This is a genomic window from Sphingomonas sp. PP-F2F-G114-C0414, from assembly GCF_003688595.1.
Lineage (GTDB): Bacteria > Pseudomonadota > Alphaproteobacteria > Sphingomonadales > Sphingomonadaceae > Sphingomonas.
The window spans coordinates 286995-402337 of the sequence record NZ_RCWT01000011.1 but is presented as its reverse complement, the minus strand read 5'-3'; the positions used below and the strand labels follow the sequence as shown (position 1 = coordinate 402337).

100 protein-coding genes and 1 tRNA gene (2 of these 101 cut by a window edge) are annotated in these 115343 nt (G+C 66.6%); 64 read left to right on the top strand and 37 right to left on the bottom strand.

The features are described 5' to 3' along the window. Positions 1-391: the 3' portion of a glutaminyl-peptide cyclotransferase gene (locus C8J47_RS10960; protein WP_310886128.1), read on the top strand. The gene continues 431 nt to the left of window position 1, outside the view; only the last 391 of its 822 coding nucleotides appear in the window; its start codon lies beyond the left edge, outside the window; it ends in the stop codon at positions 389-391. Between the two features lie 272 nt (positions 392-663). Here C8J47_RS10960 and C8J47_RS10955 read toward each other — a convergent pair whose 3' ends face one another. The 5 genes from C8J47_RS10955 to C8J47_RS10935 all read right to left on the bottom strand — a co-directional run bounded on the left by C8J47_RS10955 (position 664) and on the right by C8J47_RS10935 (position 4362). After that, positions 664-1413, bottom strand: a complete 750-nt coding sequence (locus C8J47_RS10955) for an AcvB/VirJ family lysyl-phosphatidylglycerol hydrolase (protein ID WP_121885867.1) — start codon at positions 1411-1413, stop codon at positions 664-666. A 110-nt stretch (positions 1414-1523) separates the two neighbouring features. Continuing rightward, positions 1524-3116, bottom strand: coding sequence for a cisplatin damage response ATP-dependent DNA ligase (locus C8J47_RS10950; protein ID WP_121885677.1), 1593 nt, complete (start codon positions 3114-3116; stop codon positions 1524-1526). A 98-nt stretch (positions 3117-3214) separates the two neighbouring features. Continuing rightward, positions 3215-3400: a DUF1328 domain-containing protein gene (locus tag C8J47_RS10945; protein WP_056054463.1), complete on the bottom strand. Its 186-nt coding sequence runs from the start codon at positions 3398-3400 to the stop codon at positions 3215-3217. Between the two features lie 89 nt (positions 3401-3489). Beyond that, positions 3490-4056, bottom strand: coding sequence for a TMEM165/GDT1 family protein (locus tag C8J47_RS10940; protein WP_121885676.1), 567 nt, complete (start codon positions 4054-4056; stop codon positions 3490-3492). A 3-nt stretch (positions 4057-4059) separates the two neighbouring features. Continuing rightward, positions 4060-4362, bottom strand: coding sequence for a hypothetical protein (locus C8J47_RS10935; protein ID WP_231420561.1), 303 nt, complete (start codon positions 4360-4362; stop codon positions 4060-4062). A gap of 243 nt (positions 4363-4605) precedes the next feature. Here C8J47_RS10935 and rpmG point away from each other — a divergent pair, with 243 nt between their 5' ends. Next, a complete protein-coding gene (gene rpmG / locus C8J47_RS10930; protein WP_055881863.1) occupies positions 4606-4773 on the top strand; it encodes a 50S ribosomal protein L33 in 168 nt (55 codons plus the stop codon). 264 nt (positions 4774-5037) lie between these two features. Here the strand turns inward: rpmG and C8J47_RS10925 are convergent, their stop codons facing one another. Next, the gene (locus C8J47_RS10925) at positions 5038-5400 is read right to left on the bottom strand and encodes a response regulator (RefSeq protein WP_121885675.1); all 363 of its coding nucleotides are present in this window, start codon (positions 5398-5400) and stop codon (positions 5038-5040) included. A gap of 36 nt (positions 5401-5436) precedes the next feature. Here C8J47_RS10925 and C8J47_RS10920 point away from each other — a divergent pair, with 36 nt between their 5' ends. The 4 genes from C8J47_RS10920 to C8J47_RS10905 all read left to right on the top strand — a co-directional run bounded on the left by C8J47_RS10920 (position 5437) and on the right by C8J47_RS10905 (position 8197). Beyond that, positions 5437-5721, top strand: coding sequence for a DUF3572 domain-containing protein (locus C8J47_RS10920; RefSeq protein WP_121885674.1), 285 nt, complete (start codon positions 5437-5439; stop codon positions 5719-5721). Continuing rightward, a complete protein-coding gene (locus C8J47_RS10915; RefSeq protein ID WP_121885673.1) occupies positions 5718-6344 on the top strand; it encodes an HAD family hydrolase in 627 nt (208 codons plus the stop codon). Before C8J47_RS10920 ends, C8J47_RS10915 begins: the two co-directional genes overlap by 4 nt. Positions 6345-6544: 200 nt before the next feature. Further along, on the top strand, positions 6545-7009 hold the full coding sequence (locus C8J47_RS10910; RefSeq protein ID WP_121885672.1) for a RidA family protein: 465 nt from the start codon (positions 6545-6547) through the stop codon (positions 7007-7009). Positions 7010-7051: 42 nt separating this feature from the next. After that, complete coding sequence (locus C8J47_RS10905) at positions 7052-8197, top strand: GNAT family N-acetyltransferase (RefSeq protein ID WP_121885671.1); 1146 nt, start codon at positions 7052-7054, stop codon at positions 8195-8197. Here C8J47_RS10905 and C8J47_RS10900 read toward each other — a convergent pair. Both C8J47_RS10900 and C8J47_RS10895 read right to left on the bottom strand, forming a co-directional pair. Then, complete coding sequence (locus C8J47_RS10900; RefSeq protein WP_183129074.1) at positions 8160-9737, bottom strand: hypothetical protein; 1578 nt, start codon at positions 9735-9737, stop codon at positions 8160-8162. The genes C8J47_RS10905 and C8J47_RS10900 overlap by 38 nt on opposite strands. Before the next feature lie 36 nt (positions 9738-9773). Further along, positions 9774-11564, bottom strand: a complete 1791-nt coding sequence (locus C8J47_RS10895; RefSeq protein ID WP_121885670.1) for a hypothetical protein — start codon at positions 11562-11564, stop codon at positions 9774-9776. Between the two features lie 98 nt (positions 11565-11662). On the opposite strand from C8J47_RS10895, the gene C8J47_RS10890 reads away from it, so the two are divergent. Next, positions 11663-12880, top strand: coding sequence for a glycosyltransferase family 2 protein (locus C8J47_RS10890; RefSeq protein WP_082444476.1), 1218 nt, complete (start codon positions 11663-11665; stop codon positions 12878-12880). A 94-nt stretch (positions 12881-12974) separates the two neighbouring features. On the opposite strand, the gene C8J47_RS10885 is transcribed toward C8J47_RS10890, so the two are convergent. Next, positions 12975-13538 (bottom strand): bifunctional 2-polyprenyl-6-hydroxyphenol methylase/3-demethylubiquinol 3-O-methyltransferase UbiG, encoded by a 564-nt coding sequence (locus C8J47_RS10885; protein WP_259467490.1) that lies wholly within the window; start codon positions 13536-13538, stop codon positions 12975-12977. Positions 13539-13656: 118 nt separating this feature from the next. Then, entirely contained in the window at positions 13657-14898 is a 1242-nt protein-coding gene (locus C8J47_RS10880) for an argininosuccinate synthase (protein ID WP_259467489.1), read from the bottom strand. 147 nt (positions 14899-15045) lie between these two features. Between C8J47_RS10880 and C8J47_RS10875 the strand changes: the two genes are divergently transcribed. Beyond that, entirely contained in the window at positions 15046-15435 is a 390-nt protein-coding gene (locus C8J47_RS10875) for an EF-hand domain-containing protein (RefSeq protein WP_056054495.1), read from the top strand. Positions 15436-15558: 123 nt separating this feature from the next. Here C8J47_RS10875 and C8J47_RS10870 read toward each other — a convergent pair whose 3' ends face one another. Genes C8J47_RS10870 through C8J47_RS10860 form a run of 3 tightly spaced genes read right to left on the bottom strand, consistent with a single transcriptional unit; the run spans position 15559 to position 18352 of the window. Continuing rightward, positions 15559-16785 carry a cyclopropane-fatty-acyl-phospholipid synthase family protein gene (locus C8J47_RS10870; protein WP_121885668.1) on the bottom strand — a complete coding sequence of 409 codons (1227 nt, stop codon included), beginning with the start codon at positions 16783-16785 and terminating at the stop codon, positions 15559-15561. Positions 16786-16835: 50 nt separating this feature from the next. Continuing rightward, positions 16836-17597, bottom strand: a complete 762-nt coding sequence (locus tag C8J47_RS10865) for a molybdopterin-dependent oxidoreductase (RefSeq protein ID WP_121885667.1) — start codon at positions 17595-17597, stop codon at positions 16836-16838. Then, positions 17594-18352, bottom strand: coding sequence for a cytochrome b/b6 domain-containing protein (locus C8J47_RS10860; protein WP_121885666.1), 759 nt, complete (start codon positions 18350-18352; stop codon positions 17594-17596). The genes C8J47_RS10865 and C8J47_RS10860 overlap by 4 nt, the downstream gene beginning before the upstream one ends. A gap of 51 nt (positions 18353-18403) precedes the next feature. Between C8J47_RS10860 and C8J47_RS10855 the strand changes: the two genes are divergently transcribed. Next, positions 18404-19021, top strand: coding sequence for a flavin reductase family protein (locus tag C8J47_RS10855; protein ID WP_121885665.1), 618 nt, complete (start codon positions 18404-18406; stop codon positions 19019-19021). A gap of 73 nt (positions 19022-19094) precedes the next feature. On the opposite strand, the gene C8J47_RS10850 is transcribed toward C8J47_RS10855, so the two are convergent. From C8J47_RS10850 to C8J47_RS10835, 4 genes are all read right to left on the bottom strand, one after another. Beyond that, complete coding sequence (locus C8J47_RS10850; protein ID WP_310886127.1) at positions 19095-19853, bottom strand: sulfite exporter TauE/SafE family protein; 759 nt, start codon at positions 19851-19853, stop codon at positions 19095-19097. Continuing rightward, positions 19846-21054, bottom strand: coding sequence for a 23S rRNA (adenine(2503)-C(2))-methyltransferase RlmN (gene rlmN, locus C8J47_RS10845; RefSeq protein WP_259467488.1), 1209 nt, complete (start codon positions 21052-21054; stop codon positions 19846-19848). Before rlmN ends, C8J47_RS10850 begins: the two co-directional genes overlap by 8 nt. Before the next feature lie 235 nt (positions 21055-21289). Then, positions 21290-21769 (bottom strand): invasion associated locus B family protein, encoded by a 480-nt coding sequence (locus C8J47_RS10840; protein WP_121885663.1) that lies wholly within the window; start codon positions 21767-21769, stop codon positions 21290-21292. A gap of 158 nt (positions 21770-21927) precedes the next feature. Next, the gene (locus C8J47_RS10835) at positions 21928-22611 is read right to left on the bottom strand and encodes a histidine phosphatase family protein (RefSeq protein ID WP_121885662.1); all 684 of its coding nucleotides are present in this window, start codon (positions 22609-22611) and stop codon (positions 21928-21930) included. Between the two features lie 141 nt (positions 22612-22752). On the opposite strand from C8J47_RS10835, the gene C8J47_RS10830 reads away from it, so the two are divergent. From C8J47_RS10830 to C8J47_RS10780, 9 genes are all read left to right on the top strand, one after another. Continuing rightward, positions 22753-23406, top strand: coding sequence for an outer membrane protein (locus C8J47_RS10830; RefSeq protein ID WP_121885661.1), 654 nt, complete (start codon positions 22753-22755; stop codon positions 23404-23406). A 130-nt stretch (positions 23407-23536) separates the two neighbouring features. Further along, the gene (gene dnaN, locus C8J47_RS10825) at positions 23537-24655 is read left to right on the top strand and encodes a DNA polymerase III subunit beta (RefSeq protein WP_056017955.1); all 1119 of its coding nucleotides are present in this window, start codon (positions 23537-23539) and stop codon (positions 24653-24655) included. A gap of 54 nt (positions 24656-24709) precedes the next feature. After that, positions 24710-24961 carry a type II toxin-antitoxin system Phd/YefM family antitoxin gene (locus C8J47_RS10820; protein ID WP_121885660.1) on the top strand — a complete coding sequence of 84 codons (252 nt, stop codon included), beginning with the start codon at positions 24710-24712 and terminating at the stop codon, positions 24959-24961. Next, entirely contained in the window at positions 24958-25386 is a 429-nt protein-coding gene (locus C8J47_RS10815) for a type II toxin-antitoxin system VapC family toxin (protein WP_121885659.1), read from the top strand. Before C8J47_RS10820 ends, C8J47_RS10815 begins: the two co-directional genes overlap by 4 nt. 52 nt (positions 25387-25438) lie before the next feature. Continuing rightward, positions 25439-26248 (top strand): Coq4 family protein, encoded by an 810-nt coding sequence (locus C8J47_RS10810; RefSeq protein ID WP_121885658.1) that lies wholly within the window; start codon positions 25439-25441, stop codon positions 26246-26248. Between the two features lie 179 nt (positions 26249-26427). Next, a complete protein-coding gene (locus tag C8J47_RS10795) occupies positions 26428-27615 on the top strand; it encodes a DNA replication/repair protein RecF (protein WP_259467487.1) in 1188 nt (395 codons plus the stop codon). A gap of 84 nt (positions 27616-27699) precedes the next feature. Further along, on the top strand, positions 27700-28515 hold the full coding sequence (locus tag C8J47_RS10790) for an OmpA family protein (protein ID WP_259467486.1): 816 nt from the start codon (positions 27700-27702) through the stop codon (positions 28513-28515). Between the two features lie 517 nt (positions 28516-29032). Then, positions 29033-31564: a DNA topoisomerase (ATP-hydrolyzing) subunit B gene (gene gyrB / locus C8J47_RS10785; RefSeq protein WP_121885657.1), complete on the top strand. Its 2532-nt coding sequence runs from the start codon at positions 29033-29035 to the stop codon at positions 31562-31564. A 77-nt stretch (positions 31565-31641) separates the two neighbouring features. Beyond that, a complete protein-coding gene (locus tag C8J47_RS10780) occupies positions 31642-31914 on the top strand; it encodes a DUF1488 family protein (protein ID WP_121885656.1) in 273 nt (90 codons plus the stop codon). On the opposite strand, the gene C8J47_RS10775 is transcribed toward C8J47_RS10780, so the two are convergent. From C8J47_RS10775 to C8J47_RS10765, 3 genes are read right to left on the bottom strand one after another with little or no spacing between them, the layout of a single operon-like run. Then, positions 31892-32500: a DedA family protein gene (locus C8J47_RS10775; RefSeq protein WP_121885655.1), complete on the bottom strand. Its 609-nt coding sequence runs from the start codon at positions 32498-32500 to the stop codon at positions 31892-31894. The two genes, C8J47_RS10780 and C8J47_RS10775, sit on opposite strands and share 23 nt — an antisense overlap. A gap of 42 nt (positions 32501-32542) precedes the next feature. Then, a complete protein-coding gene (locus tag C8J47_RS10770) occupies positions 32543-33043 on the bottom strand; it encodes a DUF1993 family protein (RefSeq protein ID WP_121885654.1) in 501 nt (166 codons plus the stop codon). Between the two features lie 18 nt (positions 33044-33061). After that, entirely contained in the window at positions 33062-33568 is a 507-nt protein-coding gene (locus C8J47_RS10765) for a DNA-deoxyinosine glycosylase (protein WP_121885653.1), read from the bottom strand. A gap of 275 nt (positions 33569-33843) precedes the next feature. On the opposite strand from C8J47_RS10765, the gene C8J47_RS10760 reads away from it, so the two are divergent. Then, the gene (locus tag C8J47_RS10760) at positions 33844-35877 is read left to right on the top strand and encodes a S9 family peptidase (protein WP_121885863.1); all 2034 of its coding nucleotides are present in this window, start codon (positions 33844-33846) and stop codon (positions 35875-35877) included. A gap of 263 nt (positions 35878-36140) precedes the next feature. On the opposite strand, the gene C8J47_RS10755 is transcribed toward C8J47_RS10760, so the two are convergent. Continuing rightward, complete coding sequence (locus tag C8J47_RS10755) at positions 36141-37076, bottom strand: DUF808 domain-containing protein (protein ID WP_121885652.1); 936 nt, start codon at positions 37074-37076, stop codon at positions 36141-36143. A 133-nt stretch (positions 37077-37209) separates the two neighbouring features. On the opposite strand from C8J47_RS10755, the gene C8J47_RS10750 reads away from it, so the two are divergent. The 4 genes from C8J47_RS10750 to C8J47_RS10735 all read left to right on the top strand — a co-directional run bounded on the left by C8J47_RS10750 (position 37210) and on the right by C8J47_RS10735 (position 42727). Then, positions 37210-38220, top strand: a complete 1011-nt coding sequence (locus C8J47_RS10750; protein ID WP_121885862.1) for an adenosine deaminase — start codon at positions 37210-37212, stop codon at positions 38218-38220. Beyond that, positions 38220-39185 carry a bile acid:sodium symporter family protein gene (locus C8J47_RS10745; protein WP_404969277.1) on the top strand — a complete coding sequence of 322 codons (966 nt, stop codon included), beginning with the start codon at positions 38220-38222 and terminating at the stop codon, positions 39183-39185. Before C8J47_RS10750 ends, C8J47_RS10745 begins: the two co-directional genes overlap by 1 nt. An 87-nt stretch (positions 39186-39272) precedes the next feature. Next, complete coding sequence (locus C8J47_RS10740; protein ID WP_121885650.1) at positions 39273-41432, top strand: histidine kinase dimerization/phosphoacceptor domain -containing protein; 2160 nt, start codon at positions 39273-39275, stop codon at positions 41430-41432. Positions 41433-41530: 98 nt separating this feature from the next. Next, a complete protein-coding gene (locus C8J47_RS10735) occupies positions 41531-42727 on the top strand; it encodes an MFS transporter (RefSeq protein WP_121885649.1) in 1197 nt (398 codons plus the stop codon). A 297-nt stretch (positions 42728-43024) separates the two neighbouring features. Here the strand turns inward: C8J47_RS10735 and C8J47_RS10730 are convergent, their stop codons facing one another. Then, positions 43025-44356, bottom strand: coding sequence for an MFS transporter (locus tag C8J47_RS10730; protein ID WP_121885648.1), 1332 nt, complete (start codon positions 44354-44356; stop codon positions 43025-43027). Positions 44357-44569: 213 nt separating this feature from the next. Between C8J47_RS10730 and C8J47_RS10725 the strand changes: the two genes are divergently transcribed. From C8J47_RS10725 to C8J47_RS10675, 11 genes are all read left to right on the top strand, one after another. Then, a complete protein-coding gene (locus tag C8J47_RS10725; protein ID WP_121885647.1) occupies positions 44570-45787 on the top strand; it encodes a ubiquinol oxidase subunit II in 1218 nt (405 codons plus the stop codon). A 9-nt stretch (positions 45788-45796) separates the two neighbouring features. Further along, on the top strand, positions 45797-47797 hold the full coding sequence (cyoB, locus tag C8J47_RS10720; protein ID WP_121885646.1) for a cytochrome o ubiquinol oxidase subunit I: 2001 nt from the start codon (positions 45797-45799) through the stop codon (positions 47795-47797). A gap of 4 nt (positions 47798-47801) precedes the next feature. Further along, positions 47802-48440, top strand: a complete 639-nt coding sequence (cyoC, locus tag C8J47_RS10715) for a cytochrome o ubiquinol oxidase subunit III (protein ID WP_259467485.1) — start codon at positions 47802-47804, stop codon at positions 48438-48440. Further along, positions 48437-48820 (top strand): cytochrome o ubiquinol oxidase subunit IV, encoded by a 384-nt coding sequence (gene cyoD, locus C8J47_RS10710; RefSeq protein ID WP_056063531.1) that lies wholly within the window; start codon positions 48437-48439, stop codon positions 48818-48820. The genes cyoC and cyoD overlap by 4 nt, the downstream gene beginning before the upstream one ends. Further along, positions 48820-49536: an SURF1 family protein gene (locus C8J47_RS10705; protein ID WP_121885644.1), complete on the top strand. Its 717-nt coding sequence runs from the start codon at positions 48820-48822 to the stop codon at positions 49534-49536. The genes cyoD and C8J47_RS10705 overlap by 1 nt, the downstream gene beginning before the upstream one ends. Next, on the top strand, positions 49533-50846 hold the full coding sequence (locus tag C8J47_RS10700; protein WP_056063525.1) for an ATP-binding protein: 1314 nt from the start codon (positions 49533-49535) through the stop codon (positions 50844-50846). The genes C8J47_RS10705 and C8J47_RS10700 overlap by 4 nt, the downstream gene beginning before the upstream one ends. 20 nt (positions 50847-50866) lie before the next feature. Then, positions 50867-51400, top strand: coding sequence for a response regulator transcription factor (locus tag C8J47_RS10695; protein WP_121885861.1), 534 nt, complete (start codon positions 50867-50869; stop codon positions 51398-51400). A gap of 36 nt (positions 51401-51436) precedes the next feature. Then, a complete protein-coding gene (locus C8J47_RS10690; RefSeq protein WP_121885643.1) occupies positions 51437-52504 on the top strand; it encodes a spore photoproduct lyase family protein in 1068 nt (355 codons plus the stop codon). Positions 52505-52580: 76 nt separating this feature from the next. Next, entirely contained in the window at positions 52581-53375 is a 795-nt protein-coding gene (locus C8J47_RS10685; RefSeq protein WP_121885642.1) for a class III extradiol ring-cleavage dioxygenase, read from the top strand. Between the two features lie 10 nt (positions 53376-53385). Then, entirely contained in the window at positions 53386-53958 is a 573-nt protein-coding gene (locus C8J47_RS10680; RefSeq protein ID WP_121885641.1) for an NADPH-dependent FMN reductase, read from the top strand. Position 53959: 1 nt separating this feature from the next. Further along, positions 53960-54814 (top strand): pirin family protein, encoded by an 855-nt coding sequence (locus C8J47_RS10675; RefSeq protein ID WP_121885640.1) that lies wholly within the window; start codon positions 53960-53962, stop codon positions 54812-54814. Here C8J47_RS10675 and C8J47_RS10670 read toward each other — a convergent pair. Next, on the bottom strand, positions 54811-55668 hold the full coding sequence (locus C8J47_RS10670; RefSeq protein WP_121885639.1) for a peptidylprolyl isomerase: 858 nt from the start codon (positions 55666-55668) through the stop codon (positions 54811-54813). The two genes, C8J47_RS10675 and C8J47_RS10670, sit on opposite strands and share 4 nt — an antisense overlap. Before the next feature lie 88 nt (positions 55669-55756). Here C8J47_RS10670 and C8J47_RS10665 point away from each other — a divergent pair. The 8 genes from C8J47_RS10665 to C8J47_RS10630 all read left to right on the top strand — a co-directional run bounded on the left by C8J47_RS10665 (position 55757) and on the right by C8J47_RS10630 (position 64824). Continuing rightward, positions 55757-55847 (top strand) — tRNA-Ser (locus C8J47_RS10665). A 1064-nt stretch (positions 55848-56911) separates the two neighbouring features. After that, positions 56912-57886 (top strand): GTP-binding protein, encoded by a 975-nt coding sequence (locus C8J47_RS10660; protein WP_183129073.1) that lies wholly within the window; start codon positions 56912-56914, stop codon positions 57884-57886. Then, positions 57883-58911 carry a WD40 repeat domain-containing protein gene (locus C8J47_RS10655; protein ID WP_121885638.1) on the top strand — a complete coding sequence of 343 codons (1029 nt, stop codon included), beginning with the start codon at positions 57883-57885 and terminating at the stop codon, positions 58909-58911. The genes C8J47_RS10660 and C8J47_RS10655 overlap by 4 nt, the downstream gene beginning before the upstream one ends. An 11-nt stretch (positions 58912-58922) precedes the next feature. Further along, the gene (locus C8J47_RS10650) at positions 58923-59150 is read left to right on the top strand and encodes a DUF1289 domain-containing protein (protein WP_259467484.1); all 228 of its coding nucleotides are present in this window, start codon (positions 58923-58925) and stop codon (positions 59148-59150) included. Further along, complete coding sequence (locus C8J47_RS10645; RefSeq protein ID WP_121885636.1) at positions 59147-59983, top strand: nickel permease; 837 nt, start codon at positions 59147-59149, stop codon at positions 59981-59983. The genes C8J47_RS10650 and C8J47_RS10645 overlap by 4 nt, the downstream gene beginning before the upstream one ends. Then, positions 59980-61143, top strand: a complete 1164-nt coding sequence (locus tag C8J47_RS10640) for a GTP-binding protein (protein ID WP_121885635.1) — start codon at positions 59980-59982, stop codon at positions 61141-61143. The genes C8J47_RS10645 and C8J47_RS10640 overlap by 4 nt, the downstream gene beginning before the upstream one ends. Before the next feature lie 53 nt (positions 61144-61196). Continuing rightward, on the top strand, positions 61197-63389 hold the full coding sequence (locus C8J47_RS10635; protein WP_259467483.1) for a TonB-dependent siderophore receptor: 2193 nt from the start codon (positions 61197-61199) through the stop codon (positions 63387-63389). Further along, on the top strand, positions 63376-64824 hold the full coding sequence (locus tag C8J47_RS10630; protein WP_259467482.1) for a PepSY domain-containing protein: 1449 nt from the start codon (positions 63376-63378) through the stop codon (positions 64822-64824). The genes C8J47_RS10635 and C8J47_RS10630 overlap by 14 nt, the downstream gene beginning before the upstream one ends. Before the next feature lie 125 nt (positions 64825-64949). On the opposite strand, the gene C8J47_RS19725 is transcribed toward C8J47_RS10630, so the two are convergent. From C8J47_RS19725 to C8J47_RS10615, 3 genes are all read right to left on the bottom strand, one after another. After that, the gene (locus C8J47_RS19725) at positions 64950-65978 is read right to left on the bottom strand and encodes a cache domain-containing protein (protein WP_121885632.1); all 1029 of its coding nucleotides are present in this window, start codon (positions 65976-65978) and stop codon (positions 64950-64952) included. Between the two features lie 487 nt (positions 65979-66465). Then, the gene (locus C8J47_RS10620; protein ID WP_121885631.1) at positions 66466-69444 is read right to left on the bottom strand and encodes a TonB-dependent siderophore receptor; all 2979 of its coding nucleotides are present in this window, start codon (positions 69442-69444) and stop codon (positions 66466-66468) included. A 209-nt stretch (positions 69445-69653) separates the two neighbouring features. Further along, the gene (locus C8J47_RS10615) at positions 69654-72710 is read right to left on the bottom strand and encodes a glycosyl hydrolase family 28-related protein (RefSeq protein ID WP_121885630.1); all 3057 of its coding nucleotides are present in this window, start codon (positions 72708-72710) and stop codon (positions 69654-69656) included. 170 nt (positions 72711-72880) lie between these two features. On the opposite strand from C8J47_RS10615, the gene C8J47_RS10610 reads away from it, so the two are divergent. Beyond that, the gene (locus C8J47_RS10610) at positions 72881-73435 is read left to right on the top strand and encodes a gluconokinase (RefSeq protein WP_404969270.1); all 555 of its coding nucleotides are present in this window, start codon (positions 72881-72883) and stop codon (positions 73433-73435) included. A 20-nt stretch (positions 73436-73455) separates the two neighbouring features. Here C8J47_RS10610 and C8J47_RS10605 read toward each other — a convergent pair whose 3' ends face one another. Genes C8J47_RS10605 through C8J47_RS19355 form a run of 3 tightly spaced genes read right to left on the bottom strand, consistent with a single transcriptional unit; the run spans position 73456 to position 75747 of the window. Beyond that, the gene (locus tag C8J47_RS10605) at positions 73456-74154 is read right to left on the bottom strand and encodes a FadR/GntR family transcriptional regulator (RefSeq protein ID WP_121885629.1); all 699 of its coding nucleotides are present in this window, start codon (positions 74152-74154) and stop codon (positions 73456-73458) included. Beyond that, complete coding sequence (locus C8J47_RS10600; RefSeq protein WP_121885628.1) at positions 74144-75490, bottom strand: GntP family permease; 1347 nt, start codon at positions 75488-75490, stop codon at positions 74144-74146. Before C8J47_RS10600 ends, C8J47_RS10605 begins: the two co-directional genes overlap by 11 nt. Beyond that, positions 75487-75747, bottom strand: coding sequence for a hypothetical protein (locus C8J47_RS19355; RefSeq protein ID WP_220683369.1), 261 nt, complete (start codon positions 75745-75747; stop codon positions 75487-75489). Before C8J47_RS19355 ends, C8J47_RS10600 begins: the two co-directional genes overlap by 4 nt. On the opposite strand from C8J47_RS19355, the gene C8J47_RS10595 reads away from it, so the two are divergent. Continuing rightward, on the top strand, positions 75746-76003 hold the full coding sequence (locus C8J47_RS10595; RefSeq protein ID WP_121885858.1) for a helix-turn-helix transcriptional regulator: 258 nt from the start codon (positions 75746-75748) through the stop codon (positions 76001-76003). The genes C8J47_RS19355 and C8J47_RS10595 overlap by 2 nt on opposite strands. A gap of 54 nt (positions 76004-76057) precedes the next feature. After that, positions 76058-79057, top strand: coding sequence for a glycosyl hydrolase family 28-related protein (locus tag C8J47_RS10590; RefSeq protein WP_121885627.1), 3000 nt, complete (start codon positions 76058-76060; stop codon positions 79055-79057). On the opposite strand, the gene C8J47_RS10585 is transcribed toward C8J47_RS10590, so the two are convergent. Further along, positions 79049-80446 (bottom strand): sensor histidine kinase, encoded by a 1398-nt coding sequence (locus tag C8J47_RS10585; RefSeq protein WP_121885626.1) that lies wholly within the window; start codon positions 80444-80446, stop codon positions 79049-79051. The genes C8J47_RS10590 and C8J47_RS10585 overlap by 9 nt on opposite strands. After that, positions 80436-81101: a response regulator transcription factor gene (locus tag C8J47_RS10580; protein ID WP_200912584.1), complete on the bottom strand. Its 666-nt coding sequence runs from the start codon at positions 81099-81101 to the stop codon at positions 80436-80438. The genes C8J47_RS10585 and C8J47_RS10580 overlap by 11 nt, the downstream gene beginning before the upstream one ends. Positions 81102-81225: 124 nt before the next feature. Here C8J47_RS10580 and C8J47_RS10575 point away from each other — a divergent pair, with 124 nt between their 5' ends. The 9 genes from C8J47_RS10575 to C8J47_RS10535 all read left to right on the top strand — a co-directional run bounded on the left by C8J47_RS10575 (position 81226) and on the right by C8J47_RS10535 (position 96470). After that, positions 81226-82293: an ABC transporter substrate-binding protein gene (locus tag C8J47_RS10575; protein ID WP_259467481.1), complete on the top strand. Its 1068-nt coding sequence runs from the start codon at positions 81226-81228 to the stop codon at positions 82291-82293. Further along, complete coding sequence (locus C8J47_RS10570) at positions 82290-83771, top strand: OprO/OprP family phosphate-selective porin (protein WP_121885625.1); 1482 nt, start codon at positions 82290-82292, stop codon at positions 83769-83771. The genes C8J47_RS10575 and C8J47_RS10570 overlap by 4 nt, the downstream gene beginning before the upstream one ends. Before the next feature lie 216 nt (positions 83772-83987). After that, entirely contained in the window at positions 83988-85289 is a 1302-nt protein-coding gene (locus tag C8J47_RS10565; RefSeq protein WP_056064457.1) for a CitMHS family transporter, read from the top strand. A 40-nt stretch (positions 85290-85329) separates the two neighbouring features. Next, positions 85330-85989 carry an alpha/beta fold hydrolase gene (locus tag C8J47_RS10560; RefSeq protein ID WP_147454314.1) on the top strand — a complete coding sequence of 220 codons (660 nt, stop codon included), beginning with the start codon at positions 85330-85332 and terminating at the stop codon, positions 85987-85989. A 32-nt stretch (positions 85990-86021) separates the two neighbouring features. Next, a complete protein-coding gene (locus tag C8J47_RS10555) occupies positions 86022-87428 on the top strand; it encodes an L-serine ammonia-lyase (protein ID WP_404969269.1) in 1407 nt (468 codons plus the stop codon). Positions 87429-87438: 10 nt separating this feature from the next. Then, positions 87439-89475, top strand: a complete 2037-nt coding sequence (locus C8J47_RS10550) for a M3 family metallopeptidase (protein WP_121885623.1) — start codon at positions 87439-87441, stop codon at positions 89473-89475. Beyond that, the gene (locus tag C8J47_RS10545; RefSeq protein WP_121885622.1) at positions 89472-90533 is read left to right on the top strand and encodes a PLP-dependent cysteine synthase family protein; all 1062 of its coding nucleotides are present in this window, start codon (positions 89472-89474) and stop codon (positions 90531-90533) included. The genes C8J47_RS10550 and C8J47_RS10545 overlap by 4 nt, the downstream gene beginning before the upstream one ends. Positions 90534-90540: 7 nt before the next feature. Further along, complete coding sequence (locus C8J47_RS10540) at positions 90541-94080, top strand: hydantoinase B/oxoprolinase family protein (protein ID WP_121885621.1); 3540 nt, start codon at positions 90541-90543, stop codon at positions 94078-94080. An 86-nt stretch (positions 94081-94166) separates the two neighbouring features. After that, a complete protein-coding gene (locus tag C8J47_RS10535) occupies positions 94167-96470 on the top strand; it encodes a glycoside hydrolase family 3 C-terminal domain-containing protein (RefSeq protein ID WP_121885620.1) in 2304 nt (767 codons plus the stop codon). 223 nt (positions 96471-96693) lie between these two features. On the opposite strand, the gene C8J47_RS10530 is transcribed toward C8J47_RS10535, so the two are convergent. Together C8J47_RS10530 and C8J47_RS10525 are read right to left on the bottom strand one after the other, a co-directional pair. Next, positions 96694-97779 carry an exo-alpha-sialidase gene (locus C8J47_RS10530; protein ID WP_183129072.1) on the bottom strand — a complete coding sequence of 362 codons (1086 nt, stop codon included), beginning with the start codon at positions 97777-97779 and terminating at the stop codon, positions 96694-96696. 6 nt (positions 97780-97785) lie between these two features. Next, entirely contained in the window at positions 97786-99600 is a 1815-nt protein-coding gene (locus C8J47_RS10525; protein WP_121885619.1) for a DUF885 family protein, read from the bottom strand. Positions 99601-99832: 232 nt separating this feature from the next. On the opposite strand from C8J47_RS10525, the gene C8J47_RS19510 reads away from it, so the two are divergent. Next, positions 99833-99958 (top strand): hypothetical protein, encoded by a 126-nt coding sequence (locus C8J47_RS19510; protein WP_259467480.1) that lies wholly within the window; start codon positions 99833-99835, stop codon positions 99956-99958. 56 nt (positions 99959-100014) lie between these two features. On the opposite strand, the gene C8J47_RS10520 is transcribed toward C8J47_RS19510, so the two are convergent. After that, entirely contained in the window at positions 100015-101097 is a 1083-nt protein-coding gene (locus C8J47_RS10520) for a mannose-1-phosphate guanylyltransferase/mannose-6-phosphate isomerase (RefSeq protein ID WP_121885618.1), read from the bottom strand. Positions 101098-101258: 161 nt separating this feature from the next. Here C8J47_RS10520 and C8J47_RS10515 point away from each other — a divergent pair, with 161 nt between their 5' ends. From C8J47_RS10515 to C8J47_RS10495, 5 genes are read left to right on the top strand one after another with little or no spacing between them, the layout of a single operon-like run. Beyond that, positions 101259-102647, top strand: a complete 1389-nt coding sequence (locus C8J47_RS10515; protein ID WP_121885617.1) for a TIGR03013 family XrtA/PEP-CTERM system glycosyltransferase — start codon at positions 101259-101261, stop codon at positions 102645-102647. A gap of 19 nt (positions 102648-102666) precedes the next feature. After that, complete coding sequence (prsK, locus tag C8J47_RS10510) at positions 102667-104724, top strand: XrtA/PEP-CTERM system histidine kinase PrsK (RefSeq protein WP_121885616.1); 2058 nt, start codon at positions 102667-102669, stop codon at positions 104722-104724. Further along, positions 104721-106100: a PEP-CTERM-box response regulator transcription factor gene (gene prsR, locus C8J47_RS10505; protein ID WP_121885615.1), complete on the top strand. Its 1380-nt coding sequence runs from the start codon at positions 104721-104723 to the stop codon at positions 106098-106100. The genes prsK and prsR overlap by 4 nt, the downstream gene beginning before the upstream one ends. After that, on the top strand, positions 106093-107979 hold the full coding sequence (locus C8J47_RS10500) for a tetratricopeptide repeat protein (RefSeq protein WP_121885614.1): 1887 nt from the start codon (positions 106093-106095) through the stop codon (positions 107977-107979). The genes prsR and C8J47_RS10500 overlap by 8 nt, the downstream gene beginning before the upstream one ends. Before the next feature lie 39 nt (positions 107980-108018). Beyond that, positions 108019-108837, top strand: a complete 819-nt coding sequence (locus C8J47_RS10495; RefSeq protein ID WP_121885613.1) for an ATP-binding protein — start codon at positions 108019-108021, stop codon at positions 108835-108837. A 1-nt stretch (position 108838) separates the two neighbouring features. Here the strand turns inward: C8J47_RS10495 and C8J47_RS10490 are convergent, their stop codons facing one another. Then, positions 108839-110620 (bottom strand): ABC-F family ATP-binding cassette domain-containing protein, encoded by a 1782-nt coding sequence (locus tag C8J47_RS10490; protein WP_121885612.1) that lies wholly within the window; start codon positions 110618-110620, stop codon positions 108839-108841. A 122-nt stretch (positions 110621-110742) separates the two neighbouring features. Here C8J47_RS10490 and C8J47_RS10485 point away from each other — a divergent pair, with 122 nt between their 5' ends. The 3 genes from C8J47_RS10485 to C8J47_RS10475 all read left to right on the top strand — a co-directional run bounded on the left by C8J47_RS10485 (position 110743) and on the right by C8J47_RS10475 (position 113150). Next, positions 110743-111054, top strand: coding sequence for a hypothetical protein (locus tag C8J47_RS10485; RefSeq protein WP_121885854.1), 312 nt, complete (start codon positions 110743-110745; stop codon positions 111052-111054). Positions 111055-111076: 22 nt separating this feature from the next. Beyond that, complete coding sequence (locus C8J47_RS10480; protein ID WP_056054968.1) at positions 111077-111742, top strand: response regulator transcription factor; 666 nt, start codon at positions 111077-111079, stop codon at positions 111740-111742. A 97-nt stretch (positions 111743-111839) separates the two neighbouring features. Then, on the top strand, positions 111840-113150 hold the full coding sequence (locus C8J47_RS10475; RefSeq protein ID WP_056055981.1) for a HAMP domain-containing sensor histidine kinase: 1311 nt from the start codon (positions 111840-111842) through the stop codon (positions 113148-113150). Between the two features lie 136 nt (positions 113151-113286). Here C8J47_RS10475 and C8J47_RS10470 read toward each other — a convergent pair whose 3' ends face one another. Then, positions 113287-114189: a prephenate dehydratase gene (locus C8J47_RS10470; protein ID WP_121885611.1), complete on the bottom strand. Its 903-nt coding sequence runs from the start codon at positions 114187-114189 to the stop codon at positions 113287-113289. A gap of 104 nt (positions 114190-114293) precedes the next feature. Between C8J47_RS10470 and C8J47_RS10465 the strand changes: the two genes are divergently transcribed. Next, a complete protein-coding gene (locus C8J47_RS10465) occupies positions 114294-115010 on the top strand; it encodes a cytochrome c family protein (protein ID WP_121885853.1) in 717 nt (238 codons plus the stop codon). Positions 115011-115152: 142 nt separating this feature from the next. On the opposite strand, the gene C8J47_RS10460 is transcribed toward C8J47_RS10465, so the two are convergent. Then, a protein-coding gene (locus C8J47_RS10460; RefSeq protein ID WP_121885610.1) for a TIGR00730 family Rossman fold protein crosses the window boundary here: on the bottom strand, positions 115153-115343 show its end. 694 nt of this gene lie beyond the right edge of the window; the window shows 191 of its 885 coding nt (coding positions 695-885); its start codon lies beyond the right edge, outside the window; its stop codon occupies positions 115153-115155.

Genomic DNA, 115343 nt, shown 5'->3' with positions numbered 1-115343 from the left:
CTGGGGCCTGACGAGCGACGGCGTGTCGCTGCTTCAGTCCGACGGCAGCCCCGCCATCATTTTCCGCGATCCGCTGACGCTGGCCGAGCGCCGCCGCGTGGCGGTGACGATCGACGGCCGGCCGTTGCGCGACATCAACGAACTCGAATATGTCCATGGTGCGCTACTCGCTAACGTCTGGCACACCGGCTTCCTGGTCCGCATCGACCCCAAGACCGGCAAGGTCGGCGCAGTGATCGACCTCCGCCCGCTGGTCGCCGAGATCGCTGCGACCGACCGCGAGGCGGTGCCCAATGGCATCGCCTGGGACGCCAAGGCCGACCGGCTGTTCGTAACGGGCAAATACTGGCCGACGCTGTTCGAAATAAAGATCGCCGCAGCACCGCGTTAAGCCGCGGCCGTGCCTTCTACAGCACTAGCGTTCCATGTTTTCCCGCGAGGCGGGAGCCCAGACTGGACTCCCGCCTCGCGGGAGAACATGGAAGCCGCCGACCGCCTTCTGAACGCCGTCTCCAACCGCTGTCATTCGAGTTCCGTCATCCTGACGAAAGTCAGGATCCAGAGCCACGAGAGCTAGCCTGTTTTACCCTGGATCCTGACTTGCGTCAGGATGACGAAAGCGCGCCTTTCTGGAGAGGATCGCTTCGCAGATGGTGAGTTCAACTAGAACCCCCGTCCAGCCCCCGGCGCGACCGCACGGATCGCCGCCAGCACATGCCGCAGCAACCCATCCGCATCGTGATGGATATTATGCCCCCCCGGCATCCCGACTTTCCGCGCGTTCGTGGTCGTCAGCAGGGGACACAGGCTGTCCGTCTCCTCAAGCCCGTAGATGCACGTCACCGGCGCCCATGTCAGCCGATTGCCCGTCGTCGCCCCCATGCTGTCGGGCGTACCGTGATCATAGAGCAGGCTGGACGGATCGGCGCGATAGAACACCGTATCCCCTGGCAGGATCAAGACGATCGCGGCAACGCGCGCGCGCAGGTCGTTGGGCAGGTTCGCCAGCCCGGTCTGGACGATGTCCGCGCCGTACGACTGCCCCATCACCACGACCCGCTTCGCCCCGGTCCGCGCCAGTGCCGTCCGCACACCGTCCGCGATGAGCGCATCGAGCTCCTGCCGCGTCCGATGATGCGCAAACAAGGCCGGCGTCGTGATCCCGACCACCGGGATCCCGTGTTCGGTCAGCCCGCGCGAGGTCGACGCGCCGAGCAGGAACCGCAGCCCCATATCACCCGAGAAGTTCACCACCGCGATCGGCGGCGGTCCCGATGCGTGCACGCCGATAGCCGGATACACATGCACCGGATCGCGATCGAAATAGCCGGCGAGGTACACGAACAGCACGACGATCGCGGAGATGATCCCGAACACCCACGCGCCGCGACGGACCCGTCGTCTGGTCTTCATGCGCGTAACGTCCATGCGGATCTCCCAATTACTCATGGCGAGGCCAGACCGCGGCGATAGCGCCGAAATTCGATCCGGCAACCGCGTGATGCCGTTGCCGGATCAGCGGATCACGTGATCATCCGCTTGAGCGTCTCGATCCGGTCCGCCTCTGCCGCGGGCTTGTCGGTCCGGATCCGCGCGATCCGTGGAAAGCGCATCGCCACGCCCGATTTATGCCGCTTCGAATCATGCAGCGAATCGAACGCGATCTCCAGCACCAGCGTCTTCTCGACCTCGCGAACGGGGCCGAACCGGTTCTGCGTATGGTTGCGGACGAAGCTGTCGAGCATTTTCAACTCTTCGTCGGTAATCCCCGAATACGCCTTGCCGACGGGAAGCAGCTCGCCATCCTCGGTCCAGCAGCCGAAGGTATAGTCCGAATAATAGGATGACCGCCGCCCCGAGCCGCGCTGCGCGTACATCATCACGCAGTCGGCGGTCAGCGGATCGCGCTTCCATTTGTACCAAAGCCCCGCACGCCGTCCGCCGACATAGGGCGAATCCCGGCGCTTGAGCATCACCCCTTCGATCGCGGCATCGCGCGAGGTCGCGCGGATCGCCTCCAGCGCCGTGAAGTCGTCCGCCTCGATCACCGCGCTCAAGTCGAACCGCTCCGGATCGAGCTGCGGCACGAACGCCTCCAGCCGCGCGCGTCGCGCGGTCCACGGCAGCGTCCGCAAATCCTCCTCGCCGTCGATCAACAGGTCGTAGAGCCGAACGAACGCCGGATAGTCCGCCAGCATCTTCGCCGACACGGTTTTCCGCCCGAGCCGTTGCTGCAACGCATTGAAGCTCGCGGCGCCGCCGCCATCCTCGAGCGTGCCGCCCTGATGCTCGCCCTTCACCAGCAGTTCGCCGTCGACCGTCCCCGACGTCCGGAACGCCGCGGCGATCTCGGGGAAGCTGGCCGTCACGTCGTCGCCGGTGCGGCTGTAGAGTCGCGTCTCACCCGCGACATGGACGATCTGCACGCGGATGCCATCCCACTTCCACTCGGCGGCATAATCGGCGAGATCGACGCGCAGGTCTTCGAGTCCGTGCGCGAGCATGAACGGCCGAAATACGGGGACGTCCGCGGGCGTCGGCTGCTCTCCGGTGCCCTCCGCCCAGGCGAACAGGCTCGGATACGGCGCGTCGAGCCCGTGCCACACCTCCTCGACCGCATCGACATCGAGCCCGAACGCATCCGCCAGCGCGGTCTTCGCCAACCGCGCCGACACGCCGATCCGCAACGCACCCGTCGCCATCTTGAGCAACGCGAACCGTTCCTCGGCGTCCGACCGGTCGAGCATGTCCGCCAGCGCACCCGGCGCATCGGCACGCGACAACGCCGCCAGCCGCTCGACGACATCGGTGATCGACAACGGCGTCGGATCGACCGGCACCGTCGGCTCGGGCCACAGCAGCGCGACGGTTTCCGCAGTATCGCCGACGTAATCGCGGCTCATCCGGAACAGCACCGGGTCGACTCGCTCCTCAATCAACCCGCGGATCACCGCCGACTTCACACCCTTCAGGTCAAGATCGCCGGTCAATGCCGCCATCGCCCAGCCGCGGTCCGGGTCGGGCGTCGCGCGCAAATAGTCCGCGATCAGCTTCAGCTTGGCGTTACGCGACCGGGTATAGGTGAGCGAATCGAGCAGGGCGGCGAAAGCGTGCATCCCCGTTCAACGCGCCTGCTGGCCGAAGGGATGCAGATACGAAACGACCGCCGCCGGATGTGCCCGACGACGGTCGTTTCGCGTTGACGGCCTTCGCGTCAGTCGATCGCGTTCTTGATCCCCTTGCCCGCGAGCAGCCCGAGCACGAGGAAGATCACGAACAACGCGATGGCGATGAAGAACAGGATCTTGGCGATACCGATAAACGCGCCGCCAACGCCGCCGAAGCCGAGCAACGCCAGCACGAGGCCGATGACGAGAAAAGTAACCGCGAGTTTCAGCATGTCGGCCTCCGCAAAGTGAGTTGGACTCGGTCAACCGGCCGAGCGGTGGTTGGTTCCAGTATCGTAACGAACCCTGCCGAGGCGCCGGTCTAGATCAGACGCAGAGCGCCGAGCGCGAGGACGATGCCGGTAACCAGGAACAGCACGCCGACCGCGATGCGCGGCGTCTTCAGCGGCAATTTGCGCCATGCCGTCTCCCCCATCATCGCAGCGGGAACGATCACCACGAGCGAGCCGAGAGTCACGCCGATCGCCGCAAACGCCGGAACCGGAGAGCGTGCCGCGAGCGCAAGCGCGATGAACTGGATGCCGTCCCCGAACGCGAGGATGAACAGCCCCAGGAACGCGGTCGCGACCGCGCCGATCTTCCACCGGTCGAGCCGTTCGGGAACCTTGGCCGGGAAAAACGCGCCGCCGCCCTGCAACAGCAAGGCGAGCGCGAGCGTAAGTTGCCGAGCGTTAGGCGCGAGCTTTGGGCCGATCACCGTGCCCAGCGCCGCCGCCAAACTGCTTGCGGTGAAGATCGCCAGCGCGGCCATGGCGATGACGAGCCCCGGCCGACGCAGACGGTCCGCCAGGATCGCGGCAAGCCACGCGGTCCGATCACCGATCTGCGCCAGGGCGGCGGCGACCAATGCCGCCATCAATGCATCCATGCGCTATCCGGCCAATCGGACCGAGCACGCCGCGGCAAAGGCGTGACAGGCCTGAACGTCCTGCCGTTCGCAGCCGACCGCATCGCGCAGGATGCCGAGCCAGCCGTGCACCAGCGCGCCATGCTCGCCGCGGGACAATGCCGAATCGACGAAATGCGCGACCGTGACTGCGGGGTTGAGACCGTTGCTATGCGCGATCACGCGAATCGCATCGACTTCGGCGGCGATGTCGCAGGGCCGGGCATAGGGCGCGCGGACGTCGATCGCCGCGATCCGCGCGGCGAGATCGGCCTTTACGGCGATCATGTCATCGATTCGCGCTGCCACGTGTCCCGTTGCGTTTCGTACTGCCTGCCCCATGATCCCGCTCCTTTTCCCTGCATGGACGTTGCGCCCAGGCGGGTAAAGGCGCAGTTAAGTGCGTCGTCGGGCGTCGTTCTGTGCGGCAAAGCTTGACTTCGCGTCGTGCGTCCGCCATGCGCCCAGCCTGATCGAGCGGCGGCATGAGTTCGCCGCTTTCGCATTTTCAAGCCATAGGAATTTGGGCTCATGGCCAAGCCGACCACCGTCAAGATCAAGCTTCTCAGCACCGCTGACACCGGCTTCTTCTACGTCACCAAGAAGAACCCCCGTACCAAGACGGAGAAGCTCTCCTTCTCGAAGTACGATCCCGTCGTGCGCAAGCATGTCGAGTTCAAGGAAGCCAAGATCAAGTAATCCGGTCGGCGGTGCAAGCCGCCGTCCGATTGCGACGATTCGAAAAGCCGCGGATAGCGATATCCGCGGCTTTTTGGTATTCCTCCCCGGAACGGGGAGGGGGACCGCGCGAAGCGGGGTGGAGGGGGATCTCCGCGGACGACCTGCTCCCCGCTATTCTACCTTACCGTATGGTTTGAACTACCCGACCCGTCGCGAAGGGTTCGTTCGTGGTGAGCCCCCTCCACCATGCGTGCATGGTCCCCCTCCCCGTACCGGGGAGGATTAGACCAGCGTCCTTACCGCATCCATGAACCGCGCCAGACTGATCGGCTTGGACACGTACGCATCCGCGCCCGCAGCCCGGATCCGCTCTTCGTCCTCGCGCCCCGCATAGGCCGTCACCGCCATCACCGGGATGGCCTTCAACGCCTCGTCCGCCTTCAGTTCGAGGATGATCTCGTAACCGGTGACGTGCGGCATCTGGATATCCATGATGATCAGGTCGGGCACGAATTCGCGCGCGCGTGCGACGGCGTCGCGGCCGTCGCGCACGGGTTCGACGGCGAACTGATGCGCGCGCAGCAGGTCGCAGAATAGTTTGAGGTTGAGTTCGTTGTCCTCGACAACGAGCACCTTCTTTGCCACCGATCCACCTTATCCGGAAAGAAGGCACGATAGGCAATGCGCGACCGCGATTCAAACGAAGACGCCGAAGCGCTCGCCCTGCGCGCGCTGGTATGGACGCTGGTCGAGCCCGACCGCGCGATGCGGCTGCTGTCGGTGACCGGTCTGGAGCCGCACGACCTCCGCGCAAGGGCAAGCGATCCGACGGTCTTGTCGGCTGCGCTCGGCTTCCTCGAGAACCACGAGCCTGACCTGATCGCCTGCGCGGAGTCGCTCGGCGTGAAGCCCGAGGTGCTGGTCCAAGCGCATGCCAGGCTGGACCGCGGGACGTTCGACGCATGAGGCCGCTGCTGATCAGCGATTGCGACGAAGTGCTGCTGCACATGGTCAAGCATTTCGGCGTCTGGCTCGACGAGCGTCACGACATCGACTTCGCTATCCAGCACGGCGATTTCTCGACCGCGATGACCCGCCGCGATGGTGGTCCGCCGCCGTCCGTCGCAGACATGTGGGCGATGCTCGGCGAGTTCTTCCCCGCCGAGATGCACCGCCAGACGCTGGTGCCGCACGCGGTCGAGGCGCTCGAGCGGTTGGCGCAGGTGGCGGACATCGTCATCCTCACCAACCTCCAGGACGAATGCCGCCAGCCGCGGATCGAGCAGCTCGCCAAGTTCGGCATCGCGCACCGGGTCGAGTGCAACCAGGGCGGCAAGGGCACGCCAGTGTCGCGGCTGGTCGAGGAATATGGGTCGCCGGTCACGGTGTTCGTGGATGACCTCGCCGTGCATCACGAGTCGGTCGCTAGGCACGCGCCGGGGGTGCACCGGTTGCACATGGTTTCCGAGCCGACGCTGGCGGTAAGCGTGCCGAAGGCGCCCGAGGCTCACGCCCGGATCGACGACTGGCGCGAGGCCGCGGACTGGATCGCCGCGCGGTTCGAGTCGGGTTTGCCGGCGGCCGCCTGATCTCTCGATCCTCCCCCGCCAGGGGGAGGTGGCGCCGCAGGCGACGGAGGGGGAGGCACACGCAACACGGGTTTCCCTTACCTCCCCCTCCGTCTGGCAAGGGCCAGCCACCTCCCCCTGGCGGGGGAGGATTGCCCGAACGGCGGTTCGTACCAGGGCCCACTTGACCCATCCCCCGCCGCTGTGGTGATACCTCACCCATGACCGATCGTATCGACCGCAAGCTCGAAGAGCTGGGCCTCACCCTCCCGCAGGCTGCCGCACCCGTGGCGTCCTACGTCCCGACCGTGCTGGCTAACGGCATGCTCCACATCTCGGGCCAGTTGCCGTTCAAGGACGGCGCGCTGGTCACCGGTCGCGTCGGAGACGGCGTCTCGCTCGAAGACGCGCAGGAGGCCGCCAAGCTCTGCGCGCTCATGCTCGTCGCACAGATGAAGGCCGCTCTAGGCACGCTCGGTCGCGTCGAGCGGATCGTGAAGCTCGGCGTGTTCGTCAACTCGACCGGCGATTTCACCGACCAGGCGAAAGTCGCCAATGGCGCCTCGGACCTGATGGTTGCGCTGTTCGGTGATGCCGGCAAGCATGCGCGCGCGGCAGTCGGCGTCGCCGTCCTCCCGCTCGGCGCCGCGGTCGAGATCGACGCGATCGTCCAGGTTTCCGCCTAAGCTCCTTGGAGGCGCGCCCTCGCGTCTCTACCTAACGCAGTGATGAATTCGGTCACAGCCCGCATCGCCCAAGGCGTCACCTCGATCGCGGCCGAGGATTGGGAGGCGTGCTCCGGCACCGCCAACCCGTTCGTCGGCCACGCCTTCCTCTCCGCGCTCGAAGCCTCGAAAAGCGTCGGCGGCCGCTCCGGCTGGCAGGCGCTGCCGGTGGTGGTCGACGGCCCCGACGGCAAGCCCGCCGCGATCGCACCCGCGTATGCCAAGAGCCACAGCCAGGGCGAATACGTCTTCGACCAGGGCTGGGCCGACGCGTGGGAGCGGGCAGGGGGGCAATATTACCCCAAGCTCCAGATCGCCGCGCCGTTCAGCCCGGTACCCGGCCCGCGCCTGCTTCTCCGCGACCGCGAGCAAGCCCCCGCGCTGATCGCCGCGCTGGAGGCGGTGACCGACCAGAGCGGGCTATCCTCCGCCCACGCCACCTTCATCGACCCCGACGAAGTCGCGCTCTTTGAAGCCGCCGGCTGGCTGATCCGCCAGGGCACGCAGTTCCACTGGAAGAACGAGGGATACGCCAGCTTCGACGACTTCCTCGCCGTCCTCGCCAGCCGCAAGCGCAAGGCGATCCGCAAGGAACGCGCCGCCGCTGTCGAAGGCCTGACGATCCGCCACCTCGTCGGCGCCGAAATCACGCGCGAGCACTGGGACGCGTTCTGGGTCTTCTACCAGGACACCGGCAGTCGGAAATGGGGCCAACCGTACCTTACGCGCAGCTTTTTCGACCAGATCGGCAAGACGATGGGCGACCGCGTCCTGCTCATCCTCGCCGAGCGTGACGGCGTACCGATCGCCGGTGCGCTCAACCTGATCGGCGATGACACGCTCTACGGCCGATACTGGGGCGCCACCGAGGAGGTGCCGTTCCTCCACTTCGAACTCTGCTATTACCAGGCGATCGACGCCGCCATCGCGCGCAACCTGAAGACCGTCGAGGCCGGCGCGCAGGGCGAACACAAGCTCGCGAGGGGCTATGCCCCGGTCGCGACCTATTCGGCGCACTACATCCCCGACCCGAGCTTCCGCCGTGCGATCGCCGACTATCTCGTCCGCGAGCGCGAAGCCGTCGCCGAGCAGCAGGAGTATCTCGGCGAGCTTACTCCGTTCCGGCGGGGCGAGCAGCAGCCCGGTTGACGCGGTACAACAGGCTGGTGCCGTCGCGCCGGATCAGCGTCAGGTCGCGGACCAGCGCCGGATCGAACTTCGGCGGGTGGATCAGCCACACGTAATCGAATGCATCCCGCGGAAACTTTTCCAATGCCATCGAGATCGGCCGCCAGAACTGCCCGCGGCACTTGATGTCGCTAACGATCTCCGACGGATCGTGCGCAAATCCCTTCGCCGCCGGATACTGCGTCGTCATCAACTGCGCGCCGGCCATCGACCACTGATCGTTAGTGAACGCCAGCCGCCGCTCCAGCAACAGCGCCGGCACATGCTCGAGCCGCGAATAGGCCCAGTCGTCGCGACAGCGCCGCCCGACGAACGACACGACGCGCGACCGCTCGGGCACCGTATCGATCGCCGCGATCGCCTGGTCGTAGCTGCGATCGTACATCAGGTAGCTGACCGTCGTTCCCGCCAGCCGCACGCCGAAGAACGCAAAGCCCAGCACCGCGAGCACGGCGGCACCGCGCAGCGAAAGGCCGTGCCGCGGACGCAGCGCGATCACCGCGATCCCGAGCATGAACGGCGCGAGCCGCATGTCGGCATAGGCCGACCCGAACACGATCCGCGGCAACAGGATATACACGATCGCGAGGAACAGAGCCGACAGGCTCAGGTTGCGCGAATACTCGATCGTCTGGTCGCGCACGCCGCGGAACAGGATCACGAACAGCACGGTGACCGACGCGACGTCGAACGTCATCCAGCGATCGCGCAGGACCATCGTGATCCAGTTCATCTTCCAGCGCCAGTTGAACCAGTCCTGCGTCTTGCCGCCGACATGATCGCCCGACCGCCAGACCACCATCATCACCATCGGCAGCGCGAGCGGCAGGCAGTTCAGCCCCGCCTGGATGCACGCCTTGAACCAGCCATGCGCCCAGCTCTTGGGATCGCTGTCACGGCGGATATCGTGCTGGCGGATCAGCTCGGCCGAGAAGGCGAGCACGCCCAGCACGCCCCAGCCGAACGTATGGCACAGCCACAACAGGCACGAGATCGGGATGAATATGGCGGTGCGCAGCCGCGTGCGCTTGAGCCGCCCCATCCGCAGCCACAGCGCGAACAGGTTCAGCGCCAGCGCCATCGCCAGCGCGAAATTCACGAATCCGAACTGGAAGGGGTAGCTGTAGGCGAGCGGGAGAGCGAACAACGCGGTCGCGGGGATTCGGCCATGCACCTCGCGCGCGATCCACAGCAGGCCCGTCACGGTCAGCGCGGGGATCGCCATGACGATCAGCTTCACCGCCAGCTGTAACCCGAAGATCGGCGCGAGCGGCTCGATCAGCAGGTCGATACCGAGGTTGCCGATCATCTGCCAGCGGAAGTTATACCATTGCGAAAGCCAGGGATTATCGCCGATCGCCAGCTGGACGCGGTAGCGCCCCATATGGCCGGGCAGGTCGACCAGCGGCGGAATCTCCGGCCACAGCAACGGTATGATCGACGCCAGCGCCACCGCCACGACGAACCCGCGCGTCTGCCACCACTTCAGCCGCCCCGTCATGCCGTCGTCCACTCGTTCCCCGCTACCGCAACGTCGTTACCGAATGCGATAGAGGCGGAGCCTCGCCCCGCGCAAGGGAAGACGTTCGAAGCCCGCCGGGGCATGGCCGGATTGCAACATCGTTGCGAGGCTGTTCGGATAGCTGTGGGTCACGTCGATCTCGGAGAAATCGCCGGGGCAAAAGGCGACATAGGTAACGTTCCACTCACGGGCGATTGCCGCGCTACGGTCGGGACGGCTGAGGAAATAGCGATACATCGCCATGTTGCCGCGGTTGTTGCGGTGATAGCCGGCGCCGACGGTCGACAGATGCGTCGCGCCGATCAGATAGGACGCCATGTTCGTCGGCGCCATCACGATACCCGGCGGATAGCGATCGACTTGCGCCCAGGCATCGCCGGTATTGCAGAGGATCTGCGGCGTCATCGGCGGCGGGATCCGTACGCCGGGAGCAAGGATACGGAGCGTCAGATTGGGGGCTTCGGAATAGGCGATGCCCGACGATACCAGCCAGGCGCTGATCAGCGCGGGCGCAGCCCACGTCGTTCGCCGCCGCGCCGCCAGGATCAGGCCGGCCAGTACCGGGACGACCGTCGGCGCGCCGATATAGGTTCCCCGCGCCTGCGACAGCGAGACGAGCGCCGAGATGCCGATCACGCCGACTAGCGGCATCGTCACGGCCCAGCGCTTCGGTGCACGCGCGACCATCCAGACCGACGCGATGCATCCGGCGAGCAGCAGTCCACCGATCGAGAGCGTGCGCGCAAACGGTTGCGCAAAGATGCTGTTCGCTTCGTCGATGTGCGGCAGGAAGGCCGCGCGCAGGAAGGGATCGACCATCCCATACGGTCCGGTCAGGCATCCCGGATAGGCGGCCAGCGTGCCACCCAGCGCAAGCGCACCGAGCACGCCGCCCGCGATGATGCGCGATCGCCATGTGCGCAGCCACGGTGTCGCCACGGCCAAGGCTCCCAGCGCCGCGGCGACAGCGAGCGTGCCGGTGGCGGACGCGGGGGTGAAGGCATCGCACAGCGCGGCTGACCAATAACTGGGCCGCATCGCCACCAGGAAGACGCCGGTCGTCGCGGCCAGGGCCGCCGCGAACGCGGCTAACCGCAACCGTTCGCGGTCACCGGATACGACCCAGAACATCGCCAGCGTAGCGACGAGGGCGGCGACTTGCGGCGCAGTTTCCAGCCCGATGACCAGGCTGGCCGCAACGGCGATCCCAGTGATGACACCGCTGGCGATCGTCGGTCGGCGCATCATCATGAGGATGGCAATTTCGATGATGACGATCTGCAGCGCGTGGTGATCGATCCGCCCCGGGAGGAACAGGGTGATCCCGGGATAGGCGATGCCCGCCAGAATGGCCGCGACGATGGCCGCCTCGTCTCCCCATAACCGGCGGGCGATCCGCACCGACAGGACGATGTTGCAGGCGAACAGCAGCGCCGGGTACAGCAGCACCGCGGTCAGCTCTGCGCCGTGACGGCCGATCAGCGGCGTCGCCGCGAGGATGATCCCCGCGATCCCGAAATCGTTCAGCCGCGACCAGTGCATCGGTGCGCCGAGCGGGGGCGCCATGCGATATTGCGTCCAGTCGTCGAAGGCCTGGCCGTTGAGCCAGTCGCGGACCTGCGCCAGCCGCATCATGTCGTCGGCATCGGGCAGGATCAATTGCCCGACGCGGTGCCAGTCGGTGATCGCCCAGCAGGTCGACAGCAATGTCGCCAGAGCCACCGCGACGATAATGTCGAAGCGAATCGTGTGTCCGCGGCGGGCATCGGCAGCGGGCGCGTCTTCGAATGGCGGCGGGTTTGGCATGCGGTCATCCTAAGGCGAACCTCGTCGGCTTAGCGGCGAATAGTTAACCCTCTTTTTAGCGTTCGCTCGGTATGCCTTCGGGCAAGGGAGGATCATCCATGCCGACAGTGCTGGCCTATCAATCGCCGATCGTCGAACGCGATACGTCGGGCACCGAAGCGGAGGATGCGCTCGAACTGTCGATCGTCATGCCCTGCCTCAACGAAGCGGAGACGCTGGCGCTGTGCATCCGCAAGGCGCAGGAATTCCTGCGGACCAGCGGGATCGCCGGCGAGGTGGTGATCGCCGACAACGGATCGACCGACGGCTCGCGCCAGATCGCCAATGCGATGGGCGCACGCCTCGTCGGTGTCGACGCGAAGGGCTATGGCGCTGCGCTGCTGGGCGGGATCGCCGCCGCTCGCGGCCGATACGTGATCATGGGCGATGCCGACGACAGCTACGATTTTCTCGCGCTGATGCCGTTCGTCACCGCGCTGCGCAACGGCGGCGAACTGGTGATGGGCAACCGGTTCCAGGGCGGCATCGCACCCGGTGCGATGCCGCCGCTGCATCGGTATCTGGGCAATCCGGTCCTCAGCTTTCTCGGGCGACGCCTGTTCAACGCGCGCATCGGCGACTTCCATTGCGGCCTGCGTGGTTTTCGCCGCGATTCGGTCCTGGGTCTCGGACTGCGATCGTCGGGAATGGAGTTCGCCAGCGAGATGGTGGTCAAGGCGGTCATGCACCGGCTCGACGTCCGTCAGGTGTCGACGACGCTGTCGCAGGACGGACGTAGCCGCCCGCCGCATTTGCGGACGTGGCGCGATGGCTGGCGGCATCTGCGCTTCCTGTTGACCTACGCTCCCCGGTTTCTGTTCGTTTATCCCGGCTTGCTCGCGGCGGCTGGCGGCACGGCGGGAGTCGCGGTGCTCGCGACCGGCGGTGTCGAACTCGGCGGTATCGAACTCAGCGCGACGACGATGCTGTTCGCGGCGATGGCGATGCTGCTGGGCAGTCAGCTGATCGGCTTCGGCATCCTCGCTCGACTGTACGGCGTCGCGAGCGCCTTGTGGCCGACCAGCATGCGGGTCGAGCAATTCCGCCGCCACTTCAGCGTCGAGCGCGGCTGCATCGTCGGCGGACTGCTCCTGCTGCTCGGCATGGCCGGGAGTGCAGGTCTGCTCGCACAATGGGGGCGGGCGGGATTCGGGCCGATGGAGCCGGTCCATCTCATGCGTCTGGCGATCCCGACGATGGTGGCGAGCGTCATCGGGTTGCAGACGATGTTCACCAGCTTCCTGATCGGATTGATCGATACCCGATCCGATCGCTGATGGCGCGACAGGCATGGAAAAGGGGAGGATACGATCACCGTATCCTCCCCTTTTTCATGTCCGATGGTTTTGATGCCAGGCGGTGCGCTTCGGTTCAGCGCGAGAGCACCGTGACGAAATGCAGCCCGCGATCGAACAGCCACGAGAACGGACGGGGATAGAGCGACAAGCGCGTGGCGAACCGGCTGCTGCCGAGGTCCAGCGTGCGCCAGATATTGGTCCATTCTTTGCGCGACAGATAATTATACGGCAATCGGACGCCGTGGGCTGCGTTGCCAACCCAATCCATGAATCGCAACGTGGTGTTTGCCGCGATTCCGTCGCGCAAGTGGTCCTTGATGATGACCATCGGCGCGATACGCGCGATCTCGGCGAGCACGGCTTCGGGATCGTCGGTATGATGCAGCACGTCGACCACGATCGCCGCGTCGAACGCGTTGTCGTCGAACGGGATATGCGCGCCGTCAAAGGCGTGAACCGGGATCGCAGTATCGGGGCGGACCAGCACGTCGATGCCCTCGATCACGACATCGGGGCGCTTTTGCATGATCAGCACGGCCAGATCGCCGCTCCCGCATCCGACGTCGAGCACCCGTGCGCCGTCCGGCAGCCGTTCCGCGATCACGGCCGCCAGGCGCCGCACCCGGCGCCCGAACACTAGTTTATCATGAACTGCAGCCAGCACGTCGCATCTCCCCAATCAGAAATGCGAGCCTGCCCTCAAGTCGATGACATTTGGTTAACGCGCAATGCCGAACGAGGTTCGCAACCGATCGTTACCGGTCGCGCCGCCCCAGCAAGCGCAACCGCAGCGCGTTCAGCTTGATGAAGCCTTCCGCGTCGCGCTGGTCGTAGGCGCCCTGGTCGTCCTCGAACGTCACGACCTTCTCCGAATACAGCGAATTTGGCGATTTCCGCCCCACTACGTACACGCCGCCCTTGTAGAGCTTCAGCCGGACGGTGCCCGACACCTTTACCTGGCTATGGTCGATCGCCGCCTGCAGCATCTCACGCTCGGGGCTGAACCAGAAGCCGTTGTAGAGCAGCTCGGCATAGCGCGGCGCCAGCTCGTCCTTCAGATGCGCGGCGCCGCGGTCGAGCGTCAGCTGCTCGATGCCACGATGCGCGAGGTGATAGATCGTGCCGCCGGGAGTCTCGTACATGCCGCGGCTCTTCATGCCCACGAAGCGGTTCTCGACGAGGTCGAGACGACCGATGCCGTGGCGGCGGCCGTATTCGTTGAGCGTCGACAGCAACGTCGCCGGGCTCATGCCCTCGCCGTTGATCGCGACACCGTCGCCGCGCTCGAAATCGACCGTGATGTACTCGGGGGCATCGGGCGCGTCCTCGGGGTTCACGGTGCGCGAATAGACGTAATCCGGCACCTCGTCCCACGGGTTCTCGAGCACCTTACCCTCGGACGACGTGTGCAGCATGTTCGCATCGGTCGAGAACGGCGACTCGCCGCGCTTGTCCTTGCTGACCGGAATCTGGTGCTGTTCGGCGAACTCGATCAGCTTGGTGCGGCTGGTCAGATCCCATTCGCGCCACGGCGCGATGACCTTGATGTCGGGCGACAGCGCGTAATAGCCGAGCTCGAAGCGGACCTGGTCGTTGCCCTTGCCGGTCGCGCCGTGGCTGACCGCGTCGGCGCCGACCATCTTGGCGATCTCGATCTGGCGCTTGGCGATCAGCGGCCGCGCGATCGACGTACCGAGAAGGTACAGCCCCTCGTACAACGCGTTCGACCGCATCATCGGGAACACGTAGTCGCGCACGAATTCCTCGCGCAGATCGTCGACGAAGATGTGCTCGGGCTTGACGCCCATCATCTCGGCCTTGGCGCGCGCCGGCTCGAGTTCCTCGCCCTGGCCGAGATCGGCGGTGAAGGTCACGACTTCGCAGTTATACGTCTGCTGGAGCCATTTCAGGATCACGCTCGTGTCCAGGCCACCGGAATAGGCGAGTACGACGCGGTTAATTCCGGCGCCGCCGGCGGGGTTGCTCTGATCGGTCACGGGCAGGATCCTTCGGGCAATATCCAATGCCCGCGCCCCTATGCGTTGAGGCGCGTTCGCGCAACCGCCGGACGCCTGACACGCGTTAATGGCGCGTACAACCGAATCCCGCTATTCGCGCCGCACATCCACTGGAGTGTCCCGACCGTGCTACGCCAAAGCCTCACCCTTCTCGTTCTTGTCGGTCTCGCAACCCCGGCGCTCGCGCAGGAAACCCGCGCCTCGGCCGCCGCCAAGTTCAAGACCGAGTTCGCCGCATCGGATACCAACAAGGATGGCGTCCTGACCCGCGCCGAGGTGCTGGCACGGATCGACAACATGAAGGTCGGGGCAGGGCGTCCCGATCCCGTGCACGCCAAGCGTCTCGCCGATCTGTGGTTCACGAGCGCGGACAAGAACAAGGACGGCAAGGTCACGCAGGCCGAAGCACAGGCGCTGCTGGCGGCGACGTTCGCAAAATACGACGCGAACCACGACGGCAAGATCGGCGGCGATGAGCGCGCTGCGGCCAAGGCGCAGATCCAGGGTCCGCGCTAAAGCGCAACCGATCCCCCTCCCTTCCAGGGAGGGGTTAGGGGTGGGTCGGTCGGTTTTGCAGGCGCCGCCCACCCCAAGCGGCCGACCCACCCCCAGCCCCTCCCTTCCAGGGAGGGGGGCAGGTCAGCCCTGCCGCAAAGCCCGCTCGCCTTCGATCATGTAGTCGCGGGTCAACGGCAACGTCATCCGGCTCTTCGACAGCTGGATCTGGTAATTGACCATCCCCCCTGTCCGGAACGCTGCCGCCGCGCCCGCGAGATAGAACGTCCACATCCGGTAGAACCGCTCGTCGTACAGCGCGACGATCGAATCCTTCGCCGCCACCGTCCGATCGTACCATTGGTCGATCGTCAGCGCGTAATGCACGCGCAGCACCTCGATATCGGTCGGGAACATCCGCAGCCCCTCATACCCCTTCACGATTTCCGACAGCGCCGGGTTATACCCGCCCGGGAAAATATATTTGGTCGTGAAGGTGTCGGTGACGCCAGGCCCGCCCATCCGGCCGATCGTGTGGAGCAGCATCACGCCGTCGTCGGTCAGCAGGTCGCGGCACTTGCGGAAGAACGCCTTGTAGTGCGCCGGGCCGACATGCTCGAACATCCCGACCGAGACGATCCGGTCGAAACTGCCCGTCAGCGCGCGATAATCGATCAGTTCGAACTTCACCTTGTCGGCAACGCCCGCTTCCTCGGCCCGCCGCCGCGCGACTTTCAATTGCTCCTCGCTCAGGGTCACGCCGAGCACTTCGGCACCGGTCTTCGCATGCAGGTACAGCGCCATCCCGCCCCAGCCGCAGCCGATGTCGAGCACGCGCATCCCCGGCTGGATCGCCAGCTTTGCGGCGATATGCGCCTTCTTGTCGGACTGCGCCTGCTCAAGGGTGTTGCTGGCATCGGTAAAGTACGCGCAGGAATATTGCCGGTCCGCATCGAGGAACAGGTCGTACAGCCGATCCGACAGATCATAGTGATGCGCGACGTTCTTCTTCGACCGGCGCGCCATGTTCACGCGGTCGACACGGTGCACCACCTTGTCGAGCAGCTTGATCGGCAGCGAGGGATTGAGCCCACCACCACGCTCCCACGGGCTGTTGCCCTTGAGCAGATTGACCAGATCGCGAATGTCGCCGCGTTCGATCACCAAGCGCCCGTCCATGAACGCCTCCGCCGCGCCGAGCGCCGGGTGGCGGATGATCGCCCCCGCGACACCGGGCTCGGTCAGTCGGATCGTGACGGGATTGTACGCGGGGTCGGGCTTGCCGAAATGCTTGGTCGTGCCGTTGGCATGGATGAGCGTGAGTTCGCCGGTTTTAACCTGCCGGGCCAGGAAACGATCGAAAAGAGCCATGCTGGGTTAGCTAATGACTGGTACGGAATTGCGCCACCCCTCGGCGCGCGTCAGATCCCCGCGTACCAGTCATAATCTACGTTATCTTCCCAATAGCCGCCCTTGCCCTTGCCGATCCCGGCGAGGCTGGCGACCGCGTCGATCGCCATGACGTATTTGGCGTGCTTGTAGCCGAGCTGGCGTTCGACCCTGAGCCGGACGGGCGCGCCATGCGCGACGTCGAGCACCTGATCGTTCAGCGCCCAGGCCAGGATCGTCTGCGGGTGGAACGCGTCGACCAGATCGACCGACTCGTAATAGTTCGCGCCGCGGTAGAGGTCGGCGCAGGTGAAGACGATATAGCGCGCCGTGTCGCGGATCTTCGCGGCGGTCAGCAGCGCGCCGAGCTTCGGCCCCTGCCATTTGCCGATCGCGCTCCAGCCCTCAACGCAATCGTGCCGCGTGATCTGCGCCCGCGACGGCATCTGGCGGAGTTGCGGCAGCGACACCGACAGCGGGTTATCGACCAGCCCGCCGACCTTCAGCCGGTAATCCGCGAAGTTGTTGACGACCATTTCGGTATAATCCGCGGTCCCCGGATTGCTCGTGCCGTTGGAGCGGAAGATCGGTGACATCTGCGCGGGGCTGAACTCGGGCGCCAGCGCGTTGCGGTTGGTCAGCGCACGCTGCAACCCGCGGTTCATGTCCTCGCCCATGAATAGGATTTTCCGCGCCTCGGGGTTCGCGGCGATCTTGTCGCACCCGGTCAGGAGAACGCCGGCGCCGACCGCGGCACCCGTGACGAGCGCACGGCGGGTGATGATCGTGCTCATGCGACGTCCTCCGACGGGTGGGCGGGGACGTGCCCCGGAACCTTCCAACGCCCGGTGATCATCGACCGTACCTCGTTCCAGGTTCCCGCGAGGATCACCAGCGCGAGATGCGCGACGATGAACAGCACCAGCCCGGTGGCAGCGATGAAGTGGATCGACCGCGCCGACTGCCGCCCGCCGAACACCTCGAGCAGCCACGGCCATGCCGCATCCATCCCCGGCGACATCGTCAGCCCGGTCAGGATCATCACCGGGATCAGCACGAAGATCGTCACCACGTACGACAGCTTCTGGAGGATGTTGTACGCGCCCGGCTTCTTGGGATCGTGAAAGCGGAACGCGAGATGCTCCTTCACGTCATGCGCGACCTCGCGCGGCGAAAGCTCGGCAGCTCGCACGCGAAGATCGCGCTGGAAATGCTTGTTGATCAGGCTGACGATCATGAACCCGAGCAGCGCGAAGGCGAGCACCAGCGCGAACAACAGATGCCAACGCCGCGACAGCGCCAGGTTATAGCTCATCGGGATCGTCAGCAGGTTGAGCAGCGACACCAGCCAGCTCGGCCACTGGTCGAGCGTCGTCCACGCGGTGTCGAAATTCGCGCCGTATCGGCCCCAATACAGCCGCGGATGCGCCTTGAGGATGCCGATCCCGCTGCCGATCATGATGAACATCGTCACCACCGTCACCCAGTGCCAGATGCGCGTCGCCAGTTTGTGGCGCTTGATAATCGGGATGGGTAGGGGATCGTTCATGCTCGACCTTCGCTCTAGGCAGTCGAAACGTTGCATAGCAGGGATAAGCGTATGACCGAATGGCATTCTTACGAGCCCACGAACGGCCATCGCCTGCCGCATGATCCCCTCAACGCGATCGTCGCGCCGCGGCCGATCGGCTGGGTCAGCACGCTGTCCGCCGATGGCGTGCCGAACCTCGCGCCGTACAGTTTCTTCAACCTGTTCAACTACACCCCGCCGATCATCGGCTTCTCGTCGATGGGGTGGAAGGACAGCGTCGCCAATATCGAGGCGACTGGCGAGTTCGTCTGGAACCTCGTGTCGCGCGATCTGAGCGAGGCGATGAACACGACCGCCGCGAACGTCGCCGCCGACGTCGACGAGTTCGCGCTCGCCAAGCTCGATATGGCCGCCTCGACCAAGGTAAAGCCCCCACGTGTCGCCGCCAGCCGCGCGCAGTTCGAGTGCAAGCTCACCCAGCTGATCCGCCTGGAAACCAAGGAAGGCCGCGAACTCGACCAGTGGCTGGTGCTAGGCGAGGCGGTCGCGATCCACATCGACCCGGCCATGCTTGAGGACGGTGTCTACCAGACGGCGCGCGCGCAACCGATCCTGCGTGGCGGCGGGCCCGCGGATTACTTCGAGATCACCGAGGACGCGCTCTTCAAGATGCGCCGGCCGGGATGAGCGAGCAAACTTGTTCACCCGCGAAGGCGGGTGCCCAGACTGGGTCCCCGCCTTCGCGGGGAAACATCGTGGTTCAGGCGTACGCTCGGTAAAAGAACACCACCGTCGTCGTCGCCGTCACCAGCAACGTCCACCCCCGGATCACCCCGTCGGGCAGCTTCCGTCCGAACCGCGCGCCGAAATACCCGCCGACCACGCCGCCCGCCATCATCGGCAGGCACAATGTCCACGCGACCATGCCGGTCGCCGCGAACACGATCGTCGCGGCGGCGTTCGCGGTCGCCAGCATCAGCGTGCGCGGCGCGGCGAGCTTGGCGGGCGAGGCACCGGACAACAATCCCCATGCCGCCGTCAGCATCATCCCGACGCCGCCCCCGAAATAACCGCCATAGATCCCCAGCAACGTCTGCGCGGCGATCAGCGAACGCGACCCGATCGCGACGCGTGCGTGCAGCCAGGTCGAGGCCGGCTTGCCGAACGCGATCGCCAGCGTCGCCATCAGCAGCAGCCAGGGTACGATCACGTCAAATGCGGTCGCCGGGGTAAAGAACAACAGCAGGCTGCCGACGAGACCACCGACGAACGTGATCCCCGCCAACGTCCGGATACCGACGCCGCCGACCGGCCCGAGATCGCTGCGATACGCCCATGCGCTCGCCATCGCCGCGGGCTGCACCGCGACGTTGCTGGTCGCGTTGGCGATCGGCGAGGGCAGGCCGAGCGCGATCAGCGACGGCATCGTCGCGAAGCTGCCACCGCCCGCCAGCGCGTTCATCGCGCCGCCCAGCATCCCCGCACCTGCCGCCAATCCCAGCGAAGCCAGATCAGACAAAGGCGGAATCAGTCTCGGCGGCGGCCTCGCGATCCAGTTGGGCGCGGCTCTTCTTCTCCGAGGCGGTCTTCAACTGCCCACACGCCGCATCGATATCGCGCCCGCGCGGCGTCCGCACCGGCGCCGAGATTCCTGCACCGAACACGATGCTGGAGAACGACTTGATCCGCTCGGGCGTCGAGCACTCGTATTGCGCGCCCGGCCACGGGTTGAACGGAATGAGGTTCACCTTCGCCGGCAGCTCGTACTTCCGCAGCAACCGTACGAGCTCGCGCGCGTCGTCGTCGGAGTCGTTCTTGTCCTTCAGCATCACATATTCGAACGTGATGCGGCGCGCGTTGTTCGTGCCCGGATAGTCCGCGCACGCTTGCAACAATTCCTCGATGCCGTACTTCCGGTTGAGCGGCACGATCTCGTCGCGCACTTCCTTGGTCACCGCGTGCAGCGACACGGCCAGGTTCACGCCGATCTCCGCCCCCGCGCGCGCCATCATCGGCACCACGCCGCTGGTCGACAACGTGATCCGCCGGCGGCTGAGCGCGAGGCCGGCTCCGTCCATCACCAGCTTCAGCGCATCGCGGACATTCTCAAAATTATACAGCGGCTCGCCCATGCCCATCATCACGATGTTGGTGAGCATCCGCCCCTCGGGCTGGCTCGGCCATTCGCCCAACGAGTCACGCGCGAGCATCACCTGGCCGACGATCTCGGCGGGCGTCAGATTGCGCACCAGCCGCATCGTGCCGGTGTGGCAGAACGTGCAATTGAGCGTGCAGCCGACCTGGCTCGACACGCACAGCGTGCCGCGATCCGCGTCGGGGATGAACACCATCTCGTAATCCTGCTTATCGTCCGACCGCAGCAGCCACTTTCGCGTCCCGTCGGTCGACACTTGAGCCTCGACCACGTTGGGCCGGCTGATCACGAAGCGCTGCTCGAGCCACGGGTGCATCGTCTTCGAGATATCGGTCATCGCCGAGAACTCGATCGCGCCGCGATTATAGATCCAGTGCCACAGCTGTTTCGCGCGCAGCTTGGCCTGCTTCTCCTCGAGCTGCGACGTCTCCAGCGCCATCCGCAGATCGGCGAGCGACAGCCCGAGCAGGTCGATCCGCCCATCGCTGCGCGGCACGAAGCTGCGGGGAACGGGCACGGGATCGATGTGCCCAGGAATAGGCATGAGGTTCGCGGCGGTCTGCATGCGCGAGCCCGTAGCGGAATTTTCGTGATTTTTCTACTGGCTGCTGGAAGTGGGTAGAGTCCGTCCGTTTGATCCCAGCCTTCCCCGGGAAGACCACCACCCCGGCGAAGGCCGGGGCCCAATTGGGGGGACGGGGATGATGACGGTCAGTCCCCCGTTACGACCACCTTTCCAATTGGGCCCCGGCCTCCGCCGGGGTGGGGAATTGGGAACAACGTCCGCCCCCCACAAAACGTCACCCCCCGCTACACGCCAGCACAGCCGCATCGATCGCAGTCGCCCCCCCCGACAGCGCATACACATCCGCAAACGGCCGCCCGCCGGCGCCGACCGCCTCGACGCTCATGCTCCGCCCCGACCGCATCGCCGCAACGATCGCGCGATCACTGGGCGCATCGCTCGCCCAGGCATCCAGCCCGTTCGCCACCAAGGTGAACCGCCGCTCGCCCACCGTCAGCGTCACTCCGGCCGACCGATCGCGCTCGCGACTCAGCCGCACATACAAGGACGCGCGCAAACCCCGCTTCGGCCACGTCGCAACGCTGGCGAACCCGGACGAACGCCCCCCCGCCATCACCGGCCGAGCAATCGCGTAACACCGCGCCGGGCTCGCATCGCGAAATGCACCCCACCCTTGGTAGATGCCGATGGTGTCACGCGCTGCTACGGGAGCCGCACCCGCAAGCAACCCCACCGCCAACGCCAACCGTAACACGACTCCCCTCCCTGGAAGGGAGGGGCAGGGGGTGGGTAGGCCCGCTCGAGCCCCATCGGTTCGAACACGGGGAAACCGACCCACCCCCAACCCCTCCCTTCCAGGGAGGGGTGCAGAAGTCCGCAACCCCAATGTGAGGCCTCCGATTCGACCAGATCTCACGCCGGCGCGAATCCCGTACCCAGATGCGGCACCGTCGCCCGCCAGTTCTCCACCAGCGTCACCGACCCCTGCGGCAACCCCTTCGCAACCGGCGCGCCGAGCACAGGATCGACCGCCGCCCCGGTCATCACTCCCAGCATGACCCGACTCGAAATCCCGTGCATGATCACCAGCCGATCACCCGGATCCTCCGCCGTATCCGCCAGCCACCCGCCAACCCGCACAGCAATTTGCCCATACGTCTCGCCATCGGGCGCAGGCTTCAGCGTGCCACCCGGCAGCATCACCGACCCGACCTCGTCGACGACGTCGGCATAATAGCGTCCGCCCCACGATCCCATGTCGATCTCCACCAACCGGGCATCGGTAAGCGCTTCATGCCAGTCCAGCTCCAGATGTTCGCAGATCACCGCCAGCGTCTGCAAAGCCCGCCCGGTCGGCGATGCCCAAAGCGTCAGCGCCGGCTTCACCCCCAGCTCTTCGCGCAACGCCCGCCCAAGCTCGTCCGCCTGCGCGACCCCCGCGCGCGTCAGGGGGGTATGCGCGGCATCCCCCTGCAACCGATGCGCGGCGTTGAACACGGTTTCGCCGTGCCGCGCGACGAAATCGCGACCCTTGCGAACGGGCGGACTATCGCTTGATCGGGCGTCGCTTTCACCCTGCCGTTGGCTTGGAATCATAGCCCGCGTTTCAACCCCCTGTGGCGCAAAAGCAACGGATTTCCCTGTTTATCTGGGGTTCATGCAACGCCTGCGCGGTTGGTCCATTGGAACGGTCCGCCCCGCGTCATGGGGCGCCGGATCAGTAAGGAGTAACCCCCAATGCGTACGCTCATCGCCGTTTCGCTGCTCGCCACCACGGCCGTCGCAGCACCCGCCCTCGCGCAGACCAACCCGACCTTCACCGGCCCCCGCGTCGAGGCCACGCTCGGCTACGATCACACCGGCGCCGGCAGCAGCGTGTCCAACAACAACGGGCGCGACGACCAGAAGATCGACGGCCTGCTGTACGGCGGCGGCATCGGCTACGACATCGCCACCTCGAGCAATGTCGTGCTCGGCGCAGAGGCCGAACTGACCGGCTCGACCGCGAAGAGCGACCGCAACGACTATACCAGCAACTTCGGCTATGGCCGCGTCAAGCAGGGCCGCGACGTCTATGTCGGCGCGCGCGCGGGCTATGTCGTCACGCCGACGACGATGCTGTACGTCAAGGGCGGCTACACCAACTCTCAGCTGAACGTGCTCGCCGGCGACACCAGCCAGTCCACCGACACCAACTTCAAGCTCAATGGCTGGCGCGTCGGTGCGGGTGCCGAGCATGCGGTCGGCCCGAACAGCTACGCCAAGCTCGAATACCGCTATTCGAACTACGAGCGCGGCAACATCGATTATGCGAACGGCGGCACCAGCGGGCGGTTCGACGTCGACACCGATCGCCACCAGGTCGTCGCCAGCTACGGTTTCCGCTTCTGATCGCTTTAACGCGACGTTTACCGTGATCAAAGAAGGGTCGGGGCGCTTGCTCCGACCCTTTGTTGTTGGGTAAGCCATTTGCGGATTGCCCCCAGCCCCGAGTCCGGCTGTGGTGGCGGGGGGAATTACGATGAAGGCGACGATCGAACGCGCAACGCTCCTCAAGGGGCTGAGCCATGTCCAGTCCGTGGTGGAGCGGCGCAACACCATCCCCATCCTGTCGAACGTGCTGATCGAGGCGACCGCCGAGGGCACGCTCAAGCTGATGGCGACCGACCTTGATCTCCAGATCAACGAATCGATCGCGGCCGCCGTCGACCAGCCCGGCGCGACCACCGTGTCGGCGCACACGCTGTTCGACATCGCGCGCAAGCTGCCCGAAGGTTCGCAGGTCCAGCTCGCCGCGTCGGAAGGCCGGATGAGCATCGTCGCGGGCCGCGCGCGCTTCTCGCTCGGCACGCTGCCGCGCGACGATTTCCCGGTGATCGCCGAGGGCGAACTGCCGACCCAGTTCGAGCTGCCCGCCGAGACGCTCAAGCAGATCATCGACAAGACGCGCTTCGCGATCTCGACCGAAGAGACGCGCTATTACCTCAACGGCATCTTCCTCCACGTGGCCGACGGCGACAGCTCGAACCCGGTGCTGAAGGCTGCGGCGACCGACGGCCACCGTCTCGCGCGCGTCACGCTGCCGCGTCCCGAGGGCGCCGAATCGATGCCCGACGTGATCGTGCCGCGCAAATGCATCGGTGAGTTGCGCAAACTGCTCGACGAAGTCGATGGTTCGGTTGGCGTCTCGCTGTCGCCGACCAAGATCCGCTTCGACCTCGGCCAGGCGATCCTGACCTCGAAGCTGATCGACGGCACCTTCCCCGACTACAGCCGCGTGATCCCGACCGGCAACGACAAGATCCTCAAGATCGACCCAAAGAGCTTCATGGAAGGCGTCGACCGCGTCTCCACGATCGCGACGGAGAAAACGCGTGCCGTGAAGATGGCGCTCGACCGCGACAAGATCACGCTGTCGGTCACATCGCCCGAAAACGGCACCGCCGCGGAGGAAGTCCCCGGCGATTACGTCGCGCTCCCGTTCGAGATCGGCTTCAACAGCCGCTATTTGATGGACATCCTGGCGCAGATCGACGGCGACATGGTCGAGGTGCACCTCGCCGACGCCGCGGCTCCCACGCTGATCCGCGAAAACGATAAGTCGCCCGCGCTGTACGTGCTGATGCCGATGCGGGTGTGATTCGGTCTGCCTGTCGCGCCGTGGTATAGCGGCGCGACAGGCAGGAGCCGGATCATGGACTCGATCAACATCGCGGATCTGAAAGACGAACTGGGCACGCTCATCGACCGGCTCGAAGCTGGCGAAGCCGTGCAGATCATGCGCAATGGCCAACCCTTCGCCCGCGTGACCCCCGAGGCCCCGCCGCTCCCGCGCCGCAAGCCCATCGATGTCGACGCGCTCGAAGCGCTGGCGAAGTCGCTGCCATACGATCCGACATCTGCACGTGATCTGGTCCGGCAGATGCGCGACGACTCGCGATATTGACCCTCTATTGCGACACGGCGGTGATGGTGTCGGCCTTCACCGCCGAGGCGCAAAGCGAGGACGTACGCGCGTGGCTATCGCGACGGACTGATATTCTGGCGGCCAGTCATTGGGTCGTCACCGAGTTCTCCGGTGCGCTTGCGATGAAACGGCTATTGGGTGTCATCGATACCGTTGGCTGGAGCGGTGTGATGAAGGCGTGGCAACGGTTTTGCGCCGGGGAACTTCACGTAGAGTCAGTCACCGAAACCGATTTTGCGTTGGCGGCAACGTTGCTTGATCGCGGCGATCTGAAACTGCGCTCCAGAGACGCCCTTCACCTCGCGATCGTAGCCTCGCGCGGTTGGTCCCTAGCGACGCTCGATCACGACCTTGCGCAAGCGGCCACGCAAATGCGCGTCGACGTAGATACCGTCCTCGATTGACTCCTCGCCCGCGGCTCAATACTAACAGCAATGTCAGTAAGGAGTCGACTCGATGGCGAAGCTTCCTCCGTTTCCCGGTACGACCGGTCGTCGCGATTGGCGTACGGCGTTCGATGCGATCAAGAAACTGCTCGCGAACGGCGACGACACGACGCAGGTGTTCCGGATCATGCGCGCGCTCAACGTCGGCAATGCGCCGATGAATTACGCGCGGCTGATCGCTTCCGAGCAGGGCGGGCGGATCGCCTATGACCGGGTCGAACTGGCGCAGCGTTTCTCCGACCCCGCGTTCGTCGCGAGCTTCGCGCCCGGCACGGTCGGGGCGGCGTATCGCAATTTCCTCGAGACGACGGGCTATTCCGCGGACGGGCTGGTCGAGGTCTCGCGGCTCGTGCCGTCCGAGGACGATCTGGCGCACCCCTATGCGTGGTTCGGCCGGCGGGTGCGCGACACGCACGACATCTGGCACGTACTTACCGGCTACAAGGCGGACGAGAGCATGGGCGAGGCGGCGCTCGTCGCGTTCAGCTATGCGCAGGTCGGCGGGCTCGGCTGGGCGCTGATCGGCTCGGCCGCGGCGTTGAAGAGCATCCGCGTCACCGGCAGCAAGCTGTTCGCGAAGGCGGTCTGGGAAGGCTATCGCAATGGGCGCAAAGCGAAGTGGGTGTCGGGCGAGGATTATCTCGAACTGCTCCACGAACCGCTGGAGGCCGCGCGCGAACGGCTCGGGATCGTCACGCCTGTCGCGTATTTGCGGGCGCAGCGCGAATTAGGACCGGCGCTCGCGTCGTATCTCAGCACGCAGAAGGCCGCGACCGCAGCAGCCGCGCCCGCGATCGCGCCGGAGCGAATCGCCGCCTGACGCGAGGCTCGATAGTTGACCGGGCGTGTCGCTAGCGCAGATGTGATCAGATCGGTCCCTTGCCCGTTCGTGCTGAGCGAAGTCGAAGCACCGGCGCTTGAACCGCGCCTTCGACTTCGCTCAGGGCGAACGGAAAAGGGCGATGCAATCGGTTTCGAAACTGCTCTAAGGCCGGGACAATGCTCCCGCGCCTCGTCCTTACCGATTTTCGCAATCACGCCGACCTGACGCTGACGCCGGGACCAGGGTTCGTCGTGCTGACCGGCGAGAACGGCGCGGGCAAGACGAATATCCTCGAAGCGGTGTCGCTGCTCGCCCCCGGCCGCGGGCTGCGGCGCGCGGCGCTGGGCGAGATGGCGCGGCAAGGCGGGGCAGGGGGCTTCGGCGTAGCCGCCACCTTGTTCCCCTCCCGCTTGCGGGAGGGGCTAGGGGAGGGCGCGACGTGCGTACTGGCGTCCGCTCCCGAGGAAAGCGCGCCCCCCCCCCGACCCCTCCCGCAAGCGGAAGGGGAGTCAGAAGCACAGGGGCGGATAGAGGCTCCAGCCGAAGTCGACGTCGCAACCGGCACGCTAGCCTCCGCCCCCGAACGCCGCATCGTCCGCATCCAGGGCGCCACCACCACCGCCAACGCTCTCGCCGAGTGGCTCACGATCCTCTGGCTCACGCCGGCGATGGACCGCCTCTTCGTCGCCCCCGCGGGCGAACGCCGCGGCTTCCTCGACCGCCTCACGCTCGCGCTCGCCCCGAGCCACGCGCACCACGCCGCCCGCTACGACGCGGCGATGCGCGCGCGAAACCGCCTGCTGGCCGATGAAGGCCGCCCCGACGGTGACTGGCTCTCCGCACTCGAAGCGCAGATGGCCGAGCACGGCGCCGCCGTCGATGCCGCCCGGCGCGAGACGGTCACGCTGCTCGGCACGAGGCTTGCGCATCAGGACGACGGCCCATTCCCCCGCGCCGGCCTGACACTCGAAGGCTGGGCCGGCGACACCACTCGCCTGCAAGCCGACCTCGCCCAGGGCCGCGCACGCGACGCCGCAGCCGGGCGCACGCTCACCGGCCCCCACCGCGTCGACCTGATCGTCACGCACCTCGACAAGGCGCGCGCCGCCTCGCTCGCCTCGACCGGCGAGCAGAAGGCGCTCCTGCTCGGCATCGTCCTCGCGCATGCCGATCTCGTCGCCGAGCGAACCGGCCAGCCCCCCGTCCTTCTCCTCGACGAAGTCGCCGCCCACCTCGATCCGGCGCGCCGCGCGGCGCTGTTCGCCCGCCTCGCAGGCCGCGGCCAGGTGTGGATGACCGGCACCGAAGACGCGCTCTTCGACGCGATCGACACCCGCGCGACCCGAATCGCCCTCGGGCGTTAGGCTGAACGCGCGCTGTCGAGCAGGCTCACCGCGCGTTCAAGCGGGCGCGGGCAAAGCTCCGTCCATCGAAGACACGGAGAGATCATGATGACCCGGAATTTCACGCGCGCAGCCCTTGGCGTCCTGATGGTCGCAGCAACCACCGCCCCCGTTTTCGCGCAAGTCCGCGACGGCGGACGGCCAGAGGGGCGTTACGACATGAGCCGCGCGCCTTGGTCGCGTCCCGGCTATCGTCTGGAAGGCGCCGGCGTGCCGGTGCTCTTCCCCGAACTGCGCAATACGCGGCGCGGCATTGCGTTCGTGATGCCGAATTTCGATGCAAACGGCGATGGCCGGATCAGCCGCCGGGAGGCCGACGACGCCAACCGCGAATTCGCACGCATCGCCGGCCCCCGCCGCGACCGGTTCGACTGGGACGCCTATGGCCGTGACCCGGGCGGCTATCGCGGCGACCGCGGCGGCACGACTGTAGTCGAGACCACCACGACATGGGATCGCGGCGCGATGCGCAACTACGGCTTCCGTCAGACCCCGCGCGGGGCGACGCTGACGCTGCAGGAGGACGTGCTGTTCCGCACCGACAGCGCCGTGCTGCGTCCCGGCGCGATCGAGAAGCTGCGCCCGCTCGCGCGCTATCTGCGCGGCAACCCCGGTGTCCGCGTCGCGATCGACGGCTTCACGGACTCGCGCGGGACGGATGCGCATAACCAGGACCTGTCCGAGCGTCGCGCGGCTAGCGTCCGCCAGGCGTTCGACGACATGGACGTCGTCCGCGCGCGATTCAGCGTCGTCGGGCACGGCGAGCACGACCCGGTCGCGACCAACGCGACGCCGGCCGGCATGCGCCTCAACCGCCGCGTCGAGGTGACTCTGCTAGGCCAACGCGCCGACCGCTTCTGAAGACTAGCTCCCTCGCCCCTCCGGGGAGAGGGAAGGGGCCCGCCGCGCTTGCGGTGGGAAGGGAGAGGGGAGTGGGGCTCGGGCGCGCACCCCAACTCCCCCTCACCCTTCCGTCGCCTCCGGCTCCTCCCTCCCTCTCCCCAAGGTGAGAGGGACGTAAGGGCCGCGCGGCTTTAGACGGCCACCACCCCGGCGAAGGCCGGGGCCCAGTTGGGCGACGTCGCTAACAGAGTGCGGCACGTCGTTATTGAAACCTTTCCACCTGGGCCCCGGCCTGCGCCGGGGAGGTGGCTTCACCGGAGAAGCCGCGAGCGCGCTGTCCTACACGCGCCCGCCCTGTCACCATCCCCGCATGGCGCTCCGAACCCCCTCGAAACCGGCACGCCCGAAACGTGAAGTGCACATCCCCGCCAAAACGCTCCCAGCGTCTGCACTTCCTATACTTCACTCACCGGCACCCCAGCCCCTACAGGCCATTTCGCTTCCGTTTCGGCCCCCGAATGCCTATATACTCGGCATGGCATCCAACCCCGAAACCAACAATCCCAACCTCCCGAACATGGGCGACTATGGCGCGGACTCGATCAAGGTCCTGAAGGGCCTCGACGCGGTCCGCAAACGCCCCGGCATGTACATCGGCGACACCGACGACGGTTCCGGCCTCCACCACATGGTGTTCGAGGTCAGCGACAACGCGATCGACGAGGCGCTGGCGGGGCATTGCGACCGGATCGACATCGTCCTGAACGCCGACGGATCGGTCTCCGTCACCGACAACGGCCGCGGCATCCCGACCGGCATCCACACCGAGGAGGGCGTGTCCGCAGCCGAGGTCATCATGACCCAGCTCCACGCCGGCGGTAAGTTCGAGAACACTTCGGACGAGAACGCGTACAAGGTCTCGGGCGGCCTGCACGGAGTCGGCGTATCGGTCGTCAACGCGCTCAGCGAATGGCTCGACCTGACGATCTGGCGCAACGGCGAGGAGCATTACATGCGCTTCGCGTTCGGCGACGCGGTCGCGCCGTTGAAGGTCGTCGGCCCCGCAACCGAAGGCCAGAAGGGCACGCGCGTCACCTTCTTCCCGTCGCCCGCCACCTTCAAGATCACCGATTTCGACTTCGACAAGCTCGAACATCGCTACCGTGAGCTCGCCTTCCTCAACTCGGGCGTCCGCCTGTTCCTGAGCGATGCGCGCAGCGAAGAGCGCAAGACCGTCGAGCTCTATTACGAAGGCGGGATCGCCGCATTCGTGAAGTATCTTGATCGCGCCAAGCTCCCCCTGATGCCCGAGCCCGTCGCGATCAGCGGCACGCGCGACGACGTCACGATGGACGTCGCGCTGCAGTGGAACGACTCGTATTACGAGAACGTCCTCGCCTTCACGAACAACATTCCGCAGCGAGACGGCGGTACGCACATGGCCGCGTTCCGCGCCGCGCTGACCCGCACGCTCAACAACTATGCCGAGAAATCGGGCATGTTGAAGAAGGAAAAGGTCCAGCTCACCGGCGAGGACATGCGCGAAGGCCTGACCGCGATCGTCTCGGTCAAGCTGCCCGATCCCAAGTTCAGCAGCCAGACCAAGGACAAGCTCGTCTCGTCCGAAGTCCGCCAGCCACTCGAAAGCCTGATGGCCGACAAGATGGCCGAATGGCTCGAAGAGAATCCCGCGCACGGCAAGGCGATCGTCGCCAAAATCATCGACGCCGCCGCCGCGCGCGAAGCCGCCAAGCGCGCGCGCGAACTGACGCGTCGCAAGGGCGTGATGGACATCGCCTCGCTGCCCGGCAAGCTGGCCGATTGCCAGGAGCGCGATCCCGCCAAGTCCGAGCTGTTCCTGGTCGAGGGTGACTCGGCAGGCGGCTCGGCAAAGCAGGGCCGCGATCGCCATTTCCAGGCGATCCTCCCGTTGCGCGGCAAGATCCTCAACACCGAGCGCGCGCGCGAGGATCGCATGCTGTCGAGCCGCGAGATCGGCACGCTCATCACCGCGATGGGCACCGGCATCCGCGACGACTTCAACGCGGACAAGCTGCGCTACCACAAGATCGTCATCATGACCGACGCAGACGTCGACGGCGCGCACATCCGCACGCTGCTGCTGACGCTGTTCTACCGTCACATGCCCAAGATCATCGAAGGCGGGTATCTCTACATCGCCCAGCCGCCGCTCTACAAAGCGACCAAGGGCCGGTCCGAGGTGTATCTCAAGGACGACGCGGCGCTCGACGAGTATCTGGTCGATGCGGGCGTCAATACGATGGTGCTCGACGGCCCCGGCGGCGGTCGTTCGGGGCGCGACCTGAAGGATCTGGTCGATCACGCGCGCCGGATGCGGACGCTGATGCGCTATGTTCCGAAGCGCTACGACGCCGGGATGATCGAGGCACTCGCGCTCGGCGGCGTGTTCGATCCGGAAGCGTCGGTCGAGGATCGCACCTCGCGTCTGGAGATCGTCACGCGTCGGCTCGAACTCGACGACGGCGATGCACGCTGGACTGCGGTGCTGACCGAAGACGGCGGCATCCACTTCCAGCGAGCATGGCGCGGCGTGACCGACCACCACATCATCGAAGCGAGCTTCCTGGTGTCGGCCGAGGCGCGCAAGCTGCACGCGCTGTCGGGCGAGCATGCCGAGAGCTACGCCCACACCTCGAATCTCGTCCCTGCGAGCAAGGCCTCGCACGCCGAGGAGCCCGAGGCCGAAGAGGGCGCGGAAACCGGTGCCGGGGTGATCGGTTCGGCCACCGTCGTCGCGGCGCGCGGCTCGACACAGGTCTCGCGTCCGAGCCATCTGCTCGACGCGATCCTGACCGCGGGACGGAAAGGTCTCGCAATCCAGCGCTACAAGGGCTTGGGCGAGATGAACGCGGAACAGCTCTGGGAAACCACGCTCGACCCGTCGGTCCGCTCGATGCTCCGCGTCACCGCGGTCAACGCCGAGAGCGCGAACGAGATCTTCACACAGCTGATGGGCGAAGTCGTGGAACCCCGCCGCGAATTCATCCAGGACAACGCGCTCAACGTCGCCAACCTCGACGTCTGAGCCCCGAGCCTTAGTCCGAGAACGGAACATCGAGGGTCCACTGCGCTTGAACGCCATCTATCAATGGAGTGATACGCATGGCCGAAGACCGGTTGGACATCGATTTGAAGACCCTCAAGGACAATAGCGACCTGCGTCAGGTCGAGTTCGAGGGCGAAGTCAGCGAAGAACGCTATCAGTTCGCGGTGCAGTATGATGTGCTCGAAGCTTTGAGCACGGTGGCGCCGGAGAGTGATGCGGTGGCGATCTTCCGGCAGCATCTCGACGAGATCGCCGATCTCGGCGTCGTCGCACTGGCCCGCGATCCCGACCAGGAGATCGTCGTGATCAGCGAGAACGATCTGGACTGACGGTTGGCTGAGGCGCGGCCTTGCGGGCGTGCCGGCCTCGCCAGAAGCGGATCGCGGCGATCACCAGCGCCGCGACCGCAACCAGGATCGCCACCCCGACCAGCTTCTGCTTCGGCATGACCTTGTCGACCAGCTGGATCAGACCATCACCGAATACATAGCCGATTCCGGTGAACAGGACGCCCCAAACCAGCGCCGAGATTGCGTTCAGAACGACGAAGGTGCGCGCGGGGATGTGCGACGTGCCGATTGCGATCGGGCTGATCGTCCGCAGCCCGTACAGGAATCGGAAGCCGAGGATGAACACCGTCGGATGCCGGTCGAGCGTGTCAAGCGCCTTGGCGAAGGCGGGTTTCTCGGCGATCCGGCGGACCCGCTTGGTATCGCGGTAATGGCGCCCGGCGAAGAAGAAGAGCTGGTCCGCAAAGAACGACCCGGTCACCGCCGCCACCGCGCTGCCGACCAGCGGCAGCAGATGCTGGTGCGCGAGCAGCCCGCCGGTGACGACGCTGGTCTCGCCCTCGAACGCCGCACCGAGGAAGATCGCGGCCAGGCCGTACTGCGAAATGAAGCTTTCGATCGACATCCAAGGGCCTTGCCGGACCGCACGGGGTTTGACCAGCCGTGGTTACTTGCCCAGATAGTCCATCTTGCCGATCGGCACGCCGCGCATCCGCAACAGCGCGTAGGCCGTTGTAATGTGGAAATAGAAATTGGGCAGCACGAAGCCGAGCACGTAGCTTCGGCCGGTGAAATCGACGCTGCCACCCGACGTGACGAGCGTGACCGGGGCGTCCTCCTTGCCGTCTATCGCTGTGCGGGGAACGGTGTCGAGAAACGCGAGCGTCGCGGCGATGCGCTGCTGGAGTGCGGCGAAGCTGGCCTCATCATCTGCCATCGCGAGATTGGGGATCCCGCCGATCCGCACCATAGCGCCCTTGGCGGTGTCGCTCGCGCGCTGCACCTGCGCGGTCAGCGGCGCCATGTCCGCGACCAGACGGGTGTCGAGCATGTCCGCCTCGGCAATGCCATGGTCGCGGGCGTATTTCTCGCCAGCGGTCAGGATCGTGGAGAGGCTGGCAAAGCCGCGGCGAAAGGCGGGGACCGTGAGGTCGTAGAGGCTGGTCATGCGGTCAGGCTAGGCGCGCTATTCAGGCGGGTCGAGCAGGAACGCGGCCAGTGCGCTCCACGCGGGTTGCTTGGCCGCGACGCCGACTGTGTGGAGCGGACTGCTCGACGGAAGCGCGACGATCTCCGCGCCGATAAAGTCCCGGCCTAACAGCATCATACCCTGCTTCAGCGCGGTGCCGCCGTTGAACGCGATCGCACGGAGATCGGGGAGGGTGGCGACGAGGCTGGCGATGTCGTTGCCCTCGATATCGGCGATCGCCGCATCGGTGCTGCCAGCGCGGCGGGCCGATCCGATCACGTCCCACAGCGCGACTCGGTGCGCGCGCAAGGTGGCGAGACGATCGTCATAGTCTAGCGCGGCGAGGTCGCGACCGACGACGGGCGACATCAGTTGCCAGAACTGGTTCTGCGGATGCGCATAATAACGCTGCGCGGCGAGCGAGCGGTCGCCGGGGAGACTGCCGAGGACGAGCAGGCGCGCGTCGCGGGCGGCGATCGGGGGGAAAGAGTGCTTGAGGGGCATGGGGTGGACTTACCCTGGCGTCATGCATTGGCCGAGGGCGAACTTCGCAGCCTAAAGGTTCACCACCCCGGCGAAGGCCGGGGTCCAGGTGGGTGACGTTGCCAACTGCCCACTTCGCTCGGTTATTGCCACCTTTCCAACTGGGCCCCGGCCTTCGCCGGGGTGGTGCGCTGGATCGGCGACGGGATCCTCCGCTCACGCTTAAGACAGACGATTCGCCCGCCACCAAACCCCGGTGATTGCGCGCGCTCCCGCAAGCGTCCTATCACACGCGCATGAAGATCATGCTCTCCGCCAGCCTCGCCGTGCTCGCCTTTGCGAGTGCCCCTGCCGCCGCCCGGCAACTCACCATCGACGACGTGACGATGCTCAGCCGCGTCGGTGCGCCGACCGCGTCGCAGGACGGGCATTGGCTCGTCTGGGCGCAGCGCGAGACCGATCTCGCGGCGGACAAGGGACGCTACGATCTCTGGCGGCTCGACTTGAGCAAGCCGGGCGCGAATCCGGTGAAGCTGCTGGCCGATCCGCAGGTCAACGAAAACAACCCGCAGATCGTCGGCAACACCGTGTATTTCACGTCCGACAAGGGCGGCGAAGATGCGGTCTGGTCGGTGCCCGTCACTGGCGGCACGTCGCGGCGCATCACCAGCTTCAAGGGTGGGTTCAGCGGGTTCAAGGTCGCGCCGACGGGCGACAGGCTGCTCGTCTGGGCGGATCGCAAGCCCGGCGCGCCGAGCCTCGAGCCAGCGATGGTGAAGAAGGATCCTAACGCGGGCGCCGGGCGGACGTACGACCAGCTGTTCGTGCGGCATTGGGATACGTGGGCGGACGGCACGCGCTCGCAGCTGTTCGTGTTGCCGCTGACCGCCGCAGGTGCGACCGGAAACGGCGTTCCACTGGTAGGCGCGCTGGTCGGCGATGCGCCATCGAAGCCGTTCGGCGGCGGCGAGGAAGTGTCGTGGAGCCCGGACGGCCGCACTGTCTATTTTGCGCTGCGCGAAGCCGGCCGGATCGAGGCGCTGTCGACCAATCTCGACATCTTCTCGGTGCCCGCGGACGGCTCGGCGGCACCGGTCAACCTGACCGCGACGAACACGGCGACCGACAACCTCCCGACCGTGTCGCCCGATGGCCGCACGCTTGCATACTTCGCGATGCGCCGGCCGGGGTTCGAGGCGGATCGCCAGGTACTGACGCTACGCGACATCGCCAGCGGCAAGACGGTGTCGCTGACCGAGCGCTGGGACCGGTCGGTTGGCTCGATCGCGTGGGCGCCGGACTCGAAGTCGCTCTACGTGACGGCGGACGACACGCAGGAGACGCCACTATTCCGTGTCGATGCGACCAGCGGCGCGGTCACGCGGCTGACGCAGGAAGGTCACGTCAGCGCGGTCGCGATCACGCCGCGGGGGCCTGTGGTGGCGATCGACAGCCTCACCGCACCCGCCGATTTCTACCGCGTCGCGGGCACCGCTGCGCCGCAGCGCCTGACGCAGGTCAACGCGACGAGGCTCGCCGGGATTGATATGCCGACGGTCACGCGGTTCAACTTCAAGGGCGCGAACGCGGACACCGTCTGGGGCTATGCGGTGAAGCCGTACGGCTCCACGGGGAAGGTCCCGGTTGCCTACATGGTCCACGGCGGCCCGCAGGGATCGAGCAACAACAGCTGGTCGTATCGCTGGAATCCCGCGGTGTTCGCGGGCGCGGGCTACGGCCTGGTCGCGGTCGATTTTCATGGGTCGACCGGCTACGGACAGGGCTTCACCGACGCGATCAGCAACAACTGGGGCGGCTGGCCGCTCGAGGATTTGAAGAAGGGGCTGGCTGCCGCGACCGACAAGTTCGCGTGGCTCGATGCCGACAATGCGTGTGCGCTCGGTGCGTCGTATGGCGGCTACATGATGAACTGGATCGAGGGGCAGTGGCCCGATCGCTTCAAGTGCATCGTCCAGCATGACGGCGTGTTCGATGCGCGCGCGATGGCATACGAGACCGAAGAACTCTGGTTCGACGAATGGGAGCATGGCGGGAAGGCCTATTACGAGGACCCGCAGGCGTTCGAGAAATGGAACCCGGTCAATTACGTGGCCAAGTGGAAGACGCCGATGCTGGTGATCACCGGCGAGAAGGACTTCCGCATTCCGTACACGCAGGGGCTGGCGACGTTCACCGCGTTGCAGCGGCGCGGGATTCCGTCGCGGTTGCTGGTGAACCCGGGTGAGAACCACTGGGTGCTGAAACCGAAGAACTCGCGGCAATGGTATGGGGAAGTGCTGGGCTGGATGGGGAAGTGGACGGCTAAGTAGGGGCTGCCTCTTTCCCTCCCGATACCGCCACCCCGGCGGATGAGCACCACCCCGGCGAAGGCCGGGGCCCAATTGGAGAGGTCGCAGTAACGAGGGGCTATCCGCCGTTACTTCTGTTCCCCAATTGGGCCCCGGCCTTCGCCGGGGTGGTTGCGCGAGGTGAAGGTTTTCTCTGGCTTACCGTGTTTCCCCGCGAAGGCGGGGACCCAGACTGGGCTCCCGCCTTCGCGGGAGAACAAGGAAGGGCGGGGAACGCCTGTTGGTCAGTGTGCCTTCGGCTTCTTCACCGCATGGAGCCCCAGCGCGATCGCGCCGCCAAGGATCAGACCGACGATCCCCGAGAAGAACGCATTCATCACCCAATTCACCGCGCCCTTGGCGAACGGCACCGCATGCGAGGCGGCTTCCGCAGTGTCATGGATCCAGTGCGGCAGCGTGGTAAACCCGAACTCTTCGATCCCGTGAACGATGATCTGCCCACCGACCCAGACCATCGCCGCGGTGCCGATCACCGACAGTGCCGACATGACAAGGGGCATGCCCTTCACCAGCCCACGCCCGATCGCCTGCACGACCGTGCTGCTACGCTGCGCCAGATGCAGCCCGATATCGTCCATCTTCACGATCAGCGCGACCACGCCGTAGACGCCGATGGTGATGACGATCCCGACCAGCGCGAGCACGATCGCCTGCTCCCAGATCGGCTTGGTCGCGACATCCGACAGCGCGATTACCATGATCTCGGCGGACAGGATGAAGTCGGTGCGGATCGCGCCCGAGACCTTCTGTGCCTCTAGCGTCGCGGCATCGACCGGCTCGGCGACGACCTCTTCGGCATGACCGCCGCCGAACGCCTCGAGGATCTTCTCCGCGCCTTCGAAGCATAGATAGGTGCCGCCGATCATCAGCAACGGCGTCAGCAACCACGGCGCGAACGCACTCAACGCCAGCGCGGCGGGCAGGATGAAGACCAGCTTGTTGCGGAACGACCCCAGCGCGATCTTGCCGATCATCGGCAGTTCGCGCTTGGGCTCGAACCCGACCATGTAGCGCGGCGTCACGGCGGCATCGTCGACCACCACGCCGATCGCCTTGCTGCCCGCCTTGCCGGTGGTCGCGGCGATATCGTCGAGGCTGGCGGCGGCGAGCTTCGTGATCCCGGCAATGTCGTCGAGCAGTGCGACCAATCCTGTCGGCATCGATGGTGTCCTTCGCGTAAGTATCGGCGCTCGGTAACGTGACAGGATTGTCATGCAACGGCTTTCACGCTTGCGGTAGTGCGTGGCGGGCGGAATGGTTGCAGCCACCGCGACCCAAGCGACAGGACCGATCATGAACGACGACTTCATCACGAACCTGCCCAAGGCGGAACTGCACCTCCATATCGAGGGGAGCCTGGAGCCGGAACTCATGTTCGCGCTGGCCGAGCGCAACAAGGTCGCGATCCCGTTCAAGAGCGTCGAGGACATCCGCGCGGCGTACAGCTTCACCAATCTCCAGACCTTCCTCGACATCTATTACGCGGGCGCAGCAGTGCTCCAGACCGAGGAGGATTTCCGCGATCTGGCAGTCGCCTATTTCGACCGCGTCGCGCAGGACGGTGTCGTCCACGCCGAGATCTTCTTCGACCCGCAGACGCATACGCATCGCGGCATCCCGTTCGACGTCGTCGCGCGCGGTCTGTTCGCGGGGATCGACGAAGCGCAGGCGAAGCACGGCATGTCGGTCGGGCTGATCATGAGCTTCCTGCGGCATCTTGACGAGGAGGACGCGTTCAAGACGTTCGCGCAGGCCGAGCCGTGGCTCGACCAGTTCATCGGCGTCGGGCTCGATTCGTCGGAGGTCGGCCATCCGCCCTCGAAGTTCGCGCGCGTGTTTGCGGCGTCGGCGGATGCCGGGCTGATGCTGTGCGCGCACGCCGGCGAGGAGGGTCCGCCCGCATACATCCACGAGGCGCTCGATATCCTGCAAGTCGACCGGATCGACCACGGCAACCGCGCGCTGGAGGACCCGGCACTCGTCGCCCGATTGGCGCGCGATGCGATGACGCTGACCGTGTGTCCGCTGTCGAACGTAGCCTTGCGCAACGTCGACAAGCTGGAGAACCATCCGATCGACCGGATGCTCGATCTCGGCCTGCGCGCGACGATCCATTCGGACGATCCGGCGTATTTCGGTGGCTATATCGGCGAGAATTTCCGCCAGACGGCGCGCGCGAAGACCTTGTCTCGCGAGCAGGTCGTGACGCTCGCGCGCAACAGCTTCCTCGGCAGTTTCCTCGACGACGAGGCGCTCAGCGGCCACCTCGCGACGCTCGACGCCTATGTGAAGGCGCATCCGTGATCGGGCGGTTCCTGGCGGTCTTCGAGCCGTTCATCCTGATGCTGCTCGGCACCGTCGTGCTGGCGAGCCTGCTGCCGGCCCGCGGCGAGATGGCGACGATCGTCGGTTACGCCGCCGATATCGGCATCGTCCTGCTGTTCTTCCTGCACGGCGCGAAGCTGTCGCGCGATGCGATCTGGGCGGGCCTGCGCAACTGGAAGCTGCATCTGGCGGTGCTCGCCATCACCTTCGTCGCGTTCCCGCTGTTCGGACTCGGGCTGACCGCGTTGCCGTTCGTGACCGGGCCGCTTGCCGCCGGGGTGTTGTTCCTGACCTTGCTCCCCTCGACCGTGCAGTCGTCGATCGCCTTCACCGCGATTGCGCGCGGCAATGTCGCGGCGGCTGTGTGCAGCGCGTCGTTCTCGAACCTGCTCGGCATCCTCGTGACGCCGGCGCTGGTCGCGCTGCTGATGAACACTTCGGGCAGCGGCGGAATCTCGATCGAGAGTATCGAGGCGATCGTGTTGCAACTGCTGGTGCCGTTCGTCGCAGGACATCTCTTGCGGCCCTGGATCGGTGCGTGGGTGACGCGCAACAAGGGCCTGCTGACGGTGGTCGATCGCGGGTCGATCCTGCTGGTCGTCTACAGCGCGTTCGGTGCCGCGGTGGTGGAAGGCCTCTGGACCAAATTGTCGATCGGCGACCTGATCCTGATCGGACTGCTGTGCGCCGCGCTGCTCGCCTTCGTCCTTGCGCTTACCTTCGCGGTGGCGCGCGTGATGAAGCTGCCCCGCGAGGATGCGATCGTGCTGCAATTCTGCGGCTCGAAGAAGAGCCTCGCGTCGGGCGTGCCGATGGCGGGCGTGTTGTTCCCGCCCGCGCAGGTCGGCGTGATCCTGCTGCCGGTCATGCTGTTCCACCAGTTGCAGCTGATCGCCTGCGCGGTGATCGCGCGGCGCTATGCCGAGTCCGCGCCGCCGTCCTGATCCTGATCAATAGGCCCATTGCGAGGGTATTTGCTTTGTTCCGCAATGACCGCCACAGCGGTTTTGCTGACTAGGGGGCCTTGGCCGATGACTGCGCAGAACGATGTAGACGCTACTGCGCTCGATCAGGCGCAGACCCAGGACAGCGGGCTGGACCTGACCGCGTGCGACCGCGAGCCGATCCACATTCCGGGGTCGATCCAGCCGCACGGCCTGTTGCTGGTCGCCGATCCGACCTCGCTGACGATCGTCGCGGGGGCGGGCGATATCGAAGGGCGGCTGGTGGCAGAGTGGCTCGGTGCCGATCTTGCGCAGGTGTTGGCGCAGGCCGTGCCGGCGGACGACGTGGGGCCGGGGGGGATGGTCGGCGATCCGGTGATGGGATCGACCGAACGCTTCGAGGTGACGATCCACCGCAGTGGCGACTATCTGCTGGCCGAACTCGAGCCGGTCGAGGCCGCGCCGATGACCGCGACGCAGATGCTCGGTCGGCTCAACCCGATGATCACGATGTTCGAGCGCGCGACCGATCTGAGCACGCTGTGCGACCGCGCCGCGATCGCGTTCCGCCAGCTCACCGGGTTCGACCGGGTGATGATCTATCGCTTCCTCGACGACGACGCCGGCCGCGTCGTGGCGGAGGACAAGGCCGTCGGCCTCGGCACCTTCCTCAACCATCATTTCCCCGCGTCGGACATTCCGAAACAGGCGCGCGCGCTATACGTCCGTAACCGGACGCGGACGATCCCGACGATCGACTATGCGCCCGCCGTGCTGCGTCCCGCCGGATTCGATACGCTCGATCTGAGCGACGTGACGGTACGCAGCGTGTCGCCGATCCACCTGCGCTATCTCGCCAACATGGAGGTTGCGGCGTCGGCGTCGATCTCGATCGTCAAGGACGGGCTGCTCTGGGGCCTGATCGCCTGCCACAACGCCACGCCGCGCGGCCTGAGCCCCGACGTCCGCGCCGCATCGGCGACGCTGGCCAGCGGGCTCGCACGCCAGATCCGCGCGAAGGAAGAGGCCGAGGTATACCGCGAGCGGCTGCGGCTGCGCGGCGCCGAGGACGCGGTGGTCGCCAAGCTCGCGACCGAACCGGCGCCGCGCAGTATCGTCGTCACGTTGCGCGACGACCTGCGGCGGATGCTCGACGCCGATGGGTTCGCGTTCGTGCAGGGGACGATCGTCGACACCGACGGCGTCTGCCCCGCGCATGACGAAATCCGCGATCTCGTCGCCTGGGTCTGCGCGCGCAGCGGGATCGAACCGCTGGCGACGCACGAGCTCCCCTCGCTGCTGCCGCGTGCGGACGCCTATCGCGCCTGCGCCAGTGGGGTGCTGGCGATGCCGTTGATCGACGATGGTGCGATGCTGTTCTGGTTCCGCGCCGAACAGGCCGAGGAGGTCGAATGGGCGGGCAATCCGCACAAGGCGGTGTCGCTCGATCCGACAGCCGTGCTGACCCCGCGCACCTCGTTCCAGTCCTGGACTCAGGTCGTGTCGGGCCGGTCGCGCCGCTGGACGCTGGAGGAGATCGAGGCCGCGCACCGCCTGCGTCGCGCGTTCCACGACGCGCACATCAACCAGCGGCTCCGCCTGCTCAACGCCGATCTCCAGCGTACGCTCGCCGACAAGGACGTGCTGATCGCGCAGAAGGACGTCCTGATGAAGGAGGTCAACCACCGCGTCCAGAACAGCCTTCAACTGGTCGCCGCGTTCCTCGCGCTGCAGGCGAAGGCGTCCGACGATGCCAAGGTAAAGGAGCATCTCGCCGAGGCGCAGGCGCGGCTTTCCGCGGTCGCGCTGGTGCATCGCCGGCTCTACCGCGACGATCAGGTCGAGTCGGTCGATCTCTCGCGCTATCTGGAGGAGCTGGCGGGCGACATGAAGACTTCGCTCGGCGCGGACTGGGCGGCGCAGATCCGGCTCGATCTCGCACCGATCCTGGTGCCGACCGACCGGGCGGTGAATATCGGGCTGGTCCTCACCGAACTCGTCATCAACGCCAGCAAATATGCCTATGGCGGGCAGCCCGGGCCGATCCTGATCGCGCTCGAACAGCATCGCAACCGCCTCCGCCTGATCGTCGCCGACGATGGATCGGGCAAGGTCGGGACTCGCGAGGGCTTCGGCAGCCGGATGATGAACGCGATCGTCGCCGGGCTGTCCGGGACGATCGAGCATGACGACAACATGCCCGGGCTGCGCGTGATCATGACCGCGCCGATCGTCGATACCGTCTGATCGGGCGGGTTGGCGGCGAACGCACGCTTGGGCACGGCTGATATTTGCTCGGGCACCCGCGGGTTGAAGCGTTATGCTGCACCTGCGAAATAAGCCGGATGATCGATACCGACCAAACCGTTGCCGACTCCGCCGCTCCTCAGGTCAACGCGCGGCTCGCACTGCTTGCGCTCGCGGTAGGCGGGTTCGCGATCGGGACCACCGAGTTCGCGGCGATGAGCCTGTTGCCGCAGTTCGCCCGCGGGCTCGGGATCGACGAGCCGACCGCGGGGCACGTCATCAGCGCTTATGCGCTCGGCGTGGTGGTCGGTGCGCCGACGATCGCGGTGCTGGCGGCGAAGATCGAGCGGCGGGTGCTGCTGATCGGGTTGATGACCTTCCTCGGCATCGCCAACGGCCTGTCTGCGCTGGCGCCGACCTATCACACGATGCTGTTGGCCCGGTTCCTGAGCGGACTGCCGCATGGCGCGTATTTCGGGGTCGGATCGCTCGTCGCGGCGTCGATGGTGCCGCGCGAGAAGCGATCGCGCGCGGTGTCGCGGATGATGCTCGGGCTAACGATCGCGACGATCGCAGGCGTGCCGCTTGCCAATGGCATCGGGCAGTGGTTCGGCTGGTGCTGGGGCTTCGGGATCGTCGCGATCATCGCGGCGGCGACGGTCGCGATGCTGCTGAAGTTCGCGCCGGTCCTCCGGCCTGCGAAGGATGCGAGCCCGCTCGGCGAATTGGCCGCGCTGCGCAACGGACAGGTGTGGCTGACCCTGGCGATCGGCGCGGTCGGGTTCGGCGGGATCTTCTGCGTCTACACCTATCTCGCCTCGACGCTGACCGAGGTGACCGGCGTGTCATCCGCATTCACGCCCGTTGCGTTTGCGCTGTTCGGGGTCGGGATGACGATCGGCACGCTGGTGTGTGCGAAGGCGGCGGACGTGGCGCTGATGCCGGCGGCGGGGATCACGTTGTTGTTCGGGGCAGGGGCGCTCGCGCTCTACGCACCGGCGACGCCGCATCTTTGGGCGATGCTGCCGGTGGTGGTGTTGATCGGGTGCGGTGGCGGGCTGTCGACGATTCTGCAGACGCGGCTGATGGATGTTGCGGAGGAGGCGCAGACCTTGGCTGCGGCGCTCAATCATTCTGCGTTCAATACCGCCAACGCGCTTGGGCCCTGGCTAGGCGGGCTGGCGATTGCTGGCGGGTATGGGCTGCCGTCGACCGGCTGGGTCGGGACCGCGCTCGCGCTTGGCGGGTTTGTGATCTGGGCGGTGTCCTGGGGACTGGATCGCCGGCGGGTTTGAATGATGTTCCGCCGAGTACTGTTCTCCCGCGAAGGCGGGAGTCCAGGGTTACAGGCGGTGGCGCTGGTGACTTCTGGACCCCCGCCTTCGCGGGGGAACGCTTCATGTGGGGCGCCCGGGTTATCCCAACCACTACCACCCCGGCGAAGGCCGGGGCCCAATTGAGGGACGGTGCTAACTAGCGGCAGCGCTCCGTTACAATTGGGCCCGGCCTTCGCCGGGGTGGTGCTCTTCAGTTCGTGTGATGTTCGTGGGGGCGGAGAGGGGCTGAGCGGTAAGTCCGCCAGGCCCTCACGATCACCGCGCGATGTCGCGCTTGGCGAGCTGCTTGTTCAGCCCCAGTGCGATCAGCGTGAACACCGCACCCGAGAACAGGTACGCGCCGCTAGCCGCGAGCCCCAGCTTGCTCGTCAGCAGAAGCGCTGCCAGCGGAGCGAACCCGGCACCGAACAGCCACGCCAGATCGGTCGTCAGCGCCGAGCCGGTATAACGATGCTGCGGCGACAGGCTCGAGGCGATCGCGCCCGAGGACTGGCCGAACGACAGGCCGAACAGCAGGAAGCCGATGCCCATGAACAGCCGCTCGCCGACGTCGCCGCCATCGAGCAGCGACGGTGCGGCGATCGCGAACAGCGCGATCAGCACCGCGATCGTTCCCAGCATCGTGCGACGCCCGAACCGGTCCGCGAGCAGCCCGGATACCAGCATCGCGCCGATCCCGATCACCGCGCCGATCACCTCGACCACCAGGAAGCGCGCCGGCGCCTCGCGCGTGAACAGCACGACCCACGACAGCGGGAACACCGTCACCATGTGGAACAGCGCGAAGCTGGCGAGCGGCACGAACGAGCCGAGCCAGATCGCCTTCCACTGCGACTGTACGGTCTCGATGACCGGCGCAGGCTCCAGCTCGCGCTTGGCGTACATTTCTTCGAACTCTGGCGTCACCACCAAGCGAAGGCGCGCGAACAGCGCGACGACGTTGATCGCGAACGCCACGAAGAACGGATAGCGCCAGCCCCAGGCGAAGAAATCCTCGGTCGGCAGCGCGGCCACGAAGAACGCGAACAGGCCGCTCGCGACCAACAGGCCGATCGGCGCGCCGAGCTGCGGCAGCATCGCGTACCAGCCGCGATGCTTTTCCGGCGAGTTCAGCGACAGTAGCGAAGCGAGACCGTCCCATGCGCCGCCAAGCGCGATGCCCTGGCCGATACGGAGCAGCGCGAGGATCGCGACCGACCAGTTGCCGACCGAATCATAGCTCGGGATGAACCCCATCGCGACGGTCGAGGTGCCGAGCAGGAACAGGGAGATCGTCAGCTTGACGCTACGGCCGTAAGCGCGGTCGACTGCGATGAAGATGATCGAGCCGATCGGGCGGGCGATGAACGCCAGCGCGAACACGGCGAACGAATACAGCGTGCCCTGCAACCGGTCGACATACGGAAAGACCAGGGTCGGGAACACGAGCACCGAGGCGATCGCGTACACGAAGAAGTCGAAGAATTCCGAGGTGCGGCCGATCACCACGCCGATCGCGATCACGCCGGGCGTGACGTGCTCGCCGTCGCTGTGGATACTGCGAGCATCAGCTTCGAAGCTCGTCTCGGGGATCGTGTTTGCACTCATTCTTCAACTCGCTCTTCAGGGCGCGAACCCGATGATACGCTGTTCCGGCGGATACGGGCAGATATATTCCGTCCCAGTCCTCCGCGCCCAATGCGGGCAGGGGTGATCTATGCTAATCTTGGTAACGATAAAGCCATGCCGATGTTGCAGTGCAGCGCCCATTGGACAAATTGTCCACTGTAGCGCGGCGAAAGCGAGGCGTAGGGGGTCCGCATGATCGTTGAGAAAACCGTTTCCCGCGCGAAAAAATGGCTGGCCGTGCTGCCGCTTGCGCTGCTCACCAGCGGCTGCAACTGGGTCGTGATGTCGCCCTCGGGCGATATCGCAGTGCAACAGCGTGATCTCGTGCTGATCGCGACCGGGCTGATGCTGCTGATCATCGTGCCGGTGATCATTTTGACGCTGTTGTTTGCGTTCCGCTACCGCCAGGCGAACACCGAAGCCAAGTACGAGCCCAACTGGGATCACTCGGTCGGGCTCGAGCTGTTGATCTGGGGCATCCCGCTGCTGATCATCATCGCGCTCGGCGCGCTGACCTGGACCAGCACGCATCTGCTCGATCCGTATCGTCCGCTTGGCCGGATCAAGCCCGATGCGCCGACGCTCGCGAACAACGTGCCGGTCGGCAATCTGGTCGACAAGCAGCAGCTAGCGAACGGCGTCGGCAAGCCGCTCGAGGTGCAGGTCGTCGCGCTCGATTGGAAGTGGCTCTTCATCTATCCGGAATACGGCATCGCCACGGTCAACGAACTGGCCGCGCCGGTCGATCGTCCGATTCGTTTCCAGATGACCTCGTCGTCGGTGATGAACGCGTTCTACATCCCTGCGCTTGCCGGCATGATCTACACGATGCCCGGCATGCAGACGACGCTGAACGCGGTGATCAACAAGCCCGGTAACTACGAGGGCTTCTCGTCCAATTATAGCGGCGCGGGCTTCTCGGGGATGCGCTTCCGCTTCCACGGCGTCAGCGACGCGGGTTTCCAGGCCTGGGTCAACCAGGTCAAGCAGCGTGGGGGCGGTCTGAACCGCGCCAGCTATCTCCAGCTGGAGAAGCCGAGCGAGAAGGTCCCGGTCCGCTATTACAATGCGGTCGAGGCGAACATGTTCAAGCTGGTCGTCGAGCAGTGCGTCCAGCCCGGCAAGGTCTGCATGTCGCAGATGATGCACGGCGGCAAAGGCGGGGGGGACTCGCACGCCGGCATGGCGATGCCCGGAGTCAATGGCGGCAAGGGCCCGCAGGACACCGGTCATCCCGAAGGTGCGTTGATGAAGGACGCGAACGAAAAGGGAAGCGGCAACCACTGGACCGCGCCGGCCGACATAAAACAGGACGGCGCCAACAGCGCGCCCGGCTCGCAGTCCAACCGCAATCACACGATGCTGACCCCCTCCACCATGCCGGGCACGCGCCCCGTCGCGAACGGCTAGAGAACCATCATGAACGACACACTGTTGAAGACTATCTTCGGCCGCCTGACTCTGGAGTCGCTGCCGCTGCACGAACCGATCGTCGTCGCCACCTTCGCGATGGTGGCGATCGGCGGGCTCGGGCTCGTCGCCGCGCTGACCTATTTCAAGGTCTGGGGCTATCTCTGGAACGAGTGGTTCACGAGCGTGGATCACAAGAAGATCGGGATCATGTACATGATCCTCGCGATCGTCATGCTGCTGCGCGGGTTCTCCGACGCGATCATGATGCGTGCGCAGCAGGCGATGGCGTTCAACGGGTCCGAAGGATACCTGACCGCGCATCACTACGATCAGGTCTTCACCGCGCACGGCGTGATCATGATCTTCTTCGTGGCGATGCCGATGGTCACGGGACTGATGAACTATGTCGTCCCGCTCCAGATCGGTGCGCGCGACGTATCGTTCCCGTTCCTCAACAATTTCAGCTTCTGGATGACCACGGCCGGTGCCGTGATCGTCATGATGTCGCTGTTCATCGGTGAGTTCGCACGGACCGGTTGGCTCGCAATGCCGCCCCTCTCGGGACTGGCGTATTCGCCCGACGTCGGTGTCGATTACTATATCTGGGCGTTGCAGATCGCGGGCATCGGGACGCTGTTGTCCGGCGTCAATCTGGTCGCGACCATCGTCAAGATGCGCGCGCCCGGCATGACCATGATGAAGATGCCGATCTTCACCTGGACGTCGCTCTGCACCAACATCCTGATCGTCGCCGCCTTCCCGGTCCTGACCGCGGTTCTCGCGATGCTGTCGCTCGACCGCTACATCGGCACCGCGTTCTTCACGAACGACTCGGGCGGCAACCCGATGATGTACGTCAACCTGATCTGGATCTGGGGTCACCCCGAGGTCTACATCCTGGTCCTGCCGGCGTTCGGCATTTTCTCGGAAGTCACCTCGACCTTCTCGGGCAAGCGCCTCTTCGGCTACAGTTCGATGGTCTATGCGACGCTCGTCATCACGATCCTCGCCTATCTCGTCTGGCTGCATCACTTCTTCACGATGGGCTCCGGCGCGAGCGTGAACTCGTTCTTCGGCATCACCACGATGATCATCTCGATCCCGACCGGGGCCAAGATCTTCAACTGGCTGTTCACGATGTACAAGGGCCGGATCCGGTTCGAACTGCCGATGATGTGGACGATCGCCTTCATGGTGACGTTCACGATCGGCGGCATGACCGGCGTGCTTCTCGCCGTGCCACCCGCCGACTTCGTGTTGCACAACTCGCTGTTCCTGGTCGCGCATTTCCATAACGTGATCATCGGCGGCACGCTGTTCGGCATGTTCGCCGGCATCAACTACTGGTTCCCGAAGGCGTTCGGCTTCAAGCTGGACAAGAAGTGGGGCACGGTATCGTTCTGGTGCTGGGTGGTCGGCTTCTACTTCGCGTTCATGCCGCTCTACGTGCTCGGCCTGATGGGCGTGACCCGCCGGATGCGCTATTTCGACGATCCGAACCTGCAGATCTGGTTCGTCATCGCCGCCTTCGGTGCAGCCCTGATCGCCGCCGGCATCGGTGCGTTCCTGCTCCAGATCTTCGTCAGCATCCGCAACCGCGAGGCGCTGGCCGATCACAGCGGCGATCCCTGGGGTGGCCGTACGCTGGAGTGGGCGACCTCGTCGCCGCCGCCGGAGTACAACTTCGCGTTCACGCCGATCGTCCACGATCTGGACGCCTGGTATGACATGAAGGATCGCAAGCACGAGCGGCCTGTGACCGGCTTCAAGTCGATCCACATGCCAAGCGGCACCGGCACGGGCGTCGTGCTGGCCGGTCTCAGCGTGGCGTTCGGGTTCGCGATGATCTGGTATATCTGGTGGCTCGCAGGGCTGGCACTCGCCGGCATCTTCGGCACCACGATTTTCCACACGTTCAACTACAAGCGCGACTTCCACATCCCGGTCGAGGATGTGATCGCCACCGAGAACGCGCGCACCCGCCAGCTCGCGACCCAGGGAGCCTGACGCGATGTCCGCAATACCCATGAAGGATGGCGTGAACGAGACCGAGAAGGTCTCGTTCTACGACATCGACGAGCACGAACATCCGGAAGGCAGCAGCACGATGCTGGGCTTCTGGATGTACCTGATGAGCGACTGCCTCATCTTTGCGGTGCTGTTCGCGGCCTATGCCGTGCTCGGCAACAGCTATGCCGGCGGCCCCAGCCCGAAGGAGATCTTCGAGTTGCCGCTGGTGGCGGTGAACACCGCCATGCTGCTGTTCTCGTCGATCACCTACGGCTTCGCGATGCTGTCGATGGAGGAAGGTCGCCAGCGCGTCATGCAAATGTGGCTGGTCTTCACCGGCCTGTTCGGCCTCGCGTTCCTGTCGATCGAAATGTACGAGTTCGCCAACCTCATCCATGAGGGAGCTGGCCCGACCCGCAGTGCGTTCCTGTCGTCGTTCTTCACGCTCGTCGGCACGCACGGTCTTCACGTCACGATGGGCCTGATCTGGCTCGTCACGCTGATGGTCCAGGTCCAGAAGCACGGCCTGATCGCCGCTAACAAGCGCCGCCTGATGTGCCTCAGCATGTTCTGGCATTTCCTCGACGTCATCTGGATCGGCGTCTTCACCTTCGTCTATCTGATGGGCACCCTGCGATGAGCGACCCCCAAGCACCGGCGAACAATCCGCACGCCGATCACGATCATGACAACGGCGCAGCACACGGCACGCGTGGCAGCTACCTCAAGGGGTTTTTCCTCTCGGTCATCCTGACCGCGATCCCGTTCTGGGCAGTCATGACCGGCGCGTTCAAGGATCCCTCGACCGCCGCGCTCGTCGTGATGGTGTTCGCGGTCGCGCAGATCGTCGTCCACATGATCTACTTCCTGCACATGAGCGGCAAGTCGGAGGGCGGCTGGACCATGATGGCGCTGATCTTCACGATCATCCTCGTCGTCATCACGCTCAGCGGATCGATCTGGGTAATGTACCACATGAACACGAACATGATGCCCATGCAGGCCGCGGCAGACATGTGATGAAGACGCGACCGGGCCCTGCCGTCTATGTCGCAGGCCTGGTCGCGTTGCTGCTGTTCGCCGGGTTCATCGCGCTCGGCATCTGGCAGGTCGAGCGCCGCACCTGGAAGCTCAACCTGATCAAACAGGTCGCGGCGCGTGCACATGCCACGCCCGTCGCTCCGCCCGGACCCGGCTCCTGGAACGGGATCACCGCCACCAGCGATGCCTATCGCCGCATCCGGCTCGACGGCACCCTCGATAATTCGCGCGAGACCCTGGTCCGTGCAGCCACCGCCCTCGGCAGCGGCTATTGGGTCGTCACGCCCTTGCGGACCGCCCAAGGCTTCACCGTCCTCGTCAACCGCGGCTATGTCTCGCCCGAGCAGCGCGTCGCGCATACCAACTCGACCGGCCCGGTCACGATGACCGGCTATCTCCGCATCACCGAGCCCGGCGGCGGCTTCCTGCGCCACAACGATCCCGCCACCGGCAAATGGTATTCGCGCGACGTCGCCGCGATCGCCAAGGCGCGCGGCCTGTCGAACGTCGCCCCCTATTTCGTCGATGCGGACAAGTCCGGCAGCGCCGCCCCGGTCGGTGGCCTGACGATCATCGCCTTCCCCAACAACCACCTCGTCTACATGCTGACCTGGTTCGCGCTCGCCGCGATGACGATCGGTGCGTTCGTCGTGTTCGTCCGCCAGGATGCGCGCAAGCGGCAAGAGGCGGCATGACCTCGGAGGCGGCACGCCAAGGCTGGCAACGCTGGCTCGCGCTCGCCACCGCGCGCACCGACGCGACCGGCAACGCCAACATGCGCCAGCTCGTGACGCTGCGCTGGATCGCGGTCGCCGGCCAGTTCGTCACCATATTGTTCGCGCGCTTCGGCCTCGGCTTCGACCTCCCGCTGGTCCCGATGATGGCCGCACTTGCAGCGGCCGTGGGGCTCAACCTCGCGAGCATGCCGCTGTACGGCTGGCGCAAGGGCGCGAACATCCAGCTGCTGCTTGCGCTGCTGTTCGACGTCGGCCTGCTCACCACGCAGCTCTATCTCGCCGGCGGCGCGACCAACCCGTTCATCTCGCTCTATCTGCTCCACGTCGTGCTAGGCGCCGTGTTGCTCGATCGCTGGTCGAGCTGGGCGATCGTCGCCGTCACCGCCGCCTGTTTCGGCGTGCTCACGCTCTATTACCGCCCGTTGATCCTGCCCCCTGATTACAGCGGCGAGTATTTCCTGCTCTACACGATCGGCTCGCTGCTTTGCTTCATGCTGATCGCGACGCTGCTGATGCTGTTCATGACCCGCATCACCGGAAACTTGCGCGCCCGTGACACGCGCCTTGCCGACCTTCGCCAGCAGGCCGCTGAAGAGGATCACATCGTCCGCATGGGGCTCTTGGCATCCGGCGCCGCGCACGAACTCGGCACGCCGCTCGCATCGATCGCCGTAATTCTCGCCGACTGGCGCCGCATGCCGACGCTCGCGCAGGACGCCGACCTCCAGGCCGAGATCGTCGAGATGCAGTCCGAGGTCCAACGCTGCAAGGCGATCGTCACCGGCATTCTCCTGTCGGCTGGTGAAGCGCGCGGCGAAGCGCCCGAGATCATGCCGCTTCACCAGCTCCTCGACGGAATCGTCGACGAATGGCGCGCGGTGCACCCGTCGGTCGATTTCGACTATACCACCCGAGTCGGCGACGATCCGCAGGTCGTCTCCGACCCCGCATTGAAACAGGTGATCGCCAACGTGCTCGACAACGCCGCCGAAGCCTCGCCGCACTGGGTCGCTTTCCGCGGCGAACGCACCGACGGCGACCTCGCGCTGATCGTCCGCGACCGCGGCCCCGGCTTCAGCGACGAACGCCTCGCCAGTTTCGGCAAACCCTATCAGTCGAGCAAGCGCGAACCCGGCCACGGCCTCGGCCTGTTCCTCGCGGTCAACGTCATGCGCAAGCTTGGCGGCGGCGTGTCGGTCGTAAACTGTGAAGGCGGCGGCGCCGAAGTCACGATCCGCATGCCGCTCTCCGCGATCGCCCTGTCATGACGGACACCGTGACGGACGCCATAACCGCACCGAAACTCCTGGCGATCGTCGAGGACGACGAGACCTTCGCCCGCACGCTCCGCCGCTCGTTCGAACGCCGCGGCTACGAAGTGATGCAGGCGGCCAGCCACGAGGAACTCGTCGAGCAACTCGCCGAGCGCACCCCACGCTACGCGGTCGTCGACCTGAAGCTGGGCGGTGCGTCCGGCCTCGTCTGCGTCCAGACGCTCCACGCACACGATCCCGAGATCCTTGTCGTCGTCCTCACCGGCTTCGCCAGCATCGCCACCGCGGTCGAGGCGATCAAGCTCGGCGCGTCGCATTATCTCGTCAAACCCTCGAACACCGACGACATCGAAGCCGCGTTCGATCGCACCGAGGGCAGTGTCGACACCGAACTGTCCGAGCGCCCGACCTCGATCAAGACGCTCGAATGGGAGCGCATCCACACCACGCTCGCCGAAACCGACTTCAACATATCGGAGACCGCACGCCGCCTCGGCATGCACCGCCGCACGCTTGCGCGAAAGCTCGAGAAACGCCCGGTAAAATAGTCGCAACGCTTCGCCGAAGGCGCGCGTTGTCGTTCGATGCCAGCGCCAAAACCCTCACGCCTCTGGCAGCCGAAGCGACTGCTAGCGACCCCGTCCGCGCTGAGTTGGGATCACGGTGCCGAGATCGCAGCGCGTGCAACCGCGCTGGGTGTGCCGGTCACGACGCTACCGAGCGACCGCCTCAAACTCGACTTCCCCGACGATTCCCGCCGCGCCTATGCCGAAGCCAAGGCAACGCTGGCGCTCGTCGTCGCGCCGCCCTCGAAACGGAAGCTCCAGCCGATCGCCCCCAGCGCGGACTGGCGGATCGACCTCGCCGAAGGCTGCCCCGCGCATTGCGGCTATTGCTACCTTGCTGGCTCGCTCAAAGGGCCGCCCATAACGCGCGTCTATGCGAACCTGCCCGAGATCCTCGCCGAACTCCCCGCGCACCTCGGCCAGGGCACCGTGACGTCGCGCTCGACCGCCCGCGCGCACGAAGGCACGACGTTCGAGGCATCCTGCTACACCGACCCGCTCGGCATCGAGCACGTCACCGGATCGCTGTCCGCGCTGATCGCGCATTTCGGCGCGTGGGAGGCGGACGTGCAGTTGCGCTTCACCACCAAGTTCGACGCAGTCGAGCCATTGCTGACGCTAGACCATCGCGGCCGCACCCGCATGCGCGCCTCGATCAACCCCGCCGCCTATGCGCGCTTCGAGGGCGGCACGAGCCCAGTCGCGGCCCGCCTGCTCGCGCTGCGCAAAATGGCGGACGCCGGCTACAAGATCGGCCTGACGGTTGCCCCGATCATCGCCGCCGAAGGCTGGCGCGAGGCGTATGGCGCATTGCTCGCGGAGGCGGGCAGGGTGCTCGCCGACGTGCCCGACGTGACGATCGAACTGATCACCCATCGCTACACGCCGGGATCGAAGGCGGTGCTCGAAACCTGGTACCCCGGCTCGTCGCTCGACCTCAGCATGGCCAACCGCACCGAGAAACGCACCAAGTTCGGCTCGGTCAAATACGTCTACGACGCCGACACGATGCGCGCGCTCCGCAGCTTCTTCCAGGACGAGATCGCCGCCAAGCTCCCCCAAGCCCGAATCCTCTACTGGACCTGACCGCCGCGCCAACCGGCAACGCAGCGTTGCCATTCGCGGCCTTCCGGTCGCCGCCACCGCCGCCTACCTCGAGATTATGACAAACACCCGCCAGCCCACGCTCTTCATCCCGCACGGTGGCGGGCCCTGTTTCTTCATGGACGACCCCGCCGGTAACTGGACAGGCATGGCCGCGTACCTCCGGTCGATCGCCGCCTCGCTCCCCGAAAAGCCCAAGGCGATCCTCGTCGTCTCCGGCCACTGGGAAACGCGCGGCTTCGCGTTCACCGGCGCCGCAACGCCGCCGCTGATCTACGATTACGGGGGCTTTCCGGCGCATACCTATGAGTTGCGCTACGACGCGCCCGGCGATCCCGCCTTGGTAGCCCGCGCCGCCGACCTGCTCCGCGAAGCCGGCCTGACCGCCAATGTCGACCCCACGGGCGGCCTCGATCACGGCGTCTTCATCCCGATGAAGGTCGCGTTCCCCCACGCCGACATCCCGGTCGTCGAGATGTCTGTCGACCGCGATCTCGACCCGGCACTTCACACCGCCGCCGGCCGCGCGCTCGCTCCCTTACGCGACGAAGGCGTCCTGATCGTCGGCTCGGGCATGAGCTTCCACAACATGCGGGGCTACGGCGACCCCCGCTTCACCGCGCCGTCCGAAGCCTTCGACCAATGGCTGACCGGCGCGGTCGAGTCCGAACCGCCCGCCCGAGCGGCAGCGCTAGCCGGCTGGGCTGAAGCCCCCGCCGGCCGTCTTTCGCATCCCCGAGAAGAGCATCTCCTCCCGCTGATGGTCGCCGCCGGCGCCTCCGATCAGCCCGGTGCGCAGGTCTACAACGAGCGCGTGCTGCAAACCGCGATTTCCGGCTACCGCTTCAACTAAAGGAATTCCCATGGCTCTTCCCGTCCTGCTCGCGATCTCAGGCAGCCTGCGCCGCGGCTCGTACAATACCGCGATCCTGACCACGCTAGGCGACGCAATCGTCGACAAGGCAGCGCTGACGGTCTTCGCGCTGAACGACGTGCCCCTCTACGATCAGGACGCCGACACCGACACGCCCCCCGCCGCCGTCGCAGCCCTGCGCGCGGCAATCGGCGCCGCTGACGGGATCGTCATAGCGTCCCCCGAATACAATCACGGCATGTCCGGCGTCCTGAAGAACGCGCTCGACTGGGCCTCACGCCCGCACGGCAAGGCGACGCTCACGGGCAAGCCGGTCTTCACGATCACCTCGTCGCCCGGCGCAGTCGGCGGCGCGCGTGCGCACGCGCAACTGAACGAGACGCTGGCCTCGATCGGCGCCCGCACCGTCCTGCGCCCACAAGCCGTCGTTGGCGCCGTGCACGAGAAGATCGCCGACGGTCGCCTGACCGACCAGCGCACGCTCGATTTCCTCGTCGCCGGCATCGACGACCTGCTCGCCGACATCGCCCGCCCCACCGCAGCCGACCGCGAGGCCTCCTGACATGCGCCACGTCCTCAACCAGTATCCCGCCCAGCGCGACGATATCGCCGACCTGGTGACACGACGCCCGCTGCCGGGGGCCGGCCTGCCGCAGGTCGATCCGTTCCTGTTCCTCAACCATCACGGTCCGCAGACCTATCGCCCCGGCAACAGCGGCCTGCCGTTCGGCCCGCATCCGCACCGCGGCTTCGAGACGGTGAGCTTCATCCTCGAGGGCGAGATGGCGCATCTCGACAGCGGCGGCCACGAAAGCGTCATTCGCGCAGGCGGTGTCCAGTGGATGACCGCTGGCTCGGGCCTGATCCATGCGGAGATCTCGCCCGCATCATTCAAGCGCGACGGCGGCCCGCTGGAGATCCTGCAACTCTGGGTCAATCTCCCCGGCCGCCTCAAGATGACCAAGCCCGCCTATACCGGCCTCCAGCGCGAGGACATTCCCGCGATCCCGGTCGAGGGGGGCACCGTGAACCTGATCTCCGGCACGTTTGCCGGACGACAGGGCCCGATCGAATCCCTGACCGACGTCGCGATGATGACCGTCGAACTCGAAGCCGGCGCCAAGGTCGACCTGCCAGCCCCAACCGGCCGCGCGGTGTTCTTCTACGTTGTCGCCGGCGCCCCCACCGCCAACGGCACACCCATCAAGCCGCACCACCTCGCCACATTCGGCAACGAGGGCGACACCATCACTGTTGAGACTGAAGCCCCCGCCACAATCCTTTACGGCCACGCCGACCCGATCGGCGAGCCCGTCGTCTCCCACGGTCCCTTCGTCATGAACACCCGCGAAGAGATCGTCCGCGCGATCGAGGACTATAACGCCGGCCTGTTCGGCAAGCCGCCCGTCATCCGCTAGGGCACTTTACGCACCGGGGGCAGCGCGGCACAGATGTCGGCGCCCCCGGCAGGCACCGTAAAGAACGGCCCCGCCCGGTTCTCGCGCGAGGCGATCCACGCCACGAACCGCGGATTGTCCGCCGCGCGATATTCGAAATGCGGTCGCTCGGCGGCGGGCAGTTCGCTCGCGAGGCGTGCGGACACGATCGGGCTACGCTCCCCCTCGGTCTTGTAGAACCCCAGATCCCCCGTCCCGCGCGGCAGCGACGACAGCCACTCGACCCCGTCGATCACGCGGCCGACCACCGCGATGTTCCGGTCCAGCGCCCGCGGCGAATGCCCGATCACGGTATAAAGCTCAGCGCCGCTCCCCGTGCTTGGCGCCAGATCGCGCGCGACGCCGACCATCCCGTAGCAATGCGGCACCCACTCGGTCGCGCCATTGCCCGCGAGCGGCCACCCGTCGCGACTATACCCCGCCCATTCGGCATAAGGATCGCGCTGCGACAGCCGCGCCACCGTCGTCGGCCCGGCATGCGAATATTCCGCCGGTGGATTCGCGACCACACCCTCAACCAGCGCCTTCTTCTCCGTCGCATCACCCCATTGCGCGACGTAATTGTCCTGCAACCGGTAGACGCTCGTCCCAGCATCCCACCAATGCGCCCGCGCCAACTTGCGTATGTTCGCGACGTGCACCGGCGCATAGCGAGGCGCCAGCCGCACGGTAAACCGGTGCCCATTGGCCAGGGTGAAGACCATTAGTTCGTCGTCCGGGACCGCAACCCAGTCCGCCGGCACCGGATCGGACGGGAGCGTCGCGGCCGCCGGAACGGCCTGCGCAAGCATGGCAGCGAGAAGGATATTCAACATCTCCGCAGAGTGCCCGAGGCCGTCCCCGCACGCAATCGCTTGCGCGCGCGCGAAACCCGCACTAGCAGACCCGCTTCCAGAGCAATGCGGAGCGGTGGCCGAGTGGTCGAAGGCGCTCGCCTGGAAAGTGAGTATACGTCAAAAGCGTATCGTGGGTTCGAATCCCACCCGCTCCGCCACCCCCATGCGCAAGCCATTGTTTTGCATGGATTTTGGAATCATTGGGGTTCCTATGCCTCAGTCCGTCCGACGTAATTAAATGCGTCTCTTGACGCCGCAGGCATCCGGCAGCGCCCGGGACTTATTCGCTGATCGACAGTAGCGGTTCGGTTCACAACCTCGGACGCACACGGAACATGCGGCAGCGATTACGCGCGCATTGGACCGCAAACCATAATTTGGCGTCATTCGCGTCCAAACCAGCACGAAGGGAACCAGGGATTGTAGCCTCCGATACACAGACGAGATCACGCGCGGCGCTACACGCTGGCGAGATATTTGGAGCGTGCTTTCCCCGACACGTTGATGCGGTATCAGCGATGATGGTGAGGTTCCTGTTGGTCGCTGATCCTATCGACCGATACCTGTTGGAGCTCTATGCCTTACTGGAACTCAATATGCCTCTGGACGATTCGCCACGCACTGATGGTGACACGGAGGCGGCACTGCCGCGCCTCGTCGGGTATATTCCGAAACGGCATTTCAATTGGTACACTAAAACCCGGTCAAAAGGACCGATAATATAGAAACCGGACACCTGATAACGACGTCTGAAGCCTGCATGAACAGATAAGGCATAGGCGTATGGCTCGGCCGCTCGGATCTGCCACTTCGACCTCTGTCGTCAGCCGGCAATCGCATGCGATATTTGCGAGCCGCAGTTGTCTGCACTAGGTTCATCCCGAACTGAGCCAAAACCGCAGATGCGTCGAGGACAGCGGATGTCAGTGTGCGGCTTGGTCATTGCCATCGTCCGCCGGCTCACCAGGAGCTTTGGCCTTTCGGATACAAAGGAAATCGCGATAGTCGGATTTGGTCGTCCGCGGTGAGACAGTTCGTCGCTGCTTTATGAGGCCAGTCATCTGGTGCCGGCTCATATCGTGACCGCGAAATTCATCGCATTGCGGTGAACCGGGCTGCTTGAGTTGATGCCGCTACCGCAGGGGGAACACCTTCACCACCGTTGCCGCGTTCGACAATAGGTCATATAGGAGATGCTATATCATCGCATAGGATTCTCTCAGTGTCATTATCGACCATCCCCGTCACCGTTCTCACCGGCTATCTGGGCGCGGGCAAGACGACGCTCCTGAACCGCATCCTCAGCGAAAATCATGGGCGGAAATATGCGGTCATCGTCAACGAATTCGGCGAGATCGGCATCGACAACGACCTGATCGTCGACGCCGACGAAGAGGTGTTCGAGATGAACAACGGGTGCATCTGCTGCACCGTCCGTGGCGACCTGATCCGCATCATCGAGGGGCTGATGAAGCGCAAGGACGGCTTCGATGCGATCATCATCGAGACCACCGGCCTCGCCGATCCCGCGCCCGTCGCGCAGACCTTCTTCATGGACGACGACGTGCGCGCCCGGGCGAGCCTCGATGCGATCGTGACCGTGGTCGATGCGCGCCATGTCCTCGCCCGGCTGGAGGATAGCCATGAAGCCGAGGAGCAGATCGCGTTTGCCGACGTGATCCTGCTCAACAAGGTCGATCTGGTGACCGCGCAGGAGCTTGAGGTGGTGCGCCAGCGCGTCCGCACGATCAACGGCCAGGCGCGGTTGCACGAAACGCAGAACTGCGTCGTACCGCTCGAGGAGGTGCTGGAACGCGGCGCCTTCGACCTCGACCGCATCCTCGAGATCGAACCCGACTTCCTGTCGGACGACGATCACGAGCATGACGATTCGATCGCCTCGGTATCGCTGAGTTCGGCGACGGCGATCCGGCCCGAGCTGTTCATGCCCTGGCTGCGCAACCTGACCGCGGTCCAGGGGCAGGACATCCTGCGGCTGAAGGGCGTGCTGTCGTTCCCCGACGAGGACCAGCGCTATGTCGTGCAGGGCGTCCACATGCTGCTCGACGGCAATCATCAGCGCGACTGGAAGCCGGACGAGGTCCGCACCAGCCGGATGGTGTTCATCGGCCGCAACCTCGATCCGGTCGCCTTGCGCGCCGGGTTCGAGGCCTGCGCGGTTCCTGCCAACCGATGATCGACGCGATGCGTGAAGCGCTGGTGCAAAGCCACGGCCGCCGTGCCGAGGTCGGTGCGGAGCCGACCGCGATCCTGTGGCTCGGGGACGACGCGTGCCTGACGCTCGGCGACGGCAGCGTGCGGCACATGACCGACGCGGGCGAGGTCGCCGCGCATCCGGTGCACGGCGGTGCGATCCTGGCGGCGTGCCGTCATCCCGATGGACGCTCGATCGTCACCGGCGGCGACGATGGCCGGGTATGCCGCGTGGCGGCGGATGGCGATGTTCTGGAGTTGGGCCGCTTCGACCGACGCTGGGTCGAGCATCTGGTGGCGAGTCCCGCCTCGGGCCTGATCGTCGCCGGCGTCGGTCGCGAAGCGGTGGTCTGGACGCCCGGCGCCACCGAACCCTCGCACCGCTATGCGATCGGTTCGACGATCGGCGGCCTCGCACTCGACGGTAAAGGCAAGCGATTGGCCGTCGCGCATTATGGCGGCGTGAGCCTGTTCTATGCCGCGACCGCCGGCAGCGGCCGCGTCGCGCTCGATTGGATCGGCTCGCACCTCGCCTGCACGATGAGCGCGGACGGCCGCTATGTCGTCACCGCGTTGCAGGAGACCGGGCTCCACGGCTGGCGGCTTCCCGATCTGCGCGACATGCGGATGTCGGGCTACGTCGCCAAGACGCGCAGCTTCTCGTGGGATCGCCGCGGCAAATGGCTGGCGACCAGTGGCGATGCGTGCGCCGTCCTATGGTCGTTCGATGGCAAGAGCGGCCCGATGGACAAGCCGCCGTTGCTGCTGACCGAACGGCGGGGCACGATCGTCACGCGCGTCGCCTGCCATCCCCGTAGCGACCTGCTCGCGGTCGGATATGACGATGGCGTCGTCGTCCTCACGCAGACCGGCGACGATCGTCCGTTGCTGGTCGATGAAGAGGGCGCCGCCATTACCGCGCTGAGCTGGAACGACGCCGGCACCCGGCTCGGCTGGGGCGACGAGGACGGCCGGATCGGCATTCTCGACATGGCCGCGCGCGCATGAAGAGCCCGTGCGTGGATATCTGCCGCTTCGATGGGCGCACCGGCTGGTGCGTCGCCTGCGGGCGCACGCAGGTCGAGTGCCGCGGCTGGCGCAAGGCGGCGCGGCCGACCCTGCTGGGGATCCAGGCGGAGCTGCCCCGCCGCCTCGCCAAGCTGGCCGCGCGCGGCATCGTCGCCTCGGAACCGGCGCCCGACCCAATTTCGGAAGACCCCGACACTATCTCGGAAGACATGGCATGACAGATCCCTCGTTCGCACTGCCCACGCTGGGCCTGATGTTCGTGCTCGGCCTGCGCCACGGGCTCGATCCCGATCACGTCGCGGTGATCGACAATATCGTCTTCCGCATGGTCGAGGAGCGGCCTCGATTGTCGCCCTGGACCGGTACGCTGTTCGCGCTCGGCCACAGTCTCGCGGTGGCGGTCGTGGCGATCGGCGTGTCGCTGTTCGCGCACTGGATCGTCGTGCCGCGCTGGACCGCGACGCTGGTCGATACGATGGTGATCGCGTTGCTGATTCTGGTCGGCACGCTCAATTTCGTCGCGCTGCTGCGACACCGCGCGTACGCGCCGGTCGGGTGGCGGGCAGGGCTGGTGCCGCGCTCGCTGCGGTCGAGCACGCACCCGGCGGCGGTCGTCGCGATCGGCGTCGTGTTCGGGCTGGTGTTCGACACCGCGACCCAGGCGGCCGCCTGGGGTGCAGCGGCAACGACGCGGGGCGGGCCCGCCGCCGCCGCCGGTATCGCGCTGGCCTTCACGATCGGCATGGTGCTCGCCGATACGCTGGACAGCCAGATCGTCAGCCGATTGCTGCGCTCGAGCCAGCGGGCGGGTCGCGGCGCAGGTGGATTGGTCATGCGGTATCGGCGCGCGGTCGGCTGGCTGATCGTCGGCCTGTCCTACGGCATGGCGTTGTTCGCGGCGTCGGAGGCCGCGGGCTTCGCGCTCGACCTCGACGACCGGACCTTCACAGCGATCGGCGTCGGCGCGGCCACCATCGTCGCGGTGCTGCTCGCCCGCGGTGCCTGGCTCGCCCGCAAGGCCAGTCGTCCCGCTCTGGAAGGCGCGGCATGACCGGCCTGGTCACCGGACCCGGTGCGCTGATCCCGGTCTCGGTCCTCACCGGCTTTCTCGGCAGCGGCAAGACGACCGTGCTCAATCGGCTGGTGCGCGATCCGCGGATGGCGCGCGCGCTCGTCATCATCAACGAATTCGGCTCGATCGGGCTCGACCATGACCTGATCGTCCGCAGCCAGGACGACATGGTCGTCGAGATGATGGGCGGCTGCCTGTGCTGCACCATCCGCGGCGACCTGTTGCGGACGCTGCGCGAGGCGCCGTGGCGGTTCGCGCGCGACGGCAAGTGCTGGTTCGACCGGGTGGTGATCGAGACGACCGGTCTCGCCGACCCAGCGCCGATTCTGCACACGCTGATGACCGACGAGCGCCTGCAGACGCTGTACCGGCTCGACGGTGTCATCACCACCGTCGACGCCGCGACGGGGATGGCGACACTCGATGCGCAGGAGGAGTCGATCAAGCAGGCCGCGGTCGCCGACCGGCTGCTGCTGACCAAGACCGATCTGGTCGGTGCGGACGCGCGTGCTGCGTTGGAAGCGCGGCTGCACGCGCTCAACCCCGCGGCGCCGATCACGGTGGCGATCGATGGCGCGGTCGATCCCGACCTGCTGTTCGAGGCCGGGCTCTACGATCCGACGACCAAGAGCCACGACGTCCGCCGCTGGCTGAACGCCGAAGCCTATACGAGCCCGGCCCCCCACCATCATGACGACGACCATCACGACCATCACGACCACCACCATCACGGGCACCATCATCACGACGTCGATCGCCACGGCGACCGGATCCGCTCGGTCTGCCTGACCTTCGACGACCCCATTCCAGCCTTGGCGTTCGAGCGCTGGCTGGGCATCCTGACGATGTTCAAGGGCGCCGACATCCTGCGCGTGAAGGGTATCGTCAACGTCGAGGGCGTCGATCGACCGATGGTGATCCACGGCGTCCAGCACATCTTCCACCCGCCGGTCCGGCTCGACGCGTGGCCAAGCGAGGATCGCCGCAGCCGGATCGTGTTCATCACCCGTGACCTCGACGAAGCCGATCTGCGCGGCACGCTGACGCTCATGACCCTGGGGCTCGAGCATTTCGGTCTGGTCGGGGAGGACGCGATGACCCTAGGGGCAGGGGGTGGACTGATCCCGGACAGAGGCTGACGACCACGACGACCGCAGGGGCGGGGCGATAATATGGAAAATGGGGGATATCGGTGCGCACGACGATCATAGAGTCATGGGTGCGCGGTGCCGCGGCGGCGACCGCCTTGTGCGGCGCCTCGACGGCGGCGATCGCTGAGGACGGCACGCCGACCGCGTCGCTGTCCGTACCGGCCGCGGGCGAGGAGATTACCGTGACGGGCTGGCGGCTGCGCCAGCTCGACCTCGCGACGCCGACCGCGAGCCGCCTCGGCCTGTCGATCCGCGAGACGCCGGCCACGATCGACCAGATCGGTGCCGACGAGATCCTCACGCGGGGGTTCCGCACCGTCGAGGAGGCGACGGTCAGCCTGCCCGGCGTCACCTCGGGGGGCTCGCCGGGCGATCCCTCGCTGTTCTCGATGCGCGGCTTCACCGGCGAGCAGATCACGGTGCTGCACAACGGGCTGTATCTCGGGCCCGCGAACATGATCAATCGCCCCGGCAACACCTTCAACATCGCCAGCATCGACGTGCTCAAGGGGCCGGCGTCGGTGCTCTACGGGCAGGGCGCGATCGGCGGCGCGGTCAACATCGTCAACAAGAGCCCGGACTTCGCAGTCGACAGCCTGCAAGCCCTCGCATCCTATGCGTCGTTCGACACGGCCAGCGTCGGGCTGGGCGGCAATCACCGCCTCGGCGACACGCTCGCCGCCCGCGCCGACGTCAGCTATCATCGTACCGACGGCTTCGTCGATCGCGCCGGTTCCACCTCGTTCAACGCCACCGGCGCGGTGCTGTTCAAACCGCGCGACACGCTGTCGATCGCGTTCAGCGTCGATTATCTCAAGGACACTCTGTCCACCTATTTCGGCACGCCGCTGGTCCCGGCATCGTTCGCCGCCGATCCGATCGGCGGGATCCTCTCGACCGGCAACGGTTATGTCGTCGATCGCCGCACGCGCTTCACCAATTACAACGTGGCGGACAACCGCGCCAAGAGCTGGCAGGTCTGGCCGCGGCTCGTCGTCAACTGGTCGCCCTCCGAGCGCCTCACGCTGTCGAACACCGCCTATTATTTTCATGCCGAGCGGCAATGGATCAACGCCGAGAACTATGTCTTCAACGCGGCCACCAAGCTGATCGACCGCGATCGCTTCTTCGTGTTCCACAACCAGGATCTGTTCGGCGATCAGTTCAGCCTGACGCATAAGGACAAACTGCTCGGCCTCGACAACACGCTCGTTGTCGGCATCGACTACAGCCATCTCGATTTCGTCCGCAGCCGGGGTTTTCCCGATGGCGACAGCGTCGATCCGCTGACCCCGAGCGCGGGTCTTTTCGGTGCGATCGACAAGCGCGTGTCGCCGACCCGCTGGGACCAGATCGCGCTGTTCGGCGAGGATGCGCTCGCTCTCACGCCCTCGCTCAAGCTGGTCACGGGCCTGCGCGCCGAGCGGCTGTATCTGACGCGCGAGAATTTCAACGTCGATGGCAGCTTCAACGCCGGGTCGAGTTTCGACCGCACCTACCGGCTGTTCAACTGGCGCGCGGGGCTGGTGTACGACGTAACGCCGAACGTCACCGCCTATGCGTCGTACAGCACCGGCAAGGATCCGGTCGGCGCGAACATCTTCCTGGTCAACGCCAACCAGAATTTCGGCCTGAGCAGTTCCCGTCAGGTCGAGGGCGGGCTGAAAGCCGATCTGATGCACGGCCGCGGAACGCTGACGCTCGCGGCCTACGACATCAAGCGCGACAACATCCTGACACAGGTCGCGGTCGATACCGTCAGCAATATCGGCAGCCAAAGGTCGCGCGGGATCGAAGCGTCGGGCGAACTGCGCGTGACTCCGGCGTGGGCGGTGATCGCCAGCGGGACCTATGTCGACGCGAAATACGCCAATTTCGTCGATCCGAACTACGGGATCGCCGCGTCGGGCAACACGCCGCCCAACGTCCCGGCCTGGGTCGGCAATATCTGGACGACGGTGCAGCATGTCGGCGGACTGCCGCTGGAAGCGGGCGGCGGCGTCAAATATGTCGGCAAGCGCTACGGCAACACCGCCAACGACCTTGTGCTCAAACCCTATGCGACCGGGATCGTCTACGCGACCTATGCGCTGACGCCGCGCTGGTCGCTGACCGGGCGGATCAACAATGTCTGGAACAAGACCTTCGTGCAGTGGGCAGACATTTATTACCCCGCGCAGGTCATGCTGGGCGAACCGCGCCGGTTCGAGGTCAGCGTCCTTGCCAGATTCTAGGGCGAACGCGCGGCGTCGTCAGGCGATCAAGACGCTCGTCTGGTTCCACCGCTGGCTCGGCGTCGCGACCTGCCTGATCTTCGGGCTCTGGTTCGCGAGTGGGGCGGTGTTGCTGTTCAAGCCGTTTCCGTCGCTGTCTCACGCCGACCAGCTGCGACTGGAGGCGCCGATCGACGTCGGCGCGGTGGCGATCTCGCCGCGCGGCGCAGCGATCGCCGCCGGCCGGCCGGCCGCGTTGCGCCTCGTCCAGCGGAGTGGTGCGCCCGCGTATATCGCCACCACGCCGGACGGGACGATCGCGATCGATGCGCGATCGGGTCGGCGGCTGGGCGATCTGACCCCCGAAGACATTGCCGCGGACCGGGGCGCACCGCCCGGCACGACGATCCCGGTCAAGATTACCTACGACCAGTGGGTCGTCCACAACCGCTTCGATCCGCTCCGCCCGTTTTACCGGATCGACCTCGCCGACGGACGCGGGACGAGCCTCTATCGCTCGGCCAGGACCGGCGAACTGGTCCAGCGCACCAGTGCCGCCGATCGCGGCTGGAACTGGGTCGGCGCCGTGCTGCACTGGGCGTATTTCACGCCGCTGCGGTCGAGCTTCACCACGTGGGACCGGACGGTGTGGATCCTGTCGTTCGTCGCGCTGCTCGTGGCGATGGCCGGCACGATCCTCGGCATCATCCGCATGCTCGCGGCGCGCCGTCTGCGCACGCCGTCGTTTACCCCGTACCGCCAGCGCTGGATGCGGTGGCACCATCTGCTCGGCCTGTTCGCGAGCGTCTTCGTGCTGAGCTGGACGCTGAGCGGCTGGCTGTCGATGGACCACGGCCGCCTGTTCTCGCGCGGTCAGCCCACCGCCGAGCAGGCAGCGCGCTATGCTGGAGCCCCCTTGGCCACCGCGCTGCCGAACGACCTGCCGACCGCCATTCCGGCGGATACCAGGCAACTCGACTTCACGGTCGTCGGCGGTCGGAGCCTCTCGGTCGCGTGGCAACCCGACGGAACGGCACTGACCTATGATGGCGACTATACGCGGATAGCGCCCGCGACGCTTCAAGACAGGATCGGCAAGGCGGTGCTCGTCGCATTTCCCGACGCGTCGGGTTTCAGCGTCGCCCCGATCGATCCGACCGCGACCTATGCCTTGGCGGAAGGCTGGCCTGCGACGGCCCTGCGCGTTACGCTAAGCGGTAACGCGCTCCCCGATGTCTACGCGGACGGCGTCGACGGGCAATTGCTGACGGTGATGGATGACAGCCGCGCGCGCTACGCCTGGATCTATTACGCGCTCCACACTTTCAACGTACCCGGCCTCGCCACGCGCCCGTTGCTGCGTCGGATCGTCGTGCTGATCCCGTTGCTGCTCGGCTTCCTGTTCAGCCTCACCGGCGTCGTGCTGGGCATCCAGCGCCTACGCAAAATCCATTAGGCGCCGGCTTCGCTCGAAATGCCTCCGGTCCCAATTTCAAAAACAGCCATTGGTGATCCGAGGCCAAGGTCGAACAAAGAGATCGATAGGGAAAAGCCGCAATACGGTTTGGCGTCGCATGCGACCTATCCCATCAATGCCCGACTGATTTCGTCATCCGTCGCGACATGCTCCTCGATGACGCATCTCAGATCGATCCCGCTGATACCGTAGCTGGATATGACGGCTGCCTGGGCGATGTTGAGACCGTCGGACGACTGGACCATTGTCCCGCCGGCGGCGATCAGATGCGGATAGGTGCTGTGGTAGGCGTAGCGTCCCGTCGTGGCGACGACGCGGTCGGCGCGGTCTATGATGGTGGCGACGGCGTTGGCAGCGGTGCGATTGATGACGTTCATCACCGCCGCCGCCTGACCCTCGAAATCGAATTCGAGATAGCAGGCGCCGATCGTCACCTCTTCGATCCGGATCGGCGCGACGTAGATCAGCACATTGCGGTCGCTCGACCACGGGTTCCTCCACACCGCGTCGGTCATCCATTCGGTGGTAAGCGGCGCGGACATGGCGCTGCGAAACTGGTCGTAATTCTTGAAATTCACCGTGCGGACGGCAGCGTTCGCGTGCGCGCAGACCGCGACATGCCCCTCCGCGTCGACGACGAACGCGTTCAGGAAATAGGGCGAGCAATTGAGCAGCGACTGCAACCGCTTCAACGCGCGCGCCTCGATCTGCGGCGACGAACGCCCGAGCAGCAGCGCTTCGCTGATCGAATGGTCGGTGGCCAGCATCCGGACGTCGATCGAGCGGTCGTACAGCGTGCGCGCTAGCGTATCCGCGATCGACTGGGCAAGGTCGGCAAGCCGCCCGCCCTCCATGTCCTTCGCCAGCTCGCTTGCGATCACCGCGCCGTGCTGCAGGTAATGCAGGACTTCGTCGCGAAACGCGCGGGCCGAACTCCGCGCGCTTGCCGCCAGATGCTTCACTTCCTGCGCGACGACCGTGAACCCGCGTCCCGCCTCGCCCGCACGCGCGGCCTCGATCGTCGCGTTCAGCGCCAGCAGGTTGGTCCGCCCGGCGATCGCCTCCGCCTGATCGGCATGCGCGGTAACCTTGTCGCTCAGCGCGGTCAGCAGGGCACGTATGCGTCGGGGCATCGTATACTTTCTCAAAGTCCGACTGCGGCCCTACGCGGCGATGGTTAACGCATCATGGCGATTCTCCCGCGATCCTTCCGTACCTGCATGGTATCGAACGGAAATATCGTCGATGCCGACGGGACGGCACCGACCGCGTAGCCGTCCTCGCGACTGGACGCCTGACCAACCAGCGCCGGTTCGGACACAGGTTCGCGTCGGTGCGATCGGTCAGGACGGTACGCTATAGCCCGCGATCACCATCACGGTCTTGCCCTCGCAATCCCCGGATTGCGGCGACCATGTCGTCTTGGGATCGGCCGGCACCAGCCCGCTGGTCATCGCCAGCGGAACATACCGGTCGCGAACCTAGAAGCGGCGCTGGGGCGGAATGCGTCGATCCGGCAGGCGACCGATTTCGCCGCGCCGCAAAAGGTATTCCTGGGTATTTCTCCGTCTTGAAAGAGGGCGGCAGTCGGCGCTGAATACGCCGCCTGCCGCCCTTCCATCAGAACCGCGCGCGGACGCCGATGCGGTAGAAGCGGCCGAGCGTGTCGTAGAGCGCCGGGTTCACGTCGAGCCCGGTGTTGGTCTGCGGCGAGGGCTCGGGATCATGGTCGAACAGATTGTCGACCTTGAAGAACATGCTGACCTGCTTGGTGACGTTCACCGCGCCGCCGATGTCGAAGTAGAACGCGCCCTTCATCTTGTTGTAGTCGATGGTCGGGTTGTTGCCCGTCGATACCGGGCAGTTCCCCGCCGAGCAGACGACGTACTGGTTGCCGATCACGCCGTCGCTGAACCAGCGTTGCTGCAGCGTGAGGCTGAACTGATCGGTGTCGTAGCTCTGCGTCGCGAGCCATTTCCAGCTGGGGGTCGCGCCCGAGTTCGCGCCCGCACTGTCGACCGGGATCGTGCCGGGCAGGCCGGGATCGGTGACGAACTTGATGACGTGCGTGGCGAGCGCGCGCACGGTCAGGTTGCCGGCGATGCCGAGCGGCCGGCGCCACTGATAGCTGCCCTCGATATCGAACCCGTTGGTCTTGATCGAGGCGAGGTTGAACGACTGGACGTTGACGAAATTCGGGCCCGCCGTGTTCTGCAGATTGAAGCTGTCGCAGGTCTCCGTATTGCCCTGGAAACACAGGTTGACGATCTGCGCCGCGGTCAGGCTGGAGACGACGTCGTTCAGCTTGATCGTGTAATAGTCGAACGACAGGCTGAGCCCCGGTGCCCATTTCGGCTTGGCCAGCACGATACCGGCTTCGGTGCTGCGCGCGATTTCGGGGCGCAGCGCCGAATTGCCGATCGTGTTCTGGATGATCAGCACCTGCGTGTTGCGGAACGGGTCGGTGAAGTTCGGCACGGTCGTCGTCGTCGGCGCGGCGAACAGTTCGGACAGGTTCGGCGCGCGGACGTCGCGCGAGGTGACGGCGCGCAGGCGGAAGCCGTCGAACGGGGTCTCCCAGGTGCCGCCGACCTTCCACGCATAGACGTTGCCCGACGTTGAATAATGCGTCGCGCGGCCCGCGGCGTTGACGTTCGCGCGGCCCAGCGTGTCCGAATTGAGGACCGGCAGGTTCAGCTCGAGGAAGCTCTCGACCACGTCGTACTTGCCGGTGCCGTTCTTGTAATTGCCCGCATACCAGTTGTTGCCGGCGGGCAGCAGCGACGGATCGGACGGATACAGCGTCGAGTTCGGGCTGAGGTCGGACACGCCCGCGCCGTAAGGATCGGCGTTCACGCGGTAGAATTCGCGGCGGTATTCGGCGCCGGCAGCGACCGCGAGCGGCCCCGCCCACAACGTCAGCGGTTCGCCCGAGATGCTGACCGCGGCGGCGTCCTGCGTCTGCTTGGTGTGCTGGAACGGCCCGTTCGCGGGGACGATATAGGCAAGCGCGGCCGCCGACGGCGTGGTGCCGCCGAAGATGTTGATCGGCTGGCATCCGCCGGCGCGCGCGGCGGCATTGGCGCAGACGATCTCGCCGTTCAGCCGGACCGCGTTGATCGCCTGGTTGTAGCGTCCGGTCAGGCTGATGTTGTCGACGCGGATGTCGGTGGTGTTGATGCCGTGCTCGTACGACGCGTCATAGGTCCAGCTGGTCCCGAGTATGCTCGCCTTGCCCTTCACCCCGCCGACGAAGCGGTATTGCCGCCGATCGGTGTTGACGTGGATGTTGGGCAGGATCGCGTTGCTCAGGCCGTATTGGAAATTGGTGATGCCGTTGGCGGCGCACGCGGCCGAGATCGAGGCGGGCAGATACGGGTTGGCGCACTGGATCGTCAGCCCGGTCTTCGATGCGCCGGGGTTGGGCTGGTTGTCGGACTTCACCTGCGCGATGTTGGCGGTGAAATACACTTCGTTGTCGGGGGCGAAGTCGTAGCCGATTCGCGTATAGCCGTTGAGGCGCTGCAGCCCCGATTGCAGCGACGTGCCCGATCCGACATGCCCCGACTGGTCGCCGCCGACGCAGAACCCGACATAACAGCCGTTGACGGTGCCCGCCGCGTTCTTCGCGGGGACGCCGTTCGAGCCGTACTGGAACTGGAAGGGCTGGCCGTTGGCGTCGAACGCGGTGCCCTGGAGCGGGCCGGCGCTGATCAGGCCGTACTTCGTGTATTGATAGGCCTGGCCGTGATCGCGGTAGAGGAACTGCGGCGAGCCGTTGTTGCGGATGCCGGTGTCGACCAGCGTGGTCGCGCGATACCAGTCGCGACTGCCGGCGAGGTCTTCGCCGAAATTGCCGGGGCCGACGCCCTCTTCGTGCGAATATTCGCCGCTCAGGATGACGTGGAGCTTGTCGCCGGCGAAGCTCTTGCCGACCGCGGCCTGGACCAGCACCTGGCCGTCGTCGCCGTACGTGGTCACGCCGGTCTGGATATTGCCCTTGAACCCGGTGAAGCGCGTATCCGTGATGAAATTGATGACGCCGCCGACCGCGTCCGAGCCGTAGGACGCCGATGCGCCGCCGGTGACGATGTCGACGCGCTTGATCAGCAACTGCGGGAACTGGCTGATGTCGGGCACGCCCGTCACGTTTGCGCCGACCACCCGCTGGCCGTCGAGCAGCGTCAGCGTGCGGATCGTGCCGAGCCCGCGCAGCGAGAACGAACTCAGGCCCTGCGATCCGCTCGACGTGCTGAAGGTACCCGTGCTGGCGCCGGTCGAGCCCTGCAGCGACGGCAGCTGCGCCACGGTGGTGAAGATGTTCGGCTGCGCGTTCTTGAGGATCTGCTCCTCGCCGATCACCGTCGTCGGGGTCGGCGCGTTGAACCCGCTTGAGGTGATGCGCGTGCCGGTCACGACGATGTCGCTGGCCGACGCAGGCGACCGCTCGGCATCTGCAGCATCGGCGGGTAGCGACTGTGGCGTGGCGGCGGGCGCTTCGGTTGGGGCCGCAGTGGTGGCCGGGGTCGCAGTCGTGGCGGGCGGGACGGTCTGCGCGATCGCCGGCGCGCACAGCAGCGCCGTCGCGAGTACCGCCATGCTAGTAGCGCTACCAAACAGGCCTCTGCTCAAGCGCCGGTCGTGCGTGACCAATTCCATCATCCGTCCCCTTTTTGCACTTCGCATCGGCCGTGTTCGGCTCGGCCAAAGCTCGATTGTCGCGGCGTTCTACCGCATGCGATGCAGCCGGGCATCTACGACCATCGTCGCATTTCATTCGGGACGGGGAGGCTACCGGTCAGCGGCGATCAGGGGCGGGCGGTGTAGAGCGCGTGGTGCGTGAGGATGTAGAGCGTCCGTCCGTCGGCACCGCCGAACAGCAGTTGCAGCGGCCGTTCGGGAATATCGATACGGCCCTGTTCGTGACCGTCCGCCGCGTAGACGAACACCTGTCCGTTGGCGACGTAGACGCATCCGTCCGGGCCGGTCGCGACGCTCTCCCCGCCGCGGGTCGCGAAGCGCTTCAGGTCGGTGATCGCGCCGCCGCGGCCGAGCAGCCCGGTATAGGTCGTGTCCTCGGATCCGTTAACGATGTGCACGCGCGCGCCGACCCGGCCGGTGACGAAGCCATAGGTGTCGAGCGTATCGGAAAAGCGCCAGCCGAGATGGTTCGCCGGCCCCTGCTGCCAGACGCGGTAGGCGGGCAGTACGAGGCTATTGTCGGGCGAGACATATTCCAGCGGCTTGGCGACCGCGGCATCGCGCGCGAACATCTCCGCCAAGGTCATGAAATGGTCGGTCTCGGCATCGTATTGATCGCGGAATTCGCCGTTGTTCCAGACGCTGCCGGGCAGTGCGACCGCGGCACCGGTGCGCGCGGCGACCGGTGTCGGTGCGATCGCGCGCACGTCCTGCGGTTTCGCCGGGTCGATCGCGTAGACCGTGCCCGCCGGGCCTGCGGACGAGAGCACGATCAGCGTACCCGACCGATCGATCGCCAAATTGACGGGATCGAGCGGCGCATCGGCAACGATCGACAGGCCGTCCTTTTCCGACCAGCCATGAATGCGCTGGAACTGGCGGTCGACGAAATACAGTTTCCCCGCAGCATCCACCGCGCCGCCGCCGAGCGAATAGAAGCCGTCGGCGACCTGCTTGACGGAAGCGAGCGGGGCAGGGGCAGCTGGGGCCGGCGTATCGGTCACGTCCAGTACCGCGAACTCGCGCTCGCGCATCTCGGTGCCGCGTGTGACATCGACGATCGCGTTTTCGTACGGATATTTGCTCGCGCGCAGATACGTGCCGCAACCGTTGGCGTCGCAGGTCGAAAAGCCGCTCTCCGCGTTCACATGGACGTTGCGGAACCGGATGTCGGTCGAGCCGTACAGCGTCACCGCCGCGCGCGCCGGCTCGAGCGACCGCGTGACGCGGTAGGCGTGGAGATTGGCGAACAGGATGTCGCGCGAATTGCGCACCTCGAGCGCGACGGTCGCCCGGCTTTCGCCCGCTTCCTCTTCGGTCTGCGGCGCGAGGAACTGCCAGTTGCGGACGCCGTCGAGGACGATCTCGGCACGCCGGTGATGTTCGGCCGACATCTGGTAGACATAGCCCGGCGTGCTGGTGTTCGACACGTGGAGGCCGGCGGCGGCATAGGTATCGGGCGTCCACACGCCGTTGAACGTGCCACCGCCGCCGTCGGTGACCCACAGGCTCGCATATTGCCCGTCCCAGCGCTTGGCCGGGTCGATGTCGGCGGTATGCGTCGCGTTGTAGGGATCGAAGCGGCTGCCATCGGCGGCAAAGGTACCGTGGCCGCCCTGGAACTTCACGTCGTCGACCAGCGAATGCTCGCCCGCGCGCCACAGCAAGGCGGTCGCGCGCGGATTGCTGCCGCCGGTGAACAGCCCGAGCCCCGAGACGATCGCGGCGCCGCCTTTTGCGCTTTCGATCAGCGCGCGGGGGCTGCCGACGCCGCGATACGCCGGGCTGTTTTCGGCGAGGACGATCTGCGTCAGGCTGGGATGAAGGCCAATCAGGACGCTATCCGCACGCAGCTTCAGCGTGTCGGTGACGCGGTAGAACCCGGCCGGGAAATACAGCACGCGGTGACCGTCGATCGCGCGCTGAATCGCGGCGGTGTCGTCGGTCGCATCGTCGCCGCGCACGCCGAGATCGCGGACGTTGGTCCAGGCCGATACGGGCGGCAGTGCGCGGATCGCGGCGTCGCGCGGACGGTCGACCTTGGACAGTGGCGTCGCGTCCATCCGCGTCGCGAAGCTGCCCGTGGTGCCGAGCGCGGGAAGAGTCAGACCGTACGTAAACGCGCGGACGCGGTAACGTGCGGCGGGCCCGGCGACCGTGCGGCCGCTGTCGCGAAAGCGCGCGAAGGTCGGCGTGTTCTGCCCGACCGCGTTGTCGAAGCCGATCTGCGTATAGGCATTGCCCTCGTTGCTGATGACGATGCCTGCCTTGGCGACGTTCTCGAACCGGACGTCCTTGCCCCACAGCCAGTCGCCATAGCCGCGATCGATCTCGATCCCGACGGGGACGTTGCGGATCACGGTATTCACCAGCGTCAGCCCGGCCTCGTGCTCGCGGATCGCCGCGTCGCGCTGACCCTCGAACACCGAATCGAGCAGCGTGAACTGCCACGCCGGCGAGGTCTTCTCAGTCAGGATCCCGTAGCGGCCTCCGAAGAACTTCAGGTCCTGAGCCAAATTGCCGACCTGGTAGACGCCTGCCAGCGCCGAACCCAGGTGGAAGTCGATATGGCTGAGATAGGCGTGCTGCGCCGCGTGGAAGCGGACCGCTGTGGCCGCGGGATTGCCCTCGCCGATCTCGAAATCGACATTCGACAGCGCGGTGTAGAAGGTGCCCGAATTGGCATCGGCGATCGCCGGATCGAATGGTACGCTGGTCGGCGGCGGGACCGGAACGGGCGGTGCCGGCGGTGATCCCGGAGTTGCAGCGGGGGTGCCGGTGAAGAAGACCATGCTGCCGACGCCACGCTGGAACCCCGGGGTCGAAGGCGCGAGCAGGAGCACCGGGCGGGCCCTGCCGACCCCGAACAGGCGGACGCCCGGCCGCATGTAGAGCGTGCGCGTGATCCGGTAGCGGCCGGCGGGCAGGAAGACGATGCCGCCCGCGCCGGTGTTCTTCGACGCGGCCGCGGCCGCATCGATCGCGCGCTGGATCGCTGCGCTGTCGTCGGTGACGCCGTCGCCGCGCGCCGCGACCGTGATCGCACGCGGATCGACGGGCGCGGTGGCGAACACCGAGGTCGAGGCTAGCGCTGGGGCGGACACTCCGACCAGCAGCCCGACCAGGAGAGGGGCTGCGAAACCGGCGGTAAATCTGGCCGTCATGACTGTGCGTCCTTCGATGAGGGCCGTTTCCCGCTGTACGGGAAGCGATAGGCTGCCGCGTCGCGCGCGACGATTGCGACAAAGGTCGTAATGGCCAATCCGGAACATCTGATCGATAGCGGCGTATCGACACCCGGCCGTTCGGTCGTTGCGAAGGATATCGACCGCTGGTGGCAGATCATGTGAACACCCAGACCCCTTACGGCATCGTCGTGATGGGCGTGAGCGGCAGCGGCAAGTCTACGCTGGCCGCGTTGCTCGCGCGGCACCTGCACAGTCCGCTGCTCGAAGGCGACGATTTCCATTCCGCGGCGAATATTGCCAAGATGGAGTCGGGGCATCCGCTCGACGACGCCGATCGCTGGCCGTGGCTCGACCGGCTCGGCGCCGCGATCGGGGTGGCGGCGGAGGATCGGGCCAATCAGACCGGAACTGCGGTAGCCGCCTGCTCCGCGCTGAAACGCAGCTACCGGGAGCGACTCTCGCAAGCCTCCACAGTGCCGCTCGCCTTCGTGCTGCTCGACACCGCGCCCGACGAGATCGCCCGGCGTCTCGCAGGCCGCACCGGCCATTACATGCCGCCCAGCCTGCTCGACAGCCAGCTGGCCACGCTCGAACGGCCATCGGCCGGCGAGCGCGCCATCACGCTCGATGCCGCGCTGCTGCCCGAGCGGTTGAGCGAGGACGCGCTCGCCTGGCTGGAGACGCAGTTTCCGCGAGGCTGAGTCTCCGCGACGCCGAGCGATCATGGCATCAGTCGCTTGCGACCCTGCGACAGGTGCCAGCGCATCGCCAGCGCCGCGCCGTCCGCGTCCTGCGCACAGATGGCTTCGACGATCGCATCATGCTCCTCCATCATCGCACCGATCACCTCGGGCGGTCGGGAGCGCGAGATATCCACGCCTGCGCGCAGAATCCGCATCACCTCGTCCTGGAGATGATCGAACACCGGCAGGAACGCCGCATTGCCGGTAGCCTCGGCGATCGCGCGGTGGAGCTGCCAGTCCTCGTCATGCGCCGATGCGTTCGACAGCAACGCACTCCGCAATGCCTCTAGCGCGCGTTCGATCGCGTCGAGCTGGCGATCGGAGCGGCGCTGCGCCGCGAGGCGTGCCGCCTCCGCCTCCAGCACGAAGCGGACTTCATAGGTGCCGAGCGTCGTCGCGAGCGCATCCATCGGCATGTGCGTGCCGAGCCGCGCGGACGGCCGGCGCTTGACGAACGACCCCGCACCGAGCCGCGCCTGCGTGATGCCGTCCGAGGCGAGCCGTGCCAGCGCCTCGCGCACGATGGTGCGCGACATCCCGAACGTCGCCGCGAGCTTGGCCTCCGACGGCAGGCGGTCGCCGATCGCCAGATCGTCTTCGGTGATGATCCGGACGATGCCGGTATAGGCGCGATCCGCCAGCCGGCCTTCGGTCGAGGGTGGTAGGTCAGACGACATAGCTGAGCGCCATCACGAGGACGAGGCCGACCACCGAGATCGCGGTTTCGAGCAGCGACCAGGTCCGGAACGTGTCGGCGGTACTGGTGCCGACATAGCTTTTCACCAGCCAGAATCCCGGATCGTTGACGTGGCTGAAGAACACCGAGCCCGCGCCGATCGCCAGCACGACAAGCTCCGGCGACACGCCCGAACTCGCGACCACGCCGGGCATGATGCCGACCGCGGTGATCGTCGCGACGGTCGCCGAGCCTGCCGCGAGCCGGATCGCCACCGCGACCAGCCAGCCGAGCAGCAGCGGTGAGATCGAATACATCAGCACGGTCCGCGCGAGCAGGTCCGAAAGCCCCGCTGTCACCAGCACCTGCTTCAACGCCCCCCCCGCCCCGATCGCGAGCAGGATCGCACCCGCCGCGCCCATCGTCTCGTGCCACACAGCATCCTGGATCGCGACCTCGCGCAACCGTCGGCCGAACAGCAGCGGCAGCGCGATCAGGTTGGTCAGCAGCAGCGCGACCACCGGGTTGCTCGCGGCGACCAGCCAGGCCGCGCCCTTCCACGACGGCACCATCTGGCCGAGCTCGCCGGTCGCGATCATCAGCACCGGCAGCAGCACGATCAGCAGCGACAGCGCGCGAGGGGGCGGCGCGATCGCGAGCCCGGTCTCGCGGAGTACGGGCGATACCAGCCGCACGCCCCGCGTCGTGAACTTCGCCAGCAACGGCCCGGCGATCACCGCGGTCGGGATCGCGATCAGGATACCGTACAGCATCGTCCGGCCGAGATTGGCACCGAGCGCCTCGACCGCGAGCAGCGGCCCGGGATGCGGCGGCACCAGCGCATGGACCACGCCGAGCCCCGCGAGCGCGGGCATGATCAGCCGCAGCTTGGCGGCATCGCGCGCTGCGCCGTCCTTGCCGGTCATTTCCTCCGCCGCGGCGACGACGATCGGCAACAGCAGCACGAGGCCGGTTTCGAAGAACAACGGCAGGCCGACGACGATCGCGATCCCGAGCGTCGCCCACGGCGCGGCGCGCACGCCGGTCAGGCGCAGCGCGCCCTTCGCCAGCGACGCCGCGGCGCCCGACAGATGCAGCATCGCGCCGAGCGACAAGCCGAGCGCGACGACCAGCCCGGTGCCGCCGATGATGTCGCCGACGCCCTTCTGCACGGCTTTCGCCACATCGGGCAGCGGCAGGCCGGCGAGCAGGCCGACGGTAAACGCGCCGCAGAGCAGGCCGATGAAGGGGTGCAGGCGGCCTTTGACGATCATCAGCACGGCGAGCAGGATGCCGGAGAGCGCGGCGATCACCAGCCGCAGGTCGCCGCCGATCATTGCGCCGCACCGATCGCAGGGGCGTTGCGACGTTCTGGCTGACGGTCCGGTGCTTGCGCCTTCATCATCGCTCCCCGTTCGATCCGGCGGCGTTTCTCGCCTGCCGATATGGCTTCAGCTGTAGGACAGGTTTTTGCCTGCCGCCAACAGAAAAGGCTTGATTGCCGATAAATCCGGGGCGCATACGGAAAACCTGTCCAACCGAATCCATTCAAATGGATCGCACCCACGGGCCGAAACAGGAGGAGGATGACCATGCAAGGGACCACCCAGACCGTCTCGCAGCACCGCCAGCTGCCAGCCATCCCGGTATCGCCGCAGCTCACGCCGGCCCAGATTAAGGTGCTGCACGGCGTCCATTCCGGACTGCTCAACAAACAGATCGCGTACGACCTCGGTATCGCCGAGGCGACCGTGAAGGCGCACATGACCGCGCTGATGCGCAAGCTGAACGTCCGCAACCGGACTCAGGTCGCGATCGTCGCGCACGGCCTGGTGTTGCACGCCGCCTGAACGTTCGGCTCGCGAGCGATCGACGGGCACACTGCATTTACGGGGAGACGGACGATGGACGCGAGATGGCTGCTTGGCGCCGCGGTGCTATTGCTTTCGACGCCGGCCTCGGCAAAGACGAGCTCGGTCTATCTGACCGCCCCCGCCGATCCGCGCGCGATCACCGTCCAGGGCGTCGGCGACGGCCGCGCCGACGACAGCGTCGCGCTCCAGCAGGCGATCGATGCCGCCGCAGCCGGGGGGCATGGCGGAGTCGTGTTCCTGCCGTCGGGGCGTTACCGGATCAGTCGGACGATCTTCGTCCGCTCCGCCGTCCGGATCTTCGGTGTCGGTCCGACCCGCCCGGAGATCGTGCTCGGCGACAACAGCGCGGGCTATGCTTCGGGCGTCGCGGCGATGGTCGCGTTCACCGGCGAGGACCAGTACCGCGTCGGCAAGGCGCCGGTCCCGCCGCGCACCAGCGTGCCGTTCGATCCGGCGATCTTCGACGCGACCTCGAGCACCTTCTATTCCGCGCTATCGAACGTCGATTTCCGGATCGGCGCGGGCAATGCCGGCGCGGTCGCGGTGCGGTTCCGCGTCGCGCAGCACGGCTATCTGCGCCACGTCGACTTCCATATCGGCTCGGGCCTCGCCGGTGTCTATCAGGCGGGCAACGAGTTCGAGGATCTGAAATTCTTCGGCGGCCGCTACGGCATCCTGTCGGAGAAGACGTCGCCCGCCTGGCAGTTCACGCTGATCGACTCCGACTTCCAGGGCCAGCGCGATGCCGCGATCCGCGAACACGAGGTCGACCTGACTCTGGTCAACGTTGCGATCCGCGATACGCCGGTCGGGATCGAGATCGATCGCGGCTATCCGGATTCGCTGTACGGCAAAGACGTCCGCTTCGAGAACGTCGCGAAGGCGGGCGTCGTCGTGTCGAATGAAAACAGCGTCTTCACACAGATCGGCTTCGACAATGCGGTCGCGGTGAACACCCCGACCTTCGTGCGGTTTCGCGACAGCGGCAAGACCGTGGCCGGGGCAGGGACCCGCTACCGGGTCGGCGATTTCTCCTACGGCCTGAAGCTCGCGGGGCTTGGCAAGATCGGTACCTATGCGACCGATATCGTCATGGCGCCGCTCGCCCGCCTGCCCGAGCGGCGCAAGCCGGCGATCGCCGCGCTGCCGCCGGTGCGCGACTGGGCGAACGCGCACGATCTGGGCGTGAAGGGTGACGACACGACCGATGACACCGCGGCGTTGCAGCGCGCGATCGACACGCACCGCGTGGTGTATCTCCCGGTCGGTCGCTACCGCGTCACCGACACGATCAGGCTGCGGCCCGACAGCGTGCTGATCGCGCTGCATCCGAGCCTCACGCATCTCTATCTGCCCGATGAGACGCCCGCCTATATGGGCGTCGGCGGGCCGAAGGCGCTGCTGCAAAGTGCGAAGGGCGGCAACGCGATCGTCTCCGGCCTCGGTCTGTGGACCGGCGGCGTGAACCCGCGCGCGACCGCGCTGCTGTGGAAGGCGGGCGAGGCGTCGATGGTCAACGACGTCAAGATCCAGGGCGGCGGCGGGACCGTGCTGACCAAGGGCAGCCCGATCGGCTTCGGCGATCCGCGCGCGCGCTTCGACGGCCAGTATCCGAGCATCTGGGTCACCGATGGCGGCGGCGGCACCTTTGCCGCCTTGTGGTCGCCGAACACGCTCGCTTCTGCCGGGTTCCACGTCTCGAACACCAAGACGCCGGGTCATGTCTACGAGCTGTCGGCCGAGCATCACTATCGCGCCGAAATCGTCCTCGATCATGTCGAGAACTGGGAGTTCCTCGCGCCGCAGACCGAGCAGGAGGTGCGCGACGGCGTGAACGCGATCTCGACCGAAATCCGCAACTCGCGCAACATCCTGTTCGCCAATTATCACGGCTACCGCGTCACGCGCTCGATCAAGCCGATGGATGCGGCTGTGAAGCTCTACAATTCGGGCGATATCCGCTTCCGCAATGTCCATGTGAACGCCGAGAGCGGGTTCGCGAGCTGCGATGAGAAGGGCTGCGGCACGTATCTGCGCGCGAGCAAATTCCCGTTCGAGAACGCCATCAAGGACATGACCCGCCAGCAGGAGGTCCGCGAACTCGAATTCGCCAAGCTCGACGTTCCGCCTGCGCCGACTGCCGCCGTGACGGCATCCGCGGTGCCGGTATCGCCGGGCGTCGAGAAGCTCGCCGGCGGCTTCTATTCGATCGCCGGCGGTGCGGTCGATGCGAAGGGCAAGCTGTACTTCATCGATCGCCAGTTCCAGCGGATCCACGGCTGGTCGAAGGCGGAGGGCCTGTCGATCGTCGCGGAGGCGCCGCTTGATGCGGTAAACCTTGCGGTGGATCGCTCGGGCGACCTGCTCGTGCTGTCGTCGGCGGGTCGCGACGGCACCGTCTACAGCATCGATCCGGCCAGGCCCGCGGAGGTTAAGGTGATTCCGCCGACGCCGGTCCGTGCGCGCCGCGATGCCGCGACGGTGCTGCCCGTCAATGTCTGGGCGAACGGCGAGTTCGCCGACCGGATCGATCCGACGACCTACCAGTTCCCGACGATGACGGACTTCTTCACGACCAAGATGGGCGAGGCCAAGCCGCAGGAATATGTGTCGCCCGACGGCTCGCTGGCGCTGCCCGCGTTCCGCGTATGGAACCAGGGGCCGGACGATCATCAGGGTTGGCGCTGGTCGGACACGCTCGACGCGAACGGCTTCGTTGCCGCCAAACCCGGCGAGCGCGTCGTGCTCACCAACGCCTCCGAAGGGCGCACCTATTCGGGCCTCGTCGGCGATCAGGGCCGCGTCACCGATCTCAAGATCGTCGCGGATCGTGGTGGCGAGAGCGTCGCGCGCGACGCAGCGGGCAATCTCTACGTCGCGAACGGGCAGGTGTTCGTCTACGATCCCGCCGGCACGTTGCTGCGCCGGATCGATGTTCCCGAACGGCCGCTCCAGCTCGTGATCGGCGGCGCGGACGGGCGCACGCTCTTCATCCTTGCGCACCACGCGCTGTACGGCGTCTCACTCTGACGCCACGCGCGGGAAGCGCAGGATGAGCGTGGTACCGCGCGCGGCATCGCCGAAGCCGATCGTCGCGTTCAACCGGGCTGCGGCGGAGCGGACGATGGCGAGGCCGAGCCCGCTTCCCTCCGGGCTCGCGACGCCGCCGAGGCGGACGAACCGGTCGAACACCGTGTCGCGGCAGGCGGGCGGGATACCGGGGCCGTCGTCCGCGACGACGACCGCGGTGTCCGATGCCGACGTCACCAACTTGACCGAAACCGTGCCGCCGACCGCGTTGTAACGGATTCCGTTGTCGATCAGGTTCGACAGGATCTCGAAGATCAGCGTGCGGTGGCCCGAGACGATGTGACGCGCGTCGTCTTCGCTATCGAGCGTCAGGTCGACGCGGGCCTCGATTGCCTGGTTGATCCGGCGGGTGATGACCGCGGCTGCGACCTCGTGCAGGTCGACTGCTTCGAGGGGCGCTGAGACCCCAGCTTCCTCGGCGCGGGCAAGCGCGAGAAGCTGCGTGACCAGCCGTTCGAGCCGCGTGACCGCATCGGCGATCTCGTCGAGCGCGTCGCGGCGTTCGGCGTCGGAGCCGCGGCGGGCGAGTGCGACCTGAACCTTCAGTACCGAAAGCGGCGTGCGCATCTGGTGCGAGGCGTCGGCGGTGAAGCGGCGGACGCCGACCGTCGCGGTGTCGAGCTGTGCCAGGAGTCGGTCGAACGCGCCGGCGAGTGGGCGCAGCTCGCGGGGCAGGGGACCCGTGTCGAGCGGTGAGAAATCGGGGCGCGCCCGCTCGTCGCGCGCCTCGATCGCGCCACGGAGGCGGGCGAGCGGACGAAGGCTCCAGCCTAGCGCAGGTCGCAGCAGCAAGGCGGCGGCGCCGACGAGGACGCATTCGCCGATCAGCAGCGCGAGCATCAGCCGGCGGGTGAGCGCGCCGCGGTTGTCGAGCGTCTCGGCGATCTGGACGATGACGGGCTTGTCGATCCGGGGGAGCGAGCGGCGGACCTCGGCAATGCGGATCTGCTGGCCGCGGTAGCGCGCGAAGCGATAGCGCGGCACGTCGATCGAGAGCGTGGCGGGATCGGGCGCGGGCAGATCCGCATAGCCGGTGAGCAGGTCCGGCCCGACGGCAACACGGTAATAGACGTTGTCGCGTTCGGTGTTCTCCAGCATCCCGAACGCGGCGGACGGCAGGTCGAGCGTCACCTCGCCGCGTTCGACCTGCACCGTCTCGGCGATCGCGCCGAGCGCGCCACCGAGCACGCGGTCGTTGGTGCGGCGGACGACGTCGGCGATCAGCGTCGCGCCGACCACGCCGATCAGGACTGCCGCCGCCAGCAACGGCCCGAGCACCGCGACCAGCAGGCGCGTGCGTAGCGCGGGAGTCCGCGTCTCAGCCGGCATCGAGCATGTAGCCGACCCCGCGGACGGTGCGGATACCGGGACCGTCGGGCGCGAGCTTGGTCCTCAGCCGCGTGACGTGGACCTCGATCGCATTGTCGCCGACCGGCTCGTCGAACCCGAACACCTCGCCGATCAACAACGCGCGGGGGACGACCCGACCGGCTCGGGTGGCGAGCGCCTCCAGCACCGCGCGCTCGCGGCGACGCAGGTCGAGCGCGCGGCCGGCGATGTCCGCGTCGCCGGTCGAGCGATTGATCGTCAGCGTACCGACGCTGAGCACCGGCAGCGGATCGCCGCCCCGCCGCCGGCCGAGCGCCCGGACCCGCGCCTCCAGTTCCTCGGGTTCGAACGGTTTGCGCAGGTAATCGTCGGCGCCGAGGTCGAGCCCGCGTACCCGGTCGTCGAGCGCATCGCGTGCGGTCAGCATCAACACCGGTACCCGCTCGCCGCGCCGTCGCAAGGTTTCGAGCACCGAGAAGCCGTCGATACCGGGCAGGCCGACGTCGAGGATGACCAGCGCATAGGGTTCGCCGGCGACCACCGACAGCGCCTCCTCCCCGGTCGCGACGTGATCGACCGCGTTGCCACCCGCGCGCAGCAATGCCGCGATACTGCGCGCGAGCGCGGCGTCGTCTTCGATCAGCAGGATGCGCACAACGGCTCGTCCTGCGCCCGATCGGCGTGAAAGGTTGGTGACAGGTTCGCTTCGTACTCCACCGTTGCAGTCTATCCGAACACAGAGACGGAAGGCGAGGAGAGTGATGATGGCACGCATTTTAATGAAGATCGCGATACTGACCGGGCTGTCGGCGCTTGCCGCGACGGCCGTGGCGCAGCGCCCTGCCAATTATCCGCGCTCCTACGACCAACTGATCTCCGACGCGCGTGCCGAGCGGCAGGTGCGGATCTACGGCAATGCCGATCGTGCCGAACTGCTGCCGGTCGTCGCCGCGTTCCGGAAGCGGTATCCGGGCATCACCGTACTCTACGCAGACATCGGCTCGACCGAGATGTACCGCCGCTTCGTCACCGAGACGCGCGCGAAAAAGATGTCCGCCGATCTCGTCTGGTCGTCGGCGATGGACCTGCAGGTCAAGCTGATCAACGATGGCTTCGCACAGGGCTATGCGAGCCCCGAAAAACCCGCGCTGCCGCCTGTGTCGGTGTGGAAGAACATGGGCTTCGGCGTCACCGCGGAGCCGATCGGGATCGTCTACAACAAGCGCCTCGTGCCCGCCGCCCAAGTGCCGCGCACGCATGCTGCGCTGGAGACATGGCTGCGGAAGAATGCGCGCGCCCTGACAGGCCGGGTGACCACGTTCGATCCGGCGCGCTCGAATGTCGGCTATCTGTACCTGTCGGAGGATCTCGCGATCACGCGCGACACGCGGTCGTTGCTCGAGGCGATCGCCGCGACAAAGCCCGTGCTGTCGCGCACCAGCGAGCCGATGCTGCGCGGCGTCGCCGAGGGGCGGCAGGCGATCGCGTACAACGTGATCGGCTCTTACGCGGTGGAACGGGCGCGGACCGATCCCCGCATCGGCGTCGCGTTCCTCCAGGACTATACGATCGTCACCTCGCGGATCGCGTTCATCGCGCGCGAGGCCGCACACCCCGCGGCGGCCAAGCTGTTCCTCGATTTCCTGCTGTCGCGCGAAGGGCAGTCGCTGCTCGCGAGGCGCAGCCTGTGGCCGGTCCGCACCGACGTTTCCGCCCGCCGTCTTCCCTCGAGCCAGGCGCGACCGATCCGCGTGGGGCCACAACTTCTCGTCAACCTCGACCGCGTCAAGCGCCAGCGTTTCCTGCGCGACTGGACCGCGATTCTCGCCACCGGAGCCCAACAATGACTCTCTTCCGTACCGGGCGCGCCGCACTCGCGCTGATCGCCGCGACGCCCGCGCTGGCTCAGGCTCCGAGCGACGCCGACCTTGCCGCGCTGGTCCGCGCGCAGGCCGCCGAGATCGCCGCGTTGAAGTCGCGGCTCGACCGGCTGGAGAACAACGCCGCCGTCGCGCAGGCGTCCGCGCCCGTGCCACCCGTCCAAATCGCACCGCAAGCAGTCGCGCAGAATAACGAGCCGCGCCGCACCCTGCCGTTCGCGCCGCAATTGGCCCCTCCCGGCCCCGCCGATCGCAGCGTCGCGCAGGCGGTTGCCGCACGTGACAATCCGTCGGGCGTGACCACCGAATGGGGCGCCGGGCTGCCTGTCTTCCACTCGGCGGACGGGGTCTACACGTTCAAGCCGCGCGGCCGTATCCTGACCGACGTCAGCTCGAGCTTCGGCTCGAAGTACGACGGCCGCAACATCACCACGACGGGCATGCGCGCGCTGCGCCTCGGCCTCGAGGGCGGCGTCGGCACGCATTTCTTCTACCAGTTCGAGAGCGACTTCTCGGAGAACGAGGTCGACGTCGTCACCGCGTTCGTCGGCTGGCGCAACAAGATCAAGCCGGGCCTCGACTACGACGTCCGCGCCGGCCACCTGTTCAACGATCGCGGCTTCGAAGGCTCGACCGGCTCGGACTCGACCCCGTTCCTGGAACGCACCACGGTCTCGACCGCGATCATCCCCCAGCGCGGTTTCTACGGCGTAGGGATCATGCCGCGCATCTTCTGGAAGACCGGCCACGCCTCGGTCACCGTCACCGGCGACCGGATCGACGGCACGCAGACCGTTGGCGACAGCCGCACGGTGCTCGGCCGCGCGCACTGGAACCCGATCAAGTCCGATACCGGCGTGCTGCACATCGGCGCGTGGGGCTTCGACGAATCGCTGTCGTCGGTCGCGGGCACGCTGACACGCAACACGGTGATCGGCGGCCGCTTCAACGGGGCGCTGCGCGTGTCGACCGGACCGCTGATCGGCGGCACCGGCACGACCGGCTACGGCGTCGAACTCGGCGGCTATCGCGGGCCGTTGTGGGTGATGGGCGAAGCGGGCCGCCGCAACGCGCGGCTCGACGGCGGGCGTCCCGATTTCGTCAGCAAGGCGTGGAGCGTCTCGGGCGGCCTGTTCCTGACCGGCGACCTGCCGCCGTACAACCCGCGGCTCGGCAGCTTCGGCCAGCCCAAGGTGCTGAAGCCGACGTTCGACGGCGGGGTCGGCGCGATCGAACTCACCGCGCGCTACGAAAGCCTCGATTTCGACAATCTGCTGACCGGTGGCGACGGCTGGGCGGCGACCGTCGGCGTCAACTGGTACCTCAACTCCTTCACCCGTTTCCAGGTGAACGCGATCCAGTGGAACACCGACAACCGCGCCGGCGACTATGTCGGCAACGACAGCGGGCAGACGGTAAGCGCCCGCGTCGGCGTCACTTTCTGATGCTGGCCGTCCCAACACCACTCCGTCACCCCGGACTGGTTCCGGGGTCCACCGTTCCGCACATCAAACGCTCTCGATTGTGCGGCACCGTGGATGCCGGAACGAGCCCGGCATGACGGAGACAATAGCGCTTCCGTCGACCCGGACCGATCGATTTTCAGCGCGCGCATTCGACACCGCGCGCCTCCTATTCACGCCCTTTTCTAGGACGATGCGATGAACCTTGCCCTGCTCGGCTTCCTGATGGTCGCCACGTTCATGACGTTGATCATGACCAAGAAGATGACGCCGCTGGTCGCGCTCATCGTGATCCCGTCGATCTTCGGCGTGTTCGCCGGTGAGGCCGCGGGTCTCGGCCCGATGATGATCGACGGCATCAAGAACCTCGCGCCGACCGGCGTTATGCTGCTGTTCGCGATCCTGTTCTTCTCGACGATGACCGATACGGGCCTGTTCGATCCGCTGGTCGGACGGCTGATCAGGATGGTCCACGGCGATCCGATGCGGATCCTGATCGGCACGGTCGTGCTGTGCGCGCTCGTCAGCCTCGATGGCGACGGCTCGACCACCTACATCATCACGATCGCCGCGCTGCTGCCGCTCTACAAGCGTTTCAACATGAACCGGCTGTACCTCGTCTGCCTGTTGATGACGACGAGCGGGATCATGAACCTGACGCCGTGGGGCGGGCCGACCGCGCGTGCCGCTAGTGCGCTTAAGCTCGATCCGGCGACGCTGTTCCTGCCGCTGATCCCCGGCATGATCGCCGGCCTCGCCTTCCTGATCGGTCTCGCCGTGTATTTCGGCCGCAAGGAACGCGTCCGGATGGGCGAGGCAGGCATCACCGCGGACACCGAGTTCACCGGCATGGCCGTCTCGCAATATCCCGAGGCACGCCGCCCGAAGCTGATCTGGTTCAACGCCGCGCTCGTCATCACGCTGCTGACGTTGCTGGTGTGGGGCATCCTTCCGTTGTCGGTGCTGATGATGCTGGCATTCGCGATCGCGATGATCGTCAACTATCCCGGCGTCGCCGACCAGAAGGAGCGCATTTCCGCGCATGCCGGCAACGTGCTGGCGGTGGTGTCGCTGATCTTCGCGGCGGGCATCTTCACCGGCATTCTCGGCGGCACCGGCATGGTCGAAGCAATGAGCAAGGCGGTGGTCGGCGTGATTCCGCCCGCGCTCGGGCCGTACATGGCGCCGATCACCGCGGTGCTGAGCATGCCGTTCACCTTCTTCATCTCGAACGATGCGTTCTATTTCGGGATGCTGCCGATCCTCGCCGAGGCCGGCGCGCATTACGGCGTCGCGCCCGAGGCGATCGCCCGCGCGTCGCTGATGGGCCAGCCGGTCCATCTGCTCAGCCCGCTGGTGCCGTCGACCTATCTGCTGGTCAGCCTGGTCGGGATCGACCTCGCCGATCACCAGCGCTTCACGCTCGTGCCCGCGATCGCGGTCTGCGTCGTGATGACGATCGTCGGCATGATCGCGCTCGCCTTCCCGTTCGTCGCCTGAGGTGAGCATCCCCGCAACCCGCCGCTACCGGAGCTTCCGCATGATCCGACCGCGTACACCGTTGATGCTGCTCCCCGCGATGGGCTGCGACGGGCAGCTCTGGGCCCGCCAGATCGTCGACCTCGCCGCCGTCGCACAGGTCGAGTTCGGCGACCTGTCGCAGGACGATACGCTGGCCGAAATGGCCACGCGCGTGCTCGCCAGCGCACCACCGCGGTTCGCGGTAGCGGGCGTCAGTCTCGGCGGCTACGTCGCGATGGAGATGGTCCGCCAGGCGCCCGAGCGGATCACGCGGATCGCGTTGTTCGGCACGCGCGGATCGATGGATGTCCGTCCGCGGACCGTCGCGGGGCAGGGGATGCTTGCCACCGCGCCGCATGCCGACCCGCGCCTGTCCGCGATCGTCAGCGGCCCGGCCCAGGCGATGGCCGACCGAGTCGGCCCGGTCGTGTTCGAACGCCAGCAACGTGCGCTGCTCGCTCGGCCGGACATCAGCGAGGCGATCGCCGCGATCCACGTGCCGACGTTGGTCGCAGTCGGCGATCGCGATCGAATCTGCACCCCCGACGACGCGCTGTCGCTGAGCCTGCGGATTCCGGGTGCGCACTTCCACCTCCTGCGCGGCTGCGGGCATCTGTCCCCTCTCGAACGTCCGGGCGAGGTCACCGCGGTGCTCCGCCAGTGGTTGAAATCCGGCTGACATCGCCGCGTTGGCGGTGCATGGCGCAAGGCATGGATCCGCTGACCTTCGACCGCCCCGACGAGCGCATGCGAGCGCGGCCCGATTGCCACCAGGCGATCAGCATCCTCGACCTGTTCACCATCGGGATCGGGCCGTCGAGTTCGCATACCGTCGGGCCGATGCGTGCTGCGTGGCTGTTCGCCGATCTGGTCGCGGACGAGCAGCCGGTGGCGGTGCGCGTCGATCTCTTTGGTTCGCTGGCGCTGACCGGGCGCGGGCATGCGACGGACAGCGCGGTGATGCTCGGCCTGAGTGGCGCGCAGCCGGAGACGATCGATCCCGACCTGATCCCGGTGCGGCTGGCGGCGATCCGGTCGAGCGGGCGCATGATGCTCGCCGAACGGGTGGAGATCGGGTTCGAGGAAAGCCAGCACCTTCTGTTTCATTCGAAGACCTTTCTGCCGGGGCATCCCAATGCGGTGACCTTCACCGCCTCGTTCGGTGACGGGCGCAGCGTCGAGCGGACCTATTTCTCGATCGGCGGCGGGGCGATCGTCGAGGCGGGCTCGGGGCCGGTGAAGGCGAACATCCTGTTGCCGCGGCCGTTCTCGTCGGGGGCGGAACTGCTCGCGACCGGCGATGCGACGGGGATGACGATCGCCGACATCGTCCGCGAGAACGAGATCGCCTGGCGGCCGGAGAGCGAGACCGACGCATTCCTCGACGCGGTCCGCGGTGCGATGTTCGCGTCGATCGATCGCGGGTGTCGGCAGGGTGGCATCCTGCCGGGCGGGCTGAAGGTGCCGCGTCGGGCCAAGGCGCTGTTCGAGGGATTGCAAGCGCGCGATACTGCGGCGGATCCTTCCGCGGTGTTCGAATGGGTGAGCCTGTATGCGCTTGCGGTGAACGAGGAGAACGCCGCGGGGGGCCGAGTCGTGACCGCGCCGACCAATGGCGCGGCGGGCGTGTTGCCCGCAGTGCTGCGCTTCTACGAGACCTTCACCAAGGATCCGACGGCGAAAGGCGCGCACGACTTCCTGCTGACCGCGGCGGCGATCGGGTTCCTCTACAAGAAGCGCGCGTCTATCTCTGCGGCGGAGATGGGGTGCCAGGGCGAGGTCGGCGTCGCGTGCTCGATGGCGGCGGGGGCGCTGGTCGCGGCGCTCGGCGGGACCAACGAACAGATCGAGAATGCCGCCGAGATCGGCATGGAGCACAACCTCGGGCTGACCTGCGATCCGATCGGCGGGCTGGTCCAGATTCCGTGCATCGAGCGCAACACGATGGGGGCGATCAAGGCGATCAACGCCGCGTATCTGGCGCTGCGCGGCGACGGTCGCCATATCGTCAGCCTCGATGCGGTGATCGAGACGATGCGCCAGACCGGTGAGGACATGCGCTCGCAATATAAGGAGACGTCGCTTGGTGGCCTGGCCGTCAACGTCGTCGAATGCTGAAGGATTTTCCATGACTGCCCCGACGAACCCGCTTCTCGATACGCTGTCGCTGCCCCGTTTCGCCGAACTGTCGCCCGACCAGATCGCGCCCGCGCTCGACGAAGCGATCGCGCGGCATGAGGCGATGGTCGAGGCGCTGACGACCGCGCGGCCGACCGATTTCGCGGGCGCGTGGTTGCCGTACGAGCGCGCGAATACCGAGATCGGCGCGATCTGGTCGGCGGTGTCGCATCTGCACGGTGTCGCCGACACGCCCGAACTGCGCGTGGCCTATTCCGAGGGGCAGAAGCGGCTCGTCGAGAACGACATGAAGGTCGGCCAGAACCGCGATCTGTACGAGGTGTTCGTCGCGCTGAGCGTGTCGCCCGAGTTTGCCGACTTGGCCGTCGAGGACCGGGTCGCGGTGGAGCAGGCGATCCGCGATTTTACGCTGTCGGGCGTGGCACTGGAGCCGGAGGCGCGCGATCGGTTCAGCGAGATTTCGGTCGAGCTGTCGGGGTTGTCGAACGAGTTCGGCAGCGCGGTGCTCGATGCGACCGATGCGTGGTCGGAACTGGTGACGGACGAGGCGGATCTCGCGGGGATCTCGGATGCGGACAAGGCGATGTTCGCGGATGCCGCCAAGGCGAAGGGGCAGGCGGGCTGGCTGGTCACGCTGCAACAGCCGAGCGTCAACGCGGTGCTGACCTTCGCCGAGAACCGCGAGTTGCGTGCGCGCATGTACCGCGCGTTCGCGACGCGGGCTTCGGACCAGGGGCCGAATGCGGGCGAGTTCGACAACGGCGCGCGGATCGCGCGTATCCTCGAGCTGCGGCACGAGGGCGCCAAGCTGCTCGGTTTTACCGATCCGGTCGCGTGGTCGCTGGAGACCAAGATGGCCCCGAACGGCGCCGAGGTCATCGCGTTCCTGCGCGATCTGGCGCGGCGCGCGAAGCCGGCGGCGGAGCGCGACCTTGCCGAACTGAGGACGTTTGCCACCGAGCAACTCGGGATCGCCGATTTCGAGCCGTGGGATGCGGGCTTCGTGTCGAACCGGTTGCGGCAGGATCGCTATGCGGTCGATGCGCAGGTGGTGAAGGCGTATTTCCCGGTCGAGCGCGTGATGGAGGGCTGGCAGACGCTGATGCAGCGCTTGTTCGGTATCAAGCTCGTCGAGCGCGACGATGTCTCGCTGTATCATGACGATGCGCGGTTCTTCGACGTGGTGGACGAGAGCGGGACGGTGTTCGCGGGGCTGTATCTCGACCTCCACGCGCGTACCGGCAAGCGCGGTGGCGCGTGGATGGCGCAGGCGCGACCGCGGCTGCACGACGGCAACACCGTCACGGTGCCGGTCGCGTATCTCGTCTGCAACTTCGCGCCGGATGGTGGCGAGACGCCGTCGCTGCTGAGCCACAACGACGTGACGACGCTGCTGCACGAGACCGGCCACTGCATCCACCTGCTCTTCACCAAGGTGAACCGGCCGAGCATCGCAGGGACCAACGGGTTCGAGTGGGACGCGATCGAGCTGCCGAGCCAGCTGATGGAGGATTTCGCCTGGGACAAGGACGTGCTGACCGGCATGTCCGGCCACTACAAGACCGGCGAGACGCTGCCCGCCGACCTGTTCGAGCGGATGGTGAAGGCACGGCATTTCCAGGCGGGGATGTTCATCTTGCGCCAGGTCGAGTTCGCGCTGTTCGACCTGCTGCTGCATCTGGGCACGATGGGCAGCGATCCGATCGAGGTGATCGAGGCGGTGCGCGACGAGGTGGCGGTGATCCGTCCGCCAGCATGGCACCGCTTCCCGCACGCGTTCAGCCATATTTTCGCAGGCGGCTACGCGTCGGGCTATTACAGCTATCTCTATGCCGAATTGCTGGCCGCCGATGGCTTCGAGGCGTTCGCCGAGGCGGGGCTGGTCGATCGCAAGACCGGCGACCGGTTCCGCGAGGAAGTGCTCGCGCGCGGTGCGACACGGCCGGCGGCGGACAGCTTCCGTGCATTCCGTGGGCGTGACCCAGAGCCGACCGCGATGCTGGTCCGTCACGGGCTGCAAGGGTGACGAAGCGCGTCGACCGGCGCTGGTTGTCGGAGGCGGTGCGGCGGATCGAGGCGGACTATAACCGGTCCGCCGACACGCATCTGATCCGCGTCGACCTGCCGCGGTACCCCGGCATCGTTCTGTACCTGAAGGACGAGAGTTCGCACCCGACCGGCAGCCTCAAGCACCGGCTCGCGCGGTCGCTGTTCCTGTATGCGCTGTGCAACGAATGGATCGGTCCCGAGACGACGGTGATCGAATCCTCGTCGGGATCGACCGCGGTGTCGGAGGCGTATTTCGCCAAAATGCTGGGGCTGCGGTTCATCGCGGTGGTGCCCGCGACGACCGCCAAGCCCAAGCTCGACGCGATCCGCTTTCACGGCGGCGAGATCCACATGGTCGACGATCCGCGTACCGTCTACGCCGTCTCGCACCGGCTCGCTGCGGAGACGGGCGGGCATTATCTCGACCAGTTCACCTATGCCGAGCGGGCGACCGACTGGCGCGGCAACAACAACATCGCCGAGAGCATCTTCGCGCAGATGGCCGAGGAGGAGCATCCGTGCCCGTCCTGGATCGTCTGCGGTGCGGGGACGGGGGGCACCTCGGCGACGATCGGGCGCTTCATCCGCTATTGCCGGCACGACACGAAACTGTGCGTCGCGGACCCGGTGCACTCGGTGTTTCACCGCCATTTCGAGGACCGCTCGGTGGTCGCGTTGCCGGAAGGATGCGCGTCGCGGATCGAGGGGATCGGGCGACCGCGGGTCGAGCCGAGCTTCGTGCCGAGCGTCATCGACAGGATGATCGCGGTCGAGGATGCCGACAGCATCGGCGCGATGCGTGCGTTGTCCGACCGGCTCGGGCGGCGCGTCGGCGGCTCGACCGGAACCAACCTCTGGGCCTGCGCGCAGATCGTCGAGGAGATGGCGGCGGCGGGCGAGACGGGGAGCATCGTCACGCTGTTGTGCGATGGCGGCGACCGCTATGGCTGCACCTATTACGACGATTCATGGCTCGACGATCGCGAGGTCGCGTGGACCGGGGCGGCGGCGCGGATGGCGCAATTTCTGGGCTGAGCAACCGATGACCACATGGCAGTTCTGGATCGACCGCGGCGGCACGTTCACCGATGTCGTCGCGCGGCAACCGGACGGGCGGATCGTCACCGCCAAGCTGCTGTCGGAGGATCCCGAGCGCTATGATGATGCGGCGGTCGAGGCGATCCGGCGGCTGACGGATGGCGCGGATGTGCCGCTGGAGCTGCGGATCGGCACGACGGTCGCGACCAACGCGCTGCTCGAGCGCAAGGGCGAGCCGACCTGCCTCGCGATCACGCGTGGGTTCGGCGATGCGCTGCTGATCGGCCACCAGGAGCGGTCCGACATTTTCGCGCGCGACGTGAACCGTCCGCCGCCTTTGTTCGCGCAGGTGGTGGAGATCGACGAGCGGGTCGGGGCGGAGGGCGATGTGCTCCGGCCGCTCGACGTCGATGCGGCGCGCGCGGGCTTGCAGGCGGCATTCGATAGCGGACTGCGTGCCGTCGCGATCGTTCTCATGCATGGCTATCGCTTCACCGCGCACGAGGAGGCCCTGGCGGCAATCGCAACCGAGATCGGCTTCACGCAGATTTCGGTCAGCCACCGCGTCGCGCCGTTGATCAAGCTGATCGGGCGCGGGGATACGACGGTCGTCGATGCGTATTTGTCGCCGGTCGTCGATCGCTATGTCGCAGGCTTGAGCGACGCGCTGGGGCAGGGCGCGCTGTTCATGCAGTCGTCGGGTGGACTGGTCGATGGCGCAGGCTTTCGCGGTAAGGACGCGATCCTGTCGGGGCCGGCGGGCGGGATCGTCGGCATGGCCGCGACCGCGCGCGAGGCCGGGTTCGAACAGCTCATCGGCTTCGACATGGGCGGTACCTCGACCGACGTGTCGCACTACGCCGGCACGTACGAACGCGACACCGAGACGCTGATCGCCGGCGCCCGCATCCGCGCACCGATGCTGCGGATCCACACGGTGGCGGCGGGCGGCGGCTCGATCTGTCGGTTCGATGGCGAGCGGCTGATCGTCGGCCCCGAGAGCGCAGGCGCGGTGCCGGGGCCTGCGTGCTACCGCCGCGGTGGGCCGCTCACCGTCACCGATTGCAACGTGATGCTCGGCAAGGTTCGCCCCGAATTCTTCCCGGCGTTGTTCGGGCCGGCAGGCGACCAGCCGCTCGATGCCGAGGCGGTGGCTGCCCGGTTCGCGGAACTGCCGCTCGATCCGCAGGTCGCCGCCGAAGGGTTCATCGCGGTTGCGGTGGCGAACATGGCGAATGCGATCCGGACGATCTCGGTCGCGCGCGGGCATGACGTGACGCGCTACACCCTCGCCTGTTTCGGTGGGGCCGGGGGGCAGCATGCGTGCCTCGTCGCCGACGCGCTGGCGATGGACCGGGTGATGATCCACCCGCTCGCCGGCGTGCTGTCGGCGTACGGCATGGGGCTGGCCGATCGCCGGGTCCTTCGCGAGGCTACGTCGGGTGCGTCGTTTGTGGAGTATGCCACGATCACGCAGGCGTTGGACGCGTTGGCTGAGGCGGCACGCGATGCGCTGGTAGCGCAGGGTGTCACGGCGGACGACGTTCGGATCGAACGCCGCGTGCATCTGCGCCGAGGCCAGACCGACCACACGATCGAACTCGATCTCGACGACCCGGCAGCGATGATCGCTGCGTTCGACGCCGCCCACATCGCGCAGTTCGGGTTCGCCAGCGAAGCACCGCTGATTGCCGACCGGATCGTCGCGGAGGCGGTTGCCGAGAGTCCGCCGATCGACGCCGCGCTCGTCGCGTTCCCCGAAGAGCCGGCCGCGCCGCTGTCGGTCGCGCCCGTCTACATGGCCGGCGCATGGCACGACACGCCCGTCCTGGCGCGCGAAGGCCTCCCCGCCGGCCACGCCATCGACGGCCCCGCACTGATCCTCGACAGCGTCTCCACCACCATCGTCGAGCCCGGCTGGCGCGCGCGCGTCGATCCGATCGGCAATTTGATCCTCGACCGCATCGCACCCCGCGTCGGCGCGAGCATCGGCACCGAGTCCGATCCTGTGCGGCTAGCGATCTTCGCCGGCTTGTTCATGAGCATTGCCGAGGAGATGGGCGCCGCACTTCAGCGCTCCGCCGCGTCGGTCAACATCCGCGAACGCCTCGACTTCAGTTGCGCGCTGTTCGACGCGCACGGCAACCTTGTCGCGAACGCGCCACACATCCCCGTGCACCTCGGCTCGATGGGCGAGAGCATCCGCACGATCATCGACGCGCGCGGCGGCGGCGCAGACGGCCGCGGTATCCGCCGCGGCGACGCCTACGCGCTCAACGCCCCCTATCGCGGCGGCACGCACCTCCCCGACATCACCGTCATCATGCCGGTCTTCGCAGACGACAATGACGCGCCGGCGTTCTTCGTAGCCGCCCGCGGGCACCACGCAGACGTCGGCGGTATCACGCCCGGATCAATGCCGCCCGAAAGCCGCTCGGTCGAGGAAGAGGGCGTGCTGCTCGACGACGTACTGGTGGTCGATGAAGGGCGCTTCCGCGAAGCCGAACTGCGCGCGGTGTTCACGTCCGGTCCCTATCCCGCGCGCAATATCGACCAGAACATAGCCGATCTCGCCGCGCAGTTGGCGGCCTGCACGCGCGGCGCAACCGGCCTCACGGGATTGGCCGACGAGTACGGCACCGACGTCGTCGCGGCCTACATGGAGCACGTCCAGGCCAACGCCGACGCCGCCGTCCGCCGCCTGATTGCGACGCTCAACGAGGGCGCGTTCGCCTATGAAATGGACGATGGCGCAGTGGTCCGCGTGGCGGTCCGCGTCGACCGCGAGGCCGCGACGATGGAGGTCGACTTCGCCGGTACCAGCGACCAGCGGCCGACCAACTTCAACGCCCCCGTCTCGATCGTCCGCGCGGCGGTCCTCTATGTCGTCCGCGCGCTGATCGACGAGGCGGTACCGCTCAACGACGGCTGCCTGCGCGGCGTGACGATCCGCGTGTCCGAGGGCTCGATGCTCAACCCGCGCTATCCGGCCGCGGTCGTCGCCGGCAACGTCGAGACGAGCCAGGTCGTCACCGACGCGCTGTTCGGCGCGCTCGGTGCGATGGCCGCCAGCCAGGGGACGATGAACAACTTCACCTTCGGCAACGACACGCACCAATATTACGAGACGATCGCCGGCGGTGCAGGCGCAGGCCCCGGCTTCGACGGCGCGTCGGTGATCCAGACGCACATGACCAACAGCCGTCTCACCGACCCGGAAATCTTCGAGACGCGCTTCCCGGTGTTGCTCGAGGAATTCTCGATCCGCCGCGGTTCGGGTGGGGCAGGCGCACATCACGGCGGCGACGGGGCGACGCGACGAGTCCGGTTCCTAGAGGACATGACCGCCTGCATCCTCGCCAATCGCCGCCGCGTGGCCCCGTTCGGCATGGCGGGGGGCGAACCGGGCGGGCTGGGCACGGCGACAGTCGAGCGCGCGGACGGCAGTGTCGAGCGGCTCGGCTCGACTGCCAGGGTCGACATGCGGCCGGGCGATGTGTTCGTGATCGAAACACCCGGTGGCGGTGGTTTCGGACCCATTTGATCCGCCGCACGATACGACGACCGGTTGCGGCAACGGGACGGACGCGTCACACACGGTCCGCACCAGATCATCGTGAAAGAGAGCCCATGACCGCATTCCGTTCCCGCGCCCTGTTCGTCCGATTGCTCGCGGGATCGGTTCTCGCGATTGCCGCTCCAGCAACTGCGCAGACGACCAACAACGCGCCCGGTGCCGCGGCAGCGAAGACCGCGGCCCCCAAGGCGCGGCCTTGGATGAACACCAAGCTCAGTGCAGACGCACGCGTCGACCTGCTCCTCAAGGAGATGACGCTCGACGAGAAGCTGCAGCTCACCTTCGGCTATTTCGCGACCAACGCCGACTGGCTGAAGACGCCGGTCAAGAACTGGGTCTATCCGAAGGACGGTCTGCCCGCATCCGCCGGGATCGTGCCCGGTATCCCGCGGCTCGGCATCCCTAACCAGTGGGAGACCGATGCCGGCGTCGGCGTCGCCAGCCAGCGCGGGCCGACGCCGCGCCTCCGCACCTCGCTGCCGTCGGGGATCGCGACCGCGGCGACCTGGAACCCCGAGCTGGCTCAGGCCGGCGGCGCGATGATCGGCCGGGAGGCGTTCCTGTCGGGCTTCAACGTGCAGCTCGCAGGCGGGATGAACCTGACGCGCGAACCGCGCAACGGCCGCAACTTCGAATATGGCGGCGAGGATCCGTTGCTGGCGGGCATCATTACCGGCCACGAAATCAGAGGTATTCAGTCGCAGCACGTCGTTTCGACGATGAAGCATTACGCCTTCAACGGCCAGGAGACGAACCGCAACAACATCGATCACAAGATCGGCGAACAGGCGGCACGCCAGTCCGACCTGCTCGCGTTCGAGATCGCCAACGAGGTCGGCCAGCCCGGCTCGGTGATGTGCTCTTACAACCGCGTGAACGGCCATTATGCGTGCGAGAACGACTGGCTCTTGAACAAGGTGCTCAAGCGCGATTGGGGCTTCAAGGGCTATGTCATGTCCGATTGGGGCGCGACGCATTCGACCAGCGAGGCGGCCAATGCCGGGCTCGACCAGCAGTCGGGCTGGGCGTTCGATCGCTCGGCGTATTTCGCCGATGCTCTGCGTGAGGCGGTCAACAACGGCCATGTCAGCGAAGCGCGCGCGACCGACATGGCGCGGCGCGTGCTGTGGGGGATGGTGTCGGTCGGCGCGTTCGACACGGTGGTGAACGGTGACCAGGCGACGAAGATCGACTACGCCGCGCATGCCGCGGTGACGCGCGCGGATGCGGAAGAAGGCATCGTCCTCCTGAAGAACACCGCGGGTCTGCTGCCGATCGCCAAGTCGGCCAAGTCGATCCTGCTGATCGGCGCGCATGCCGATGTCGGCGTGCTGTCGGGTGGCGGTTCGAGCCAGGTCTATTCGCACAACGCGCCGACCAACGGCCTGATCGTACCCGACGAGTTCCCGAGCGGCTTCCCCGGTCCCAAGACCTATCACGCGTCGTCACCGATGAAGGCGTTGCAGGCGCGGACCGGCGCGACCGTGACGTATCTCGACGGCAAGGACGTCAAGGCGGCTGCCGTGGCGGCGCGGAAAGCGGACGTCGTCGTCGTGTTCGGCGAGCAGTGGACGGGCGAGTCGTTCGACGTCCCCGACCTGAACCTGCCGGCTGGCCAGAACGCGCTGATCGACGCGGTCACGCGCGCGAACGCGAAGACGGTCGTCGTGCTCGAAACCGGTGGTCCGGTGGTGATGCCGTGGCTCGGCAAGGTCGGCGCGGTGCTGGAGGCGTGGTATCCCGGCACGGCGGGCGGCGAAGCGATTGCGCGCGTGCTGACCGGCGAGATCAACCCGTCGGGGCGTCTGCCCGCGACCTTCCCCGCGTCGCTCGCGCAGCTGCCGCGGCCGAAGCTCGAGGGTGACCCGAAGCTCGACCGCGATTCGCATCCGATGGGCAATTACGACATCGAGGGCGCTGCGGTCGGTTATAAGTGGTTCGACAAGACCGGCGCCAAGCCGCTGTTCCCGTTCGGCTATGGCCTGTCCTACACGAACTTCGCGATGACCGGCCTGACCGCGGCGCCTGCCGGCAAGGGCATCAAGGCGGACTTCACCGTCCAGAACACCGGCGCGGTACAGGGCAAGGCGGTCGCGCAGGTCTATGTGTCGGGCGCCGGCTGGGAAGCACCCAAGCGGCTCGGCGCGTTCCGCAAGCTCGATCTCGCCCCTGGTAAGAGCCAGACGGTGTCGGTGACGATCGACCCGCGCCTGCTCGCGACGTTCGACGTCGCCAGCGGCGGCTGGAAGATCGCGGGCGGCGACTACAAGGTGATGTTGGCGACGTCGGCTGCTGATATCGTCCAGACGGCGACAGTCCGCGTGGCCGCGCAGACGCTCGACGCCCGGGGACGTTGAGCGGGCTCGGCGGTTATCCTGTTCGAGTTAGGGGTAGGGCGCCAGACCATCTCTTCTCCTCCGTCATGCCGGGCTTGTTCCGGCATCCACGGTCCCGCACGATCGAGACATTTTGGTTCGCGGAACGGTGGACCCCGGAACCAGTCCGGGGTGACGGAGCCTGTATTGTAACACGCGCCCAAAGCTGAACCCCGAAACGGCGTGGGCATCGCTCTAGTCCGGATCAGCGCAGCCGGCGCGGGTCGACCACAACGTATTTGATGTGCTTGCGATCATAGGTGTAGGTGATCCGGACCAGCCCGTCGCGCGTCTGGATCACCGCGGGATAGGCATAGCCGTCGGGTAGCGGCTTGTTCTCCAGCGTCAGCACCGGATGCCAGCGCACGCCATCGTCCGACATCGCGAGATTGAGCGGCCAGCGCGGTCCGTCGCCCGGACGGTCGGGCCAATGACCGCTGTGATTATACACGATCAACTGTCGCCCATCGCGCAGCGTCACCGCATCGGTACCCGCGTTCGGGTTGGGAAGGTCGATCGCGGCGAGCGGCGACCAGGTCCGGCCGATATCCTTCGACCAGCTCATCGCCAACGCACCCTGGCGCGTGCGGGCGACGAGTTCGAGCCGCCCGTCGGGATAGGACAGCACGCTGGGCTGGATCGCCTCGATGTGCATCGGCGAGGTAATCGGCGGCTCGACCGTCCAATGCGCGCCGCCATCGGTGCTGCGTTCCATGCGGAGCGACCAGCGATTGGCCTCCGCGGTCCCCTCCTCGCGGCTCGACGGCGCAAGCCAGCTGCCATCGCGCAGCACGACGGGCTTATTCTTGATCGGACCGAGTACCCCATCGGGCAGGCGCTCCGCCTTGCCCCAGCTTCGGCCGTCGTCGGTCGAGCGGAGCATCATGCCCCACCAGTCACGTGGGTTCGGCCCGACCTTGTAGAACAGGCGGAGGTCGCCGGGAGTTGGCTGGAACAAGACCGGGTTCCAGGTGGGAAAGCGACGACCATCCGCGCCGATACCGCTCGCCACCGGCTCGGGCGCGGTCCAACCGTCGCCCACGCCGCCGCCGTTGCGCGCCGTCCAGATGCGGACATCGGCATTGCCTTCGCCCGATCCGGCGAACCAGGCCGCCATCAGGCTGCCGTCGGCGAGTTGCACGATCGTCGACGCGTGCGCCTGCGGGTAGGGGGCATGCGCATCGATCAGTTCGGCCTTGAGGATCGGATCCGATGCGGCTGATCGCGCGGCGTTGTCGGGAGCGCCACCCCCCGACAGCAGCGCTGCCAGCCCGATGATCGCCGCCTTCACGGGGACTTACGCCCGCCCGCGGATCGCCGCGATCCGCTCGTCGACGCGCCGTTCGAGGATGGTCAGCGGCATCGCGCCTTCGAGCAGAATGTCGTGGAACTGCTTCAGGTCGAACCGGCTGCCGAGCGCCGCCTTCCCCTTCATCCGTGCGCGCGTCCAGGCCATGTGGCCGACCTTGTAGCTGCACGCCTGACCCGCCTGCGTACAATAACGCTCGACCTCGCGCAGCGTCCGCGGTCGCGCGAAGCCGGTGGTCGCGACCATGTAATCGGTCGCCTTCTCGCGGCTCCACTGCTTGGCGTGGATGCCGGTATCGACCACCAGCCGCGTCGCGCGGAATAGGAACGACTGGAGATAGCCCGCACGCTCCAGCGGAGTCGCATAGGCGCCGAGTTCGTCCGCCAACTGCTCGGCATACAGCGCCCAGCCTTCCGAATAGGCCGAGAAGAAGCCGATCTTGCGCAGCGTCGGAATGTCCTTAGATTCCTGCGCGAGGCTGATCTGGAGGTGATGCCCCGGCACGCCCTCATGATAGGTAAGCGACGGGAGCGTGTATTTCGGCCAGTCGCCGACGTCCTTCAGGTTGACGAAGTAGATCGCCGGGCGGCTGCCATCGAGCGAGGCGCGGTTGTAATAGCCGTTCGCCGCGCCGTCCTGGATCTCGACCGGGACCGCACGGATTTCCAATGGCTGCGTCGGCACCCGCGAGAACGCCTTGGGCAGCTTGGTGTACATCGCCTTGATGCCCTCGTTCAGCCCAGCGATCAGCTCGGTGCGCCCCTCAGCCGTGTTGGCATAGAGCTGATCGGGCATGACGTTCAGCTTGGCGAGCCGCTCGCCGACGGTGCCGGTGGCATAGCCCTGCGACTTGAGGATCGTGTCGAGTTGCGCGGTGATCTCGGCGACCTGCGCCAGGCCGATGCGGTGGACCTCGTCGGGGCTCATCGTCGTGGTGGTCGCCTGGTTGAGCGCCATCGCATAGATCGCGTCGCCGTTCGGCACGCGCCAGATCCCGTCGCCGGGCTTGGTAGTCGGCTTCAGTCGCTCGATCAGCGCGATCTGGCGGTCGAGCGCGGGATAGACCTTCTCGTCGACGATCTTCGCGGCGCGTGTCTGCCAGTCGCCAGCAAGGCCCTTGGCGGCGGCACGCTTGACGAGCGACTGGACGATGCTCGACGTCGCCGCCGGCTGACTGCGCAGTTTCCGCATCTGGCCAAGCGTCAGGTCGAGCGACCAGCCGGGCGTGAGCAGGCCACGCGCCGCCTCGGCCTGCTGCATCGCACTTTCCTGATCGAGCACGGTGCCGAACTGGTCGAGCCGCGCCAGATACGCCTCGGCATCGGGTGTCGCCGCGATGGTGTGCGCGGTGTTGAGGAAGTCGGGCACCTGGAAATAGGCGCCGCCCTGCTGGAAGATCCGGTAGGGGCGGATCGGGCTGTCCATGCCGAATTTTTCGGGCGCGGCGATCTGCGTTTCGAGCGAATAGCGGACGACTTCTAGATTTAGCTTGGCGGCCGGCGACAGCCCTGCTCCGTCATAGCGCGCAAGGCTCGCAATCGCGGCCTTGGTCTCGGCGACATCGCTCGCACGCTTCTCGGGGGTCCGCGGCGAAAGCTGGCTCTTCAGCGCGGCCAGCGGCCCCTTGTCGAGGCCAAGCGAGGTCGCGAGCTCGGGCGATCGCGCGACGCTCTGCTGGAAGATCCGTTCGAAATCGGCGTTCAGCGCGGTGTCGCCGGTGGGTTTCGAGAAAGCAGCTGAGGGAAGCAATGTGGTCGCGAGTGCTGCGACACCGCCCGATGCGAGAAACTGACGACGATCCATGACGAACTCTCCCGTGATATGCTGCCTATCCTAGGCGAACATGACACGGCTTTGCCAGTTGGGCGTCGTCCGAATCTCGTCGCGATCGGGGGAACCACATCTGACGCTGGAGGTTCAAACAGGGAGACCGGCGGTGTGGTTGAGCCACCCCCAACGACCCCGTCGGTCGCCCGTGTGCGTATCGAGACCAGCCGTGCGAGATAGATCATCCAAGCCGTTCAACGATGGGCGCTTGCACGCGGTTGGCGAAACCTTGCGCAGTTCGTGGCAGACGCCGACGGATACGATGATCACCGACGACCTGCCGACGTTGCTGACCCTGCTGTCCAAGGTGCCGAGCCGCTGCAAACGCCCGTGACGGATCCGTAACGAAAGCGGGTGCGGGCCGTCTTTGGTGCCCGTACCCGCCTTCGGTTACGCCTTGGCCTTCATCGCCTCGATCAGTTTCTTGACCTCCTGGCTGCGGCCGCGCGGCATGATCAGCACGTCGTTGCCGCTCGCGACCACGATCAGATCCTCGACGCCGACCAGCGACACGCGGATGCCGTCGCTGCGGACGAAGCAGTTCTGCGTGTCGATCGCCAGCACATCGCCGTCCTTGTCGCTGCGATGCGCGTTGCCGCTCGCGTCGCGATCGCTGATCGCATGCAGCGCGTCCCAGCTGCCGACGTCGTTCCAGCCCATCGCGACCGGCACCACCGCGACGCGGTCGGCCTTTTCCATGACCGCATAGTCGATCGAATCGTCCGGCGACGCGGCGAAGGCGGCCGCATCGGGATAGACTCGCGTGCCCTCGATCCGGGCCTTGTCCATCGCCTCGCGCGTCGCGACCAGGATGCCGGGATGGAACTGCGCGAGCGCCTCGAGATAGGCATCGGCGAGGAACAGGAAGATCCCGCCGTTCCAGGCATGATCGCCGCTCGCCAGCATCGACTGCGCCTTGTCGAGCGGAGGCTTTTCGACGAACCGCGCGACGCGATTGATGCCGGGCTGGAGCTCGTCGCCGATCTGGATCCAGCCATAGCCGGTCTCGGGCGCATCGGGCGCGATCCCGAAGGTCACCAGCCAGCCTTGCGCCACCAGCGGCATCGCCGCCTCAATCGCGGCATGGAACGCGGCGACGTCGCCGATCACATGGTCGGACGGCATCACCAGCAGCGCGTCGCCACCGCCGCCCGCCGAGGCGGCCTTCGCCGCCAGCGCGGCCAGCGCGATCGCAGGGGCTGTGTTGCGGCCGGCGGGTTCGAGGATCAGCGCCTGTGGTGCGGCGCCGGCCTCGGCAAGCTGCTGCTCGACCAGCTCTGCATGCCGCGCATTGGCGACCACGATCGGCGCGGCGTAGCGATCACCCAGCGCGCGGCCGGCAGTCAGCTGCAGCATCGTCTCGTCCGCGGTCAGCGCCAGCATCTGCTTGGGCATTTCGGGGCGCGACATCGGCCAGAGGCGGGTCCCCGAACCACCCGACAGAATAACGGGGACGATCTTACGTACGGTCATGAATCCTCCAGATTGCGCCGAGCTATAACGGCGAGTCCGTGCCTGCCAATCGTCTAATCGGTCGATTCGCTGCACGGTCTTCAGGGTTTTTTGGTATTTGACCGCGTAGCACTGGCCAGGTGTCGGTAGCATTTACAGATGATGTGTCGGGATAGCGTGCGATGATACGGCTCTTCAAACACTATGTGCCGCATGCCGTGCTGCTGCTCGGACTGGTCGATCTTGCCCTGCTGATCGCCTCCGCGGAGATCGGCTGGGTCGTTCGCGCGCATCAGATCGGCATGGCGGTCGCGCCGATCCATACGCGGATCGCGCAGTTGCTGACGTTCGCGATCGCGCTCCAGGTGTCGCTGGTCGCGGTCGGCGCGTACGGCGTGGCGTCGTTCCTGTCACTGCGGTTCGCGGCTGCCCGGCTTGCGGTGGCGCTGGCGCTCGGCGTGATCGCGCTGTCGTTCATCTTCTTCCTCGTGCCTGCGCTGAGCTTCTGGCGGTCGAATCTGCTCTATTCGACGATCATCGCGACGGTGCTGCTCGTCACGGTCCGCGCGCTGCTCGGCAAGACGCTGGGCGGCGATACCTTCAAGCGTCGGATCGTCGTGCTCGGTGCCGGTGCCCGCGCCGCGCGGATCCTCCAGCTGTCCGAACAGCCCGGCATCAACTTCATCGTCGCCGATTTCGTCGCGATGGGCGAGCCCAATCAGGTGATCGGCGACGCCAGGCCGCGCGCGGAAATTCCCAATCTGTCGGCGCATATCGTCGATCGCAACGCGAGCGAGGTCGTGCTCGCGCTCGACGAGCGCCGCAACGCGCTGCCGATGAAGGATCTGCTGCGGGTCCGCACCACCGGCGTCCAGGTCAGCGAGATCTCGACCTTTCTCGAACGCGAGACGGGGCGGATCGACCTCAAGAGCGTCAATCCGTCCTGGCTGATCTTCTCCGATGGGTTCGCCTCGAGCCGGATGCTGTCGAGCGTCTTCAAGCGCGCCTTCGACATTTTCGCTAGCGGGCTGTTGCTCGTCCTGACGCTGCCCGTGATCCTGCTGACCGCAGTGGCGATCAAGCTCGAATCGAAAGGCCCGGCGTTCTACCGCCAGCGCCGTGTCGGGCTGTACAATGAGGGGTTCGACATTCTGAAGCTGCGGTCGATGCGCCAGGATGCCGAGGTCGCGGGCACCGCGGTCTGGGCGGCGGAGGACGATCCCCGCATCACCCGGATCGGCCGGTTCATCCGGAAAGTCCGGATCGACGAACTGCCGCAGACCTGGACCGTGCTCAAGGGCGAGATGAGCTTCGTCGGCCCGCGTCCCGAACGTCCGCAGTTCGTCGAACAGCTCGAGGAACATCTGCCGTTCTACGCCGAGCGCCACATGGTGAAGCCCGGCATCACCGGCTGGGCGCAGATCAATTACCCGTACGGTGCGTCGATCGAGGATGCCCGACACAAGCTCGAATACGACCTGTATTACGCGAAGAATTATTCGCCGTTTCTCGACATGCTGATCCTGTTGCAGACCTTGCGCGTGGTGCTGTGGCCGACCGGCGCGCGATGAGCGCCCCGATGAGCAAATCGTGAGCGGCGCGCTGATCCTGTGGACGCACGCGCTGACCGCGCTGCTGTTCGGTACGCTGGGCCTTGCGCAACTGCGCGGCGGGCAGGGGGCGAACTGGGGGCTTGGGCGCTGGGCGCATCGTGCGTTCGTCGCCGCGTTGTTCGCGACCAGCCTGTGGGCGTTGGCGGTGGCGGGGATCGATGCGCGCGACGTCGCGACGCGGATCGCCGAAAGCGTCCGCAACATCGCCTGGCTGCTGTTCATGATGGCGCTTGTGCGGCACGATCGCGTCGGCAGCGTCTCGCTCGGCGCGGTGTACGGCGTGGTGATGATCATTGCCGGTGCCAGCGCGGTGCTCGCGGTGGTGCAACTCGCGCCGGTCGAAGTCGACGCATTGGTCGCGCTGGAGTCCGCGCGGCTCGTGTTCCGGATGATGGCGGCGGTCAGCGCGCTCGTGCTGCTGCATCATCTGTATCAGGCGGCGCCGGCCTCACGCGGCGGCGTCCGCCTCGTGGTCCTGGCGCTGGCGGCGATGTGGAGCGTCGATCTGCTGCTGTTCGCTGCGCGCTACGTGCAGGGAGACTGGTCGATCGGCCTCGTGATCGTCCGCGGCGCGGTTATGGCGAGCGTGGCGGTGCTTCTTGCGATCGCCGTGCATCGGAGCGGCGACTGGACGCTCGCGGTATCGCGACCGATCGCGGTGAGGGCACTGTCCGCGATCGCGCTCGTCCTGTACGCTGGCGCCACCGCGCTCGCGACTAGTATCGCGGCGAGCTATGCCGGTGGCTCGCTGCGGATCGTCCAGACCGCGATCGTGTTCGGCGCGACCGCCGCGCTGCTGGCGCTGATCTGGACACCGTGGCTGCGCGCCTGGACCAAGGTGAAGGTCGCCAAGCATCTCTTTCGACACCGCTATGATTATCGCGCGGAGTGGCAGCGCTTTACCGACACGCTCGGCAAGCCCGGCGCCGATGCGGAGTCGCTCGAGACCCGGGTCGTGAAATCCATCGCCGACCTGACCGATTCGCCCGGCGGCCTGTTGCTCGTTCCCGATAATGCCGCGCTCGTCATGGGCACGGGGTGGAACTGGACCGCAGGTTCCGACGGCCCGCCCCATGAAGAGCTGGCACGCTATCTGTCGGAGGACGCACGGATCGTCGAGCTGGACGGCGTCCGCGCCGGAACCTGTTCCGCGGACGAGGCGGCGAGCGTTCCCGACTGGATCCGGGCATGTCCCGAAGCGTGGGCGATCGTGCCATTGGTCCATGGCGGTTCGCTGGTCGGCGCGATCGTGCTCGCGCGTCCGCCGGTCGACCGCGCGCTCGACTGGGAGGATTTCGACCTGTTGCGCGTCGCCGGGCGGCAGGCGGCAAGCTATCTCGCCGAAGACCGCGCGCATGCCGCACTGGCGGATGCGGCGCGGTTCGACGAGTTCAATCGCCGCTTCGCGTTCATCCTCCACGACATCAAGAATCTCGTCAGCCAGTTGACGCTGGTCGCGCGCAATGCCGAGCGGCATGCCGACAATCCCGCGTTCCGCGTCGACATGGTCGCCACGCTCAAGGATTCGTCCGATCGTATGAACGCGCTACTCGCCCGCCTGTCGCAGCATGGCCCGGTCCGCAACGAGCCGCTCCAGCCGATCGATGTTGGCGCGATCGTCGATCGGGTCGCCGCCGGTCGCCGCGCACAGCATCCGATCGCCGCGCGTACGGTCGCTGCGTGCGCACTCGGTCATGTCGCACGGCTCGAACAGGTGCTCGGTCATCTCGTCCAGAACGCGATCGAGGCGAGTGGCGCGGCGGACGCCGTCCTGTTATCGGTCGAAACCATCGGTGATCACATCGCGATCGATGTCGTCGATCGCGGCTGCGGCATGACGCCGGGGTTCGTCCGCGATCACCTGTTTCGTCCGTTCGTCTCGTCCAAGCCGGCCGGGTTCGGGATCGGCGCGTTCGAAGCCCGCCAGCTCGTCCATGCGATGGGCGGCACGCTCGAGGTCACCAGCCGCGAAGGCGAAGGGACCCGATTCCGCATCCTGCTTCGCGTCGCCGACAGACTTGAGGCAGCGGCATGAGCGACGACCGGACTTCGCGCGGCGCTACGCCCTTGCCCGTGCTGCTGATCGTCGAGGACGATGCCGGCCTGCAACGCCAGCTGCGATGGGCGTATGAGGGGTATGAGATCGTCGTCGCCAGCGACCGGGCGCAGGCGCTCGACGCGATCCGCGCGCATGAGCCCGCGGTGGTGACGCTCGACCTCGGCCTGCCGCCCGATCCCGATGGGGTCACCGAAGGCTTCGCGACGTTGCGCGATATCCTGGCGATGAAGCCCGATACCAAGGTCATCGTCGCCTCGGGGCACGGTGCGCGCGAAAGTGCGCTTCAGGCGATCGCCGACGGTGCGTGGGATTTCTACGCGAAGCCGATCGATATCGATGCGCTCGGCCTGATCGTCAGCCGCGCCTTCCATGTCCATGCGCTGGAGGCCGAGAACCGTCGGCTCGCCGGGCGGATCGGTCCCGGCGGCTTCGGCGGCCTGCTCGCCGCGTCGCCCGAGATGGCGGTCGTCACGCGGACGCTGGAGCGAGTCGCGCCCGCCAACGTGTCGGTGATGCTGCTCGGTGCGAGTGGGACGGGCAAGGAACTGCTTGCGCGCGGACTGCACGATGCGTCGCCGCGGTCGCGCGGCAATTTCGTCGCGATCAACTGCGCGGCGATCCCCGAGACGCTGCTCGAAAGCGAATTGTTCGGTCACGAAAAGGGTGCGTTCACCGGCGCCGTCAAGACCACCGAAGGCAAGATCGAACATGCCGCGGGTGGCACGCTGTTCCTCGACGAGATCGGCGACGTGCCGCTGGCGCTCCAGGTGAAGCTGTTGCGGTTCCTGCAGGAGCGCGTCATCGAGCGGGTCGGCGGGCGCAAAGCAATCCCGGTCGATACCCGGATCGTCTGCGCGACGCATCAGAATGTCGACGCGATGGTCGCCGCAGGCCGGTTTCGCGAAGACCTGTATTACCGCCTCGCCGAGATCGTCGTCCGGATACCGCCTCTCGCCGAACGGACCGGCGACGCGGTATTGCTCGCGCGGCATTTCGTCACGCGCTACGCCAAGGCGATGAACCCCGTCGTCACCGGCCTCGCTCCCGACGCACGGGCCGCCATCGACGCCTGGGGTTGGCCCGGCAACGTCCGCGAACTCGAGAACCGGATCAAGCGCGCGGTCATCATGGCCGACGGCAAGCTCGTCACTGCCACCGACCTCGATCTCGACGGCAAAGGCGATGAGGCCGCGGCGCTCAATCTGCGAAGCGCGCGTGAACAGGCCGACCGCAAGGCGATCCGCCAGGCGCTCGCCCGCGCCGACGGGAACATATCGAGCGCCTCGCGGTTGCTGGGGATCAGTCGGCCGACGCTGTACGACCTGCTGAAAAGCTACGACCTGCATGGCTGAGTCGATCTATCCGCTGCTGCGTCGGCGTCGCCGCAAACGCCGGTTTCGCTTGCCGCAGGCGTTCGTGGGCAATCGCGCGCGCGTGCTGGCGATCGGATTGCTGTGTTTCGTCGTCGTGCTGATCGGCGTCGCGGTCGCGATGCGTCCGCCGCCGCCGAGCGCCGATCGATTGCTCGCCGACAGCCTGAAGACGCTCGATGCGGGCAATTACAGCGCGGCGCGAACCAACGCGCAAAGGGCGATCGCCGCCGACCCGGATTTGGCGATCGCCCATGTCGTCTTGGCCCGCGCTTTCTTGGAGCTGGACGACGGGGTCGCGGCGGAAACCGCGCTCGCAGCGGCGACTGCAGCAGGGTTTCCCGCGGATCGTCTGCATCAGCTTTCGGCGCATGCCCGCCTATTGCGCGGCGATCCCGCCGGTGCGATCGCCGAAGCGGCGGCGGCGCAACCGCGCTTTGTGGGTTACGCGACGCGCGTGCGGGCGCGGGCGCTCGCGGCGCAGGGGCATGCCGGCGATGCAGTCGCGGTGCTCCAGACGCTGGTCGCGCGCGCGCCGAGCGATGCGGCGGCCTGGACCGATCTCGGCCGCCTGAGTTTGACCGGAGGCGACGTCGGCGGTGCGACGATCGCGGCGGCGAATGCGGTATCGCTGGATCGGCGCAGGCCCGCAGCGCTCCTGCTCCAGGGAGACGTCGTCCGCAGCCGCTATGGCCTCGTCGCGGCGCTGCCCTGGTTCGAGGCGGCGTTGCAGCGCGATGCCTATTATCTGCCGGCGCTGATCGACTATGCCGCGACGCTCGGCGATGCGGGGCGCAACGTCGATATGCTCGCCGCCACCCGCCGCGCGCTGCTCGCGCGTCCCGGTGACCCGAACGCATCGTATCTCCAGGCGGTGCTCGCCGCGCGTGCCGGGCGAATCTCGCTTGCTCAGGCGCTGCTGGAAAAGGCCGATGGCGCGGTCGACGACACGCCTGGCACGCTCTTGCTCAGAGGAGATCTGAACTATGCGCAAGGGCGGTTCGCGCAAGCGGCGGTGCAGTGGCGCAAACTCGTGCAGATGCAGCCGTCCAACATCGCCGCGCACCAGTTGCTGGGTCTCGCGTTGCTTCGCGCGGGGAATGCCGGTGCCACGATCGCTGTCCTGCAACCCATCGCTGCGCGTCCCGACGCCGACAGCTATTCGCTCACCCTGATCGCGCGCGCGCTCGAGGCGGTCGGCAACCGGGCAGGCGCAGCGATGTTCCTCGATCGCGCGGCTGCGGCGCCGGTATCGTCCTCGCCGATCGCTCTGGCGGGTCGTCCCGTCGCGCGCGTTGTCGCGACGCCCGGCGCGCCCGCGGCGCAGCTTGCGCTCGGCGATTCGCTGGCGGCGGCAGGACGCTATGCAGACGCAGCGCGCGCCTACGCGCAGGCCGCCGACCTGTCGTTCGACGAGCCGACGATGCTGCGTCTGGTCGATGCGCTCGCCCGTGCCGGCCGCGCGCAGGACTCCGCGACGACGCTAGTCCTGTACCTGTCGCAGAATCCGCAAAGCCTCGTGGGCGCGCGGATGCTTGGTCATCGCCAGGTGGCGTCGGGCGAATGGGACCGCGCGATCGACACGCTCGAAAGCGTCCGCGCCCGCGTCGGCAACCAGGATGGCGGCGTGCTCGCCGATCTCGCGCTGGCCTATGCGGGCAGCGACGACGGCGCGATCGCGGTCCGCTATGGTCGCGCCGCCTACGCGCTGTCGCCGATGCGCGCGGCGGCCGCCGATGCTTACGGCATTGCGCTGGCTGCGAACGGCGATTTGGTCGGCGCCCGCCAATTGCTGGTCAAGGCGACGCAGCTCGCGCCGGCCGATGCCGCGATTGCCGGGCATCTTCGCCAACTCGGCTGAATGCTTGTCTCCGGCGTTTCACGCGGCCAATAGCGGCACATGATCGACCCGCTGGACCGTATCGCCGCCGCGTTGGAGCGCCTCTCGCCACCCCCGCCGCCCGCCGCCGATCCGCGCGCGCACGCCGCCTATGTCTGGCGGGGCGGCGCCTTGGTTCCGGTGCGCGGCTTCGCGCCGCTCCCTCTCGACAGGTTAGTCGGGATCGACCGCCAGAAGGCGGCATTGCTCGCCAATCTTCGCCGTCTCGCCAGCGGACATGCCGCGCAGGACGTCCTGCTGTGGGGCGCGCGCGGCACCGGCAAGTCGGCGCTGGTCAAGAGCGCGGTCGCCGCGATTCAGGCGGAGGCGGGCCAGGCTGGGTCGGGCGATCTGGCGCTTGTCGAAGTCTCCGACCTGACTGACTTGCCGATGCTGTTCGCCACGCTTGCCGGGGTGCAACGCGCGTTCGCGGTGTTCGTCGACGATCTCGGCTTCGACGTGCCCGCCGAGGCGCGTGCGCTGCGTTCGATGCTCGAAGGCGGCAGCGAGCCGCGCCCGCACAACGTCCGTCTGCTGGTGACCGCGAACCGGCGTCATCTGGCGCCCCGCGACATCGCCGAACAGGAAAGCGCGATCAATCCGCGCGATTCGGCCGACGATCATCTGGCGTTGTCGGATCGCTTCGGGCTGAGCCTCGGCTTCCACGCGCTCGACCAGGACGGCTATCTGTCGATCGTCACAGGGTATGCCGCCGCGTACGATCTCGCGTTCGAGCCCGCGGATGCGATCGGATGGGCCACGCGCCGCGGCAGCCGATCGGGCCGCGTCGCGTGGCAGTTCGTCGTCGACCTAGCAGGCGAGGCCGGCCGCAGCCTTTGACCTAGCTGCTGCCCTCGACCTGTTCCGCCAGTTCGAGCCAGCGCAGTTCGGCGGCCTCCTTCTCGGCGCGCGCGACTTCGATCGCCTTGGTCAGCTTCGCGAACGTCGCATTGTCGCGCATGTAGAGATCGGGCTTGGCGAGCTTGACCGCATCCGCCGCCATCTGCGTGTCGAGTTCCTCGATCCGCTTCGGCAACAACTCGTAATCGCGCTGGTCTTTGTACGTCAGTTTCGCGCGCGGTGCCGAAACAGCCGGAGCGGTGGCCGCGACCTTCTTCGACGCACGCTTGCCCGTCGTCGTCGAGACTCGACGCTTTTCCCAATCCTCGTAGCCGCCCGCGACCACGTCGACCGTACCCGAGCCATCAAGTCCGAGCGTGATCGTCACGGTCCGGTCGAGGAAATCGCGGTCATGGCTGACGATCAGCACGGTGCCGTCGTAATCGCCGATCACCTCCTGCAACAGATCGAGCGTCTCGAGATCGAGGTCGTTGGTCGGCTCGTCGAGCACCAGCAAGTTCGACGGCTTGGCGAATTCGCGCGCGAGCAGCAGGCGCGACCGCTCGCCGCCCGACAGCGAGCCGATCTTCGCGTCGACCATGTTCGGGTCGAACAGGAAGTCCTTCAGATACCCGTGGATGTGTTTGCGCACGCCGAGCACGTCGATCCATTCGCCGCCATCGACGACGACTTCGCGGACCGTCTTCTCGGGCGCCATCAGGCTGCGCTGCTGGTCGATCACCACCGCGTCGAGAGTCTGCGCCAACTTGATCGTGCCGCTGTCGGGCTGGATCTCGCCGGTCAGCAACTTGAGCAAGGTCGACTTGCCCGCACCGTTGCGGCCGACGATGCCGATGCGGTCGCCGCGAGTCACCCTCAACGTCAAGTCGCCGATGATCGTGCGGTCGCCGTACACCTTGGTGACGTTCTTGGCGTCGATCACGACCTTCGACTTTGTGTCGTCGCTCGCAGTCGTCAGGTTCGCCGAGCCTTGCGGCCCGATCATCGAGGCGCGTTCGGCGCGCATCTCGTGCAGCTTGGTGAGGCGGCCCTGGTTGCGCTTGCGACGCCCGGTGACGCCGCGGAGCAGCCAATGCTCCTCCAGCTTCAGCCGCGCATCGAGCTTCTCGGCCTGGCGCTGTTCCTCGGCATAGACCTGCTCGGTCCACGCCTCGAAACCGCCGAAACCGATCTCCGCGCGACGGATCGCGCCGCGATCGAGCCACAACGTCTGCTTCGTGAGTCGCGTCAGGAAGGTACGGTCATGGCTGATCACGACGAAAGCACCGCGGAAGCGCTTGAGCCAGTCCTCGATCCATTCGATCGCGCCGATGTCGAGATGGTTGGTCGGCTCGTCGAGCAGCAGCACGTCGGGATCCTGCGACAGCGCCCGGACGATCGCCGCGCGACGCCGCTCGCCGCCGGACGCGGAAGCCGCCTCGCGCGACAGGTCGATGCCGAGCTGATCCGCGATCGAATCCGCCTCGTAGTTCACCGGCGCATCGTCGCCCGCCATCACATAGTCGCGCAGAGTCGCGAAGCCGCGCAGATCGGGCTCCTGCTCGAGGATGACGACGCGGGTGCCGGGGACGATCGTCCTGCGTCCCTCGTCCGCCTGGACGCTGCCGCCGAGCAGCTTCAGCAAGGTCGTCTTGCCGGCGCCGTTGCGGCCGATCAGCGCGAGCCGGTCGCGCGGTCCGATATGGATGTCGAGATTGCGAAAGAGCCATCCCGAGCCCTGGACGAGTCCGAGGCCTTCGAATGCTAAGATTGGTGCTGCCATGTTCGCGCCACGTAGGGGTGCGAAGTGATGCAGGCAAGTTACACCGCGCGGGCTAACCTGCGTCAGTACCTTGCGCGGGGCCATTCACTGGCTGTTCAATGCCGGGCCGCTATGCCACGGCCATGAAGATGTTGCTCCTCCTTGCGACCCTGGCCTCGGCGCCGTTACTGATGGCTGCGGCACCGATGATAGCGGGCGCGGACCAGCGCCGTAGCGACCAGATGTCCGCGTTCCAGGCACGCAAGACCGGCGGGCTGTCGCTGCGAGAAATCGAGGGACGCGTGATCCCGACGATGAAGGGTGCGCAGTATCTCGGTTCCGACTATGATTCGGGCAGCGCCATTTACACGCTGAAATTCCTGCGCGATGGAACCGTCATCTGGGTCGACGTCGATGGCCGGAGCGGCCAGATCGTCGGCCGCACCGGTCGCTGACCCCTTAATCGAGAGGACTATCATGCGCGTTCTGATCGTCGAGGACGAGCCGAATCTCGGCCAGCAACTGAAGAACACCCTGGAAGGAGCCGGCTACGCGATCGACCTCGCAGTCGATGGCGAGGAAGGGCATTTCCTCGGCTCGACCGAGAATTACGACGCGGTGGTGCTCGATCTCGGGCTGCCGGAGATCGACGGGCTGACGGTGCTCGATCGCTGGCGGAAAGAGGGCAAGACGATGCCCGTGCTGGTGCTGACCGCGCGCGACAGCTGGTCGGACAAGGTCGCCGGGCTCGATGCGGGCGCCGACGACTATGTGGCGAAACCGTTCCAGAGCGAGGAACTGATCGCGCGTCTGCGGGCGCTGATCCGCCGTGCGTCGGGCAATGCCTCGTCCGAGCTGACTGCGGGCGACATCCGCCTCGACACGCGCAGCGGCAAGGTCACGCGCGCCGGCGAGCCGGTCAAGCTGACCGCGCAGGAATACAAGCTGCTGAGCTACCTGCTGCATCACAAGGGCAAGGTCGTCAGCCGTACCGAGCTGATCGAGCATATCTACGACCAGGATTTCGATCGCGATTCGAACACGATCGAGGTGTTCGTGACGCGGATCCGCAAGAAGCTCGGCCAAGACGTGATCACGACGATCCGCGGCCTTGGGTACAGCCTCGAAGACCCGGCCGCCTGATCGGCTGACGATGGATACCGCGCCGCCGACAGACCCACTCAAGACCGACACGCCGATCCGCGTGCCGGCGGCGGTGAAAGGATCGCTGTCGCGGCGCATGATCCTGATTGCGGCGGTGTGGATCGGCGTGCTGCTCAGCGGCGGCGGGTTCGCGCTCGATAGGGTGCTGTCGGCGGCGGTGACGCGCAATTTCGACGACCAGCTCGAATATGTGCTGCGCTCGCTGCTGAACTCGTCCGAGATCGGCCCCGACGGCGAAGTGATCTTCACCCGCGACGCCGCCGCCGATCAGCGTTTCGTCGAGCCCTATTCGGGTCTGTACTGGCAGGTGTCGGGCAAGGGGCACGAAGATTTTCCGTCGCGGTCGCTCTGGGACCGGCATCTGGCGTTCGGCGGGACGCATGACGATCGCAACGCGCATTTCTACGACAGCTCGCAATTCCCCGACGAGCAGCTGCGGATCGTCGAGCGCGACGCGGTCATCCCGGGATCTAAGGTGCATTGGCGGTTCCAGGTCGCGCAGAGCCGCGACGGGCTGAATGCACAGATCACCACTTTGCGGCGTACGCTCGTCCGCAGCTTCGCCTTGCTCGGGCTGGGGTTGATCGTACTGGCGGCGCTCCAGACGTTCTACGGTCTCTGGCCGTTGCGGCGGGTGCGCGAGGAGATCGCGCGGATGCGTGCGGGTCAGGCGAACCGCGTGTCGAGGGCGATGCCGGTCGAGGTCGCGCCGATGGTCGAGGAGCTGAACGCGCTGATTGAGCATAACGAACGCCAGGCGGAGGAGGCGCGGCGCCACGCCGGCAACCTCGCGCATGCGCTCAAGACGCCGCTGACGGTGATCATGAACGCCGCCACCGCGCAGTCCGACGACCTCGCCGACACGGTCATCCGCGAGGCGCGGACCATGCGGCGCCAGGTCGATCACCACCTCGCGCGGGCGCGGGCTGTCGGGCGTCGCGGGTCCGCGCACAGCCGTGCGGAGGTATGGCCGAGCCTGGAGTCGGTCGAGCGTGCGGTCGGGCGGCTGTACCGCCATGTGCGGATCGACGTGACCGGGCCACGCGGGTTGCAGGTCCATGTCGAGCGGCAGGATCTCGACGAGATGCTCGGCAATTTGATCGAGAACGCCGCGAAATACGGTGGCGGCAGCGTGTTCGTGACGGTCGGCGCGCAGGCGGGGTTCGTCGAGTTCCTGGTCGAGGACGACGGCGTCGGCATTCCTGAGGAGGAGCGGGTGCGCATCTTCGATCGCGGCGTGCGGTTGGATACGGGGAAGCCGGGGACGGGGCTTGGACTGGCGATCGTGCGCGACGTGGCGGAGATCTACGAGGGGACGGTTGCGCTCGAGGAGAGCGAGGACCTCGGTGGGTTGCTAGTAAGGCTGAGGTTGCCCGCGGCGAACTAAGCGGTACTAGAACCGACGCTTACCAACCGTCCGTCATCCTGACGAAAGTCAGGATCCAGGGTAACAAACGCGGCGCTATATGGCTCTGGATCCTGACTTTCGTCAGGATGACGGTGACGGTGACGGTGACTGGTGGCTACCCCCGCGAGCGAGCCTGCCGATACGTCCCCAGCACGCGCAGCCACTTCGAATGGAACCCCAGTTCCTCCAGCGCATGGTCGAGGTTCGCGTCGCCGGGCTTGCCCACCACATCCGCATAGAATTCCGTCGCGGAGAAGCTGCCGTTGCGCTGGTAGCTTTCGAGCTTGGTAATGTTCACCCCGTTGGTCGCGAACCCGCCGACCGCCTTGTAGAGCGCGGCGGGGACGTTCCGCACCTCGAAGATCAGCGTCGTCATCCATTCGCCGCCGGCCGGCTCCTGCGCCGCGGGCGGCTTGCCGCCGCGCGCAAGCACCACGAACCGAGTCGTGTTGTGGTCCGCATCGGCGATGTCGGTCGCGAGCAACTCCAACCCGTACAGTCCGGCCGCAGCAGGCGGCGCGAGCGCGGCGATTGCCGGATCGGCAAGCTCGGCGACCTTGGCGGCGGCGCCCGCGGTGTCGGGATAGCTCACCGGCTCGATCCCGTGCGCCTTCAGCCAGTGTCGGCACTGCCCGAGCGCCTGTGGATGGCTCATCGCCTGACGGATACCGTCGCGCGGCCCTGCGCCCATCAGCGCATGGCGGATCGGCAGGAAATGCTCGCCGGTAATGACCAGCCCCGATTCGGGGAGCAGGAAATGGATGTCGGCGACGCGGCCGTGGAGCGAGTTCTCGATCGGGATGATCGCGCAGTCGGCGCGGCCGTCCTTCACCGCGTCGATCGCGTCGGAGAAATCGAAGCAGGGCAGGGGCAGGCCGTCGGGAAACGCCTCGACCGCCGCGACGTGGCTGTTGGCGCCCGGCGCGCCCTGGAACGCGACCGCGCTCGCGGGGTCGGCGGCGGCGGCCTCGGTCATCCGCGCGACGATCGGGCGGGCGGGTGCGGCGAAGTTTTCCATGCGCTGGCCGATTAGAGAGCCGCTGCCCGCCATACAAGCGCGGCTTGCGGTGCGCGCCCGCGTTTTCTATGGCTATCCCAAACAGAACAGGGCGGATGCAAAAGATGGACAATCGGACCAATACGATCGCCGGCTGGGTGCTTGCAGGCTGTGGTGCGGCGCTCGGGTTGTCGATCGTCGGCGGGATGATGTTCCACGGCGAGCGCCCCGAGAAGATGGGCTATGCGATCGAGGGCGTCGTCGCCGAGGGCGGCGAGGGTGCCGCCGCCGAAGTGCCGATCGCCTCGCTGCTGCCGACCGCCGACGCCGCCAAGGGCGCCGAAGTGTTCAAGAAGTGCGCCGCCTGCCACACCATCAACCAGGGCGGCGCGAACGGCGTCGGCCCGAACCTGTACGGCACGGTCGGCGAGGAAATCGCCAAGGGCAAGGCCGGGTACGCCTTCTCGTCGGCGCTGGCCGGGGTCGGTGGCAAGTGGGACTTCGACAAGCTGAACGCGTGGCTGACCTCGCCGCGCAAGTTCGCGCCGGGGACGAAGATGACGTTTGCGGGGCTCGGTAATGCGCAGGATCGGGCTAACGTGATCCTGTATCTCAACCAGCAGGGTTCGAACCTGCCGTTGCCGGCGGCGCCTGCGGCTGGCGCTGCTCCGGCGGCTAAGGGTGCGGCGGCTAAGGATCAGCCGACGACGGCGAATGCGGCGGAAGCGGCGGCTACGAAGGGTGCGCCGACGGCGGACATCGCCAACACCGGAACGCCAGCCTCGGGTGCACCATCGGTCGATCCGGAAGCAGCCCGCAAGGGCGCTCGCTCGGAGAAGTAGGGCGACCAACTCCCTCTCCCCTGCGGGGAGAGGGTCGGGGTGAGGGGCAGCCAAGTAGTGCAGCGCCTGGAACAGCCCCTCACCCCAGCCCTCTCCCCGGAAGGGGGAGAGGGAGCAGAAGGGCGCTCCCCCCTGGGAAAGCTTAGCCCTCAGCGGCTTCCTTCTCCGCCCGCTCGCGGTAGAACGACTGCACCGCGTCCCACGCCTCGTCGGCGGTCTCGACGTAGCGGAAGATCCCGAGGTCCTTCTCGCTGACGACGCCTTCCTCGACCAGCGCGTCGAAGTTCACGACCCTCTCCCAGAACTGACGCCCGAACAGCAGCACCGGGATCG

What these genes read in the sequence shown, in the direction of transcription:
- C8J47_RS10680 (WP_121885641.1), top strand. Translation starts at nt 53,386, where the DNA reads ATGGCTCTTCCCGTCCTGCTCGCGATCTCAGGCAGCCTGCGCCGCGGC.
- C8J47_RS10915 (WP_121885673.1), top strand. Translation starts at nt 5,718, where the DNA reads ATGAGGCCGCTGCTGATCAGCGATTGCGACGAAGTGCTGCTGCACATG.
- C8J47_RS10890 (WP_082444476.1), top strand. Translation starts at nt 11,663, where the DNA reads ATGCCGACAGTGCTGGCCTATCAATCGCCGATCGTCGAACGCGATACG.
- C8J47_RS10485 (WP_121885854.1), top strand. Translation starts at nt 110,743, where the DNA reads ATGAAGATGTTGCTCCTCCTTGCGACCCTGGCCTCGGCGCCGTTACTG.
- C8J47_RS10470 (WP_121885611.1), bottom strand. Translation starts at nt 114,189, where the DNA reads ATGGAAAACTTCGCCGCACCCGCCCGCCCGATCGTCGCGCGGATGACC.
- C8J47_RS10615 (WP_121885630.1), bottom strand. Translation starts at nt 72,710, where the DNA reads ATGACGGCCAGATTTACCGCCGGTTTCGCAGCCCCTCTCCTGGTCGGG.
- C8J47_RS10950 (WP_121885677.1), bottom strand. Translation starts at nt 3,116, where the DNA reads ATGCACGCTTTCGCCGCCCTGCTCGATTCGCTCACCTATACCCGGTCG.
- C8J47_RS10730 (WP_121885648.1), bottom strand. Translation starts at nt 44,356, where the DNA reads ATGAGTGCAAACACGATCCCCGAGACGAGCTTCGAAGCTGATGCTCGC.
- C8J47_RS10750 (WP_121885862.1), top strand. Translation starts at nt 37,210, where the DNA reads ATGAACGACGACTTCATCACGAACCTGCCCAAGGCGGAACTGCACCTC.
- C8J47_RS10795 (WP_259467487.1), top strand. Translation starts at nt 26,428, where the DNA reads ATGCTCCCGCGCCTCGTCCTTACCGATTTTCGCAATCACGCCGACCTG.
- C8J47_RS10515 (WP_121885617.1), top strand. Translation starts at nt 101,259, where the DNA reads ATGATACGGCTCTTCAAACACTATGTGCCGCATGCCGTGCTGCTGCTC.
- C8J47_RS10605 (WP_121885629.1), bottom strand. Translation starts at nt 74,154, where the DNA reads ATGTCGTCTGACCTACCACCCTCGACCGAAGGCCGGCTGGCGGATCGC.
- C8J47_RS10910 (WP_121885672.1), top strand. Translation starts at nt 6,545, where the DNA reads ATGACCGATCGTATCGACCGCAAGCTCGAAGAGCTGGGCCTCACCCTC.
- C8J47_RS10860 (WP_121885666.1), bottom strand. Translation starts at nt 18,352, where the DNA reads ATGAACGATCCCCTACCCATCCCGATTATCAAGCGCCACAAACTGGCG.
- C8J47_RS10555 (WP_404969269.1), top strand. Translation starts at nt 86,022, where the DNA reads ATGGATCCGCTGACCTTCGACCGCCCCGACGAGCGCATGCGAGCGCGG.
- rlmN (WP_259467488.1), bottom strand. Translation starts at nt 21,054, where the DNA reads ATGCAGACCGCCGCGAACCTCATGCCTATTCCTGGGCACATCGATCCC.
- C8J47_RS10685 (WP_121885642.1), top strand. Translation starts at nt 52,581, where the DNA reads ATGACAAACACCCGCCAGCCCACGCTCTTCATCCCGCACGGTGGCGGG.
- C8J47_RS10945 (WP_056054463.1), bottom strand. Translation starts at nt 3,400, where the DNA reads ATGCTGAAACTCGCGGTTACTTTTCTCGTCATCGGCCTCGTGCTGGCG.
- C8J47_RS19725 (WP_121885632.1), bottom strand. Translation starts at nt 65,978, where the DNA reads ATGCCCCGACGCATACGTGCCCTGCTGACCGCGCTGAGCGACAAGGTT.
- C8J47_RS10870 (WP_121885668.1), bottom strand. Translation starts at nt 16,785, where the DNA reads ATGGCTCTTTTCGATCGTTTCCTGGCCCGGCAGGTTAAAACCGGCGAA.
- C8J47_RS10560 (WP_147454314.1), top strand. Translation starts at nt 85,330, where the DNA reads ATGATCCGACCGCGTACACCGTTGATGCTGCTCCCCGCGATGGGCTGC.
- gyrB (WP_121885657.1), top strand. Translation starts at nt 29,033, where the DNA reads ATGGCATCCAACCCCGAAACCAACAATCCCAACCTCCCGAACATGGGC.
- dnaN (WP_056017955.1), top strand. Translation starts at nt 23,537, where the DNA reads ATGAAGGCGACGATCGAACGCGCAACGCTCCTCAAGGGGCTGAGCCAT.
- C8J47_RS10740 (WP_121885650.1), top strand. Translation starts at nt 39,273, where the DNA reads ATGACTGCGCAGAACGATGTAGACGCTACTGCGCTCGATCAGGCGCAG.
- C8J47_RS10770 (WP_121885654.1), bottom strand. Translation starts at nt 33,043, where the DNA reads ATGACCAGCCTCTACGACCTCACGGTCCCCGCCTTTCGCCGCGGCTTT.
- C8J47_RS10495 (WP_121885613.1), top strand. Translation starts at nt 108,019, where the DNA reads ATGATCGACCCGCTGGACCGTATCGCCGCCGCGTTGGAGCGCCTCTCG.
- C8J47_RS10655 (WP_121885638.1), top strand. Translation starts at nt 57,883, where the DNA reads ATGATCGACGCGATGCGTGAAGCGCTGGTGCAAAGCCACGGCCGCCGT.
- C8J47_RS10465 (WP_121885853.1), top strand. Translation starts at nt 114,294, where the DNA reads ATGGACAATCGGACCAATACGATCGCCGGCTGGGTGCTTGCAGGCTGT.
- C8J47_RS10920 (WP_121885674.1), top strand. Translation starts at nt 5,437, where the DNA reads ATGCGCGACCGCGATTCAAACGAAGACGCCGAAGCGCTCGCCCTGCGC.
- C8J47_RS10475 (WP_056055981.1), top strand. Translation starts at nt 111,840, where the DNA reads ATGATCCTGATTGCGGCGGTGTGGATCGGCGTGCTGCTCAGCGGCGGC.
- C8J47_RS10645 (WP_121885636.1), top strand. Translation starts at nt 59,147, where the DNA reads ATGACAGATCCCTCGTTCGCACTGCCCACGCTGGGCCTGATGTTCGTG.
- C8J47_RS10935 (WP_231420561.1), bottom strand. Translation starts at nt 4,362, where the DNA reads ATGATCGCCGTAAAGGCCGATCTCGCCGCGCGGATCGCGGCGATCGAC.
- C8J47_RS10670 (WP_121885639.1), bottom strand. Translation starts at nt 55,668, where the DNA reads ATGTTGAATATCCTTCTCGCTGCCATGCTTGCGCAGGCCGTTCCGGCG.
- C8J47_RS10725 (WP_121885647.1), top strand. Translation starts at nt 44,570, where the DNA reads ATGATCGTTGAGAAAACCGTTTCCCGCGCGAAAAAATGGCTGGCCGTG.
- C8J47_RS10595 (WP_121885858.1), top strand. Translation starts at nt 75,746, where the DNA reads ATGCAAGGGACCACCCAGACCGTCTCGCAGCACCGCCAGCTGCCAGCC.
- C8J47_RS10690 (WP_121885643.1), top strand. Translation starts at nt 51,437, where the DNA reads ATGCCAGCGCCAAAACCCTCACGCCTCTGGCAGCCGAAGCGACTGCTA.
- C8J47_RS10865 (WP_121885667.1), bottom strand. Translation starts at nt 17,597, where the DNA reads ATGAGCACGATCATCACCCGCCGTGCGCTCGTCACGGGTGCCGCGGTC.
- cyoB (WP_121885646.1), top strand. Translation starts at nt 45,797, where the DNA reads ATGAACGACACACTGTTGAAGACTATCTTCGGCCGCCTGACTCTGGAG.
- C8J47_RS10765 (WP_121885653.1), bottom strand. Translation starts at nt 33,568, where the DNA reads ATGCCCCTCAAGCACTCTTTCCCCCCGATCGCCGCCCGCGACGCGCGC.
- C8J47_RS10855 (WP_121885665.1), top strand. Translation starts at nt 18,404, where the DNA reads ATGACCGAATGGCATTCTTACGAGCCCACGAACGGCCATCGCCTGCCG.
- C8J47_RS10835 (WP_121885662.1), bottom strand. Translation starts at nt 22,611, where the DNA reads ATGATTCCAAGCCAACGGCAGGGTGAAAGCGACGCCCGATCAAGCGAT.
- prsR (WP_121885615.1), top strand. Translation starts at nt 104,721, where the DNA reads ATGAGCGACGACCGGACTTCGCGCGGCGCTACGCCCTTGCCCGTGCTG.
- C8J47_RS10735 (WP_121885649.1), top strand. Translation starts at nt 41,531, where the DNA reads ATGATCGATACCGACCAAACCGTTGCCGACTCCGCCGCTCCTCAGGTC.
- C8J47_RS10760 (WP_121885863.1), top strand. Translation starts at nt 33,844, where the DNA reads ATGAAGATCATGCTCTCCGCCAGCCTCGCCGTGCTCGCCTTTGCGAGT.
- C8J47_RS10570 (WP_121885625.1), top strand. Translation starts at nt 82,290, where the DNA reads ATGACTCTCTTCCGTACCGGGCGCGCCGCACTCGCGCTGATCGCCGCG.
- rpmG (WP_055881863.1), top strand. Translation starts at nt 4,606, where the DNA reads ATGGCCAAGCCGACCACCGTCAAGATCAAGCTTCTCAGCACCGCTGAC.
- C8J47_RS10755 (WP_121885652.1), bottom strand. Translation starts at nt 37,076, where the DNA reads ATGCCGACAGGATTGGTCGCACTGCTCGACGACATTGCCGGGATCACG.
- C8J47_RS10675 (WP_121885640.1), top strand. Translation starts at nt 53,960, where the DNA reads ATGCGCCACGTCCTCAACCAGTATCCCGCCCAGCGCGACGATATCGCC.
- C8J47_RS10905 (WP_121885671.1), top strand. Translation starts at nt 7,052, where the DNA reads ATGAATTCGGTCACAGCCCGCATCGCCCAAGGCGTCACCTCGATCGCG.
- C8J47_RS10550 (WP_121885623.1), top strand. Translation starts at nt 87,439, where the DNA reads ATGACTGCCCCGACGAACCCGCTTCTCGATACGCTGTCGCTGCCCCGT.
- C8J47_RS10490 (WP_121885612.1), bottom strand. Translation starts at nt 110,620, where the DNA reads ATGGCAGCACCAATCTTAGCATTCGAAGGCCTCGGACTCGTCCAGGGC.
- C8J47_RS10565 (WP_056064457.1), top strand. Translation starts at nt 83,988, where the DNA reads ATGAACCTTGCCCTGCTCGGCTTCCTGATGGTCGCCACGTTCATGACG.
- C8J47_RS10790 (WP_259467486.1), top strand. Translation starts at nt 27,700, where the DNA reads ATGATGACCCGGAATTTCACGCGCGCAGCCCTTGGCGTCCTGATGGTC.
- C8J47_RS10775 (WP_121885655.1), bottom strand. Translation starts at nt 32,500, where the DNA reads ATGTCGATCGAAAGCTTCATTTCGCAGTACGGCCTGGCCGCGATCTTC.
- C8J47_RS10620 (WP_121885631.1), bottom strand. Translation starts at nt 69,444, where the DNA reads ATGGCGGTACTCGCGACGGCGCTGCTGTGCGCGCCGGCGATCGCGCAG.
- C8J47_RS10525 (WP_121885619.1), bottom strand. Translation starts at nt 99,600, where the DNA reads ATGGATCGTCGTCAGTTTCTCGCATCGGGCGGTGTCGCAGCACTCGCG.
- C8J47_RS10830 (WP_121885661.1), top strand. Translation starts at nt 22,753, where the DNA reads ATGCGTACGCTCATCGCCGTTTCGCTGCTCGCCACCACGGCCGTCGCA.
- C8J47_RS10575 (WP_259467481.1), top strand. Translation starts at nt 81,226, where the DNA reads ATGAAGATCGCGATACTGACCGGGCTGTCGGCGCTTGCCGCGACGGCC.
- C8J47_RS10700 (WP_056063525.1), top strand. Translation starts at nt 49,533, where the DNA reads ATGACCTCGGAGGCGGCACGCCAAGGCTGGCAACGCTGGCTCGCGCTC.
- C8J47_RS10955 (WP_121885867.1), bottom strand. Translation starts at nt 1,413, where the DNA reads ATGAAGACCAGACGACGGGTCCGTCGCGGCGCGTGGGTGTTCGGGATC.
- C8J47_RS10810 (WP_121885658.1), top strand. Translation starts at nt 25,439, where the DNA reads ATGGCGAAGCTTCCTCCGTTTCCCGGTACGACCGGTCGTCGCGATTGG.
- C8J47_RS10590 (WP_121885627.1), top strand. Translation starts at nt 76,058, where the DNA reads ATGGACGCGAGATGGCTGCTTGGCGCCGCGGTGCTATTGCTTTCGACG.
- cyoC (WP_259467485.1), top strand. Translation starts at nt 47,802, where the DNA reads ATGTCCGCAATACCCATGAAGGATGGCGTGAACGAGACCGAGAAGGTC.
- C8J47_RS10940 (WP_121885676.1), bottom strand. Translation starts at nt 4,056, where the DNA reads ATGGATGCATTGATGGCGGCATTGGTCGCCGCCGCCCTGGCGCAGATC.
- C8J47_RS10500 (WP_121885614.1), top strand. Translation starts at nt 106,093, where the DNA reads ATGGCTGAGTCGATCTATCCGCTGCTGCGTCGGCGTCGCCGCAAACGC.
- C8J47_RS10780 (WP_121885656.1), top strand. Translation starts at nt 31,642, where the DNA reads ATGGCCGAAGACCGGTTGGACATCGATTTGAAGACCCTCAAGGACAAT.
- C8J47_RS10600 (WP_121885628.1), bottom strand. Translation starts at nt 75,490, where the DNA reads ATGATCGGCGGCGACCTGCGGCTGGTGATCGCCGCGCTCTCCGGCATC.
- C8J47_RS10540 (WP_121885621.1), top strand. Translation starts at nt 90,541, where the DNA reads ATGACCACATGGCAGTTCTGGATCGACCGCGGCGGCACGTTCACCGAT.
- C8J47_RS10900 (WP_183129074.1), bottom strand. Translation starts at nt 9,737, where the DNA reads ATGACGGGGCGGCTGAAGTGGTGGCAGACGCGCGGGTTCGTCGTGGCG.
- C8J47_RS10480 (WP_056054968.1), top strand. Translation starts at nt 111,077, where the DNA reads ATGCGCGTTCTGATCGTCGAGGACGAGCCGAATCTCGGCCAGCAACTG.
- C8J47_RS10820 (WP_121885660.1), top strand. Translation starts at nt 24,710, where the DNA reads ATGGACTCGATCAACATCGCGGATCTGAAAGACGAACTGGGCACGCTC.
- C8J47_RS10520 (WP_121885618.1), bottom strand. Translation starts at nt 101,097, where the DNA reads ATGACCGTACGTAAGATCGTCCCCGTTATTCTGTCGGGTGGTTCGGGG.
- C8J47_RS19355 (WP_220683369.1), bottom strand. Translation starts at nt 75,747, where the DNA reads ATGGTCATCCTCCTCCTGTTTCGGCCCGTGGGTGCGATCCATTTGAAT.
- C8J47_RS10535 (WP_121885620.1), top strand. Translation starts at nt 94,167, where the DNA reads ATGACCGCATTCCGTTCCCGCGCCCTGTTCGTCCGATTGCTCGCGGGA.
- C8J47_RS10895 (WP_121885670.1), bottom strand. Translation starts at nt 11,564, where the DNA reads ATGCCAAACCCGCCGCCATTCGAAGACGCGCCCGCTGCCGATGCCCGC.
- C8J47_RS10585 (WP_121885626.1), bottom strand. Translation starts at nt 80,446, where the DNA reads ATGCCGGCTGAGACGCGGACTCCCGCGCTACGCACGCGCCTGCTGGTC.
- C8J47_RS10640 (WP_121885635.1), top strand. Translation starts at nt 59,980, where the DNA reads ATGACCGGCCTGGTCACCGGACCCGGTGCGCTGATCCCGGTCTCGGTC.
- C8J47_RS10705 (WP_121885644.1), top strand. Translation starts at nt 48,820, where the DNA reads ATGAAGACGCGACCGGGCCCTGCCGTCTATGTCGCAGGCCTGGTCGCG.
- cyoD (WP_056063531.1), top strand. Translation starts at nt 48,437, where the DNA reads ATGAGCGACCCCCAAGCACCGGCGAACAATCCGCACGCCGATCACGAT.